This window comes from Myxococcota bacterium (genome assembly GCA_039030075.1).
Classification (GTDB): Bacteria; Myxococcota_A; UBA9160; order UBA9160; family SMWR01; genus JAHEJV01.
On record JBCCEW010000012.1, the window covers coordinates 57,132 to 150,019 of the forward strand.

75 protein-coding genes and 2 pseudogenes (1 of these 77 only partly in view) are annotated in these 92,888 nt (G+C 69.7%); 30 read left to right on the plus strand and 47 right to left on the minus strand.

Annotated elements, in window-relative coordinates; genetic code table 11:
- A protein-coding gene (locus AAF430_14225) for an acyl-CoA dehydrogenase family protein (GenBank protein ID MEM7411391.1) crosses the window boundary here: on the plus strand, positions 1-205 show its 3' end. Its footprint begins 941 nt before the window's first position; 205 of the gene's 1,146 nt are visible here — the last part of the coding sequence; its start codon lies beyond the left edge, outside the window; it ends in the stop codon at positions 203-205.
- Between the two features lie 22 nt (positions 206-227).
- Here AAF430_14225 and AAF430_14230 read toward each other — a convergent pair whose 3' ends face one another.
- From AAF430_14230 to AAF430_14245, 4 genes are all read right to left on the minus strand, one after another.
- Positions 228-686: a phosphopantetheine-binding protein gene (locus AAF430_14230; protein ID MEM7411392.1), complete on the minus strand. Its 459-nt coding sequence runs from the start codon at positions 684-686 to the stop codon at positions 228-230.
- An 81-nt stretch (positions 687-767) separates the two neighbouring features.
- Positions 768-1,364: a molecular chaperone TorD family protein gene (locus AAF430_14235; protein ID MEM7411393.1), complete on the minus strand. Its 597-nt coding sequence runs from the start codon at positions 1,362-1,364 to the stop codon at positions 768-770.
- Positions 1,361-4,084 carry a molybdopterin-dependent oxidoreductase gene (locus tag AAF430_14240; GenBank protein ID MEM7411394.1) on the minus strand — a complete coding sequence of 908 codons (2,724 nt, stop codon included), beginning with the start codon at positions 4,082-4,084 and terminating at the stop codon, positions 1,361-1,363. The genes AAF430_14235 and AAF430_14240 overlap by 4 nt, the downstream gene beginning before the upstream one ends.
- Positions 4,081-4,578 (minus strand): hypothetical protein, encoded by a 498-nt coding sequence (locus tag AAF430_14245; protein ID MEM7411395.1) that lies wholly within the window; start codon positions 4,576-4,578, stop codon positions 4,081-4,083. The genes AAF430_14240 and AAF430_14245 overlap by 4 nt, the downstream gene beginning before the upstream one ends.
- A gap of 219 nt (positions 4,579-4,797) precedes the next feature.
- Between AAF430_14245 and AAF430_14250 the strand changes: the two genes are divergently transcribed.
- The 5 genes from AAF430_14250 to AAF430_14270 all read left to right on the plus strand — a co-directional run bounded on the left by AAF430_14250 (position 4,798) and on the right by AAF430_14270 (position 8,460).
- On the plus strand, positions 4,798-5,316 hold the full coding sequence (locus tag AAF430_14250; protein MEM7411396.1) for a hypothetical protein: 519 nt from the start codon (positions 4,798-4,800) through the stop codon (positions 5,314-5,316).
- Complete coding sequence (locus AAF430_14255; GenBank protein MEM7411397.1) at positions 5,313-6,293, plus strand: FAD-dependent oxidoreductase; 981 nt, start codon at positions 5,313-5,315, stop codon at positions 6,291-6,293. Before AAF430_14250 ends, AAF430_14255 begins: the two co-directional genes overlap by 4 nt.
- Before the next feature lie 33 nt (positions 6,294-6,326).
- A complete protein-coding gene (locus AAF430_14260; GenBank protein ID MEM7411398.1) occupies positions 6,327-7,160 on the plus strand; it encodes an NUDIX hydrolase in 834 nt (277 codons plus the stop codon).
- A gap of 107 nt (positions 7,161-7,267) precedes the next feature.
- A complete protein-coding gene (locus AAF430_14265) occupies positions 7,268-7,819 on the plus strand; it encodes a VOC family protein (GenBank protein MEM7411399.1) in 552 nt (183 codons plus the stop codon).
- A complete protein-coding gene (locus AAF430_14270) occupies positions 7,819-8,460 on the plus strand; it encodes a carboxymuconolactone decarboxylase family protein (GenBank protein MEM7411400.1) in 642 nt (213 codons plus the stop codon). Before AAF430_14265 ends, AAF430_14270 begins: the two co-directional genes overlap by 1 nt.
- Before the next feature lie 19 nt (positions 8,461-8,479).
- Here AAF430_14270 and AAF430_14275 read toward each other — a convergent pair whose 3' ends face one another.
- The 3 genes from AAF430_14275 to AAF430_14285 form a co-directional block, all read right to left on the minus strand.
- Positions 8,480-9,487, minus strand: coding sequence for an LLM class flavin-dependent oxidoreductase (locus tag AAF430_14275; GenBank protein MEM7411401.1), 1,008 nt, complete (start codon positions 9,485-9,487; stop codon positions 8,480-8,482).
- 29 nt (positions 9,488-9,516) lie between these two features.
- Positions 9,517-10,176: a 2-hydroxychromene-2-carboxylate isomerase gene (locus AAF430_14280; GenBank protein ID MEM7411402.1), complete on the minus strand. Its 660-nt coding sequence runs from the start codon at positions 10,174-10,176 to the stop codon at positions 9,517-9,519.
- A gap of 64 nt (positions 10,177-10,240) precedes the next feature.
- On the minus strand, positions 10,241-10,999 hold the full coding sequence (locus tag AAF430_14285) for a glutathione S-transferase family protein (protein ID MEM7411403.1): 759 nt from the start codon (positions 10,997-10,999) through the stop codon (positions 10,241-10,243).
- Between the two features lie 110 nt (positions 11,000-11,109).
- Between AAF430_14285 and AAF430_14290 the strand changes: the two genes are divergently transcribed.
- Positions 11,110-11,688, plus strand: coding sequence for a TetR/AcrR family transcriptional regulator (locus AAF430_14290; GenBank protein ID MEM7411404.1), 579 nt, complete (start codon positions 11,110-11,112; stop codon positions 11,686-11,688).
- A gap of 15 nt (positions 11,689-11,703) precedes the next feature.
- Here AAF430_14290 and AAF430_14295 read toward each other — a convergent pair whose 3' ends face one another.
- The 3 genes from AAF430_14295 to AAF430_14305 are packed head-to-tail and all read right to left on the minus strand — an operon-like array spanning position 11,704 to position 14,111.
- A complete protein-coding gene (locus tag AAF430_14295) occupies positions 11,704-12,777 on the minus strand; it encodes a GNAT family N-acetyltransferase (GenBank protein MEM7411405.1) in 1,074 nt (357 codons plus the stop codon).
- Between the two features lie 53 nt (positions 12,778-12,830).
- Positions 12,831-13,688, minus strand: a complete 858-nt coding sequence (locus tag AAF430_14300) for a sterol desaturase family protein (GenBank protein MEM7411406.1) — start codon at positions 13,686-13,688, stop codon at positions 12,831-12,833.
- 15 nt (positions 13,689-13,703) lie between these two features.
- Positions 13,704-14,111, minus strand: coding sequence for a nitroreductase/quinone reductase family protein (locus AAF430_14305; protein ID MEM7411407.1), 408 nt, complete (start codon positions 14,109-14,111; stop codon positions 13,704-13,706).
- Between the two features lie 105 nt (positions 14,112-14,216).
- Between AAF430_14305 and fghA the strand changes: the two genes are divergently transcribed.
- The 3 genes from fghA (at position 14,217) to AAF430_14320 (ending at position 17,864) form a co-directional block, all read left to right on the plus strand.
- Complete coding sequence (fghA, locus tag AAF430_14310; GenBank protein ID MEM7411408.1) at positions 14,217-15,068, plus strand: S-formylglutathione hydrolase; 852 nt, start codon at positions 14,217-14,219, stop codon at positions 15,066-15,068.
- Positions 15,069-15,245: 177 nt separating this feature from the next.
- On the plus strand, positions 15,246-16,067 hold the full coding sequence (locus AAF430_14315) for a PEP-CTERM sorting domain-containing protein (GenBank protein ID MEM7411409.1): 822 nt from the start codon (positions 15,246-15,248) through the stop codon (positions 16,065-16,067).
- 93 nt (positions 16,068-16,160) lie between these two features.
- Entirely contained in the window at positions 16,161-17,864 is a 1,704-nt protein-coding gene (locus AAF430_14320; protein MEM7411410.1) for a DEAD/DEAH box helicase family protein, read from the plus strand.
- Positions 17,865-17,894: 30 nt separating this feature from the next.
- On the opposite strand, the gene AAF430_14325 is transcribed toward AAF430_14320, so the two are convergent.
- Positions 17,895-18,749, minus strand: a complete 855-nt coding sequence (locus tag AAF430_14325) for an MBL fold metallo-hydrolase (protein MEM7411411.1) — start codon at positions 18,747-18,749, stop codon at positions 17,895-17,897.
- 129 nt (positions 18,750-18,878) lie between these two features.
- On the opposite strand from AAF430_14325, the gene AAF430_14330 reads away from it, so the two are divergent.
- Positions 18,879-19,229: an antibiotic biosynthesis monooxygenase gene (locus AAF430_14330; protein MEM7411412.1), complete on the plus strand. Its 351-nt coding sequence runs from the start codon at positions 18,879-18,881 to the stop codon at positions 19,227-19,229.
- Between the two features lie 10 nt (positions 19,230-19,239).
- Here AAF430_14330 and AAF430_14335 read toward each other — a convergent pair whose 3' ends face one another.
- From AAF430_14335 to AAF430_14345, 3 genes are all read right to left on the minus strand, one after another.
- Positions 19,240-20,001 carry an SDR family NAD(P)-dependent oxidoreductase gene (locus AAF430_14335; GenBank protein MEM7411413.1) on the minus strand — a complete coding sequence of 254 codons (762 nt, stop codon included), beginning with the start codon at positions 19,999-20,001 and terminating at the stop codon, positions 19,240-19,242.
- A 25-nt stretch (positions 20,002-20,026) separates the two neighbouring features.
- Positions 20,027-20,362 carry a hypothetical protein gene (locus tag AAF430_14340; GenBank protein MEM7411414.1) on the minus strand — a complete coding sequence of 112 codons (336 nt, stop codon included), beginning with the start codon at positions 20,360-20,362 and terminating at the stop codon, positions 20,027-20,029.
- A 125-nt stretch (positions 20,363-20,487) separates the two neighbouring features.
- Positions 20,488-21,381: a MerR family transcriptional regulator gene (locus AAF430_14345; protein MEM7411415.1), complete on the minus strand. Its 894-nt coding sequence runs from the start codon at positions 21,379-21,381 to the stop codon at positions 20,488-20,490.
- Between the two features lie 240 nt (positions 21,382-21,621).
- Between AAF430_14345 and AAF430_14350 the strand changes: the two genes are divergently transcribed.
- Together AAF430_14350 and AAF430_14355 are read left to right on the plus strand one after the other, a co-directional pair.
- A complete protein-coding gene (locus AAF430_14350; GenBank protein ID MEM7411416.1) occupies positions 21,622-21,858 on the plus strand; it encodes a hypothetical protein in 237 nt (78 codons plus the stop codon).
- Between the two features lie 221 nt (positions 21,859-22,079).
- Positions 22,080-23,438 (plus strand): wax ester/triacylglycerol synthase domain-containing protein, encoded by a 1,359-nt coding sequence (locus AAF430_14355; protein ID MEM7411417.1) that lies wholly within the window; start codon positions 22,080-22,082, stop codon positions 23,436-23,438.
- 15 nt (positions 23,439-23,453) lie between these two features.
- Here the strand turns inward: AAF430_14355 and AAF430_14360 are convergent, their stop codons facing one another.
- The 12 genes from AAF430_14360 to AAF430_14415 all read right to left on the minus strand — a co-directional run bounded on the left by AAF430_14360 (position 23,454) and on the right by AAF430_14415 (position 35,427).
- On the minus strand, positions 23,454-24,047 hold the full coding sequence (locus tag AAF430_14360; GenBank protein MEM7411418.1) for a hypothetical protein: 594 nt from the start codon (positions 24,045-24,047) through the stop codon (positions 23,454-23,456).
- 5 nt (positions 24,048-24,052) lie between these two features.
- Entirely contained in the window at positions 24,053-25,303 is a 1,251-nt protein-coding gene (locus AAF430_14365; protein MEM7411419.1) for a M48 family metalloprotease, read from the minus strand.
- Positions 25,300-26,094: a hypothetical protein gene (locus AAF430_14370; GenBank protein ID MEM7411420.1), complete on the minus strand. Its 795-nt coding sequence runs from the start codon at positions 26,092-26,094 to the stop codon at positions 25,300-25,302. The genes AAF430_14365 and AAF430_14370 overlap by 4 nt, the downstream gene beginning before the upstream one ends.
- A 141-nt stretch (positions 26,095-26,235) precedes the next feature.
- Positions 26,236-27,627 carry an aldehyde dehydrogenase family protein gene (locus AAF430_14375; GenBank protein MEM7411421.1) on the minus strand — a complete coding sequence of 464 codons (1,392 nt, stop codon included), beginning with the start codon at positions 27,625-27,627 and terminating at the stop codon, positions 26,236-26,238.
- Positions 27,628-27,677: 50 nt separating this feature from the next.
- A complete protein-coding gene (locus tag AAF430_14380) occupies positions 27,678-29,807 on the minus strand; it encodes an NAD(P)/FAD-dependent oxidoreductase (protein ID MEM7411422.1) in 2,130 nt (709 codons plus the stop codon).
- A gap of 189 nt (positions 29,808-29,996) precedes the next feature.
- Positions 29,997-30,731 carry a hypothetical protein gene (locus AAF430_14385; GenBank protein MEM7411423.1) on the minus strand — a complete coding sequence of 245 codons (735 nt, stop codon included), beginning with the start codon at positions 30,729-30,731 and terminating at the stop codon, positions 29,997-29,999.
- Between the two features lie 183 nt (positions 30,732-30,914).
- Positions 30,915-31,232 carry an HNH endonuclease gene (locus AAF430_14390; GenBank protein ID MEM7411424.1) on the minus strand — a complete coding sequence of 106 codons (318 nt, stop codon included), beginning with the start codon at positions 31,230-31,232 and terminating at the stop codon, positions 30,915-30,917.
- A gap of 52 nt (positions 31,233-31,284) precedes the next feature.
- Positions 31,285-31,896 (minus strand): glutathione S-transferase family protein, encoded by a 612-nt coding sequence (locus AAF430_14395; GenBank protein ID MEM7411425.1) that lies wholly within the window; start codon positions 31,894-31,896, stop codon positions 31,285-31,287.
- Between the two features lie 7 nt (positions 31,897-31,903).
- Positions 31,904-33,457 carry an AMP-binding protein gene (locus AAF430_14400; GenBank protein MEM7411426.1) on the minus strand — a complete coding sequence of 518 codons (1,554 nt, stop codon included), beginning with the start codon at positions 33,455-33,457 and terminating at the stop codon, positions 31,904-31,906.
- A gap of 43 nt (positions 33,458-33,500) precedes the next feature.
- On the minus strand, positions 33,501-33,839 hold the full coding sequence (locus AAF430_14405; protein ID MEM7411427.1) for a DUF1330 domain-containing protein: 339 nt from the start codon (positions 33,837-33,839) through the stop codon (positions 33,501-33,503).
- A gap of 13 nt (positions 33,840-33,852) precedes the next feature.
- On the minus strand, positions 33,853-34,833 hold the full coding sequence (locus tag AAF430_14410) for a haloalkane dehalogenase (protein ID MEM7411428.1): 981 nt from the start codon (positions 34,831-34,833) through the stop codon (positions 33,853-33,855).
- A gap of 111 nt (positions 34,834-34,944) precedes the next feature.
- The gene (locus tag AAF430_14415) at positions 34,945-35,427 is read right to left on the minus strand and encodes a hypothetical protein (protein ID MEM7411429.1); all 483 of its coding nucleotides are present in this window, start codon (positions 35,425-35,427) and stop codon (positions 34,945-34,947) included.
- A gap of 86 nt (positions 35,428-35,513) precedes the next feature.
- Here AAF430_14415 and AAF430_14420 point away from each other — a divergent pair, with 86 nt between their 5' ends.
- Positions 35,514-36,176, plus strand: coding sequence for a TetR/AcrR family transcriptional regulator (locus AAF430_14420; protein MEM7411430.1), 663 nt, complete (start codon positions 35,514-35,516; stop codon positions 36,174-36,176).
- On the opposite strand, the gene AAF430_14425 is transcribed toward AAF430_14420, so the two are convergent.
- From AAF430_14425 to AAF430_14440, 4 genes are all read right to left on the minus strand, one after another.
- Complete coding sequence (locus AAF430_14425) at positions 36,173-36,565, minus strand: hypothetical protein (GenBank protein MEM7411431.1); 393 nt, start codon at positions 36,563-36,565, stop codon at positions 36,173-36,175. The two genes, AAF430_14420 and AAF430_14425, sit on opposite strands and share 4 nt — an antisense overlap.
- 108 nt (positions 36,566-36,673) lie before the next feature.
- Positions 36,674-37,996 carry a beta-propeller fold lactonase family protein gene (locus tag AAF430_14430; protein MEM7411432.1) on the minus strand — a complete coding sequence of 441 codons (1,323 nt, stop codon included), beginning with the start codon at positions 37,994-37,996 and terminating at the stop codon, positions 36,674-36,676.
- A gap of 114 nt (positions 37,997-38,110) precedes the next feature.
- The gene (locus AAF430_14435) at positions 38,111-38,758 is read right to left on the minus strand and encodes an NrsF family protein (protein ID MEM7411433.1); all 648 of its coding nucleotides are present in this window, start codon (positions 38,756-38,758) and stop codon (positions 38,111-38,113) included.
- 33 nt (positions 38,759-38,791) lie between these two features.
- The gene (locus AAF430_14440; protein MEM7411434.1) at positions 38,792-39,388 is read right to left on the minus strand and encodes an RNA polymerase sigma factor; all 597 of its coding nucleotides are present in this window, start codon (positions 39,386-39,388) and stop codon (positions 38,792-38,794) included.
- A gap of 195 nt (positions 39,389-39,583) precedes the next feature.
- Between AAF430_14440 and AAF430_14445 the strand changes: the two genes are divergently transcribed.
- Positions 39,584-40,003, plus strand: coding sequence for a hypothetical protein (locus AAF430_14445; protein ID MEM7411435.1), 420 nt, complete (start codon positions 39,584-39,586; stop codon positions 40,001-40,003).
- Here AAF430_14445 and AAF430_14450 read toward each other — a convergent pair.
- Positions 39,979-41,283, minus strand: a complete 1,305-nt coding sequence (locus tag AAF430_14450; GenBank protein MEM7411436.1) for a hypothetical protein — start codon at positions 41,281-41,283, stop codon at positions 39,979-39,981. The two genes, AAF430_14445 and AAF430_14450, sit on opposite strands and share 25 nt — an antisense overlap.
- Positions 41,284-41,366: 83 nt before the next feature.
- On the opposite strand from AAF430_14450, the gene AAF430_14455 reads away from it, so the two are divergent.
- Positions 41,367-42,119 (plus strand): glycosyltransferase family 2 protein, encoded by a 753-nt coding sequence (locus tag AAF430_14455; GenBank protein MEM7411437.1) that lies wholly within the window; start codon positions 41,367-41,369, stop codon positions 42,117-42,119.
- Here AAF430_14455 and AAF430_14460 read toward each other — a convergent pair.
- Positions 42,107-42,989, minus strand: a pseudogene (locus AAF430_14460) (SDR family oxidoreductase). The gene AAF430_14455 and the pseudogene AAF430_14460 sit on opposite strands and share 13 nt — an antisense overlap.
- Here AAF430_14460 and AAF430_14465 point away from each other — a divergent pair.
- Complete coding sequence (locus AAF430_14465) at positions 42,988-44,322, plus strand: ATP-binding protein (GenBank protein ID MEM7411438.1); 1,335 nt, start codon at positions 42,988-42,990, stop codon at positions 44,320-44,322. The pseudogene AAF430_14460 and the gene AAF430_14465 overlap by 2 nt on opposite strands.
- Entirely contained in the window at positions 44,319-45,074 is a 756-nt protein-coding gene (locus AAF430_14470) for an alpha/beta hydrolase (protein MEM7411439.1), read from the plus strand. The genes AAF430_14465 and AAF430_14470 overlap by 4 nt, the downstream gene beginning before the upstream one ends.
- On the opposite strand, the gene AAF430_14475 is transcribed toward AAF430_14470, so the two are convergent.
- Together AAF430_14475 and AAF430_14480 are read right to left on the minus strand one after the other, a co-directional pair.
- Entirely contained in the window at positions 45,065-45,883 is an 819-nt protein-coding gene (locus tag AAF430_14475; GenBank protein MEM7411440.1) for an SDR family oxidoreductase, read from the minus strand. The genes AAF430_14470 and AAF430_14475 overlap by 10 nt on opposite strands.
- Before the next feature lie 105 nt (positions 45,884-45,988).
- Positions 45,989-46,852: a class I SAM-dependent methyltransferase gene (locus tag AAF430_14480; GenBank protein MEM7411441.1), complete on the minus strand. Its 864-nt coding sequence runs from the start codon at positions 46,850-46,852 to the stop codon at positions 45,989-45,991.
- A gap of 535 nt (positions 46,853-47,387) precedes the next feature.
- Here AAF430_14480 and AAF430_14485 point away from each other — a divergent pair.
- Complete coding sequence (locus AAF430_14485; protein ID MEM7411442.1) at positions 47,388-49,121, plus strand: transcriptional regulator; 1,734 nt, start codon at positions 47,388-47,390, stop codon at positions 49,119-49,121.
- A gap of 11 nt (positions 49,122-49,132) precedes the next feature.
- Here AAF430_14485 and AAF430_14490 read toward each other — a convergent pair whose 3' ends face one another.
- Positions 49,133-49,504 (minus strand): nuclear transport factor 2 family protein, encoded by a 372-nt coding sequence (locus tag AAF430_14490; protein ID MEM7411443.1) that lies wholly within the window; start codon positions 49,502-49,504, stop codon positions 49,133-49,135.
- Positions 49,505-49,631: 127 nt separating this feature from the next.
- On the opposite strand from AAF430_14490, the gene AAF430_14495 reads away from it, so the two are divergent.
- The 3 genes from AAF430_14495 to AAF430_14505 all read left to right on the plus strand — a co-directional run bounded on the left by AAF430_14495 (position 49,632) and on the right by AAF430_14505 (position 52,910).
- Positions 49,632-50,207: a helix-turn-helix domain-containing protein gene (locus AAF430_14495; protein ID MEM7411444.1), complete on the plus strand. Its 576-nt coding sequence runs from the start codon at positions 49,632-49,634 to the stop codon at positions 50,205-50,207.
- Between the two features lie 181 nt (positions 50,208-50,388).
- Entirely contained in the window at positions 50,389-50,973 is a 585-nt protein-coding gene (locus AAF430_14500) for a hypothetical protein (GenBank protein ID MEM7411445.1), read from the plus strand.
- Complete coding sequence (locus tag AAF430_14505) at positions 50,970-52,910, plus strand: prolyl oligopeptidase family serine peptidase (GenBank protein ID MEM7411446.1); 1,941 nt, start codon at positions 50,970-50,972, stop codon at positions 52,908-52,910. Before AAF430_14500 ends, AAF430_14505 begins: the two co-directional genes overlap by 4 nt.
- 7 nt (positions 52,911-52,917) lie before the next feature.
- Here AAF430_14505 and AAF430_14510 read toward each other — a convergent pair whose 3' ends face one another.
- From AAF430_14510 to AAF430_14565, 12 genes and pseudogenes are all read right to left on the minus strand, one after another.
- Positions 52,918-54,276 carry a GH1 family beta-glucosidase gene (locus tag AAF430_14510; GenBank protein ID MEM7411447.1) on the minus strand — a complete coding sequence of 453 codons (1,359 nt, stop codon included), beginning with the start codon at positions 54,274-54,276 and terminating at the stop codon, positions 52,918-52,920.
- Positions 54,277-54,867, minus strand: a complete 591-nt coding sequence (locus tag AAF430_14515; GenBank protein MEM7411448.1) for a protein-disulfide reductase DsbD domain-containing protein — start codon at positions 54,865-54,867, stop codon at positions 54,277-54,279. It lies immediately after the preceding gene.
- Between the two features lie 126 nt (positions 54,868-54,993).
- Positions 54,994-55,269 (minus strand): annotated as a pseudogene (locus AAF430_14520) (redoxin domain-containing protein).
- A 12-nt stretch (positions 55,270-55,281) separates the two neighbouring features.
- On the minus strand, positions 55,282-55,500 hold the full coding sequence (locus tag AAF430_14525; GenBank protein MEM7411449.1) for a hypothetical protein: 219 nt from the start codon (positions 55,498-55,500) through the stop codon (positions 55,282-55,284).
- Positions 55,497-56,669, minus strand: coding sequence for a glutathione S-transferase family protein (locus tag AAF430_14530; protein ID MEM7411450.1), 1,173 nt, complete (start codon positions 56,667-56,669; stop codon positions 55,497-55,499). The genes AAF430_14525 and AAF430_14530 overlap by 4 nt, the downstream gene beginning before the upstream one ends.
- A gap of 65 nt (positions 56,670-56,734) precedes the next feature.
- Positions 56,735-57,679 (minus strand): hypothetical protein, encoded by a 945-nt coding sequence (locus AAF430_14535; GenBank protein ID MEM7411451.1) that lies wholly within the window; start codon positions 57,677-57,679, stop codon positions 56,735-56,737.
- Complete coding sequence (locus AAF430_14540; GenBank protein ID MEM7411452.1) at positions 57,660-58,094, minus strand: hypothetical protein; 435 nt, start codon at positions 58,092-58,094, stop codon at positions 57,660-57,662. The genes AAF430_14535 and AAF430_14540 overlap by 20 nt, the downstream gene beginning before the upstream one ends.
- Positions 58,095-58,223: 129 nt before the next feature.
- Positions 58,224-59,228 (minus strand): SGNH/GDSL hydrolase family protein, encoded by a 1,005-nt coding sequence (locus AAF430_14545; GenBank protein ID MEM7411453.1) that lies wholly within the window; start codon positions 59,226-59,228, stop codon positions 58,224-58,226.
- A gap of 156 nt (positions 59,229-59,384) precedes the next feature.
- On the minus strand, positions 59,385-60,629 hold the full coding sequence (locus AAF430_14550) for an ABC transporter permease (GenBank protein MEM7411454.1): 1,245 nt from the start codon (positions 60,627-60,629) through the stop codon (positions 59,385-59,387).
- A 2-nt stretch (positions 60,630-60,631) separates the two neighbouring features.
- The gene (locus tag AAF430_14555; GenBank protein MEM7411455.1) at positions 60,632-61,873 is read right to left on the minus strand and encodes an ABC transporter permease; all 1,242 of its coding nucleotides are present in this window, start codon (positions 61,871-61,873) and stop codon (positions 60,632-60,634) included.
- Positions 61,870-62,577, minus strand: coding sequence for an ABC transporter ATP-binding protein (locus AAF430_14560; protein MEM7411456.1), 708 nt, complete (start codon positions 62,575-62,577; stop codon positions 61,870-61,872). The genes AAF430_14555 and AAF430_14560 overlap by 4 nt, the downstream gene beginning before the upstream one ends.
- Positions 62,574-63,677, minus strand: a complete 1,104-nt coding sequence (locus AAF430_14565) for an efflux RND transporter periplasmic adaptor subunit (protein ID MEM7411457.1) — start codon at positions 63,675-63,677, stop codon at positions 62,574-62,576. Before AAF430_14565 ends, AAF430_14560 begins: the two co-directional genes overlap by 4 nt.
- 224 nt (positions 63,678-63,901) lie before the next feature.
- Between AAF430_14565 and AAF430_14570 the strand changes: the two genes are divergently transcribed.
- The 8 genes from AAF430_14570 to AAF430_14605 all read left to right on the plus strand — a co-directional run.
- On the plus strand, positions 63,902-64,681 hold the full coding sequence (locus AAF430_14570) for a thioesterase domain-containing protein (protein MEM7411458.1): 780 nt from the start codon (positions 63,902-63,904) through the stop codon (positions 64,679-64,681).
- Between the two features lie 186 nt (positions 64,682-64,867).
- Positions 64,868-69,415, plus strand: coding sequence for an SDR family oxidoreductase (locus AAF430_14575; GenBank protein ID MEM7411459.1), 4,548 nt, complete (start codon positions 64,868-64,870; stop codon positions 69,413-69,415).
- A gap of 14 nt (positions 69,416-69,429) precedes the next feature.
- Positions 69,430-70,494, plus strand: a complete 1,065-nt coding sequence (locus tag AAF430_14580; protein ID MEM7411460.1) for a MupA/Atu3671 family FMN-dependent luciferase-like monooxygenase — start codon at positions 69,430-69,432, stop codon at positions 70,492-70,494.
- A gap of 31 nt (positions 70,495-70,525) precedes the next feature.
- Positions 70,526-79,813 (plus strand): amino acid adenylation domain-containing protein, encoded by a 9,288-nt coding sequence (locus AAF430_14585; protein MEM7411461.1) that lies wholly within the window; start codon positions 70,526-70,528, stop codon positions 79,811-79,813.
- On the plus strand, positions 79,810-84,357 hold the full coding sequence (locus AAF430_14590) for an SDR family NAD(P)-dependent oxidoreductase (protein ID MEM7411462.1): 4,548 nt from the start codon (positions 79,810-79,812) through the stop codon (positions 84,355-84,357). Before AAF430_14585 ends, AAF430_14590 begins: the two co-directional genes overlap by 4 nt.
- Positions 84,354-89,132: an amino acid adenylation domain-containing protein gene (locus AAF430_14595; protein ID MEM7411463.1), complete on the plus strand. Its 4,779-nt coding sequence runs from the start codon at positions 84,354-84,356 to the stop codon at positions 89,130-89,132. The genes AAF430_14590 and AAF430_14595 overlap by 4 nt, the downstream gene beginning before the upstream one ends.
- Positions 89,125-90,216, plus strand: a complete 1,092-nt coding sequence (locus AAF430_14600) for a TauD/TfdA family dioxygenase (GenBank protein MEM7411464.1) — start codon at positions 89,125-89,127, stop codon at positions 90,214-90,216. Before AAF430_14595 ends, AAF430_14600 begins: the two co-directional genes overlap by 8 nt.
- Positions 90,213-92,888: amino acid adenylation domain-containing protein (locus tag AAF430_14605; protein ID MEM7411465.1), on the plus strand; the 2,676-nt coding region annotated here is incomplete at its 3' end. The genes AAF430_14600 and AAF430_14605, both read left to right, overlap by 4 nt.

A 92,888-nucleotide genomic window follows, 5' to 3' on the forward strand; every position in this document is an offset into this window, starting at 1 on the left:
CACCGAGTTGATCACGATGGCGAAGCTCCTGTGCGGGCGCGTGTCGCGGCAGGTGGCCGACGAATGCATCCAGCTCCACGGGGGCTACGGCTACATGCGCGAGAGCGCCGCGGGCCGCGCCTTCGTCGATTCGCGGCTGATCTCGATCGGCGGCGGCTCGGACGAGACGATGCTCCACTACCTGGCGAAGCAGCTCGGACTCTGAGCCCGTTGGCGACGACCGGCGGCTAGGGCTCGACGAGCTCGGCCAGGAAGCGCGGCGTGACCTCCGACGCGAGCGCGTTCATCGAGGTCGTTTGCGCCACTTCAGGCAGGGCATCGTCGGGGATCGTGACCTCGAAGTGCTCCTCGACCGCCATCACCAGTTCGACCACGTCCAGGTCGTCGGCTCCGTAGGACCGGAGTGGTGCATCCGGATCGATCGCGGTGGTGGGCGTATCGAGCTGGACGGAGATGATCTCGATCACCTGGGCGAGGGCGCGGTCGCCCGCGGGTTCGACCTCCTCGGCCACGGCGGGTGTCTCGCGCTGCACCGTCTGAGCGGGTTCCGGCTCCTGGGGAGTCTCGACGGGCGCTTCCGTCTCGACGGTTTCCGAGGTCGCCGGCACCTCGGCCGGGGGAGGCGACGCTTCGCTGCACGCGACCGTGAGCGCTCCCATCAGCGCGACGCAAACCCCACGCACCATGACGTTCCCCCCCTGCCGACCCGGGTCGTCGACACACGGGAAGGTCGCTCAGCGACGACGCCGCGTCGAGCGCGCGGTGGGTCAGGCCGACGCCGTCTCCCCGTTGCTTTCGATCGTGGGGTGCAGCGTGGCGAGCAGGCTTCCGAGGGCAATGTAGGGAGGGCAGATCGCCTCTCGTCCGAGGGCCTCCGCGAAGCGTCCGAGCCACGGAGTCAGTGCCTCGTGTTCCAGGTGGCTCGCGACCTCGCGCACGCGGGCGTCGTCGTCGGTGGCGGCGCGGGCCACCAGGTCGAGCAGCAGCGCTGCGTGGTCGAGGGGAAGCGTGCCCCAGGGTTCGGCCTGCTGCGGCGTGCGACCCAGGGCTTCGAGGGCGCGGTTGACCAGCGTGGCGAGCTGGGCGCCGAGCGCTTCCCGTTCCCCCTCGAGCCACGCGGACGCAAAGGGCGGGATGCCCCCCGGCAAGAGGAACAAGCGCGCGAACTCGCTGCGCACCTCACGCTCGCGGTCCGCGGAGAAGGGCGCGTCGAGCCAGGCTGCACAGCCGGGCGCGGCTTCGTCGAGGACGCTCGCGATGGCGGGCGTCGCCAACCAGCGCACCCGTTCGGTGTCGAGTTCGCGCAGCAAGAGGTCTGCTGCAAAAACGTACACCGGCGCGCGCTCGGCCAAGCTGAGCTTCACCCGGCCGCTCCACCGCGCGCAGCCGGGCCTTCGACCCGCCGCACCCGACACACCGTGTCGAACCAGTTCTGACCGCCGACCAGCGGGTTGGCCTGGATCGGCAGGGCGTCGTTGAGCGCGATGCCGTTTCCGGGCCCGCCGTTCGCCTTCGACCACCACAGACGACCCGAGACGTCGGCATCGGCGAGGGCGGCCGGGTCCATGCCGGCTGTCGCGGCGGCGGCCTTTCCGGAGCGGGCCTGGGCGACGGGTCCGTGCTCCCAGTGTCCGCCGTGGTGCGAGCACGCGATCACGCGCGGGTGCATGCCGGGCGTGACGCGAACCTGGTTGCGCAGGGTGCCGACCGGCTCCGACTCACCGGCGCGGTAGACGTGACCCTGCGGGCGCAGAGTCGTGATCTCGATCCAGTCGCCGGTGGCCACGCCGAGCCGCTTGGCCACTTCCGGCGCGAGCAGCGCGTGGTTGGTGTGGACGATCTCGGCGGCGTGCTTCCAGTGCGACGACCGGCCCTGGGTATGCACGTTCCACTTGAAGGTGGTGAACACGAACTCGTCGTCGCCGAGGGTGTCGTGGCCCGGGACCCGCGCGTAGGCCGGGAGCTCCCGGGCATTGATGTCGTCGGCGGGGAGCCCGGTGGCCGCGGCGGCCAGCGGGAAGATCGGATCGCGGATCTCGATGGTGCGCGACGGCGTGTCGAAGCCCCGCACGGCCTTGCCGTCGCGCAGGATGCCGATGCTCTTGCGCTTCGCGCCGTCGACAAGCTCGATGCGGCCCGTCGCTTCGTCGATCTCGGCGCCGGCGAGCTCTTCCTCGGAGAGCGGTCGCTCGTAGAGTTCGTAGTCGAGGGGGCGTTCCGGGTCCGTCCAGATCCCCTCGCGCTTCAGGGTGTCCCACGATACGGGCAGGTTGGCGTGCCAGTCTCGGTAGACGTCCTCGAGGTCTTCGAAGTCGAAGTAGTCCTCCATGCCGCCACCGATGCGACGCGCGAGGTCGCGCCAGATGATCTGGGCCGGACGCGCTTCGCCGAGCGGCGCTACGAGCGGCTGACGAATGCCGGTGTAGGGCCGTAGCGCGTAGCTGTTCGTCGCGTGCGCATCCCAGCGCTCGAGGCCGGTCGCATCGGGCAGGATCAGGTCGGCGAGCGCGGTGTGTTCCCCGTAGCCGATGTCGATGGCGACGTGGAAGGGGATCAGCGATTCGTCGAGCAGCACGTCGCGCGCGAGCTTCGCTTCCGGATACCCGTAGGCTGCACCGAGCACGTACGACATGTAGACGTCGACTTTCTGGCGTCCCTCGCGGATGTAGGGGTAGACGAGCTGTCCGACGCGCATCTTGTACCAGTGCCAGGAGAGCGGGTATTCACTCGGCGTGGCGAGCTCACCCTGGTAACGGTCACGCCAGGTCGCCGGGAAGCCCTCGACCCGTGCGCGCACCTCGGCCGGCAGCGCATCGTAGGCCGGCATCCCGGGCTTCCAGGCCGGCGGGCCGGGCGGCTTGGGGCCGGGGTGGCCGAGGCGCGGCAGGCCGTCCTGGCCGTAGCGCCCGCTCCAGGGGCGCCCCGAGCTCAAACAGAAGCCACCGGGCTGGCCGACGTTCCCGACGAGCACGTCGAGCATGCGGATCGCGCGGTCGGCCTGGACGCCGTTGTAGTGCTTCGCCGAGCCCCGGTTCGAGAGCGTGCAGCAGGCCGGCGCCGCGCGGGCGAACGCGATCGCCAGGCGTCGGATGTCGCCGGCGCGCACGCCGCTCTCGCGTTCCGCGAACTCGGGCGTGTACGGCGCGAGCAGCGCCGGGAGCTCCTCGAAGGGAAGGTTCGCCCAGCGGCGCCAGAACGTTTCGTTCGCGAGTCCTTCCGCCACGATCACCTGGGCCATCGCGAGCGCGATGGCGCCGTCGCTGGCGGGGGCCACCGGGAAGTACTCGTCGGAGACCGACGCCGTCGCCGAGGGGCGCACCTCGAAGGTGACGAGGCGCGCGCTGCGATCGACGCGAGCGTCCATCAGCCGCTTGCGTCCGAACTGACCGCCCTGGTGGGCTTCCATCAGGTTCGACCCGAAGTTCAGCACGAACTGGGTGTGTTCGAAGTCCTGACTCTCCCACTCGAAGTCGCGTCCGTAGAAGCTCATCAGAGGAGCGCGCCGGTTCGAGCTGCAGATTGCCCGCCGGTTGAGCCGGTGCGGCGTGCCGAAGGCGTGGGTGAAGCGCTTGCTGAAGCCCTGGGTCTTGTCGCGCCCGTAGTGGAAGACGAAACGCTCGGGGGTGCCGGCTTCGCGCAGCGGCCGCATGCGTTCGGCGATCTCCGAGAGGGCGTCGTCCCAGGACACCCGCTCCCAACGTCCCGAGCCTCGCGGTCCGACGCGACGCAGCGGGTAGAGCAGACGCTCGGGGTAGTAGGTGGCCGAGATCAGCCCGTTCGCCTTCGAGCAGATGGTGCCCTGGCTGTTCGGATCGTTGGGGTTGCCCTCGATGAGGCGCACGCGACCGTCCTGCACCCAGCCGATCACACCGCAATGGGTGGTGCAGCCGAAGCAGATCGTGGGGACCGCGCGCGCCCGGCGGTAGTCGAGCTTGGCTTCGCGCAGACGGGGCAATGCCTCCGGGTTCGGCGGCTCCGAGCTGGGCGCCGTCGCACAGGCAAGCAGGGAACCCCCGGCCGCGGCGGCGGTGAGCCCGGCGGAGAAGGCGAGGAAGTCACGACGCGAGAGGTTGGAATCGCTCATCGCTGTTCGTAGATCGGGTCTTCGTCGCGCGGGTCGAGGGCGGCGCCGCGGTGGAGCGCGTTCTCCATCCAGGCTTCGAGGCCGCGGTACACCACGTTCTGCTTCAGGTCGTCGGCGTCCGGACCTTGCAGCGTCTCGAGGTCGGCGTTCGCGACGGGAGAGCCCGGATCCGCACGGTCGCCGAAGACGATTGCGTCGGTGGGACAGGCGCGGACACAGGCCGGGTCGAGACCGGCGCTGCGGCTCTCGGCGTCGTCCCCGCAGAGCCGCTCGGAGAACACGGGAAGGAAGGCGTAGGTGGTTCCTTCGGGTCGCGGCAGCCAGCGCACGCGCAGCGGGAACTCGCCGAGCGGGACGTCGTGGGCGGTCTTGCACGCCACGCTGCACGCGTGACAGCCGATGCAGCGACGCAGGTCGACGGCGAAGCCGGGGTCGCGGGGTTCGTTCGGAGTGCGTTGGCGAAGGTCTTCGCCGGGGGCGGCGCGTTGGGACAAGGACTTCTTCCTGGCGCCAGGCGCACCAGGGAAGCCCGTGCGTCAGGCGCTCGTCTGCCCGTCGGCGCCGGAACCTCCGGCGCTCGTGCGGCGTCAGCGATGGACGAACATGCGGGCCATGGAGCGCGAAAGGTACACGAATCAGGGCGTTGCGGAAGCGCGCCGCACGGCCCGAGCGGTTCCGCTTTACAACCGCTCCCGGGCTCCTAGGGTCGGTCGATGTTGCCCGCTCCGCCCCAACCGCTTCCCCCCGGATTCGAGGCCCACGCCTTCGACGCTTCGTTCGAGATCCGCGTGCCGCGCGAGCAGGTGTGGGAATGGCTCGAGACTCCGGCGACCTTCACCGACGGCCAGGTGTGGCCCTTTCGCGTCGAGTTCCTGAGTCGCGAGCCGGGGGAGCCGGTGGGCTTTCACGAGGGAGGCCTCAACGCCCATCATGGGCCGGCGATGAGCTTCGTCGGCATCCTGACCGAGATTCGTGAAGGCGCGTACCGAGACCTCCGGTACTTCTACGGCAGCTACGTGCTGAGCCTGCGCTGGATCCGTCCGACCCGGCTCGAGTTCTGGGTGGAGGACGCATCGGAAGGCGCGACCCAGGTCCGCTTGCGGGTCGAGAGCCAGGTACGGCGCGGCGGCGCGGGCGCATGGAGCTGGCTGCAAAAGCGCTTCTGGGGTCGCTTTCCGCGCTGGATGTCGAAGTCGCTCCGGGGCACCGCGTCGGAGCTGCGCACCGCATGACGAGCCGCATCGGCATCGTCGGCGCGGGCATCGCGGGGCTCGCGGCGGCGCAGGCACTCACCGCGCAGGGCGTTTCCGTGCAGGTGTTCGACAAGGCGCGCGGTGCCGGCGGAAGACTCTCGACGCGCCGATCCGAGCACGGCGCCTTCGATCACGGTGCCCAGTACTTCACCTGTCGCGATCCCCGCTTCGAACGTGTGCTCCGGTCCTGGCTCGAGCAGGGCGCAGTGCGGCGTTGGAACGCCTCGCTCGTCAGCGTGAAGGCAGGGGCGCGACAGCCCGAGCCGGCTCCGTCCGAGCGCTTCGTCGGGGTTCCGGGCATGAGCGCCGTCGGGCGCGCGTTGGCCGACGGGCTCGACGTGTCTTTGCGACGGCGCGCCGTACGCGTGGAACCGGAGGAGAGCACCTGGCGGGTCGCCTTCGAGGAGGGAGAGGACGCGGGACCCTTCGACGCCGTGCTGGTGGCGACGCCTGCGCCCCAGGCGGTTCCGCTCCTCGCCGCGTGTCCGGCCCTCGCCGCGGAAGTCGAGCGGGTCACGATGGAGCCATGTCACGCGGCCATGGTCACGTTCGCCACGCCGCTCGACGTCGCCTTCGATGGAGCGTTCGTCGAGGGGTCGCCCCTCGCCTGGATCGCCCGCAACGGCAGCAAGCCCGAGCGGGCGGTGCCCGACACCTGGGTGTTGCACACGATGCCGGCCTGGAGCGAAGCGCATCTCGAAGCGGAGGCATCGCAGCTGGAGACGGACGTGCTCGAGGCCCTCGCGGAGGCACTGGGCGCGGCGCTCCCGCCAGTCGTGCACGTGCAGGTGCATCGCTGGCTCTATGCGCGCACGCGCCAGGCTTTGGGGAAGCCGTGGCTGTGGGAGCCCGACGCCGGCCTGGGCGCCTGCGGCGACTGGACCTACGGCGGCCGCGTCGAGAACGCCTACCTGAGTGGGCTCGAGCTGGCGACCGAGATTCTCGGGGCTTCCTGAGGGACGCCGCGCAAGTCGCGTTACCCTCGCGCGATGCCCGAACCGCGGCCTGCAGTTCCCGCACCCGCGGCCACCGTCATGATCGTTCGCGACGGCACGGACGGCGTCGAAGTCTTCATGCTCGAACGCAACCCGAGCGCCGACTTCGGCGGACTCTACGTGTTCCCGGGCGGGAAGCTCGATGAGGCCGACGCCGCCTCCGCCCTCGCGGCGCGCTGCCACGGGTTCGGTGCAGCCGAGGCGAACCGCACCCTCGGGTTCGAGCGCGACGCGCTCGCCTTCTGGGTGGCGGCGATCCGGGAGTGCTTCGAGGAGGCGGGCATCCTGTTGGCGCGGGGGCCCGAGGGCGACATCCTGCCGCTCACCCGTCCCGAGCGACGCGAGCGCTTCGCGGGCTATCGCAAGCGCTTGAACGCGCGCGATGCCGGGGTCTTCGAGGCGATGTGCGAGGACGAATCGCTGACGCTGGGGACGGATTCCCTCGCCTATGTGGCCCACTGGGTCACGCCGAAGGTCGTTCCCCGGCGCTACGACACGCGTTTCTTCGTGGCGCGCGCACCGGCCGACCAGCACGCGATCCACGACGGCGGCGAAGCGGTCGAGAGTCTGTGGGTGCGTCCGGAAGACGCGCTGGCGCGTTTCCGCCGTGGCGAACTCGAGATGATCTCTCCCACCTTCACGAACCTCGAAGCGCTGACGGGGTACGCCTCGGCCGACGCCTTGCTCGCGGACAAGCGCACCATCGACGCGGCGACGATCGAGACGATCCGGCCCGCGATCCGCGAAGGGACCGAGTTCGAAGAGGACTTCGAGGTGATCGCGACGGGCGGTGTCTTCGACGCGGCCGCGATCGCCGACGGCTTGTAACCCCGCCACCGCTCGGCGATCGTCTTCGCGATCTGGAAACGAACCTTCGCGATCTGGAAACGAACCTTCGCGATCTGGAAACGAACCCCACAGGGAGAGGCTCGAACATGGGTGTGAGTCACATCGCTCTCGCAGTTCGCGACATCCAGGCCACCCACGCCTTCTACACCGAGGCGATGGGCTTCGAACTCGTCAAGGTCGAGGTGGTTCCGCAGAAGGGCGGGTTCGCGCGCCATGCCTTCTACTCGACGGGCTCGCGGGAGGATCAGCTGATCGCGTTCTGGGATCTCGCGAACGTTCCCGGTTCGGAAGACCTGCGCACGGACATCTGCCGCGATCTCGGTCTCGACCCGTTGACCAACCACATCGCCTTCCAGGCCGAGGACGCGGCCGATCTCGAGCGTCGGAAGCAGCGCTGGCTGGATCACGGCTGCGACGTCCTGGAAATCGACCACGGCTGGGTGCACTCGGTCTACACCGAAGACCCGGACCACATCGCCGTCGAGTTCGCCGTGGTCACGCGGCCGTTGACCGAAGCGGACGCGCGGGAGGCGCTCGAACTGCTCCGGGCGGCGGAGCCCGCGTCGTCGGCGGACATCCCGAAGGTCACGCTCCACAAGGCGGATGCCGCCGAAGCGAAGCGAGAAGGAGACGCTTGATGCCCCGCTTGCGACAGGTTTCGAAGCCGGACGCCCACCCCACCGCGCAGACGCTCTACCGCATGCTCTTCGGCGAGCGCGACCCGGTCGCGTCGCCGGGGACGGCCACCGGGACTCCGGGCAACTGGTGGACGGTGTTCGCCGGCGTGCCCGATTGCTTCGATCACACGGTGGCGGGGTTCGCCTTCTACCGCAGTGAGAAGCGAGAGCTCTCGCCCCAGCTGCGGGAGCTGGGGCAACTCCGGGCCGGCTACGCGCGGGGCAGTCGCTTCGTGTTCTCCCAGCATTGCAAGGCTGCGCGGGACGTCGGGCTCTCGGAGGAGAAGATCGAAGCCGTCCGCGCCTGGTCGGTCGCGGACTGCTTCTCTGCGATCGAGCGCGCCGTGCTGGCCTACACCGATGCCCTGGTGCTCGAGAGCGGTCGGGTTCCGGATGCGGTCTTCGAGGCATTGCGCGCGGAGCTGAACGACACCGAGATCCTCGAACTCACCTACATCACGTGCACCTACGACATGCACGCCACCATGTGTCGTGCGCTGCGTCTGGAATACGACGACGTCGACGACCCGATCACCGAAGTGCCGGCGCCCGAGGGTGCTTCTCTGGACGTGATGTCCGCGGTGGACGCTGCCGACTCGTAGGCCCGGACGAATCCGGCCGCTAGGCCAGGCTCGTCACGATCTTGCCCAGCGCCTGGATCGACTGGGCGGCGATCTCGCGGGGGATGTCGCGGGAACCGGGCACGATCCGCAGGTAGTCGACGCCCGTCTCGCCCAGGGCTTCGAAGCGCTCGGCGGCTTCCGATGCCGGGCCCGCGATCCCGAAGCGGTGGATGAATTCGGCATCCAGCGCCTGGGCGTGACCGCCCGAGGCGACGGCATGGTTCTCCATGTCGTAGCCCGTGCGCAGGTGTTGCGCGGCGGCGCGCACCCCTTCGGGCAGCTTGTCGATGTCCATCCCCTGGAAGCCGGAGAAGTGGGCAAACACGGACAGGCCCCCGCGGATGGCCTCGCGGGCCACCGCCGGGTCGTCGTGCACGACGCAGTTCACGTAGGCGCCGAAACGCAGCTCGGCGGGATCGCGTCCGGCGGCTTCGGCGCAGCGGCGAGCGTGGGCGATGCAGTCGGTCAGGCGCTCGGGGTCGGCGCCCACCGCGAAGCAGATCCGATCGGCTCTGCGTGCCGCGATGTCGATCACCTTGGGGCCGGTGGCGGCGACTTCGATCGGGACGGGCGCGACTTCGCACTCGTCGAGCCACTCGATGCGGCTGGGGCTGCCCTCGCGCAGGATCTCCTCGCCGTGGAGGTAGGCGCGCAGCCGCTCGAGGTAGGTCTCGAATTCGGCGGGCGGGGCCGGGCGCCGTCCGATCTTCGCCATCGACGAGTCACCACGACCGATGCCGAGGACGACGCGACCGCCGCTCGCTACCTGCAAGCCGAGGGCGGCTGACGCGGTGACCGCGGGATCGCGGCTCACCGGGTTCGTCACGCCGGTGCCGATCTCGATGCGTTCGGTGGCCGAGGCCACGAGCATCAGCTGGGACCACACCTCCGGGGTGAGGCACTGGGTGTCGGCGAAGACGAGGCTCGCGAATCCGAGCTGCTCGGCGGTCTGGGCGATTCCGGCCGAGCCGAAGGCGCTCGGGAACATCAGCAATCCGATCTGCATGACGGGTCCTTCTCCCGGTGGGGTTGCGATCAGCCGCGCGGCTTCACGCCTGCGCGCTCGAGGCGCCAGGTCAAGAGGTCGAGGCGGTCCTGGCCGAAGAAGGGTTCGTTCTCGAACACCATCGTCGGCACGCCCCAGTGCCCCGCCGCTTCGAGGGCTTCCTGATTGGCGTCGATCGTCTGCACGTGCGAGGACGGATCGGCCTCGATCGCGGCGTCGAGCTCGGCGAGGTCGAGGCCGGACCGCTGGGTCGCCCGAGCGAGGTGATCGCCCTCGTGCCAGCCGTCGACGTCGCCGTTCCAGATGAGCTGGGACACTTCGTCGAGGAAGGCCAGGCCGCGGTCGCGCTCGGCGGCGGCCACGCCCAGCCGCGTGAGTCGGTGGATGGTGGGCTGCTCGGTGGGGTAGCTGCCGTCTGGATTCATCACGACCGGGTCGGGTCTCGGCCAGCGGATCGGGATCTCCTGGAACTCGCCGAGCCGCAGCACGTCGCGCACCAGGTAGCTCGGGAAGAGCGGGTTCACCTGCCGGAAGAACTCGGGTGTGCGCACCGCGAGTGGCAGCACGGGGCGCACGCGGACGTCGATCGCGTAGCGCGCTTCGAGTTCGACGAGCCGACCCGTGGCCAGGTAGGAGTAGGGACTGCGGAACGACCAGAAGACGTCGACGTGGGGGAGGGGGGGCGTCATGACCAGAAGATGCGCGACCCGCGCCCTCCCGGCGAGGGGCAGCGCAGCCGCCCACGGTTCGCGCCTAGGCGCGTCCGGGCCGGTGGTCTGCGTACATCCGCTGCACCCAGGCGGCTCCCGGTAGCGACGCCCAGCGCGCCAGGAACTCGCGAATCGCCGGCGGTGGCGACGCGGGCTTGTGCATGTCCGGGTGGTCGACGACCACGCCCGGCGCCAGGATCGCGGCCGCCGTCAGGTCGGCGATGCTGAAACGATCCCCTACCAGATAGCCCGACGGTCCGACTTCCTTCTCGACGAACGCGAAGGCCTGGCGCGTCGCCTCGAACGCTTCGCCGATGTGGGGCTCTTCGATCTGCATCTCGTGTTTCATCTTCGCCTTCACGAGGGGGAACACCGCGCCGTAGGCCCAGCGCAGGGGTGCGCTCTTGTGGCCCGCGAAGAGCGACGCGAGATAGGCGGGTTCTTCGACCATCACCGAGAACATCGCGCGTCGGATCTTCGGGCCGACCTCGTCGTCGAAGTGGGTCTGGATCGCGAGGGCGCGCTCGCGCTCGGCGGAGTCGCTCGGGTAGAGCGCCGGTTCCGGGTGGCGCTGCTCCAGGGCTTCGATGATGCGCGCCGAACCCGGAATCGCTTCGCCATCTGCCACGAGCACCGGAACCTGGGTCTGGCCCGTGAGTTTCCGGATCGGGCCGCCGTGGGGGCCGGGGAGGAACGGAGTCCGGCGATGGGGAATGCGTTTCCAGTCGAGCGCCCAGCGCGCCTTCTCGTTGAAGTGGCTGCGCTGGAACATCAGCAGTTCGTAGTCGGGCGCTGTGGTCATGGGGATCTCCAGGACTCCGGATCCGGCGCGTCGCGGCGCGCGGATCGGTTTCCGATGGGATGACAAACGTAATCCTATCGAGGATACTCGTTGCCGAGCCTGGAGGTCAAGTGCGCTACGCCCCCGAACACAAGGACCAGACCCGTGAGCGCATCCTCGCCGAAGCGCGGCGCCTGTTCCGACGCCACGGCTTCGAGGGGGTGAGCCTCGACGCGGTGATGAGCGCGGCCGGACTCACGCGGGGCGGCTTCTACAAGCACTTCCGGTCGAAAGCCGATCTGTTCGCGCGGGCCCTGGATCACGAGGCCGACTTCGTCGCGCGGATGCGGGCCCGCGAGGGGCGCAGCGCCGAGGCGCTCCGCGAAGGCGCCCTCGAGGTGGTGCGCGGCTACCTGCATCCCGATCACCGCGAGCAGGTCGGACGCGGCTGCGACCTCGCGGCCCTGTCCGTCGACGTGGCGCGCGCGGGGAAGCGTGCGCGGAAGCAACATGCCACGAAGCTGCGCGAGCTCGTGGCCGAGTTCGAGCGAGGCCTCGGCTCTCCGGACACGCCCGACCCGCGGGCGCTCACGTCGGTTGCGCTCTGTGTGGGAGGGCTGGTGCTGGCGCGGTCCGTCGACGACGAGGCGCTCGCCGAGGCCCTGCTCGATGCCTGCGAGGAAGCCGTCGCGGCTCGGCTCGACGCCTGAAGCCCGCGTGGTTCGCTACGCGGCCCCGTTGCCGGGCCGCGATGGAAGCGCCGCCAGCACGGCGTCGACCGTATCGACCGCGATCGGATCGCAGAGGCGCTCGAGGGGTTCGATCACGTAGACCGGATCTTCGATCTCTTCGGTCTTGCCGCCCTCGATCCAATCGTCGATGCCCCGCTTCGGAGCCGCCTCGGAGACGCGATACGCCGGACCGTCCTCACGAGAGACCTCGACGATCCAGCCGCCCGTTTCCACCCCGCGCGCTCCGATCTCGATCAGCACGGGCGAGCCGACCGGGTCGAAGTCGAGGAGCGTGGCGACGCCCAGATCTTCCATCCAGAACATCGGATAGATGCGCCGCCGATGGACCACGCCGGCGCGCGACAGCGCCCGTTCGAGTCGGGCCCGGCGCTGTTGGATCCGGTTGCAGAGTCGGTCGCGGATCGGGGCGGTGGCCCGCGTGCGCCAGCGGCCCGAAGGGCTGCGGTACTGCATCGGCTGCAGGCGAAGCTTGTAGTCGAGCCAAGGGTTCCCGACGAGCACGTACCCCGGGTAGTAGTAGCGATATCCGTGCGCGACGGCGTGTTCCACCTCGAGCAGCATCGTGTACACGCCGAGGCCAAAGGGCTTGTACTCGGGATCGTAGAGTCCCAGCAGGCTCGCCACCGAATGCTGGCCCGTATCGAAGTAGCTCGTGGCCACCAGTCGGTCGCCGTCCCACACCGATACCTCGCGCGTGTCGAAGAGCCGGTCGAAGGGTTCGGCGGTGAGCATCTCGCTCAGGCTCTCGTAGCGATAGCCGGCGAAGCGCTTCGACGTCTCGCGATAGAGGGACTCGCGGGCCGCATCGGACGTGGCGGGCCCGACCTCGGTGCGGAAACGGTCGCCATTCTTGCGGAGCATCCGACGCAGGCTGCGGCTCGGTTGGTAGCGGTGCAGCGGAACGCGAATCGGAACCGTGGCCCAGACATCCCGGTGGATCGTGATGAGGGGCGCGTAGGCCATCAGGCCGCCGGTGCGAAACCAACCTTCGGACAGGTACCGATCGAGGCAGTCACTCGCGGGCGTCTTCGGGAGCTCGGCCTGCATCGCGCCGTTCGGGGGCTTTTCCAGCGGGATCCTCGTGGGTGGCTCGTCGTCGATCAGGAGCGGAAGGGGGCGCCGAGTTGGCCCCAGTAGGAGACCGGGATGTCGTCGCTCTCGATGCCGATCTCGTCCGGGCCGCTGCGTTCCGGGTGGCGATAGCGGGTGCCGAAGACGATGTCCCAGAACAGGAAGTTGCTGCCGTAGTTGTGGTTGGCTTCGGCCAGGGTCACCGAGTGGTGCCAGCGATGCATCTCGCCCACGCTGAAGATCCAGCTGAGCGGACCGAGCTTGAAGTCGATGTTGGCGTGTTGAAAGAGCCCGAGCACGGTGTTCGTGAGGGCGACCATCGCGAGCAGCGCTTCGCCTGCGCCGAGCAGGGCCAGCGGGATTACGTTGACGATGCCCCGGAACGCGATCTCCACCGGGTGGGCGCGGGTCGCATTGAGCCAGTAGAGCCGCTTCGGATTGTGGTGGATCGCATGGAAGCGCCACAGCGCTGGCACCTCGTGCAGCAGTCGGTGCGGCCAGTAGTCGAAGGCCTCCACGACCACCGAGGCCAGGACCAGCTGCGCCAGGAGCGACCAGTCGCCCGGCCAGAGCCCGATCCCGATCGACTCCGAGACCGCGACACCCAGGGCGACGGCGGCGACGCGTACGAAGGGCTCGAAGAGCGCGTTGACGCCCAGGTAGGTAGGCAGATAGAGAGCGTCGGCGGTGAGGTCGCCCTGCGAGTGGTTCCAATCGGGCCGGTAGGGCTGGACCCGCTCGAGTACGGCCACGATCGCGAGGCTTCCGAAGGTGCCGAGGCCGACGACCCAGCCGCTGGACACGTCGTTCCCCAACGCCCAGAGGCCGGCGCCGAGCACGACGGTCACGGTGACCGGGAAGATCAGCCAGGCGAGGACGTTGCGCATGCCGTGCGGCGCTTGCTAGCGAGGCTCGAGAACCAGGAACTCGCGCGGAGCGAAGCCCGTGAGTACATAGGCGAACCAGGGGAACCCGGACTCGTCGAGGAGCCGGTCCCGCTCTTCGTCACTGACGGGTACCGCGCGGTAGTCCGTGGTGTCGCTGGTCCCCTTCACCTGAACGTCCGGGTTCTGGAGTGCGCGGTAGTACCAGGCCCGCGGCCAGTGATTCGCGGCCACGACGAGGCGCCCGCCGTCGTCGATTGGCGTGATCACCCGCTCCCAGGGGTCGCCGTTCTTGTCGAACGTGGTGATCACGATGGTCTCCCCGCCGACGTTCTCGGGCTGGAAGATCCCGACCGCCGTGATGCAGCCGGTGGGCCCGGCCAGCGTGAGCCCGAGTGTCAGGACAAGGATGGTCAGCCTTCGCATGGGGGTCTCCTCGCGCGCAGGGTAGCGCGATCCGGCTCGCGAGATGGACTACCGTCGGCCGCCGCACGCGGTGCCGGCCGTGCGAAGCCCGGGGAGGAGGGGACGTTGAGCACACCCGAAACGATCAGCGAGGCGCGCTGCTTCGACGGCCGCCAGCTCGTGCTGCGGCACGCCTCCAGCGAACTCGACTGCGAGATGGAGTGCGCCGTCTACCTCCCGCCCCAGGCCGCGTCCGGTCCCGTCCCGGTGCTCTGGTGGCTCTCGGGTCTCACCTGCACCTGGGAGAACTTCACCGTGAAGGCGGGTGCGCAGCGGTATGCCGCCGAGCACGGCGTCGCGCTGGTCGCGCCCGACACGAGTCCGCGCGGGACGGCGCTTCCCGGCGAAGACGACGACTGGGATTTCGGCAGCGGCGCAGGCTTCTACGTGAACGCGACCGAAGCGCCCTGGAGTGCTCACTACCGGATGTACGCCTACGTCACCGAGGAACTCCCTGCGCTCGTGTCGGCGAACTTCCCGGTCGACCCGGACCGGCAATCGATCTTCGGCCACTCCATGGGCGGACACGGTGCGCTGGTGGTCGCGCTGCGGAACCCCCAGCGATACCGCTCGGTGTCGGCGTTCGCTCCCATCTGCGCGCCGAGCGAGTGTCCGTGGGGCGAGAAGGCCCTCGGGAACTACCTCGGGCCCGAGCGCGCGGCCTGGTTGCGCTACGACGCCTGCGCGCTGCTCGCCGAGAGCGAATGGCGCGCGCCCATCCTCGTGGACCAGGGCGACGCCGACACGTTCCTCGAGGAGCAGCTCCGGCCCGACCGTCTTCGCGAGGCTTGTGAGCGAGCCGGCGTTCCCCTCGAGCTCCACTACCGCGAAGGGTACGACCACAGCTACTACTTCATCGCGTCCTTCGTCGGCACGCACATCGCCCACCACGCGCGCGCGCTCTCTGGCGAGCGCTGATCCCCCGCGCGCCGGTGCTTCGGCGCCCTGGACCCCGCGGGAAGAGGTCGGTGGCAACACCGATTCGTGAACGCACCCTGGTGTCGCTCGTGTACGATGCGCGACAGGGAAGGGGCCGCCTCGCTCGGGCGGATCGCCTTCCGTTGCACGCAAGTACGCACGAGAAGGAGATCGCTGATGTTCGAGCACGAGGCTCTCGCGAAGACCATCCCCACGCGACACCCGCGGAGCCGCGTTCCGCTCGCTGCGGCGATCGCTCTGCTCGTCGGAGTCGGAACACCGGCGATGGCGGCCACGGTCGTCGTCGACGCGGTGACCTCGGGCTTCTTCAAGGAGTCGGGGAACAGCGCTCACATCGTCGGATCGACGATCGAGAACTACCAGGCCGGCTACAACAAGACGACGGATGAAACAGCGAAGAACTGGTTCGTGTTCGACGTGCCCACGCTCGGGCCCGACGATTTCATCGCCGACGCCGCGCTCAGCCTCTACCTGCCCACGTTTCCGGGAGACGCCGGCTTCGGCTACGGCTCGGCGGATCCCGAAGAGACGTACACCCTGTTCACACTCGACGCGCCCCAACTCTCCGTCATCGACGCCGACCTGATCCTCGGCGATCTCGCCACCGGATCCGATTTCGACACCTGGTATCCGTTGCTCGGTGCGACCGGGGATATCGCCGCCGACGGTCCGGTGGTCAAGGCCGACGAGGGGACCGAGGTAATCTTCCCGTTCACGATGGAAGGCCTCATGTACCTCGACGGATCGATCGGGGGAACGATCCTGTTCGGAGGCCTCGTATCGAGTATCGACAACGATCCGTCTCTCGACATCGCGGAAGGGCTCTTCCACCACACGCACCCCGGTGGGATCGGAGGGCCCGCGACACCCTCGGCGAAGCTGATCCTCGACATCGTGACGGTTCCCGAACCCGGTACGGGTCTCTTGATCGTGTTCGGTCTCGCGGGCATGGCGGTCGGGGGAGGCCGACGCCGCTAGCGCGCGCTTCCCGACGAGGGCCCTGACGGCGGTCCGAGAATCGCGTACCGTGCGCTCGCTCCGACGGTGGATGTCCGTCGGACGGGGGTGAAGATGCGCGCGGCACGAAAACGCCGCGGGCTGCCGACGCTGCGTCGTTGGCAGGTCGAGGCGCTCGCGAAATTCGAAGAGCAGGAAGATCCGGACTTCCTGGCGGTGGCCACGCCCGGCGCTGGCAAAACGACGTTCGCGCTGATGGCGGCGCGGCGCACCCTGATCGCGCGCAAGGCTGCGCGCATCGTGGTGGTGGTGCCGACCGCGCACCTCAAGGTGCAGTGGGCCGACGCGGCCGAGGGGTTCGGCCTGCGCCTGGAACCGAACTGGCACTCGCGCGAAGTGGTTCCCCAGGACATGCACGGGGTGGTGGTCACCTATCAGCAGGCCGCGGCAGCGCCCCACGCGATCGCCCGCGTGTCCCAGCGCGCGATCGGCATCCTCGACGAGGTGCACCACGCCGCCGAGAGCATGGCGTGGGGGGACGCCATCCAGCACGGGCTCTCCGGGGCGAGCCGACGCCTCTCCATCTCGGGAACGCCCTTTCGCTCGGACGATTCGGCGATCCCGTTCATCCGCTACGCGGGCGCCGAAGCCCAGCCCGACTACGAGTACGGCTACGGCGAAGCCCTCGACGATCACGAGGTCGTGCGGCCCGTCTTCTTCCCGCGCGTCAACGGCCGGATGGAATGGCGCGGCGCCGACGGCGAGCACTACACGGCCCAGTTCGACGATCCGCTGGGCGAGGGCAGTCTGGCGAGTCAGCGTTTGCGCACCGCGCTCTCCCTCGAAGGCGAGTGGCTGCGCGACGTGCTCGGTCGCGCCCATACCCAGCTCGAGAAGCTCCGCACCGAGGACGCCGATGCGGGCGGGCTCGTGATCGCGATGACCCAGGACCACGCCCACGGCATCGCCCGCCTGATCAAGGAGCAGTTCGGGCTCGATGCCGTGGTGGCCACCTCCGACGATCCCGAATCGAACCGGCGGATCTCCGAGTTCCGCGACTCGGGCGACCCTTGGCTCATCGCCGTGCGCATGGTCTCCGAGGGCGTCGACATTCCCCGCCTGCGGGTGGGCGTGTACGCGACGACCACCATCACCGATCTCTTCTTCCGCCAGGCTGTCGGACGTCTGGTGCGCTGGGTGCAGGGGAAGGGTGGGCGACAGAGCGCCTACATGTTCATCCCGGACGATCCGCGGATCCGGGAGCACGCCCTCGAGATCAAGCGGGCGCGACGTCACAAGCTCGATGAAGCCGAGGAGGTCGAAGAGGCGCCGGAAGAGACCGAGGAGACGGAAGAGCGCGAACAGCTCGATCTCTTCCAGGCGATTTCCGCGCAGGCACTGCCCGGGGACGCCGTGCTCTTCGACGTCGAATCCGTGTGGGATGCCGAGGAAGACGTCGACGCCGAAGAGGGCGCGCACGCCGAGGCGGTCGAAGCCGAACCGGTCGACGAGGTTCCGCTCCCCGAGCTCGAGAGCGAGGAGTCGCTCGCCGAAGGCGCCGTGCCGCCGATGCTCATCGAAGATGAGCCGACCGACGGCAAGACCGCTCGGGAGCGACGCAAGGAGCTGCGCGACCTCAACAAGTTCCGCGCCGAGGCGATCTCGCGCGCGATGGGCCTGGGGCACGCGAAGGTGAACCACCGTCTGAATCAGGAGGTGGGGATTCGCAAGATCTCGGAAGCGACCGAGCGCGAACTCGAAGCGCGCCTGCGTGCCGCCGACCGTTGGCTCGCGCGCCTGCAGCCCGGCGCGCGCTAGCGGCTGCGCGTCAGACCGCGGGCCTCCCGCTCAACATTCCAGCCGGTGGCGCTCGCCGTCGCGCACCAGCCGTCCGGCGGTGGGCGTGGGGAAGTGGGTGCCGATCACCAGGGTCGGGGTGTCCGCGAACTGGCCGAGGAAGGCACGTCGCGTCGCCGTGCTCTGGTTCGAGTCGCTGTCGGCGATGCTCGCCCACTCGGGGTGGGGGAGCTGGCAGGGGTGATGGATCATGTCTCCCGTGATCACGGCGCGTTCGCCGCGTGACTCGATCACCACCGAGACGTGCCCCGGCGTGTGCCCCTCGGTCGGTATCAACCGGACCGCGTCACTGACCTGGTGATCGCTCGCGACGAGGTCGGCGAGCCCCGCATCGAAGACGGGTTGCACCGAGTCGGCGAAGACCGGCCCAGTGTGATCGGGAGCGTCCTTCCAGTGCGCCCACTCCTTCTCGTGAAAGAGGTAGCGGGCGTTCGGGAAGGTCGGAACCCAGCGCCCGTCGACGAGGCGGGTATTCCAGCCGACGTGATCGATGTGCATGTGAGTGCAGAGCACGCGGTCGACGCGCTCGGGTTCGAAGCCGGCCTCGCGGAAGCGCTCGAGGAAGGGCGTATCGAGATGCGACCAGAAGGGCAGGTTGCGGGGTTTGTCGTTGCCGATGCAGGTGTCGACGACGATCACCTGCCCGTCGACCTCGATCACCAGGCAGTGGATGCTGTAAAGGAGGGCCCCGTTGGCATCGAGGAAGGGCGCAAGCCAACCGTAGGCGGCGACCTTCTCGGGCGTGGCGTCCGGCAGCAGGCCGGGCAGCGGGGCGGGCGGGATCTCGACCACGCGCGTGATCCGCGCGTCACCGATCTGCCAGCGGAGAATCTCGGTAGTGGACATGGGGCTCCTCGTTCTGGCGCCTTCGCTCCGAGCCCAGGGAAACCCGCCCTTGGCGGAAACGTCAAGAAGAGATACCTCGTCTCCCACGTGTGCGGCCTGGGTCGCACCCGGCACCGAGGAGGCCGCACCGTGTCCGAAGCCATCACCCTGTTGGTCGAGTCGCGCATTCTGGAGGGGCAGCGCGCCGAACTCGAGGCGCTGCTCGTCGAGGTGGCCACCCACGTTGCGGCGAACGAGCCCGGCAACGAGGCCTACGACTGGTACTGCTCTTCCGACGATCGTTGCGTCGTGATCGAGCGCTATGCCGATAGCGAGGCCGTGCTCGCGCACGTGGCTGGCTACCAGAAATTCGTGCCACGCCTTGACGCATGCCGTGAGCAGCAGCGCATCGCCGTCCTCGGGAAGCCCGAGGGCGCACTCGCCCAGGTGGCCGAGGCGCGGGGCTTCGAGGTCTACGACACGCGGATCGGGAAGGAATGATCGCGGACGCCTACCACGGAATCGGCGTGCCGTCCCACGCGAGGAAGGCGCCGTGATCGTCCGGCGTGCTCGCGTCGATCACGTCCAGCAGCTGCTCGGCGGCACGGCTTGGAGAGAACAGGCGCTCTGCCGGTACTCCCCCACGGTAGGGCTCCGACAGTTCGGTCTCGACGGTGCCCGGATGGAGCGCGAGACACAGGACGTTCGGTGCCCGCCGGCGACATTCGATCGAGAGCGTGCGAAGGAACATGTTCTGGGCGGACTTCGATGCGCGATAGGCGTACCAACCGCCCAGGCGGTTGTCGCCGATGCTCCCCATCCGCGCCGACAGGCTGGCGAACACCGCGCGATCACCGTGGCGCAAGAAGCGCAGGAAGTGCTTCGCCAGTAGCAGGGGCCCGAAGGCGTTCACCTCGAACACCGCGCGGAGCGCTTCCGGCGAAACGTCCTCGAGCTTCTTCTCCGGGCGAAGTTCCGAACCCGCGTGGAGGAGCCCCGCGCAGTTCACCAGCCAGTGGAGCGTCGGTCCGCTCCACGACCCGATGCGCGCGGCCGCCGCTTCGAGGCTCGACTCGTCCGTCACGTCGAGGGGAGCCGTGAGCAGCCGATCGGGCTCCCGCTGGGCGAGTGCGCGCAGTGATGCGCTCGACTCGGGTTCTCGCGCCGTCGCGACGACTCGATCGACGTCGTCGCGGCGCAGTAGCAACTCGGTGAGAGCGAGGCCCACGCCGCGACTGGCTCCTACGACGAGCGCGACGCGGGGCTCTGTCATGTCGCCGTCCAGTGGCGTCCCTCGCTCAGGGGGTCCAGCGGCCCGCGATTCTCGTAGCGGGGAGGGATCGAGGCGGAGCCGGAGGGCCGCGGCGAACGAAGCGAGGCGGCGGCGTGTGAGCGGCGACCCACGCGTCCCAGCGCTTCGTGGCTTCCCAGGGCGGGAGTGCGGCGAAGCGTTCGATGACGGTATCCGGCGCTGGAGTCGTCGCGTCGCCGCCGGTGCTGCCCCGCACGACCAGTCGGGCCACCTGCGGATCGGGGTTCAGTCCATCGGTCGCTTGGCTCTCGGCGGAGGATGCGTGCGGTGCGACGCCGCCGAGCAGCAATGACAGTCCGATCGAGAAGACACGCGCGTTCATCGAAGTTCTCCCAGGCTCTGCTTCGCGGGCGGTTGGAGGCCGCGAACGCTGCTGACCCTAGGCGCCGATTCTCGATCGGCCAGGAAACGACATCGCAGTTCATGTTCGATGGACGCACAAAAGTGTCATCGATGCGCCGAGAGCAGGGCGACGCGCTGCTCGAGCCTCTCGAAAGTGTCGAAGTGTTCGATACCTGGGGACCGTTCGATCTGGGACGCACCGCAGCCCCCGAGCCAGAGATCGACATCGGCCGGTAGCGTCCCCCGAATGCGTCGTGTCGCGCCCCGCGCCGCGTGTGGGGAGAGCGTCACGATGCCGAGGGCGAGTGCTTCGGCGCCGCTCCGATCCACGGCCTCGAGGAGTTCCTCGATCGGTATGTCTGCGCCGAGATAGAGCGGGTGGGCTCCGGCTCCCAACGCGACGACCGCTGCCATCATCAAGCCGAGTTCGTGGGGCTCGTCGGGTGGCGTGGCGAACAGGACGCGCGGCGCACGGAGCGTCGCCGGGCTCGGTTGCAACGCAGTGCCCAGCATTCCGCGCAAGATTCCGGTAGCGAGGTGCTCGGCCGCGATGCCCGAATCGCCCGCGGCCCAGCGCGCTCCGAGCTCACGCATCAGCGGCTGGGCGACGCGGCGAACGAAGTCGGACGGTCCGAGGAGAGAGAGCTGCAGTCCGAGTAGGTGCTGCGCCTCTGCCGAGTCGAGTGCTTCGACGGCGTGACGAATCGTGGTCAGCGCTTCGGGTTCGGTGTCGTCTTCCGAGAGCGCTGCGAGGCTCGTTGCGTCGAGCTCCGCAACGCGGCCGATGCGGTTGCCGGCATCGACCGCCGCCTTGACCTGGCGGAGTCGCTCGAGGTCTTCCGGCGAGTAGCGACGCGTGCCCCCCGCCGTGCGCGTAGGGCGCACGATGCCGTGCCGGTTCTCCCAGGCCCGGATCGTTTCGGCCGAGATCCCCGTCACGCGCGCCGCGACCCGCAAGGGGTAGGTCGAGGCTTCGGGCGCACGTCGGGCGGGGGGCATGTCTCGAAACTACGCGGGGTGGCCCTTTTTGTCCAGAAAAGATCAGTTCAATCAAATGAGCTGAGAGATGAAGGAAATCCATAGACATTTGAATATATTCAACTTATTTCGATCCTGAGGAGTCGGATCATCGCGAATGCTAAGTTTTGTATAGAAAATATTTTGACAGAATCCGGACCGCTTCTAGCGTGGAAGTCATCTCAGGAGGCCGACGCAGCCTCCTCGAAGAAGGACGTTGACATGGCATCCAAGCACGATTCGGTCCGACCCCCGGTCGCGGTCCACGCCGCCGCCGACGCCCAGCCCGCGGTCAGCAAGGCAAAACAGCTCTTCCTGCTCGCGGCGGGGCTCTCCTTCCTCGCCTCGATCTCCTTGTTCTTCACCGGAGATCACGAGCGCGGGATCTTCGTGGGCATCTGGGTCCCTTCGATCCTCTCGATGGGCACCCTTCTCCTGGGGGCCGAGAACCGTGACTGATCTCGACATCCTGACCCTCGGTTGCGTCGTGAGCTTCATTGCAGGCGCCGGCGCGTATGTGTTCTTGCGAGAGCGATTCCAGCATGGACGGCGAGCGGCACGTCGGCTCGTCCCCGCCCCGGTGCGCACGCCCCGACGCCGCAAGGCAGCTTGAGACGTCACGGGGCTCCGGTCGCCCCCATCGACCGGGGCCCCATGAACGCAGCTTGCGGAGAGGACCCATGAGCGTCGACATGTCGAACGCGCGCGCCGTACCGCGCCTCTCGGGGCAGGACCTCGCCTTCCTGGCTTTCGAGACCCGACGGCGTCCCATGCACATCGCCGTACGCGCCTCCTTCGAACTGCCCCTGGGCGTGCCCGCCCCGACGCTCTCCGGGCTGCGCGCGATCTTCGCGCGCGCGGTGGCCCGCGAGCCCGCGCTGCAGCGACGCCTGCTCCGGTCCTGGTTCCGCAAACCGCGCTGGGGTGACATCGGGCCGATCGACGTCGCCCGCCACATTCGAAGTCTTCGCGTCGATCCCAAGCATCGCGCGCGGGATGTCGACGTCTGTCTGCGCGCACCGCTCGACCGGGACCTACCCCTCTGGGAGATCTGGCTCCTCGATACGCCCGAGCGCCCGCGGACCTTCGAACTCCTGCTCAAGGTGCACCAGGTGCTGATCGACAGCGTGGGCGCCGTGGCGCTCTTCGAGCGGCTGCTCGAGTCCGCGCCAGTCCCGACGCTCGTCGGGCGCGGGCCGGGGCCGGAGCTCTACCCCGACGCCGAGTCCCTGGGTTCCGCGGCAAACCTCGCACACGATCCGTTCCGCAGTACCGATCGCACCGCCCTCAACGGGGGCATCGCCGAGCAACGACATCGCAGACTCGACGTCCCCTCCGCATCCTTCGACCGCGCGGCTCGGCGCCTCGGTGGGAGCCGCAACGATCTCTTGCTCTCCGTCGTGACCGGGACACTCCAGCGCTGGTTCGCTCACTCGCGGTGCTCGTTCCCGATGCGTTTGCGCGCGTTCTGTCCCGTGAGCCCGAGGCCGCGGGACAGTCGCGCGGGCTTCGGCAACCGCATCTCGCCCTGGTTCGTGCCGCTCCCGATGGACGAGCCGACCCTGGCGGGTCGCGTGGCCCGCGTGAACGCCGCGACGCGGGCCTTCCGCCGCAAGCAGGCCGAAGGCCGCGGCAATCAGATGGCTCGCTGGGTGCAGCGACTCGGCGGTTGGGTGGCGCGCCTGGGAATGGCGATCGCAAACTACCGACGCGACTACAACCTGATCGTGACGAGCGCGAGGGGCCCTCGCGCGCTCTCGCTTCTTGGCGCGCACCTGCGCGAGCTCACCGCGTTCGCGCCGCTGGTACCGGGCCAGCGCGTCGCCGTCGCCGTCGTCGAGTACGAAGGGCGTCTCTTCTTCGGGGTGACGGAAGGCTGGAAGCGCGCGACTCGCGGACGTCGCCTGATGGAATCCCTGGCCGAGGAGCTGACGCTGCTGGAGCGCTCCGCTCTGCGGGACGACCGAGCCGACTCGCCCCGCGCGCTGCGCACCTCGCGCGCCTTGCGGAGCCGGGTCTCCGCGGCGGTCGGCAGCTAGGCGAGATCCCGGGCGCTAGGCGCCTGCGGCCGTGAAGACGACCGACTCCGCCATCTGCTCGAAGTCGCCGAGGTAGCGCTCGAAGAAGTGCTGCTCGGGTGCGTTGAACTCGATCCGGTAGAGCCACGCCCCGACCGGACAGCCGTACTCGACGGTCCGCTTCTCGAGGCCGATCTCGTTCCGGTAGCGGTAGTCGAGGCGGAAGCAGCGCTGGCCCCCGATGGTCGCGGGCCGGTTCGAGACCAGGGCGAAGGCTCCGACGCCCTCGTCGGTGCGACGGCTGTCGATCGAGACGTTCGCCATGTCCTGCACCGTCAGGTTGCCGGCCAGGTTCCGGCTGGTTCCCTTCACGACCGAGGTCTTCGGAAAGCGGCGAACCCAGATCTCTTCGAGCTCGCCGCCGTGGACGGTGAAGAAGATGTGACCGACGACCGGCCCGTAGTAGGACGTCATCCAGCCCTGGGGCAGGTCGAACTGAATCTCGAAAGTGGGGTAGGTGAATGGCCGCGGCGACGACTCGTCGACCAGCACCCACGCCGGTGCGCAGCCCACGAGGAGGCTGCAGAAAGCGAGTACTGCGCCGCGCGCCCAGCGGGCTCGGTTGGCCAACACGTTCACCTCGCCTCGGCTTCGAGTTCGCGGAGGTAGCCCCGCACGTAATCGCCGTCTCCCGCTGCGGGTGCGAGCTGGAGATAGCGTCGGAAGTAGCGCCTTGCCTCGGCCGAGGCGTCGGGTGTGCGCTGGGTTCCCGTGGTCCGATAGAACGACATGCCGAGCTCGCGCGTGGCGTCGGCATGGCGAACGTCGAGGATCAACACCTGCTCGAAGGCGTTGCGCACCGCCTTGAGGGACGGCAAGCGTTTGCCTTCGATCGGCCTGGAGCGCTGTCCGGCGAGCGCGCGTCCGAGGAGCATCCAGCCGTTCGGATCGGTCGGGCGCGACTCGGTCGCGAGCCGGGCGCAGGTCTCCGCCGAGATGAACAACCCGACCGCCAGTTCGAGATCACACTGACGTAGGGTGGCGGTGTGCACGCGCCGGCGGAACCCGGCGGTGTCCGCCATCGGGCTGCGCGACGGCTTCTTGCGGGCGTAGTCGCGGGCGATCAGCGTCTCGTAGCCGGAGATGCGGGCCGAGATCTGAGGCGGCGGCGTGAACGGAGCCCAGCCCCAGATGCCCTGTGCGTGGACTTCGGCGAGATGGGTGAGGGACGCCTCGTAGAGGCCCAGCGTGCTTTGCACCGGGTAGCCGGCGTCGTGCAGGATGGCGAGCCCTTTCTCATCGGCGACCGTCTCGAGGTGATGATGGAAGCCTGCCGCCGTCGTGATCGAAGCGGCCTGGGCCAGCAGCTTGGCTTCGCCGCCGCCATCGACGAGCGTGGCGCCGACGCCGATCCATGCCAGGGTGTCCGCCCGCAGGCGCTTGTCGCGGTGGCCGCGCAGCGCGTGGCGATGGACGATGTGCGCGAGCTCTCTCGACAAGAGGGCTGCGAGCTGCGCTTCGTTCTGCATCCGCGAGAGCAGGGCCGTGTGGATGTAGATGACGCCGTTCGCGAACGAGTACCCGTGGATGTTCACGTTCGAGACGACGCGCGCCTGCGGCGTGAGGGACGCCTCGGCGAGCTCGGGCGGCGTCACCCGCTGCAGGAGCTTCGAGAGGTAGGCGTCGAGCTTTGGATCTTCGAAGAGCAGCCCGCTGACCTCGATCTGGTACTGGAGCTCTCGCGATTGCTTCCACAGCGCCTCTTCATCGGCGTCGAGGCGTCCCACCCCGACGTTCGTACCGAGCGGCGGCAGGGGCTCATAGGGCGTGACGCAGCCCATGGCGAAGAAGAGGATGGAAACGAACGGGAGGCTACGGAGCATCATGGCTGCATTCCGGTCAGGACCAGGTCGACGAGGGCCTTGCTCGCTTCCGGGTCGCGCAGGTCGGCCAGCGGCATCGATACCTTGTTGAAGAAGAGGACGTCCCCGGTCTGCGACTCGACCAAGGCCACGATCAGCTCGGCGGGGGTGGCGCTCGGGCCGGCGTAGCTACCCGTCGCCAGGGCCGCGACCGCACCCACCCCGATCAGGGCGGCGCGGTCCTCGGTGGGAATGAAATCGGTGGCGATCATCAGCAGGAACGCATCCGCCGGCGTGCCGGCCAGCAGCGCGCGCGCCTCGGGCCCGAGGGTGTAGTCGAAGTTCTCCATCTGGGGCGGGAAGAGCTGTCCCAGATCGTAGGTGTGGCGAAGGATCGCGTCCTTCGCGGATTCGAAGAGCAGCCAGCTCTGCTCGCCCTCACTCACCTGGGGACGGCTGTTCACGCTGCCCGGGTGGATGCGGAAATCGGGCCGCGGCGGGTGGGCGCCCGCGTAGGGCACGAAGATCTTGCCGGTGCTCTCGAGGTAGGTCTGCACCGCGCCGCGGGTGTTCTGGTTCGCGGTGTCGCTCCACTCCTGGACTTCCTGCTCGATGTCGCCGGACGACATCGCGGCGACCGAGACGAGCGGTGGCACCAGGGTGACGGTCTCGATGTCACTCCAACGCAGCGCCTGATTCGCCGGCGCGCGGTAGGGGCGCGGCAGGACGCACGCAGAGCCGAGCAGGGCGAGCACGAGGCAGAGCCAGGCTTCGAGACGACGCGGGCCGGTGCGTCGAGACGAGGGCGAGGACATGTTCGGTGGACACCCCAGCAGGGCCGGGTACAGGTCGCCCGATCCGCAGGCCCCCTCCCCAGCGTTCGCGGCCCACTATAGGGAAAGGCGTGTCGTTGCGAGCCCGCGGGTCGGCACTTTCGCGGCTGCGTTGCGCCGCCGCTAGGGGGCTTGCGCGCGCAGGTGAACGCTCTTCGGACGCGTCACCGAAGCGAAGCCCAGCTCCGAGAGGGAGCAGCCGAACCCCGAGTCCTTGACGCCGGTCCAGACGAGGGCGGGGTCGAGGTAGTCGCAGCGGTTGGCGAACACGGTGCCCGCTTCGATCTCGGGGGCCAGCCGCTCCGCGCGGTCGAGGTCCGCCGTCCAGACGGACGCGGTCAACCCGAAGCGTGAATCGTTCATCAAGGCGAGGCCCTCGGCTTCCGTCGAAACGCGCTGGATCCCGACCGCGGGCCCGAAGGTCTCCTCGCGCATGAGCGACATCCCGTGATCGACGTCGACCAGCAGCTGTGGGGCCAGGTAGCAGCGCGAGGTGTCCGGCACCTCGAAATCCGCATCGCCAACGAGCACCCGCGCGCCTGCGGCCTGGGCCGCGCGCACCTGCTCGCGGACGAAGTCGGCAGCCCCGGCGTTGACCAGCGGGCCGAGCGTCGTACCCGGATCGAGCGGGTTCCCGACCACGTAGGGCTTCGTGAGGGCGATCGCGGCTTCGACGAACGCGTCGTAGACCGGCGCGGCGACGTAGATGCGCTCGATCCCGCAGCAGCTCTGGCCGGCGTTGTAGAAAGCGCCGTCGACCAGGTTCTCGGCGGCGAAGGCGACGTCCGCGTCCTCGAGCACCAGTGCCGGGTCCTTGCCGCCGAGCTCCATGCCAGCCGGAATGAAGTTCTGTTCGGCCACGCTGCGGTAGATCTCGTGTCCTCCACGGACCGACCCGGTGAAGGAGACGTAGCCGAGGTCGCGCGACCCGATCAGCGCGGCGGTGGTGGCATGGTCCATCGGGAGCGCCTGCACGAGGCCTTCGGGCGCCCCCGCTTCGCGGAAGGCCCGCTCGAACTGATCGGCGACGAGGGCGGTCTGGGAAGCGTGCTTCACGAGCACGGCGTTGCCGGCCAGGACCGCGGGCACGATCACGTTGACGGCGATCGCGAGTGGATAGTTCCAGGCGGCGATGTCGAGCACGATCCCGACCGGTTCGCGTCGGATGAAGCGCCGAAAACCGGCCTTCTCCGGGAGTGCCGTGTCGGCGAGGGCGTCCTCGGCGATCGCGCAGAGATGCTCGGTCCGTTCGACCATCGTGCGCTCGAACTCGCCGCGCGCCTGACCCCGCGGCTTCCCCATCATGCGCGTGATCTCTTCGGCGTTCGCGTCGCCACGTGCGGCGTAGGCCGTGAGCATCTGGCGACACACGGCGATGCGCTCGGCCAGCGGTACCCGTCGCCATTCCTGCTGGGTCTCGCGCGCTCCGGCGACCCGGCGCTCGACCTCGTCCATCGCGACGAAGTCGAAGTGGTAGACCGGCTGTTCGTCGATCGGGCTGATGATCTCGGGCATGGGCGCGAGGTTCGCAGGATCCCGGGGATCGCGCTCGCGGCGGGCGGGGGCTAGTCGCGCAGCTCCGCGTGGAGCGTATCCACTACCTCCATCGCGTCGCGGATCGCGCCGCCGATGTAGCCCACGCCCGTGCCGTCCCCGATTTCGTACACACGGAGCCCGGCCTCGCGCAGAGCTTCCGCCTGGCGGGTGTCGCCCGTCGTACCCTTGGCGACGATCACGTGATCGGCCGGCGCCTGGGTGGTCTCGCCCTGGGCATTCGTGAAACGCACACCGTCGGGCTCGATGCAGATGTCCTTCGCCGACGGGAAGAGGGCAACTTCATGCTCGCGGAGCTCGGCGAGCATGCGCAGGCGTCGGACGAGCGTGATCCCCGCACCAAAGCGCGGGACGTCGTCCACGACGGTGACCTGTCTGCCGCGCTCGGTCAGTAACTCGGCGAGCTCGAGGCCGACGAGCTCGCCGCCGACCACCACGATGCGCTTTCCGAAAGGCATCCAGCCGCGCGTCGCCTTGCGGACGAAGGCGAGGTTCCGGGTGAGTCCGGTGGCGGCGCCCACCCGCGTGGCCAGCCGGGTCGAGAGCGAGGTCTTGCGTTGCAGGGCGTCGGAGGAGGCGCCGAGCATCAGGTCGCGCATGTCGTCGCCCGAGAGCACATGAGGCAGGTCGGCGCCGGGAATGTCGGGCAGACTCCGACGCGCCCCCGTGGCGACGACCACCGCGTCCGGTGCCCAGGCGGCCAGTTCATGGGCCGACGCTTCGGTGCCGAGTTTGAGTTCCACCGGGGCCGCTTCGACACGCGTGCGGAGCCAGTCGAGGAGGGGCTCGTTGGCGGCGTAGGCGAGGGAGGCGAAGCGCAGCGTACCGCCGAGCCGCTCGCTCTTCTCGAAGAGGACGGTCTCGTGGCCGTGCTCCGCGAGGCGACGGGCGGTCTCCATCCCCGCCGGACCCCCACCGACCACGGCGACGCGCAGCGTCCGACCCTTCGTCGGTGCAGCGTCGCGCGTGTACTCGATGCCGCACTCGGGATTGACGGCGCATTGGGTGGAGGCGCGGTTGTAGATCGCGCTCACGCACGTGTAGCAGTAGATGCAGGGGCGGATCTCACGCTCCCGGTTCTCTCCGAGCTTGCGCGGCAGGTGCGGGTCGGCGAGCAGCTTGCGCCCCATGCCGAGGAAGTCGAAGTGTCCCTGCGCGATCTCGGCATCGGCATGCGCGACCTCGACCCGACCCGACGCGATGATCGGGATCGAGACACCGCGCTTGATCGCGGCAGCGGCGGGGAGGTTCCAGTTCGGCTCGTGGGGAATGTTCGAGGCCGAGTGGAGCTTTCCCTGGGCGAAGTCGTGGTAGGCGCTCACGGTGATCGCATCCGCCCCGGCGTTCTCCAGCCACTGGGCCGTGACCTTCGCGTCTTCGAGCGAGATGCCGCCCTCCTTGCCGACCTCTCGCGAGTCGATCTTGACGATCAGCGGGAAGTCGGAGCCGACCTCGGCGCGCACGGCGCGCACGATCTCGAGCAGGAGCCGGGCGCGATTCTCGAGCGGTCCGCCGTATTCGTCGGTGCGGCGATTCGTCTTCGGCGAGAGGAAGGAAGAGGGGACGTAGCCGTGGCCTCCATGGACCTCGACGGCATCGCAACCCGCCTGCGCCGCGCGCCGCGCACCGGCGGCGAAGGCCGACACGAGATCCCGGATGTCGTCGTCGTCGAGTTCTTTGAAGGTGGGCATGCCAGTGCTGGCGAGGATCTCGAGCTCGGGCAGCAGGAATCCGTCGACGAAGTCGCCCATCTCGAGCCGCGGGGCCGAAGGGCACCACTGGGGGCGTCCGGCGACCGTGTCGTCGACGGCGTTGAGGCCCCCCTGGTGGAGCTGCACGGCGAAGCGTGCGCCGTGCCGATGCACCGCATCGACGACCTGCGCCAGCCCCGGAATGTGGGTGTCGTCCGAGATCCCGACCTGCCAGGGCTGAACCTGGCCCACCGGATACATCACGCCGCAGGCGCCGGAGATGATCAGGCCGGCCCCGCCGCGAGCCTGCTCCTCGTGGTAGGCCGCGATGCGGTCGCCCCAGTGTCCGTCTTCGTCACTGAGGTTCACCCCCATCGCCGTGACGAGGATGCGATTGCGCAGTTCGAGCGACCCGATGCGCCCAGGGGCGAGCAGATGGTCGTAGGCCACGACGTCTTCTCCGAGGGAGGAGCGCGGGGGGGAGCCTCGCGCGAGTCATGGCCAGGGTACTGCGGAATCGAAGCGGGCGTCCGAGCGTTTCGATGGCTCCGGGGACGCCGAGGGGACGAGGACTGTGCGGGCCTCTCACGGGAGCCGACAGAGCCCCCGCGAGAGGTCCGCTCGCGCCCGAGGAGCGCGTCAGGTCCGCGTGACGCGTCGGGCCACGAACCCGCCCACGAGGGTCAGCCCACACACCAGCGCGGAGACGCCGAAGCCACCGAGCGCCGGCACCGGCACCGTCGCTGCGTTCAGGTTGATGTTGACGACCTCGATGAAGTTCCCGCCCATGGGGTTGGGCCGCTGGAAGCGCAGCTCGGCCGTGTCCTCGCCGGGCAGACCGATCAGCCCCAGCATCGTCGACGGACTCGGCATGCTGCCGTTCGGCAACCCCGACGCGGGCGCCGACAGCGAGAACGCGATGAAGGGATACGCGTCGAAGGGCGCCACGAAGGCGGGGCCTGCCACGCCGAAGTTGTTGGCGCCCACGAGGTTGCCGGCGGGAAGGACGTTGTTGTCGATCACGTTGAGCTGGGTCGTGGTGGGCGGGACCGGATCCATCTCCCAGGACTGGCCCGCCATGTCGATCACCATCTCGACGACCGCGCCGTCGAAGAACAAGCCCATCTGCGGCGCGTTCGGATCGATCACGACTGTGACGGTGACCGGAGTCCCGACGTTGACCCCGTACGCCGTCGGTACCTGCGGCGTCTCGGTCGGGTTGAAGCTGACCTGGATGTTCTCCACCTCGCCCGTGTACTGCACCGTGTAGTTCGCCTGAGCCGCGTTCGCCGCCAGCACGACCACCGCGACGACGAGCCACGCACTTCGGCCGCTCTGCTTCCACCCACTCCACTTCCTGCGCACCATCTTCACCTCGAGTTCTCCTGGTCGGTGGGCACGGCAGCCCCGGCTCGGCGTACCGAGCCATTTCGCGCCCCGGATTCACGCGCGTCGGGAAGCCCCCGAGCGTCGACAGGATTCTCTCGGGAGCCCGTTAACCGGAGCGAAACCCGAGGAATTCCAAGGGGCTGGGGCTTCGCGGCCGCCGCCGTTCGGCTAGCGCCGGCGCGCCCGTCCGGCGCGCCGCGTCGGGACGTGGGTTCCGTCGGGCCGCTTCGCCACCCAGCGTACGAAGCGCGCGACCTCCGGGTGGGCGGCGAGCTTCTCGATCGTGTCGTAGGCGCGCTCGAGCTCCTTCTCGGAAAGGAGCACGTGGATCTGCTTGTGGCAGGGCGCGCACAGCCAGGCGATGCGATCGCGTTCACGCGTGCCCTTCTGGCGCGTGCGGGGTACCAGATGGTGACGCGTGGGGTGGGCGACGGCGCGCAGGCAGAGCTCACAGGCGTCGGCGCGGCGTCGCCCGTTCGTGTTCACCGCGAAACCGTAGCGGCGCTCGGCGTCGCGGCCGCTCTCGGGAGGGACCGCTTCAAACGGCTGCGGCGCGTTCGAAGGCCGGCCGCGCCGTCAGTCGCGCGAGGTAGGCCGACGTGCGCGGCGTGTCGGCATTCACGTATTCGAGGTGTCGGGCGATCATCAACCCGAACCCCAGCATGATGTCGGCCGCACTGAAGCGGTCGCCCAGGATCCACTCGCGCCCGTCGAGCGCGCCTTCGATCACGCCCACGAGGTTCGGTGCGATCTCGCGGCCCCGGTCGACCAGGACGGGCCACCGGCGATCCTCGGGGATCCGACCGCTGTGGGAAGCGATCTCTCCCATGATGACGGTCAGCGGGTTCTCGCCGTAGCCCATCCACTGGAGGGTGAGTGCGCCTTCCTCCGTATCGCTCGGCGGGATCAGCGCGCCCGCGCCGTACTTCGCGTCCAGATACGAGAGGATGGCGGCGGTCTCCCAGAGGAGGAAGCCGTCGTCTTCGATCGCGGGCACCTTGCCCAGCGGGTTGACCTTCAGGTACGCGGGACGCTGCATGGCGTCGCTGAACATCTCGACGGGCTCCAGCCGATAGGCGAGGTCGATCTCCTCGCAATACCAGACGACGCGCATCGAACGCGAGAGCGGGCTGTGGTGCAGGGTCAGCATTGGCCCGTCAGCTCTGCGACTTCGCCTGCTCGAGATACTCGTCGCGGAGCAGGCGCTTGTAGAGCTTTCCCGTCGGCAGGCGCGGCAGCTCGGGACGGAAGTGGATGTGCTTCGGCACTTTGTAGTGCGCGATCGACTCGCGCGCGTACGCGCGCAGCTCGGCCTCGAAGGCCTCGTCGCCCGTCACGCCTTCCGCGGGCTGCACCACCGCCTGCACGAACTCGCCCATCTCGGGGTCGGGTAGTCCGAAGACGGCGACGTCGGTCACCTTGTCGTGGACGATCAGGCAGTCCTCGATCTCCTGGGGATAGATGTTCACGCCCCCCGAAATGATCATGAACGCCTTGCGGTCGGTGAGATAGAGATAGCCGTCCTCGTCGAGGTATCCGACGTCCCCCAGCGCCGACCAGTTGGCGTGGTGGGGGTGCTGCGCCGATTTCGTCTTCGCCGAGTCGCCGTGGTACTCGAAGGGCATTTCGTCGCGCTCGAAGTAGATCAGTCCGGCTTCCCCGACGGGCAGTTCGTTGCCTTCGTCGTCACAGATGTGGGGCGTTCCGAGGATGGGCTTTCCGACCGAGCCCGGGTGCTCGAGCCACTGGGGCGAATCGATGAAGGTCAATCCGTTGCCCTCGGTGCCGGCGTAGTACTCGGTGATGATCGGGCCCCACCACTCGATCATCTGGCGCTTCACCTCGACCGGGCAGGGTGCCGCCGCGTGCACCACGTTCTCGAGGGACGAGGTGTCGAAGCGGCGACGCAGCGTCTCGGGCAGCTTGAGCATCCGCACGAACATGGTCGGCACGACCTGGCTGTGGGTGATCTGGTGCTGCTCGATCGCTTCGAGGAACGCCTCTTCGCGGAACTTCTCCATCACCACCACCGTACCGCCGAGCTCGTGCACCCCGGTCGACCACTGGAGCGGCGCCGAGTGGTAGAGTGGGGCTGGCGAGAGGTAGCGGGTGGACTCGCTCATCCCGAGCAGGTGCTGCTCGAGCGCGGAGATCGCGAGACCGCCCGGCTCGTCGATCTGCTTCCCCGACAGCCCACGCTTGATGCCCTTTGGACGCCCGGTGGTTCCCGAGGAGTAGAGCATCACGTCGCCGCGCGGTTGATCGTCGAGGCGTTTCGCGGGCATCGCCCCGGTTGCGGCCTCGTACGCCTCGAAGCCGTCGACGGTGCCGTCCATCATGAAGCGGTCGGTGCAGTCAGGGATCAGCGGGAGCATCTCGCTGACCGTCTCGGCCATGGCGCGCGTGGTGACGAGCGAGGTCGAGCCCGAGTCGTTGACGAGGTAGGCCGCCTCCTCCGCTGACAGGAAGCGATTGATCGCCGTGACGTAGAGCCCCGAGCGCAGCGCTGCCCAGTAGGCCTCGTAGTAGCGCGGGGTGTTCTCGGCGAGGATCGCCACGTGACCCCCCGGTCGGAGTCCGCGTTCCCACCACAGCTGAGCGAGCTGGTTCGAGCGGTCGTCGAGTTCGCGGTAGGTCACGACGGCGCCGGTCCCGGTCATGATGACGGCCGGCTTGTCGGGGTGGGTGGCGGCGTGGGTACCCGGATACATGGCGATCTCCTCGGGGCGCGAGTATACGAGCGCTCGGGGGAGACTACTCCCCTGCGGTCGGTCCCTCGGCTTCGAGCCAGGAGGCGACGTCCCATTCGCGGAACACGGTCCAGCTGTAGTTTCGCGTGGCGCGCTCTCGCAGGTGACCGACGCCCGCTTCGGCCTGTCGCTCCATCAGGGTCTCGAAATCGTCGAGTGAGCCGAAGCGCATCACCACCAGGTACTGGCGCCCTTCGCCCGAGAGCGTGCGCACGGGCGGATGACCGGCGACGACCGGCTGGGCGTCCAACCCCTCGAGAAGCGGCGCTGTCTCCCGCATGTAACGGCGATAGGCGTCTTCGGCGCCCGGGGCCAGATCGAAGAAGTTCAGTGCGTAGATCATCGAAGGCTCCCGACTAGGATCCGGTGGCGTGCATCCAGGCGACGACGCGCTCGGCGACGTCTTCCCCGCAGTCTTCCTGGAGGAAGTGCCCCGCGCGTTCGAGGGTGGCGTGGGGTTGTCCGGCGGCTCCGGGCACACGCTCCTGGAAGATGGCGTCCCAGCCGCCGGTCCCGGGATCGCTGTCACCGAACAGGGTCAAGAAGGGCTTCTCGAACTTGCCGAGGACGTCCCAGGTCGCTTGGTTCAGCGCGGCACCTACGTCGTTCCGCGTCACGGGTATGAGCGCGGGAAACTGGCGCATGCCCTGCTTGAAACGCTCTTCCGGAAACGGAGCGTCGTAGGCCTGCGCGGCCTCGGGCGCCAAGGGACGCGCCGTAGCGCCGTGCGCTGCCATGCTCGCTGCAAAATCCGGCGTGCGCTGCGAGAACGCGATCCACGACAGAAGCGCTTCGGCGATCTGGGTGTTGTCGCCCGGGAGCGCATGGTTGTCCTGCACCAGACGACCCGCGAGCGCGGGTTCGAGGGTGTGCAGCATCGTGTTGGCGGCGACCACGCGCGCGAAACGCGGACTCTCTCGAGCCACCACCCCCATGCCGATCGGGCCGCCCCAGTCCTGGCCGAAGACGGTGACGTCACGCAGGTCCAGACCGAGCACGAAAGCGCGCAGCCACTCGACGTGCCTTTCGAAGGTGAAAGAGGTGCGCTCGGTGAGCTTGTCCGAGCGGCCGAAGCCGATGTGGTCGGGGGCGATCGCCCGGAACCCCGCCGCGACGAAGACCGGAATCATCTTCCGGTAGAGGTACGACCACATCGGCTCGCCGTGCAGCAGCAGCACCGCGGGACCCTCGCGCGGGCCTTCGTCGACGTAGTGCATGCGCAGCGTCTGGGCGGGCTGCTCGGGGTTCGGCAGCTCGGCGTAGTGGGGTTCGAAGGGAAAGTCGGCGAGGTCCGCGAAGCGCGCTTCCGGCGTGCGGATCACCTCCGAGATCAACATGGCGTCTCCGGTCCGAGGGCAGGGCGTCGGGTCGAAGGGTCTCTCGCCCCACCGAGACGTCAAGAGGCAGGGATCGGAGGCGTCAGCAGGATGGGCTCGGCGGGCGAGCCGTCAGGCGGCGCCGGCTTCCTCCGCGCCCAGCTTGCGTGCGAGCGCGCGCCAGCGTCGCTGGCGGTGACGGTAGAAGAGCGCCGCGAACGCCCAGACCACTGGCGTGAGGAGGCCGGCGTCGACGTCGACGCGATCCACGTAGCGGGTGTGGCCGTCCGGGAGCGCGTCGATCTCGATCCAGTGGTCCCAGCGCTTCGCGAGCTGGCCGCTGCCGTTGTCGCGCACCCGTCGCGGCCAGCCGCTGGGCACCTCGCCATCCGGGAGCTCCAGGCCGACCCACTGCCGACCCAAAGGCAGCACTCCGAAAAGCCACACGCTGACCCGGTAGCGGCCGGGGGACCAGGTCGACGGAAGGCTCGGCGGGTCCACCGGTTCGAAGCGGATCAGAGGGGCCGCCACGTAGCGGAGCAGGTCGGGGGTGAGCAGCTCCTGCCAGGCGCGTTCTGGGGAGCACTCGAGTCGGGTGGTGCATTCGATTCGCATGGGTCGTCGTCCTCCGAGGTTCCCTAGAATGTGAGAAATCCCTCGGTTTTCACCTCGCATTCCGAACCGGACCCGACCGCCCGCCCATGCCCACCCGCAAGACCTCGAAAACCCGCCGGAAACGACCCCAGCAGGCGCGCTCGCGCGCAACCGTCGACGCGCTCCTCGAAGCCGCGGCTCAGCTTTTCGAACGCCACGGCGTCGGCGCGACGACCACCGACCGCATCGCGGAGCGTGCCGGTGTGTCGGTAGGGTCGCTCTACCAGTACTTCGGCGACAAGCAGGCCCTGCTCGTGGCGCTGTCCGAGCGTCACCTCGACGAGGGGGAGGCGGTCGTGCGCGCGGCCTTCGGCGAACTCGCAGCACCGGATCGTCCCCTCGACGAGTGGGTCGCGGCGCTGATCGAGACCTTCGTCGCGCTGCACCGCGAACGTCCGGCGCTGCACCGCGTGCTCACCGAAGAAGGCCCGCTGCCGACCCGCGTGCGCCGCCGGGTCGAGGCGCTCGAGGCTGCGGCTGTCGAGGCACTGGCGGGGCTTCTCCGGCAGCGGACCGACGTGCGGGTACCCGATTCGCGGCTTGCCGCCCACTTCCTCGTGGTCTGGGTCGACGCCGTGGCGCACCGACTCGTGCTGCACCCACCGGATGGCGTGACCACCGAAGCGCTCTGCGCCGAAGCCGAGCGTTTGATCGTGGCCTACCTCGCGTCGGGTGACGCTCCGACAGGCCGCCGCGCCGCGTCGCGCTAGAGACGCTCGAGCCGCGCGACCGGATAGCTCTCGCCCGCGCCGTGGGGATCGTGCGGGGCGCCGAGCCAGACGCGCACCTTCTCCCCCGAGTCGATGTCGACACCGCTGCTCCGAATCACCTCGGCGCCAAGGTCGACCGGAACGCCCCATTCGTCGTCGCCCTCGGTCAGCAGCGAGCCGAAGGCATCCGTGGGGAGTTCGGATTCGTCGCCGAAGACGACCTCGACGATATCGAGGGTGCCGACGGTTTCATAGGGCCAGGCCGTGTTGCTCCGCAGGGCCTGCTCCAGGGGCGAGTCCTGGTCGGGGGCCAGGGCCTCGAAGTCCGCGATGTCCGAACCGCAGGCGAGGGTGAGCGCGAGAATCGATCCGAGCCAGAGAAGTCGCATGCCTCTCGAATCGGCAGGATCCCAGGCGACCTTGATCGGTGTCGTCGAGAGCGAGGCGCCCCCGGCGGGGTTCCGCCGAGGGCGCCCGGATTCGATGGGGTGGGTGCCTCAGAAGGCCACGATCCCCTGGGTGTTGGTTTCCGGAAGGTCGCTGACCAGCTGGATCTCGGTGAGGCCGGCGCCAGCGCCGTCGCTCTCGACCTTGTAGACCCCGATCGTGCCGCTCAGCCCGAAGAGCTGATAGACGTACTCGCCGTCATCGCTGATCCACAGATCGATGAAGCCGTCGGTCGATCCGAAGGCGGCCGCGGGGCTGCTGTTGTCGGGCGGCGTTCCCGCCGCTGCAACGTCGTCGATCAGGGCGATGCGACCCTGGTCGAAGGAGAACGAGGAGATCGTCGCGTCCAAGGCGTTCGACACCCAGAAGGTGTTCTCGTCGTCGCTGAACTCGATCCAGCACGCGGTGCGTCCGCCCTCGGTGGGCGTGGAGCCCGTGAGGACATCGAGGTCGATGGCCTCGAGGGACCCATCGTCGTCCAGGCGCCAGGTCGACACCGAGCCCGTCTGGAGCTCGAAGAACGCCGGCGGCGCTCCGTCCGGGCGGAACTCGCGCGCCTCGGTCACGACGACGTAGTTCTCGCCCTCGTCCTCGACGATCTCGAAACCGATCGCGCTCGGGAGGTTGCGTCCCTCCGCGTTGCCGGGCAGCGTCGACGCCGCGGCGCTCACGGGCTGCCGCGAGAGCCGACCGCTGCGCGCCACCGCGTAGACGACGATCTCATCCGTGCTGCCGCTCGCCAGCGCCGAGGAGCCCGCGTTGATCGACGACACGACCAGGTGGCGTCCGTCGGGTGAGAACTGGATCGCCGACGGCCGGTTCTCGAGCCGCCGCGCGCCGTTGCGGATGCGATGCAGGCGTCCGCGCGGCGTGAGCCGGAACCCGGTCAGCACGCCCTCCTGGTCGGGCTCACCGACGAACTCGCCGTCGGCATCGATGCTCGAGACCCAAAGCGTTCCGTCGAAGTACGCCACGCTGTTCGGACCGACGCCCTCGACGCGGCGATGGTCGGTCAAGCGCAGGGAGAAGTCGTTGCGCACGCGAAACACCGAGACCGAGTTGCTGCCCGCGTTCACCGCGATGAGGTGACGTCGGTTCTTGGTCAACAGGACGGCATAGGCGGAGATCAGCGGGTCGAGCCCTTCGCCCCCGTCGAAGGCAGCGCCACGCCCGCCCGTCGCGAACTTCCCGATCAGCGAGAGCGTGCCGTCGGCGTTGCGCCCGTAGGCGACGATCTTGTTGCGGTCGAACTCATTCGTCATCGCGTACACGCCGCCGACGAAGTCACGTCTCGGGTAGTCGTTTGCCGTGGCCATCATCGCGGCGAACGTCGAGATTGCGAGCGTTCCCACGAGCGTTGCTGTCTTCCACATCGATTCGGTGTCCTCGGGTTGGGGAAGAGCGAGGACCGTCGCACCCGACGCTCCGCGTTCTTCGTGTGGCTCGAGGTACGCACCAGCTGCGGATGTGTTGCGCGAAGCTGCGGATCAGATGCGGAACACGCGCGGCCCGATGAGTGCGCCGACGAACGCGAGCGCGATCACCGGTGCCGCGTGGTGGGTGAGCGCGTGCCAGGGTTCGATCATGCAGCCCACCTGCATCGCCAGGTTCGACACCAGGGCACCCGAACCGAGGAGCACGGCACCGGTCAGGCGCGGCGCGAGCGAGAGCCTGCGCGACAGCGCCGGGAGCAGCAGCAAGGCACCCAGGAACCCGAAGAGCGCGACCTCGAATTGGCAGCCCGGTCGTTTCCCGAGCATCGAGGGTTCGACGTGGGGTTCGTGAACACCCCACGCGAACAGGGCGAGCCACAGGCCGACACTGCACCCGAGCACGAGGCGCCATCGCGCCGCATTGTCGAGGCCCGGGATGCTCAGGCGAGCGGCGGCGGAGACGGCGAGCGAAAACAGCAGCGCGCCTGCGAGCAGCTCACCGCGGAAGCGCGAAGAGGTCGCGAGCTCGGCCTCGACGCCCGGTCGCCAACCGCCGGTGGTCGCGATGTACGCGAAGGCCGTGAGGCCGAGGAGCGCGATCCACACCGCTGCGATCCAGCTCGGCGGCCAGAGCGTCGGGGACGCCTCGAAGTCGCGGTCGATGCGGGAGAGCACGCGGGGCTGGGGGCGGTCGTTCGACATGCGATTCCTCACGAGGCCTGGGGAGATTCCCGGCTAGACCCGATTTCCTTCGTCCAGGCTTCCTTCGCGGCGCGCCAGCGATTCGAGCTGCTTGAGACCCCGATGCACGCGCGTGCGGAGGGAGATCTGGGAGATGCCGATCGCCGACGCGGCTTCGCGCCCGGCGAGACCCTCGATCTTGGTGAGCAGGACGGCTTCCCGGTACTTCGGGGGCAACCGCTCCAACAGGCGCTCCAGGTCCCGCTGGGTGGTCGGGTCCGACTCGACGGGACGCAGCGCCGCCGCCTCTTCGTCGAGCGGGTTCTCGCGGCGGCGTTCTCGATGGCGCGCGACGTCGAACACCTTCCTGCGCACGATCGCGAGCAGCCAGGGGCGAAAGGGACGACGCGGGTCGTAGGTGTGGCGCGCGCGATGGAGTGCCAGGAGCGCATCCTGGGCGCAATCGTCGGCAGCCACCGAGTCACGCAGCATGCGGGTGGCGTAGCGGCCGACCCAGTCGTGCAGCTCGCCCATCAGCCGCCGATACGCCTCACGGTCGCCCTGCTGGGCCTGGCCCATCCAGCGCGACCAGCGTTCCGCGGCGCCTTCGGACGCCGCCTCGGCATTCTCGGCCTGGTCTCCGCGACTCAACCCTGCACCCTGCACGTCTACCGTCCGCGTTCCCCGGGGCCAGTACGGCTGCCCTCCGAGGGCGGTTACGGGGAGAAGAAATCGAGGGAGCGGTGTCACGTTCCGGACGCCCCGCGCGTACTGGGAGAGCGAGGCAGCGCCGGTGACGGCGTCGGCGTCTCGGCATCTCACCTCTCCACGGAAAGGACCGTCCTCATGCAACGACCCGGCCTGCTCTTGCTCGCACTCGCGACGTTCCTGGGAACGACCCCGATGGCCTGGGCCTCGGGCGGCTACGGCGGCGGCGGTGGCGGTGGCGGTTCGTTCGGCGGCTATCGGAGCCAGTCCGACCCCGTCTACGACCGCGGCAAGGCGCTCTTCAACGGACGGACCCGCCCCCATCGTGGCCTCGAAGTGTGTTTGTCTCGCGTCGCGGAAGGAGGAGAGCCCGAGACCGTTCCCGTGACGCGTCGCAGCCTCACGCCCTATCGACGCGGGCCGGTCCGCGACGTGGCGCTGCGACTCGTCGACTGTGAAGCGCCGCAGGAGCGCCTGGGCAACCGCTTGAGTCCCGACGAGTTCCAGTCGCTGCTCTACTACCTGAACAAGCGCTACGCGCTGCGTCTCGACGACTGAAGGTCCCAGGCGAACGCGAGTGCGATCGGCCCGAACTCGAGGAACAGCGCCCAAGCTGGAACCTCGTAGGGGGCGAGGTTGGCATCGCCGAGGCCGAGGCCATGAGCGTACGACACGAGTAGACCGGCCGAAGCGACCCAGGCGGTCGCGCTCGGGCGCAGCGGGGCGAACGCCAGTGCCCACAGCGCGTACCAGGGGTTCAGCACTGGCGCGAACAGGAGCAGGGCCCCGAAGACGAGATCGCCGCGCGGCCAGTCGCTGGCGGAAGCGTCCCGGACATGCCGATGGAGCAACGCGCACCACCCGATCACGAAGGCGGCGCTGAGCACGCCCCGCGCTTCGCCGCCGGGCCAGACCTGGAGAGCCAAGAGATGCAGAGGGGCGTTGAACAGCCAACCACCGGCGAGACTGCGCAGGCCCTCCGAGGCATCCGGGCGCAGCAGCGCTGGATCGAAGAAGGGTGCATGCAACGCCACGACGCCCACGACGAACGCGAGCCATGCGCGCCCCGATCCCAGGAGGACGAAGGGTGCGAGCACGGCGGCGAACGGGCGCGCTCCGAAGGCGATCGCGAGGAGCACTCCGGCCGCGACCGGCCGCTCGGCGCGCACGGCGATGGACAGCAAGAGCGGCAACACACCGAACGCGTCGGTGTGGGCGGTGAAGCCGAACTCCTTCACGACCAGCGGGCTCCAGGCGAGGAGCAGCAGGTCGCGGGGGCGCACGACCCGCGCGACCACGAGACAGCAGCCGAGCACCGCGGCGCCGGCGAAGAACTGGAGCGGCCACAGCAGGCCGGGTGCCATGGTGTGGGCAGCGCGGAACAGCCACTGGCAGACCGGGCCATAGACGGTGGGAAGCGCGGGGTTGTTGATCTGGTCGAGGATCCGATCGAAGGGGGCGGGCACCGCGCGATCGAAGTAGGCCGCCGGCGCGACGCCGTAGGGCGAGCCTCGTTCCTGGAAGACCCACGCGTCCCACAGGTACCGGTAGGGGTCGTCCTCGAGGATGGGCAGGCCCGCGACGCCGATCGCCTGGAACAACGCGGCAAACCCGAGGACCGCGACGAGCGGCGGGTCCGTGTCCTCCTCCCGGTGTCGCCACCACAGCGCGAAGGAAGCGACGAACGCGCAGGCACTGAATACCCACAACTCCGAGAGGGTGGCTCCGCCCGGTGCGTGGGAGCGCGTGGCCAGTGCCGCATAGCAGAACGCGGCGGTCGTCCCGGCGATGGCCCAGGCGGGAACCCGCGCGAAGCGCGACGCGGACGGTCGAGGCACGCGGCGATTCTAGCTCCCGCTGCGAAGCGTCTCGGGCGGCGTCCGCACCACGAAGCGAACCGCCCGATCCGAAGGAGGAACTCGTGTACCACGGTCGCCACGTCAGTCTCGTGATCCCCGCGCGCAACGAGGCCGCGATGCTCGGGGGGGTCCTGCAGCGGGTCCCTGCATGGGTCGATCGGGTGGTCGTCGCCGACAACGGCTCCACCGACGGAACCGCCGAGTGCGCGCTGCGCCAGGGCGCGCAGGTGGTGCACGAGCCGCGACCCGGGTATGGCGCCGCCTGCGCACGCGGGGTCGCCTACACCCTGGCCCTTGGTACGGAGTTCGTGGCCTTCTGTGATGCCGACGGCAGCGACGATCCGCGCGAACTCGATCGACTGCTCCGACCTTTGTTGAACGGCCGGGCGGGGCTCGTCGTGGGGTGTCGGCCTCACGCACGGATGCCCCGCCACCAGTCCCTGGGCACCCGCTTCGTGTGTGCGCTCCTGTCGTTGGGGTTCTCGACCCCGGTGAGCGATCTCGGACCCTTTCGAGCGATCCGGGCCGACACGCTACGCGCGCTGGCCCTGCGCGACCGCGGGTTCGGTTGGACGGCGGAAATGCAGGCGCGCGCGCTGCGGTTCGGCGTGCCGGTTCGGGAGGTGCCCGTCGGTTGGCGCGCGGGCGGCGGCCACTCGGAGATCACGGGAACCTGGCGCGGTGTCTATCGCGCGGGACGCGACCTGCTTCGCCACACGCTTCGCGAGATCCTGGCGGCAAAGCGCGACGCATGGCATCGGGGTCCGGGCGTCTCGGCGCGGGCGGAGTGGCCCGGCGCTTCCTACAAGATGTAGGCGTCCCCGGTCGCGCGGACGGTGATGTCGCCGAGCGAGACGCCCCAGGGTTGGTCGATGGCGGAAAGGATCGCCTCGGCGATGTACTCCGGTGCCAACATCCGGTTCCGAACCGATTCGGGATCGAGATCGGCGGGGTCGACCTTTCCCTCGGCCATCGCTGCGAAGAAGCCGAGGTACTCGGTGTTCTGGCCGACGATGCCATGCGATCGCTCCTGGGTTGACGACGCCCGTTGCGAGACCGGTTCCCGGGACGCCGGTCGGCTTCACGATCGTCACCTTGATCTTCCCCTGGGTCTCGACCCGAAACGACTCGGACAGCACGTTGACCGCGGCTTTGCTCGCCCCGTAGACCGCGGCGCCGACGACCGGGTGGTTGCCGTAGATCGAGGACACGTTGATCACGTGTCCGCGGCCCTGCTCCATCATCGGGGTGTAGGCGGCGATCATGCCGTGCAGGACCCCCTTGATGTTGATGTCGATGCAACGATCCCAGGCTGGGGCGGCCTCGGCGTGATCGGAGAAGAACGCGAGCGGCATCACACCGGCGTTGTTCAGCATCACGTCGACGGCGCCGAAGCGCTCGACGGCGGCCGCCACCAGCGCCTTCATCGCGCCGAGGTCGGTCACGTCGGTCTCGACGGGAGCGAAGCGGTCGGGCGCGTCCAGAGCATCCGCCAGCTCGCTCAGGCCGTCGGAAGAGACGTCGCCGCCGACGACGTTCGCGCCCCGCGCCAGCGCTCGCTCGCAGACCAGCCGGCCGAAACCGCCGGCCGCCCCCGTCACGACGAGGGTCTTCCCAGCGACGTAGTCCTGGCCGGTTCCGCGCGCTCGCGGGTGGTATCGTGGCGCGCGAAGGGAGAGGAGCATGGCTGGGCGCAGTTCGGTGCTGGGGGTCTCGTCGCAGGCGCTCTCCGAGGCCGAGGCCCAGCTCCGTCGGATCCTGCCTCCGGTGACGGCGCTCGCCGGGTTGGCGGGGACCGCGGGCGCGATCGCGCAGGGGTTCGCGAACGACGGCTTACTCCGACCGTGGGCGCTGGTGGCCTACCTCGGGGTGATGGGCCTGGGTCTGTTTTGGTGGTGGCGTCCGCCGCGAGGCCCGCACGTCGCCGCCTTCCTCGTTGCGCTGGTGCTCGCGACGGGCATCGGCACGATCGCGTGGCAGCGGGAGACGTCCGGTCCCCTCTTGCATTTGAGCGTGCTCAGCGTGGCGTGCTTCTACTTCCTGGTCGATCGCCGCGTTCTGATCCCGCTCCAGCTCTGCATCGTCGTGTTGGGTGCGGTCGTCGTGGCGCGGACCGGCGCCGGGGCGGCGATCCACACCCAGGCCATCTTCGCTCTCGTCACCGTGATCGGAGGCGTGGCGCTGCACCTGGGCCGGGTCCGGGCCATCGAAGAGCTCGAACGCACGCGAAGTGCACTGTTCAAGGAGATCGCCGAACGACGGCGCGCCGAAGAGGAAGCGCTCCACGCGCGCAAGCTCGAGAGCCTCGGTGTGATGGCCGGGGGCGTGGCCCACGACTTCAACAACCTGCTGGTCGGGATCGTCGGTGGGACGGATCTCGCCTTCGCAGCTCGTGGCAACCCCGAGGAGCTGCGGGCTGCCCTGGAGATCATTCGCGACTCGTCGGTGTCCGCCCAGGAACTCTGTCGCAAGATGCTCGACTACGCGGGCGGGGGGCCGCTCGAGCGGGAGAGCGTCGATCTGAATGCGGCGGTACGCGATGCGGTGCGTCTCGTCTCGGGACGCTTCCCTCGCTCGGTGTGGGTGACCAGCGACCTCTCGCCGACGACGCCGCACGCGCTGGGCGACCGCGTGCAGCTGCGCCAGGCCGTCGTGAACCTGCTCTCGAATGCCGCCGAGGCGATGGAACCCGAGGGAGGAACCGTCTCGGTGCGCACCTCGCGCGAGCAGCGCGGGGGCGCTGGGGTCGCGGTGATCTGCGTCGAGGACGAAGGCGGGGGGATCCCCGGCGAGATCCGCGATCGGATCTTCGACCCGTTCTTCAGCACGCGATTCACCGGACGCGGCCTCGGGTTGGCACAAGTCGCGGGGGCGATCCGGTCTCACGAGGGGACGATCGACCTCGCGTCGACGCCCGCAGGCACCCGGTTCGTGGTGCGCTTGCCAGCCGCCGAACCCGTTTCGCTCTTCTGGCCCATGCCCCGCGATCGCGTTCCCCCGAAGGAGGTCACCCATTGACCGCCGAACCCGGAAACACCGCACCGCCCCTGGCCCTGTTCTTCCTCGAGGGGCAGCGCGCGTTCTTCGAGGGCATGACGCTGCCGGCCGCCCATGCCCTCCTGCGTCGGGCACCCCGCGGTGGCGGACAGCCGGTCCTGCTGCTGCCCGGCTACTTGACGGGTGACGGGTCGACGCGTGTCTTGAGGCGGTTCCTGGCCGCCCAGGGGTTTCGCGCGCATCCGTGGCTCCAGGGTCGGAACAGCGGTCCGCGGCGCAGCGTCATCGAGCGGGTCTCGCGCCGGCTCGCCGCGCTCCATGAACGCTACGGCGAACCTGTGTCCCTGGTGGGCTGGAGCCTGGGCGGCGTGTACGCCCGCGAGATCGCCAAGGGCTTTCCCGACCTCGTGCGCCAGGTCGTGAGCCTCGGCAGTCCCTTCGCAGACATCACGCGCACCTCGAGTCTCACGCGTTGGGTCCAGCGCGGCGACGCTGAGGAGCAGGTCGAACGCGAGCGCTGGGCCGAACGCCTGAAGCAGCCGCCGCCGGTTCCCTCGACCGCGATCTTCTCGAAGAGCGATGGGATCGTGCACTGGCGCGCATGCCGTGAGCTGGATGCTCCGTCGACCGAGAACATCGAGGTCAGCGGCAGCCACTGCGGCCTGGGCTTCAACCCGCTGGTGCTCTATCTGGTGGCCGAGCGACTGGCGCAGCCCGAGGGCGGATGGAAGCCATTCCGCTACGAGGGCTGGCGGCGCTACGCCTACGGCTGATCCCCGACTTCGATCCCGTCGAGCAGCCCGCCGATGAGCCGATCGATCAGCGCCTGCGGGGCCAACCCTTTCACCCAGCCGAGGGGCTTCGCCCGATCGAGCGGGACGCGCAGCGGCTTCTCGCGTTGGGCGAGCACCTCGAGCACGCGCGCGGCCACCTGCTCGGGGGTGAGCTTGCTCGCGGCCGTGTCGCGGGCCATGCGGATCACCATACGCTGGGTGGGGGAGTCGTCTGCCACGTGCTCCGCCGTGTGCAGGTGTGCACCGGTCGCGGCCCGGTCCATCGCCATCGCGACGGGTTGCATGATCACCACGTCGATGCCCGTGCCGCGCACTTCGTGGTAGAGCGCTTCGGTCATCGCCTCGAGCGCAAACTTCGCCGAGGTGTACGCGCTCATGTAGGGAACGGCGAGCAGCCCGCCGAGTGAGCTCATGGTGACCAGGGTCCCCGAGCCCTGACGACGCAGCACCGGCAGCACGCCCTGGAAGAGGCGGAGGGTGCCGAACACGTTCGTCTCGTAGAGGGCCTGGACCTCTTCGACGGTCTGCTCCTCGATGCCGCCGATCATCATGTCGTTCACACAGTTGACGACGGCGTCGATGCGCCCTTCGCGCTCGACGAGTTCGGCCACCGCCTTCTCGATCGAGGCGGGGTCGGTGATGTCCATGGCCAGCACTGGCCAGGGAGGCGCCTCCGCGCCACCGCTCGGCTGGCGGGAGGTGCCGTACACGCGGTGGCCCGCGGCCTGGGCGGCGCGGGCGAGGACCTGCCCGAAGCCGCCGGAAACGCCGGGAATCAAGACGACCATGAGGAGCTCCTCTCGAGGGGACGGGCGGATTATACAATTGGATAAAGTCCCGTCCAGGGGTCTTGGCGCGTGGCCGAGGCGCCGTGCTCGGGTCGTGCCGGCCGCTCAGCCCAGCGCGAAGCGGAGCGGCGGCAGGACCCAGCGCTCGTCGGATGCCTGGCGCCGCACGACGCAGACGCCGACCCGGTCGAGGTCGAGGGCGATCGCCACGCGCTCGTCGCGACACACATCGGCCCAGGCCTTCTCCATCCCGGTCGACCAGCGGATGTCGTCGAAGACGAAGAGCGCATCGTCGTGTGCGTTGCGCCAGATGCGTTCGAAGTAGTCGAGGGTGGGCTCGTGGGCATGGTGCCCATCGATGAAGGCGAAGTCGAAAGGACCCCGTTCTTCGATGGCGGCGTCGAGCGACTCGACGAAGCGTCCCTGGCGGTAGTCGACGTTCGCGAGCCCGATCCGCGCGTGGACTTCCCGCGCGATCCGCAAGCGGTAGGGCGATGACTCGAGGGTCACGAGTCGTCCCTGGGCGCCGGCTTCTTCGAAGGCCGCGGCCTGATAGGCGGAGGAGAGTCCGAGGTTGGTTCCCAGCTCGATGCCGCGCTGGGGAGCGAACGCGCGGCCGAGCCAGTAGAGCAAGCGCGCGGCGCGAGGGGATTTGCTCACGCGGCATGCCTCGGAAACGCTCGAACCCGCATCGGCGACGCCCGGTGCTCCCAGGCTGCCGTCGATCAGGGGCTCGTGTCGTTGGAGCAGCGCCGCGCGCTCTTTCTCGATGGCGCGCACCCGTTCCGAGTCGGGCTCGGCATTCTGGTAGAGCTGGTCTACGACCTGTGCGAGCCGAGGGGCATGGGGGTGCTCCACCTCAGCCAACACCGCTGCGGCCTTCGGGCGCTCGGCGGCGGCCCTTGCTGCTCGGTAGGCCGTGCGCAGGTGCGGGCCGGCGATCGGAAGGCGTCCTACCCAGCTCTTCATGCGTCTCCTCGGGGCGCCGCGGTGGCACCTCCCTTCTCATCGTCCGCTGTGGGCGTGCGCTTGAAAGCGGACTCCACCTCGGGAGCGGGCCCATCGCGCCGAATCTGTGCGTCCTCCGTGCCACGCCCTGCACGCGAACGCCCACTTCCCCTCTAGCGGGCGAATCGAGGGTTCAGTGCAGAGGCGGCGGAGGTTCGGGAGTGCGGGGGTGTCCCCGGCCCGATCGAGCGGTTCACGAGTCGCGGCGCGATTCCACATGTCGAGCCAACGGCATCGCCCCTGCTGTCCGCGCAGCTCGTCCCACTCTGCGTCTCGGAAGACCGCCTCGAGCGTGTCTCGTCGGCTGGCCCCGCCGACCGTGGGCACGTTCCGCCCCGCCCGAGGACTGCGGCGTCGCCAGGGATTCCCCACCAAATCCCCAGCCCGTCGCACGGCGCAGAGCGTGTAACACCGAATGATGTTTTTGGATCGCGCTCTTAGGAGCGCGAGATCGGATCGGGATGCGGAGCCGGGTGTGTCGGGGTAGACGGGGCCGATGTTTGTGTTCGCGGATTTCGAGTTCGATCCGGAAGTGTTCGAACTGCGCAGCGAAGGAAACCCAGTTCGAATCGAGCCGAGGGTCTTCGACCTCCTCCACTATCTGATTCGGCATCGAGAGCGCGTCGTTCCGAAAGAAGAGCTCCTCGAGCGCGTCTGGAACGGTGCCTCCGTCAGCGAGTCGGCCCTGATCAGCGCGATCCGGGACGCCCGCCGCGCAGTCGGGGACAGCGGCGCGCGACAGCGCGTGATCCGCACCGTGCCGCGGCGGGGCTTCCGCTTCGTCGCCGAGACGACCGAAACGCCCGGCGCGTTCCCACCAGTCCTGTCCGCCGTCGCGGCTGCGGAGGAGCTGGACACAGACGACCCGTCGGCCGACGCTTCGAATCTGCGCCGGACCTACCAGTCGTGTCGGGCGAATGCCGAGCAGGCGCTGGAGGCCGGCGATCGGCGGGCCGCGAAACAGGCCTGGCTCGAGGCGGCCGTACTGGCGCGGTGGCTCGGCTCTCCCGAAGCGTTGGCGAAGAGCGCGATCGGGATGGCGCGGATTCCGCGGCGGGGCTTCCAGGGAGACGAACTCCTGATGCGATTGCTGCGGGAAGCCTCCGAGGCGCTCCCCGAGGCGCGGTTGGGACTCCGGTCGGAGCTGGTATCGCTTCTCGCCGAGGAGCTCTGTCGACACGTCGACTTCGACGAGGGCAGGTCGGCCAGTGGCGAGCTGCTGGGGATCGCCCGGACTCTCGGCACCCCCGACGCCGTGGGATCGGCACTCACGGCAAGGCTGGTCTGGTTGTCCAGCCCCGACGATGCCGAGGAGCGCACGCGCTGTCGGGTCGAGCTGGAGGCGACGGCCGAGGCCAGCGGCTGCCCGCAGTTCGCGCTCTGGGCGTGCTACTGGGAGGTGGGCGAACGTCTCGAAGCGGGCGATCTCCGCGCGGCGCGCCACGCCATCGATCGCCACGGTCTCGTCGCCAGGACTTCATCCGATGCGCGGGACCGGGCGCGCCACGAAGCCCTCGAGACATCCCTCGATCTCGCCGAAGGCCGCCTGGAGCGCGCGCGCGACCGCAACCGCAAGGCCCAGGTATTGGCAGCGGAGTCCACGCCGGATCCGCTCCGCGTGCACGTCGCACTCCAGGAGCAATGGCTGGATGTGCTGGACCGGAGTTCGCGGGTCGAGCGGGTCGACGCCCTGGCGCTTCTGCCGCTGCCCGATGCCTACCGCCCGCCGCTCGAGGCGTTCGTGGCGCGCCTGCACGCCGAGGCCGGTCGTCTCACGCGCGCCCGGGATGAACTCCATCGGCAGTACGCCGAAGGCGGCGTGTCGCGAGCGTTCGCCGGGCGTTGCCCGCTCTTCACGCTGGCGGCGCTCGCCGACGTCGCTGCCTGGACCGACGCGCGCGAGCTGGCCGCGGAGCTGCACGAGGCGTTGCAGCCCTACGCCGGACGTTTCTGCGTGGGAGGCAACGGACACACCCTCGGTTCGGTTGCGCAGCGACTGGCGAGCCTCGAATCGCTGCTCGGCCGCCATGCGTCGGCGGCGCGTCGCTTCGCGGCCGCGCGTGTGACGGAAGCGGACGGGGCGGGCGCGCTCGCCGACGCCGCGTTGCAGCAGGCGTTCGCTTCGGCGGCGGAGCGCGCCCGCGCGGCGCGATCGCACCCGGCGATCGCGGACCGAGGACCGTCGGAGTCCCCGCGTCACTTCGGGGGGTCCCGCGCGAGGAGCCGGTGAGTTCCGCGCGGCTAGGCGGAAGGCGCTTCCGGTACGGGCCCGAAGAACCCCCACACGCGGAGCACGCGGGCGTCCGAGTCCACCTCGGCGACGTCGAATCCGGGGAGCACGAGCTCGCTGCCGCGGTGGATCTCCCAGTGGTAGCGGAAGAGGCCATGGTGCGAGTCGAATCCCGATGCACGCGAGCAGACCGCATCCGGGAGACGCGTGCGGAAGTCACGCACGTTCGCTTCGAAGGCGTCGATCCCGCGGGTTTCGATGGAGGGATCGACGAAGTGGATCTCGGGGGACAGCGCGCGCTCGAGGTGGCTGCGGACCTTCTCCAGGTCGCGCTCGTTCCAGGCGGCGAGCATGTGATCGAAGGCCGGAGGAAGCTCGGGCATGATGGATCTCCAGGTGGGAGTGCCGGCCGCAGGGGCCGAGTCCCGGTTCGATGACTTTGGTCGGATTTACAGACTCTCTGTCGGTTTCTTTCTTAGCAAACCGACACAGAGTCTGTAAAGTGCCGAGATGGCCACCCAAGCCGAACGCCGCGCGGAAACCCGCTCGCGCCTGCTCCAGGCGGCCGAGGAGGCGTTTCTCGCCCGCGGCTACGAAGCCGCGACCACCGGAGCGATCCTCGAGGCCGCGGGCGTCAGCCGCGGCGGGCTCTACCACCATTTCGCGAACAAGCGCGAGATCTTCGAAGCGGTCTTCCTCGCCAAGTCCGACGCCGCGCTCGATGCCTCGCAGCGGGTGAAGCCCTGCGACTCGCCGCTCGAATCCCTCGTGCGCGCGTGTCTCGCATGGCTGCGGGCCGTGCGCGCTCCCGACGTCGCGAAGGTGTTGCTCGAGGACGGGCCCAGCGTGCTCGGCTGGCAGCGCGCGCGAGAACTCGAGGGCGAGCGGAGCCTGCGCATGATGACCCGCGCCCTCGAGGCCGCCGTGATGGCGGGCGAGATCGAGGTGGCGTCGATTCCGGTGACCGCGCGCCTGCTCAACGCTTCGCTCGCCGAGGCGGCCCTCGCCGAACTCCACGACGGCGTGTCGCGCCGTGCGACCGAGACCTCGGTGCGCGCCTGGATCGAGGCGCTGGCCCGGGCTTGAGCCGCGCCGCCCGTGGCGATCGCGCGACACGCAGGAGCAATGTCGCTTGCGGAGTGGGGGGCGACGACCCGAACCGAGGCGGTGACCGAAAGCGTCGGAGACCAGCGTGCTTCGTCGGTGGTGCGCGCAAATCGCGCCCGCGCGCTTGCACCGCGCGACGCGCCCAGAATAGGCTGGCGCGATGGAGCGGACGCTGCGCCACGCCCTGCTGCTCGTCGGGCTGACTTCGCTGCTGGCGTGCGCCGGCGTGAAACCCATCGACCTCGCGACCGAGGACCCGTCGTCCCTGCCCGAAGACGCGGCCATCCTGGTGCTCGAGATCGACACCGAGGTGCGGATCGGCACGCTGGAGATCTCAGGAGTCGCAGCCACGAACCACGTCGTCGCGAAGGATCTCAAGGAGGGGAAGCACCTGCTGTTCGTTTCCCTGCGGCCGGGGCAGTACTCGTGGCGAATGCTCAAGCGCTATCTCGGTGGCACGGAGTACCACTGGCGGTTGCGACGAGAGCACGACCGCATGGGTTTCCGCGTGGAACGGGGGTTGCTCAACTACCCGGGCGTCCTCCGAGTGCGAAGGGCTCGCTATGACCGCTGGCTCGAGATCCGGAACCTGAACCACGCTGCGCAGACGCGCGCACGCCTCGCCCGCGAGTTCCCCGAGCTGCTCGAGAAGTTCCCGATCCGCTACACGGGCGAAGACCGGGATGAGTTCCTGGAGCGCTACGAGGCAGCGCTCGAGATGCAGGTCGAGAGGAACATGCCGTGAGCGCGCTTCGTGCTCTGCTCATCGGGTTTCTGGTCGCAGCCGGCGCGGCCCTTGGGACGGCCGCCGAGCGTCTCGAACCGGGTCGCCTGTACGCGATGCCTGCCATTCGGCAGCTGCAGGTCAGTCCGACCGGCGAGTGGATCGTGGCGGTCGCGTCGAGTGAGCAAGCCTGGGGCGTCCTCGCCCAGCGCCGCGGCGACCTCGTCACGGTTCCGCTCTACCGAACGAAGCAGCAGATTGCCGATCTCCAGTGGATCGGAGACGACACCCTGTTCGTGGAGCATGTTTCCGGGAAGCGTCCGCTGCTGATCCGATTCTCCTGGAACGGACACACCATCGAGCAGGACCTCCTGGAGGTGACGCGTCGTGGTCGGCTGATCGACGGTCTGCCCAACGAGAACGAGGTCGTCCTCTGGCGCGAGCGGAAGTGGCAGCGTTCGGAGGTGTTGCGCGGGCCCGCGACGGCACTCTCCAACCAGAAGTGGCAGTTCAGCCAGAAGAAGGAGGGAGGCGAGCTCGAGCAGGTGGCTGAACTGGATCACCGGGTGCACCAGTGGATCACGGATTCGAAGGGCGTCGTTCGGGCAGCGCTCACCATCGAGGGCCGGGTCAATCCGGGCCTGGTCATTCACTACCGCAGCGGTCCCGATGGCTGGTGGAGTCGGATCGTACGCTCGGACAACCTCGAGTACGCGATCCTTCCGCTCGGCATGACCCCCGACGACGAGCGACTGATCGTGGCGGCGCACGCAGGCCGGGATACGCGGGGAATCTACGAGTTGGATCCGTCCGACGGAGAGCTCGGGCGGCAGGTCTTCCATCACCCGGAAGTCGACGTCGTGTCCGTGCTGCTCGACCACGATCGACGCCAGATCATCGCCGCGATCTACGAGGTCGAGGGACAGCGCCGGTATCACTACCTCGATGCCTTCGGCGAGCAGCACCTGAACGACTTCACCCGGTTCGCCTCGGGAGAATCGGTCTCGGTGACGAGTGCGAGCCGCGACCATCGCTACCTCGCGCTGCTGGTACGCGGGGTTCGCAACCCGGGGACCTTCTACTTCTTCGACAAGGACACGGGCGAGACCGTCCGGGCCGGTCGACTGCTCCCGTGGGTGCATCCCGACGCTCTGGCGACCTCCGAAGCGATGCGGGTCGTGGCCAGCGACGGCACCCAGCTCGAGGCCTTCCTGACGCTTCCGCCCCGGATGGGCAATCGGCCCGCGCCGCTCTTCGTGGTGCCCCGCGGCGGCGTGATTGCCGCGCGGCGTCAGCCACTCTTCGATCCCCTGGCTCAGTACGTGGCGCTATCCGGGGTCGCGGTGTTGGAGGTGAACCACCGTGGCTCCTTGGGCTACGGCGCCGCGTTTCGCAAAGCCGGCGAAGGGGAGTTCGGGAAACGGATCGAGGATGACATCGACGCGGCTGTCGATCTGGCGATCGAAGGAGGCCGGGTCGACCCGGCGCGCATCTGCATCGGCGGGATCAGCTACGGCGGCTACTCGGCCTTGATGAGCGCGATCCGCCGTCCCGACCGGTACCGCTGCGCCATCAGCTTGAACGGGCCCACCGACCTTCCCTTGATGTTCCAGTCGGACATTCGCATGAACAGGGAATCCGTGCGGGAGGCTGCCGCCAAGCTCATGGGTGACCCCGAGAAGGATTTCGACCGGCTCGTCGAGATCTCGCCGGTCTACCAGGTTTCGAAGCTGCGGGCTCCCGTGCTCATCGCGTTCGGCACCAAGGACAATTGGGTCGACCCGGACCACGCATATCGTTTTCGGGCCATGCTCGAAGCCCACGGCAAGCCCTACGAATGGTTGGAACTACCGAACGCAGCGAACTCGCCGTCGCGTGGCCACATGCGTCAGTTCGCGTTCCGGGCGGTCGACTTCCTTCGGGCCCACCTTCGCGCGAAGGAACTCCCGGCGAACTAGGCGGGCTTCAGGTCTCGAAGCCGTTCTCCGCAGCGACCGTCCCGTACCAGCGCCCGGACTCCTTCTGCGTGCGGTCGCCGGTTTCGTAGTCGACCCAGCAGAGCCCGAAGCGCTGGTGGTATCCCTCGGCCCACTCGAAGTTGTCGAGCAGACTCCAGGCGTGATACCCGCGCAGGTCGACACCCGCATCGATCGCGCGCGCGGCGGCCTCAAGATAGCCGCGGTAGAAGTCGATGCGCGCCGAATCGCGCGCCACGCCGTCGGGGTCGGGGGGCGTGGCGTAGGAGCAACCGTTCTCGGTCACCTCGAGGGTGGGCCGGTCGTAGTCGCGGTCGATGCGCAGGAGGGCGTCTTCGAGGGCACGGGGCCAGACCTCCCAGCCGAAATCGGTCCGCGGTCCGTCCTCGCCGCCGAACGCGCCGACCGGGTTCGCGCCGGTGCCGAGCCGACCCCCGTCCGCGGCCGCCTCGACCAGGGTGCGCGTGTAGAGATTCACTCCGAGAAAGTCGTAGGGAGCGCGGATGCGTTCCAGGTCGCCGTCCCGGAACCCCATGGCTTCCCAGGGGTTCCCCGCCAGGAAGGGCTCCGGGTAGCGCCCGTGCAGGGCCGGTTCGAGGAACCAGGTGTTCGCCCACGCGTGCCAGCGTTCGCTCGCCGAGACGTCTTCGTCGTGATCGCCGCGGGGTTCACAGGGCGACCAGTGGAACGCGCTGCCGATGCGGGCGTCGCTGCGATTCGCGCGGAGTGCGCGCAAGCCCTCGCCCTGGGCGAGGTTCACCGTGTGCGTCGCCGCGAAGAACGCGTCGCGATCGCGGCGGCCGGGCGCGTGAATGCCGATCAGGTAGCCCAGGGTGGTGAAGATGCCGGGCTCGTTCAGCAGCACCCAGTCCGAGACGCGATCCCCGAGTCGCCGCGCCACCAGGTCGACGTAGTCGGCGAAGCGCCCCGCCGTGTCCCGGTTCGGCCACCCGCCCAGGTTCTCCAACGTCTGGGGCAGATCCCAGTGGTAGAGGGTCACCAGCGGACGAATGCCCGCATCGAGCAGGGTGTCGACCAGGCGGCCGTAGTAGTCGAGGCCGGCCGCGTTCGCCTCACCCTTGCCCTTCGGCTGTACCCGGGGCCACGAGATCGAGAAGCGATAGCTCGAACAGTGCATCGCGCGAAGCAGGGCGATGTCTTCTTCGAAGCGGTGGTACGAGTCGCAGGCGACATCGCCGCGGTGGTCGCTCTTCACGCGACCGGGCTGGCGGACGAAGCGATCCCAGATCGATTCGCCTTTGCCGTCGGCTCGCCAGGCGCCCTCGATCTGGTACGCGGCGGTGGCGGCTCCCCAGTGGAAGCCGTCGGGGAAGCGGAGACGCGTCATTCAGCCGTTGCGGCGACGCTGACTCGCCTGGCGCTCGAGCTGGAACGACTTCCAGAAGAAGCGGGGGAGCCCCGCCGGGTTCTCCTTGAACTTCCGCCAGATCAAGCGCAGCAGGTGCTTCTCCATCCGCGTCGCGCTCTCGCGCTGCCCGTGCCCGCGGTGCATGCCGAGCGACGGCACGTCGATCACGTCGAGGGGCACGGTCAACGCCATCTTCTCGCTCTTCGGCGGGAAGCACATCTGGTCGTCGCAGGCCTGGTAACGGATGCCCACCTCGATCGTGACGTCGTCTTGATCGAGCGGGCGCGTCTCGCTGGCGAGCTCACCGACTGCGTAGAAGGGCACGACGAAGTCGACCTGCCCGCTCCAGACCGGGAGCTCGACGTCGATGCTCTCCATCCGCAGCGTCTCGGTCGGCGGCGCTTGCAGTTCTTCGAACACCAGGCCGGGCGGGCCCGAAACCTCGAGTGCGGTCGCCACCATGCCCTCGGGCACCCCGTCCCCATAGATGTGGAGCCCCTCGCCGAGGTCGCAGCGCACCACCAGTTCGCGTCGGATGCCCTGGCGGATCGTGCCGCCGCCGCCGTGCACCTGCGCCGTGAAGCGGACATCGGCGTCGCCGCCGCTCGCGGCCGGTGCTTCGTCGGACAGGACGCGGCGGCCCAGCGCGGCGTCGAGGTAGAGCTCGGGGCTGTCGCGCTTCTTGTAGGTGTCGTGGAAGAACTTTGCGACGACGACGCCGTCCTCGTCGGTGACGTACACGCCGGGGTAGGGGATCCCGTGGAGGAAGGCGTCCTCGACTCCGATCTGGTCGTTCAAGATGCCGTAGCGACGGATGACGGCAGAGTCGACGTCGGAGAGCAGCCGAAAGGGAATCCGCTGCTTCTCCTGGAAATCGGAGAGGACCCCGGTGTCGTCGTAGGAGATCGCGTAGACCTCGATCCCTTCCGCTTCGAACTTCCCGAAGGCGTCTCGCAGCTCACCGAGCTGCGTCCAGCACGGAGGTCACCAGACGGCGGAGCGATAGAAGACGACGATCGACTTCTTGTTGCCGCGGCTCGCGTGGTAGTCGACGGACGTTCCGCTCGCATCGGGCAGCGTGAAGTCGGGAAGACGCTCCCCCACTTCGGGGCCCGTCGGGTGCCCGTCGGGCAAGCCCAGGCGCCCCGGGTGGCCCAAGGGTGCCGGAGCGTCGAAGCCGTGGTGATCGCGTTCGATCGTCATCGAGAGTCTCCTCCGGGCGCGACCCGGGTCGCGAGCTTCGCAAAACGAGCGAACGGATGCCGGGGTTGGGATTCGGGCGACGTAATCACTTCGAGGCCCCCACCAAAGGGAGCGCGACGCTCCGTGTCGACCTCGGAGGGCCGCGGCGGCGGCGCGAACACGAGCTCCGAGAGCTCGTGCTTCGGGAGATGTTCGCGGACCCGCTCGCGCTCGTCGGGAGTCAGCGCGGCGGCGTGCCGGTGGAGCTCCTCCCAGCACCAGACCCGGTAGCGCGAGGTCGGCAGGTCGCGGTAGCGAACGCCCTGGACGAGCACGTCGTGTCGCCAGGCGTCCCGGGCGAACGCGGCCGCGTTCTCTCGCAACGTCGCGAAGTGGGTTTCCACGATCTCTTGCAGCAGGGGTTGCATCGCGCTGGGAATTTCGGCGTCGAGCGGCGCTTCGCCCAGTTCGCTGCCGCGCGCGTTCCAGAGGCGCGCGAGCCATTCCCAGACGGCCGGTGCGCGATTCTGCATGATCACGGCGGGCGTCGGGTCGTGGGAGAAGTGGCGCAGCATCGGACCGACCAATCCGATGTCGGCGAGGGTGGGGCGGGATCCGAAACAGTAGGGCCGGTCGGCGAAGAGGGCCGACAGGAGGTCGAGGCTGCGCAGGTAGCTGCCCTCGACGTGGGCACGGTTCTCGTCCGACACGCCGTCTCCGGTCACGAAGATGGACTTCTGACGGCTCCGTACCATGAAGCGTTTGAGTGCACCGGGGAGCGGGAAGCCGGGCATCAGTTCGTGCGCGAGCTTTCGCGACAAGAGCTCGCGGTCCGGGTCGTAGCTCCAGCGGTAGTGCATCGCGGGGCGCCACAGCCACTCGTCGGCCCAGTCCTCGATGAGTCGGGCCAGGAAGGCGTGGGCCGGGTCCTCGGGCAGGATCGGGGGCGCCGGCTGTTGGGTCTCGTACCAATCGATGATCGGCGTCGAGTCGGTCATCCACCGCCCATCGGGCAGGTGCACTGCCGGCACCTGCGACGCGCCGGCGAGCGCGCCGAGCTGGTCCGGTGCGATGGCTACGAACTCGTAGGGAATCTCCTTGTAGCGAAGATACGCCTCGAGCTTTCCCGTGTAGTACGAGACCGATGCGCCGTAGACCCGGGGCGCTTCGCCGGTGGTCGTGTCTGTCACCGTCCAGGGACCTCGTCCCCAGCATCGCACAAAGCCGAGAGGGTCAGTAGCGACGGAGCCCGGCGTCAGGGGACGGCGCGACTCGCTTCCAGGGGGACCGGTTGCTCCTGGCGGCGGGGGCCGCCGAGTCGCGCGACCAGCGCGTCCCAGGGGAGGAAGGGCAGGTAGTTCACGAAGTAGGTGAGATGGACGCCCATCAGCAGGGCGATCCCGGTCTGCATCGCGAAGAGCCCGGGGACCACCAGCCGCCGGGCCCAGCGGGAGAACGGGACCGTGATGGCGAGCAGCTCGGCCAGCAGGGCCCCGGCCGCGAACAGAGGAAGCAGGGGGGAGAGCGTTTTCAGCCAGGCACCGGCTGGGAAGAGCGGATCGTGGTTGGTGTAGCCGCTGTTCCGGATCATCCAGAGCTCGAGGGATCCCGAGCTGGCCCAGCCCGGTCCGGTGACCAGCAGCTTGCTCACGCCGCCCGCGAAGAACACGAGGCCGAAGAGGACCGCGACGGCCTGGACCGGCCAGCGGTACTCCCCACTGGGCGGCACGACTTCGCCCGAGCGCCAGGCGTCGATCGAAAGCGCGTCGCCGCACCGCGAGAAGGGCAACACCATCACCACCCAGAAGAACAGGAACAGGGTGTTGTGCCCGGTGCGTCCACTGAAGTCGAAGACCACCAACGAGAAGAAGAGGGTGCCGATCGCTGCGACCACGGAGCTCGCACGGGTATGCCAACCTGCCGCGGTGGTCAGTAGGGAGGCCCACCAGATCCAGAAGCAGACGCGGGTGGCCTCCGGCGAGAGCGGGTATTGCTCGAACCACGCGTGGTAGCTCTGGGGGTGCCAGGCCCAGTCGGGGAGCGCCGCGAACGCGACGAAGTCCTCGCCCACCCGCGCCGCGGGCCACAGCAGGAACCCAGCGTACGCAAGGCAAACCGCGATGCGGCAGCACGCCAACGCGATGGGGCTCGCGGGGGCGAAGAAGAGGCGTTCCCAGAGCTCAGTAAGCGTGGCGCGCAAGCGTCTGTTTCTCTTGCCACGGGTCGTGGCGGTCACCGCCGAGCGCGAGCGTCCAGGTCACGCGGGCGAGCTCGAAGGACGCCGGGAGCGCACGTCCCTCGCGTCGGCGTTGCTCGGCGTAGTGCCCGGCCGCCCAGGCGATCGCTGCGGGCTCTTCCCGGTTTGCGGCCAGGACGCGATACACGAAGACGTAGGGGTGCGGACCGATGGCCTGGTCCGGTGCCAACAGCTCGTGGCGGCCGTCGGCTTCCACCGCCAACAAGGCGAGCCCCGAGTAGGTGGGCGTCTGGCTGCCGCTGTACATGGTGATCGGCGCAAACGGCCACCACTCCCGCCGCGTCCCGATCGACGCGACCTGCAGGCCGACCCAGAGCAGGATCCAGGCCGAGATCCAGAGCTTTCGCTGCGAGCTCACCAGCGCCCCCTCGCGTGTCCGCTCCCGGACCGCCGTTTCCCGTTTCGGCCAAACGCCACGCGGACTTGCGGGGCGAATCGCGCATCGCTGAGGCGCCCCTTGGGCGCCCGGAACGGGTGTACGCGGGCGCTAGCGCCGTTTCGCAGCGCGCGTTCGGCGGCGCGCGAGCAGGCCGACGACGAGGGCGCCGGACGCGACCGTCGCCCAGCGCACGGGCTCGGGGACCGCGACGGCGGCCCGAATCGCGATCACTTCGTGGGCGACCGTCGTGGGGTGGATCGCATCGAAGAGGAAGAAGCCGTCCGAGACGGGGCCCTGGGGATCGAGGGAGCAGGGCACGTCGATCAGGCAGGGGATCGCGAAGTCCGTGTCGTCGCTCGTGGTGTCGATGCCTTCGGGTGCCAGACCGAAGGCGGACGGGTTGGCGAAGATCTCCTCGACGAGCCCCCCGATGTCGAGGGTGTAGAGCGTCGGGATCGGTTCGGCCGCGAGCGCGGTTGCGAGGCGCGCGTTGAAGTCGAGGCTCAGCGCGGAGACCGCGTCGCGTTCGGTGGGGGTGAAGACGCTTCCGCTGCCCGCGGGCAGCTCGAAGTCGCCGTAGGCGCGCCCGATGTCGGGCAGGTTCACGATCAGGAAGTGCTGGGCGCCCATCCCGATCAGGTCCTGGATGCCGTCGATGATGTTGTCGACTGCGTCCTGGGTCGCCGTCGGCGAGCTGGGGATCCCGAGGATGTCGTTGCCGCCGAGCCAGATCACGTAGAGGGCGTTGGGATCGGCCTGCCCGAAGAGCTGGGTCAGCGCGAAGGCGAAGATCTGAATCGACAGGTCCTCGGTCTCGTCGCCGCCGAACGCGAAGTTGGTGCCACCCAGGATCGAGGCCTCGGCATCGTTCCCGATCATCTCGGCGAACTGCTCGGACCAGACGTCGCCGTTCGAGCAGCGCCCGGGGGCATAGCCGGCGATCGCCAACACGGTGCAACCGTTGCCAGTGTCCGAGAGGCTGTCGCCGAAGACGTAGACGTCGCTGAACTGAGCGTGGGCAGAACTCGCGCCGAGGAGCGAGAGCAGACCCATGAGACAGGTCGCGACGAAGAGGTGGGGTCGGATCACGCGCGCGATCGAGGTAGGGCCCATGCAGCGAGTATGACCCAGACCCGGGGGCTGCCACCGGTGAGCCCGGTCACGCCGCGATCGGTTCGTGCGCCTCGGCGGCGGCGCCTCCGGAGCGTCCTCGCGGCCCAGCGGAGCCCCCTCATTCCTCTTCTCTGGCTGGGACTTACGGGTCTGCCGCTAGACGGAGCGCAGCGACTCGGAGGGGGAGGTGCGCGCCGCCCGCAGGGCGGGGATGGTCCCGGCGATCACGGCCACCGCGCCCAGCACCGACAGCCCGACCCCGACGAGCGTCCAATCGACGACCGGACGGACGAGCCCGAACTCTCCGTGGTCGGCGGCGAGTTGGGTGAGTCGCACCAATCCGATCCCGGTCGCGCCGCCCAATAGCCCGGCCATCAGCGAGATGGCGACGGACTCCGCGAGAAAGAGTGCAAAGATCGCCTTGTCCTTTGCACCCAGGGCCTTGCGCAACCCGATCTCCTGCACGCGTTCGCCCACGACCACGAGCATGATGTTCATCACGCCCACGGATCCGACCAAGAGCGTGACCACGCTCGCGCTGATGAGGAACGCCTTCAGCCCGGTAAAGAGGGCATCGAGGATGTTCCAGACTTCCTTGATGTCGACGAAGTCCAGGGCGATTTCCGAGTCCGGTTGGAATCCGTGGTGCAGCGCCGTGACGGATCGCATTGCCCGGATGCTCTCGCTCGACTCGTCGCGATGTCGCGGGGTCGCCACGAAGCGCCGAACGGTCGCACCACGATCGAGCCAGCGAAAAGCCGCCTGGGTCGGCACGACGACGAGGTTGTCGTCGCGGGGGCCCATGTTGACGAGCTGGTCCCCCTTCCGTCGGGCAACACCGATCACGCGAAACGGAACTCCGTTGAGGCGGATCCACGCGCCCACGGGCGGCCTTCGGTCGAAGAGCCGCGCCGCGCTCTCGGCACCCAGCACCGCCACGCGCGCCCCACTCTCGGCCTCGAGGCGCCGAAACACGCGCCCGTGTTCCATTTCGAAGCGCCGGATCTCCAAGCCGTCCTCGTCCATCCCCATCACCGAGAGGAGGCGAGAGCCGAACTCGGACCGCACGAGCACGTTGCGGAGCTGGGTTTCGGAGGTGGCCGCTTCGACCAGATCGAGCGCTTCGAGGCGTTCGACGTCCTCGAGCTCGAGGGTGAGCGGCCGGGCTCCCCGTTCGCCAGCGTGCTCCTTGATCACGGCGCCCGTGAAGCCCCAGACGTTCTTCGGGCCGGTGCGCTCGAGGCTGTCCGAGAAGTTCGTCTCCATGCCGAGGGCGGCCGCCGACAGATAGACGAGCATCGTGGCACCCCAGAAGATTCCGAGGGTGGTGAGCGCAAACCGCAGCGCATGCGCACGCATGCTGCTCGCCGTCTGTCGGAGGAGATCGAGGAGTCCGCGCACGCCTACTCCATCCGAAGCGTCACCGAAGGTGCGACGCCCACGGCCCGCCAAGCGGGCAGCAGTGCCGCCGCAAAGCCGGTCGCCGTCATGACGCCGAGCGCGATGGCGATCACGCTGACGGAGAGCTCCGGAACCGGAACGACGTCGGGGAGGTCCAGCGCTGCGAGCGCCGCGCAGCTGAGGATCCCCAACGCGACACCGAGGACGCCTCCGATGACGCTCACGACCATGCTCTCGATGAAGAACTGCACGAGCACGTCACGTCTTCGCGCGCCGACGGCCAGCCGAACGCCGATCTCGGTGCGCCGCTCCTGGACCGAGTCCAGCATCATGGTCAGGATGCCGACGCCCCCGATCATCAGCGTGGTCGCCGCGATCACGAACATCAAGCCGCGCATCTGGTCCACCGGAAGCGCGTTCAGTCGCTCCATCGGGCTCCAGCTGTCGATGGCGCTGTGGTCGGTGCGCGGCACGCCCAAGCGGTCGGCGAGGATCGCGCGAATCTCGTCGCGCGTCGTCTCGTAGAATCGTCGGTCGCGCGCCTGGTAGAGGATGCGGCCTACGACGGCTTCTTCGGTCCAGGTTCGCGGCCAGTAGCTGTGATAGGTCGCGAGCGGAACCCACGCCTGATCATCGATCAGCCGGCCGTCTCGGTTCAGCTGCACCCCGACGGGCGCGAGGATCCCCACGACTTCGAAGGGCGTACCGTCGATCCGCACCCAGCTCCCCAGGCCGCCGTGCGCGCCCAGGAGCTCCCGCCGCAGCTCGGCGCCGAGGACCACGACGCGGCGGTTTCGCCGGAGGTCGGTCCGGGTGATGCCACGTCCCGCTTCGATCGGAACGCCTCGGATCTCTATGGTCTCGGGTTCGACGCCCCGGAGGTCCACGGAGAAGGCGGTCTGGCCGAAGCTCGCCATGGCGAAGCGCTTTTCCTCGCCTCCGACGAGGGCGGGCCACTTCGCCCGCGCTCGTACGGCCTCGAGGTCGTCGACGTCGAACCAGACGTAGCGCCTGTCGGTGATGGGGACGTAGTCGACGCCGAGAGTCCCCGGGTCGATCACGCCGAGGTTGCGTCCGGTCTTGGCGAATCCGACGTCCAACATGGTCCGGACCCCGTCGCCCCACGCGACGAGGAAGATCACCGCGGCGGTTCCCCACACGAACCCGAAGAGCGTGAGCGCAGCGCGGAGCTTCTGCGCCGCGAGTGTTCGGAGGGCCTCACGGATCGCCTCGCGGACGATCAATGCGACGGATCCCGCAGGTCCGACGCGATCCGGCCGTCGCGAATCGCGACGCAACGCGGCGCCCACTCCGCGATGTGGTTGTCGTGGGTCACCATGACGATCGTGTTGCCGGCTTCGTGCAAGGCGGAGAAGATCGCCAGGATCTCCTGCCCCGTCTTCGAGTCGAGGTTCCCGGTCGGTTCGTCCGCGAGCAGGAGCGATGGCTCGTTGATGAGTGAGCGCGCGATCGCGACCCGTTGACGTTCGCCGCCGGAGAGCTGGGTGGGGCGGTGGTCCGCGCGGTCGGTGAGACCGACCCGTGCCAGCGCCTCGAGGGCGCGCTCCCGGCGTTCGCGCACGCGAACACCCCGGTAGACGAGCGGAAGCTCGACGTTCTCGAGCGCCGAAAGGCGCGGCAACAGGTTGAAGCTCTGGAACACGAAGCCGATCTTGTCCCCGCGCAGATCGGCGAGGCCATCCGAGTCGATCTCTTCGACGGCGCGCCCATCGAGCCGGTAGTGACCCGAGGAGGGTTTCGCGAGGCAGCCCAGCATCTCGAGCAGCGTCGTCTTGCCCGAACCGGAAGGTCCGATGATCGCCACCAGCTCGCTCTGCTCGATCGAGAGGTGCACGTCGCGGAGTGCATGAACCGCGTTTCGTCCGGTGTCGTAGGTCTTGCAGATGGCTTCGAGCTCGATGAGCGCCGAGCTAGCCGCCGGTCTCACTGGAGACTCACGCGCTCGCCGATCGCGAGGCCGTCGACGATCTGGACGAGATCGCCGTCGACGACGCCGACGGACACGAACCTGCGCTCGTCCTCGTTCACACTGGCGTCGTCACCGACGATCTCGACGTAGATGTCCTCGCCGACGTAGCGCAGCGCGGTCTCCGGAACGACGATCGCCGCGTCGATGCTCTCGGCGACGATCTCGGCGTCGGCCGACATGCGCGCCTTGAGGAGATCCGCATCCGCGTCAGTGATCTCGACCTCGATCTCGAAGTAGGTGACGTTCTCCACCCGTTCGCCCATCGGCGCGATGTCACGCACGGTCCCTTCGAAGCTGCGCCCTCGGTATGCCTCGGTGCGGACGCGTGCCGACTGACCCACCGCGATTCGCGAGATCTCGTTCTCGTCGACGGAGCCCGTCATGTGCAGGCGTTCGGTTTCGGCGAGGACCAGCAGGACGGTTCCGCCGTTGACGGACGTCACGGGAGAGACGGCGGCCCCGACCTTGACGTGCACGTCGAGTACGCGACCCGAGATCGGAGACCGCACCGTGGCGTAGCGGAGCTGAACGGAGAGCTCTTGCAGGCTGGCGCGCGCACTGGCGAGGCGCGCCGAGGCTCCCTCGAGGTCTGCCCGCGCTTCGTCCTGCTGGCTGTCCGAAGCCGCGCCGCGGGCGCGCAATCGCTCTGCGCGTTGCTTCGCGATCTCGGCGTAGTGGAGCTCGACCTCGGCACTCTTGACCTGTGCCCGCGCTCGCGCGACCTGACTCTCGAGGAGCTCACGTTCGATCTCGACGAGTGCGTCGCCGGCTTCGATGGTATCGCCGCGCTCGACGTTGATGGCCTCGATGATGCCGGCGACGCGGGGTCGTACCTCGACTTCGCCGGCGGGTTCGATCGTACCCGTCGCCATCACGATGCGTTCGATGTCGCGCTGCTCGGCCGCGGCCGTCGTGACCGGCGTGGACTCCGTCGGACTGCTGCACGCGGCCGCGACGAGCGCGAGGCAGACGACGAGACCGACGATCCGGGGGCGGGCCGCGCAGGCCGTGGCGTGCCCGGGATCGATCGGCCGTGACGAAGGGAGGAGGGGGGGCACGTGCATCGGGATCGTTCCGAGAGGTCGTCTCCCCCGACCGCGCGCGCAACGATCGCAGCGAACGATGGGGGAGGTGTTCGCGGCACCATATCGCTCCTCCGCGAAAACGCGACCGTCGGCTTGCGAGCGAACGGTCGACGCGGTTCCACTGCGATGGTGCGCCGCGGCGTCTCCGGATCTCGGAGAGGGCTGTGATAGGCTCCGCCGCTCTTCAGGACGACTCCATGCCGCACGATCTCGACGACCGCTGGTTCTGGCGCCCTCGCCCGCGCCCCGACGCCCGGTTTCGGCTCTTCTGTTTCCCTTTCGCCGGCGGAGGGCCACGTGCCTTTCAGGGCTGGGACGGCTGGCTCGATCCGGACTGCGAGCTCGTCGGCGTGCGGCTCCCGGGGCGCGAGAGCCGCATCGGAGAACCCGCCTACTCCGACTGGAAGACGCTGCTCGAAGACACCGAAGCCGTGCTCGACCCCTGGCTCGACCGGCCTTTCGCGTTGTTCGGCCACAGCTTTGGTGCCCAGGTCGCGTTTCGTCTCGCGGCGCGTTGGGCGAATCAGCCCGGTCGTCTGCTGCGTGGCCTGGGGGTGTCAGGTTGCGCGCCACCCCACCGCGTTCGCGAGGAGCGTCGCATTTCGGATCTCGATCGCGACGCGTTCTTCGCCACGCTGGTGCGCATGGGCGGCATGCCGCCGGAGGCGATCGCGAACGAAGCGTTCAAGACCCTCTTCGAACCCACCCTGCGCGCCGACATGCGACTCGCCGAAGGGTGGCCGGCACTCGAGGCGACACAGGTGTCGGTTCCGATCGCCGCTTCCGCCGGCATTCGCGATCGCATGGCCCTGCCCGACGCCGTCGAAGAGTGGTCGCAGTACACCGAGAGCGGTTTCTCGTTCACGGTGGTCGACGGCGCGCATTTCTTCCTCCGCGAGCAGGCCAGTCGGCTGGTCCCGAGCGTGAGCGCGCTACTCCGGGAGCCGGGCGCGTGGGGCGCCGTCGGCGGCGGATGAGGCGACCGGCGGCGCACGTCGCCCCGGGCCCGTGATCCCGTAGGTCCCTGAAAGAACAACGGAAAACCTTGTTTTCCCGTGGGGGGTCCCGGCTCGCAGCAGCCTTAGTGATATTGAAATTCGTTTTCAATGGGCTACTCATTGGCGCGCAATCCGCCCCTCCCGACGTCCCGCCAGTTCCCCCCAATGACCACCCTCCGTCGAGCCGACCTCTCCACGCCGAAGCTCGCCCTCGCGTCCCGCGAGCGCGTCGGCGCTGCCCTGCCCTGGGTGCGCTCCGAACCGATCGCGGTCGTCGGCATCGGCTGCCGGTTTCCCGGTGCGGAGGGGCCGGAGGGCTTCCTCCACCTGCTGCGCGAGGGCATCGACGCGGTGGGCGAACTTCCGAACGAGCGCTGGGACCGCGAGCGCTATTACGACCCGGATCCGGACGCCCCGGGCAAGACCTATGTCACGCGCGGCGGGTACCTCGAGGACATCGCGGGTTTCGACGCTGCGCGCTTCGGGATCGCGCCGATCGAAGCGCTGCGGATGGACCCGCAGCAGCGCCTCTTGCTCGAAGTCGGCTGGCACGCGCTGGAGCACGCGTCCATCGCGCCCGAATCGCTCTACGGCGCCAAGGCGGGTGTCTTCTTCGGGATCAGCAGCTTCGACTACGCGAGTGTGCTCCGGCAACGAACGCCGATCGAGGAACTCGACGGCTACGTCGCCACCGGGAACGCCTTCAGCGTCGCCGCAGGACGCGTGTCCTACGCCCTGGGTCTCACGGGGCCGAGCCTGGCCGTCGATACCGCTTGCTCCTCGTCGCTCGTGTCGGTCCATCTCGCGATGCAGAGTCTGCGTCTCCGCGAATGCGAGGTCGCGCTGGCCGGCGGGGTCAACCTGCTGCTGCAGCCCGAATCGACCATCAACTTCGCGAAGGCGCGGATGCTGGCGCCCGACGGCCACATCAAGGCCTTCGATGCGCGCGCCGACGGGTTCGTGCGCGGCGAAGGCTGCGGCGTCGTCGTGCTGAAGCGGCTCTCCGACGCACTGGCCGCTGGCGACGACGTCTGGGCGGTCTTGCGTGGCTCCGCGGTCAATCAAGACGGTGCGTCCAGCGGCTTGACCGCGCCGAATGGAACCGCCCAGCGCGAGGTGATCCGCGCTGCGCTCGAAGGCGCGGGTGTCGAGGCCGCGCAGGTGGGGTTCGTCGAGGGGCACGGCACCGGCACGGCGCTGGGAGACCCGATCGAACTGGGCGCGCTTGCCGAGGTCTACGGGAGCAGCCGTTCGGAGCATCCGCTCCAGATCGGATCGGTCAAAGCGAGCATCGGCCACCTCGAGAGCGCCGCTGGCATCGCGGGCCTGATCAAGGCGGTGCTGACCCTGCGCTTCCGCGAGATCCCCGGGCAGCTGCACTTCGACACGCCCAGTCCCCACATCGACTGGGAGCATTCCGGCCTCGAGGTGGTTCGCGAACGCCGTCCCTTCACCCCGATCGACGGGCGTCGCCTGGCGGGTGTGAGCTCGTTCGGTTTCAGCGGCACGAACGCCCACGTGCTCCTCGAGGCGGCACCAGAAATTCGTCCGGAAGAAACCCGTACGAGCGGACCGCACACCCTCGTGCTCGGCGCGCGCGATGCGGCCCGGGTCGATGCGCTCGCCGAGGTGTGGGCCGAGGGGCTCGAGGGCGCGTCCGAGGACACGGTGCCGGCGCTCGTGCGCACCGCATGGGCGGGGCGCGATCGCGGGCCCGAGCGTCTCGCCGTCAGTGGCGCCGACGGCACCGAACTCGCGACCCAGCTGCGGGCCGCGCTCGCCGGAACCGCGCGAACCGGCGTCGCACGCGGGCGCGTGCGCAACGGTTCGGCGGCCGGGAAGTTGGGGTTCCTCTTCTCGGGCCAGGGCTCCGCGTGGGTCGGCCTGGGTCTCGAGCTGCGCGAGCGCGAGCCTGTGTTCGCCGAGGTGATCGAGCGCTGCGCTGCCGTCCTCGGAGAGCGCGCTTGGCTCGACCCGGGTCGTGTCGCTGCTGACGCCGTCATCGACACGGGCGACGCGCAGCCCGCGCTCTTCGCGTTCGAGGTCGCGATGGCGGAGCTCCTTCGCTCGAGAGGCCTCGAGCCCGACTACCTGCTCGGACACAGCGTCGGCGAGCTGGCCGCGGCGTGCGTCGCCGGGGTGATCGAGCTGAAGGACGCGGCGCGGCTCGTGCGGATTCGTGCCGACGGGATGTCCGCCCTTCCGTCGGGCGGCAAGATGGTCGCGCTCACCGCCGACCCGGCGCGTGTAGAGCACGCGGTGCGCGGCGCCGGAACCCAGGTTTCGATCGCCGCCTACAACGGGCCACGACAGGTGGTGGTGTCGGGCGCGGGCGACGCCGTCGATGCCTTCGTCGCCTCCCTGGAAGTCGACGACGCCCGGGCACTCGCCGTATCCCACGCATTCCACTCGGTCCTCATGGAGCCAGCGCTCGACGCCCTGAGCGCGGCAGTTGCCGAGATCGAATTCCAGCCGCCGCGCATTCCGCTGGTCTCCAGTCGCTCGGGCGCGCTCGCCGGGTCCGAGATCGGACGACCGGACCATTGGGTGCGGCAGCTGCGCGAGCCCGTTCGTTTCGCCGACGCCGTCGATGCACTCTGGACGGCCGGCGTTCAGGAGTTCGTCGAGGTCGGCCCCGGCGCGGCTCTGGTGGGACTCACGCGGGAGATCCTGGCGGACGACCCGAGCGTGATGGCGATTCCGACCGCCACCCGGCGCCGCGGCGAGCTGCGCTCGCTGTCCGACGCGGTGGGTGCGCTGGCCGTGCGCCGCGCCGATCGCGACCTCACACCGTGGCTCGGCGAGGGGCCGCGGACCGCCGAAGCACCGCGCACCCCCTTCGAACACACTCGAGTCTGGCCGCTCGAAATCGAGGGCGAATCGCTCGGGCCGGCGGCGCCGCCCTCGCGGGGCGAGCGGCGTCCCGTCGACGCGTGGGGCTGGACGCCCAGCGTCCGTCGCCTCGGTGCTCCGACTCCCGTCGCGGAACCCGACGGGCCGATCGTGGTCCTGGGCGATGGCGGTGCCGACGCCGTCGCCGAGGTCTTCGAAACCCGAGGCGTCGCCTCCCTGCGGGCCGCTCTGGGCGAACCGCTCGCCGAGCGATTGGCGGAGCACTGCGGACCGGACGTCGCCGAGGACGGTCCGCCGCTGCAGCTCGTGATCGTTTCTCCGAATACCGCTTCGACCGCATGGGCGGCGCCGTTGGCACGCGAGTTCGCAGGAGCGCAACGGGAGATCCGTGTTTCGATCCTCACGTCGGGCGCGGTCGAGGTGACGGGCAGCGAGACCCTCGATGCGCCGGGCACCGCCGCCGCGGCGGTCGCGTTCGTGCTCGGGCAAGAGATCGCGACCGCACGCACGCGTCACTTCGATCTCGACCCCGCCGCTTCGGATCTGCCGGCGTCGCTGTTCGACGATCTGCTCGCGACGGACGCCGGAGACACACCCCGGGTCGTGGCCTATCGGGGTTCGCATCGTTGGGCCGTGGACTACGCCCCGGCCGCGTTGGGGAACCCGGTGGACGTCGAGGCCGACTCGAACCACGCCTCGGGCGATTCGATCGTCCTGGTCGGGCGGCTGGCCGGCGGCCTCGGGGAGCGCATCGCCGGCCATCTCCTGCGGCGCGGCGCCACGCGCGTCGTGGTGGTCGGCCCAGGCATGGAGGCCGATCCCGAGCAGAGCGCTGCGTTGGAGCGTCTGCGCGCAAGCGCGGGTGACGATGCACGGGTGGCGGCGCACTCGGCCGACATCGGCGATCCCGAGTTGCTGTCGGTCGCGCTCCAGAAGGTCCACGCGCAGTACGGGCCGGTGGACGGTGTGGTGCACGTCGGCGCGAGCGGTCGACCCGAGATCGCGCGGCTGCTGCTGCAGGACGAGCGCGAAACGACCCGGGCGATCGCCCGCGAGCGGGTGAAGGGTCTGCCCGCCCTCGCGAAGGCGCTCGAAGGCTGGACGCCGCGCTACGTCCTCGTCGTGTCGTCCTTCGCGGCCCACGTCGGTGGCATCGGCTTCGGCGACTACGCGGCGGCGACGGCCTTCACCGAGACCTTCGTGCGACAGCACGCGCGCTCGACGGACGTGCCCTGGTCGACGGTTTCTTTCGAGGCGCTCGCGGAGGAGCTCGGGCACGGTGTCGATCGGCTCGACGAAGGCAGCGGCCTGCGCGGTCTCGCTCTGTCCGAGGAAGATCTCGTGCTCGCGCTCGATCGCCTGGGCATCGATCCACGCCGAGGCGAGTCCGGCCCCGCCGCGCGCCATCTCCTCGTGGTTCCGTCCGAGGTCGGTGTTCGCGTCGCTCGTGCGCACGCCCCCGCGAGCGAAGCCGAGGTGCAACCCCGCTCGTCCGGCAGTGCGGGCGGTGGCGCCGCGCCTCGCGACGAGATCGAGGAAGCCCTCGTCGAGATCTGGGAGGACTTCCTGCCGACGCGTCCGATCGGGATCCACGACGACTACTTCGCGCTCGGTGGGACCTCCCTGGCCGCGGTGCAGATCCTCGCGCGGATGAAGGCGCGCTTCCGGGCCGAGGTGCCGCTCGAGGCGCTGCTCGGGAACGATCCCACCATCGCCGCCGTCGCCGAGACGGTGCGACAGGCGCTCGAGGAAGGCGGTTCCGCGGAGGCCACGGACGGCGATGCGGAGGTCGAGGAGCTGCTGTCGATGGTCGAGCAGCTCTCGGCGGAAGAGGTCGAGCGGGCCCTCGGCGATTCCTGAGACGGAGAGCAATCTTGGATTTCGGACTCTTCTATTTCGACGGCGAGGGCGCCACGCGGCGCCCGAATCACTATCGATTGCTGCTCGACTCGGCGCGCTTTGCCGACGAGAACGGATTCACCGCCATCTGGACGCCCGAGCGCCACTTTCACGCGTTCGGCGGGCTGTATCCGAACCCGGCGGTCACGAGCGCGGCCATCGCCACCCTCACTCGCAACATCCAGATTCGCGCTGGCAGCGTCGTCGCGCCGCTGCACCACCCCGTTCGCATCGCGGAAGACTGGGCGATCGTCGACAACCTCTCGGGTGGGCGCGTCGCGATGGCCTTCGCGCCGGGCTGGACGGTGCCCGAGTTCCTGTTGTCTCCCGAGGGACACGAGGCCCGCTACGAATCGCTGTGGAATCGCATCGACATCGTCCGTCGCTTGTGGGAGGGCGAAGAAGTCGAGTTCCCGGTCGAGGGCGGTGATGCGGTCAAAGTGCGCGCGCTCCCCCAGCCGCTGCAGAAGAAGCTGCCGCTCTGGATCACGGCTTCGTCCGAAGACGGATTCCTGCGCGCGGGTTCGCTCGGTGCGCCCGTGCTCACGTCGCTGCTGAACACGACCCTCGAGGACGTCGCGGCGAAGGTGGCGAGCTACCGGAAAGCGCTCTCCGAGCACGGCCATGATCCGGCGAGCGGGCGCGTTGCCCTGATGGTGCACACCTTCGTCGGTCCGGACCTCGAGACCGTGCGCGCCCAGATCGAAGCGCCGTTCCGTGAATACCTGATGTCGCACTACAGCCTGCTCGACGGTCTCGCCGAGAGCCTGGGCCTGGGCGTCGGCATGGAGGACCTCACTCCTGGCGATCTCGAGACCCTGCTTCGCTTCGGCTTCGAGGGCTTCCTGAACGGTCGATCGCTGATCGGCGGCGTTCAGGAGCTCCGCCCCCTCGTCGAGTCGTTCGCGAGGGCGGGTGTCGACGAGATCGCGTGTCTGGTCGACTTCCACCCCGGCTACGAGGAAGTCATGGGCAGCCTCGAGCACCTGGCGGCGCTCAAGGATGCCTGCTTCGGGCTGCGCTCCACTCCGCCGGCATGACGCCAGGCAATCGAAACCCGGCTCCCCCGCCATGTCATCTTCCCTCTCCGAACGCCTCGCGGCGCTTTCTCCGGAGCAGCGTGAGCTGCTACGGCGGCGTCTGGCCGAACGCGACGGAGGCCGCGCAGCCGACGCATCGACGTCCGCCCCGCCGGTTTCCGACGCTCCCATCCCGCGGCGGGACCTGGACGCGCCGCTCCCACTCTCGCATGCCCAGGAACGCCTCTGGTTCCTGAACCGGCTCGAGCGCGACAGCGCCTTCTACAACATCCCGATGGGTCTGCGTATGCGCGGGGCGCTCGACGCGGACGCGCTCGAGCGCGCCTTGTGCGAAGTCGTGCGACGCCACGAGGTGCTGCGCACGACCTTCGCCGCGAAGGCGGGGGTGCCGCATCAGGTCGTGCACGAGGCGCTGCCGCCCGGCTTCGCGCGCGTCGATCGCATCGATGTCCCCGAGGCGGAACGCGCCGCAGCTCTCGCCGAAGCGGCGCGCGACGAGGCGCGTCGGCCCTTCGACATGGAACGGGGGCCGCTGATCCGCGGGGCGCTCGTGCGGTTTGCGAGCGACGACCACGGCTTCCTGCTCTCGGTGCACCACACGGTCGCCGACGGTTGGTCCCGCGGCGTGATCGTTCGGGAACTCGAGACCCTCTACGCCGCGTTTTTCGAGGGACATCCGTCGCCGTTGCCGATGCTCGAGATCCAGTACGGCGATTTCGCGGTGTGGCAGCGCGAATGGCTCTCGGGAGATCGCCTCGAAGCGGAGATGCGGTACTGGGAGGAGCGCCTCGCCGACCTGCGCGAACTGAGGCTCCCGACCGATCGCCCTCGCTCCGCGGACACCGTCCACGAGGGCGCGAAGCTGCTCGAGGTGTTGCCACAAGCCCTGCTCGACGACATCAAGCGCTTCGCGAAGGAAGCGCGGGTGACTCCGTTCATGGTGCTGCTCGCGGCGTTCGATGTGTTGCTCCAACGCCAGTCGGGGCAAGAAGACATCGTCGTGGGCGTTCCGACCGCGAATCGCAACTGGCCGGCGACGGAACCGCTCGTCGGGTTCTTCGTGAACTCCCTGGTGATGCGGACGGATCTGGGCGGCGATCCGACCTTCCGCGAGCTGCTCGAGCGTGTGCGCAAGACTGCGGTGGGCGCCTTCGATCACCGCAACGTGCCCTTCGAACGCATCGTAGAGCGATTGCGGCCCGAGCGAACCCTCGGTCGCAATCCACTCTTCCAGGTCACGCTCCAGTTCCAGGACGCGAGCTACGGACGCCAGAACTCGCTGAACCCTCAGCACGACTTCCCCGGGCTCTCGATCGAGCGCCTTCCGATCGATACGGGCACGGCCCTCTTCGATCTGAGCGTGAATCTCGGCGAGATCGAGGAAGGGCTCGGTGTCCTCGTCGAGTACTCGACCGCCTTGTGGGACGGGGAGCGGATCGCATCGCTGGTGCGACAGCTGGTGAGACTGGTCGAGGACGGAATGGCTCGGCCCGACACGCCGATCTCCGCGCTCGCGTGGCTCGATGCGGCGGATCGTTCGCAGGCCCTGGTGCACGCCAGACAGTCGGTCGAACGCGACGATGCGGTGCCGTCGCTGGGCGCGCCGGTCCATCGGCGAGTGGCCGCACACGCCGCCGCCCGACCCGATGCCGTGGCGCTCGTCGACGGCAACCGGGAGCTCTCCTACAGGGAGCTGGTCGCGCGGGCGCGCCGGCTCGCGGTCGTGCTGGCCGAGTCCGGTGCCGGTGCGGACCGGGTCGTGGCACTGTGTCTGCCGCGGGGCATCGGCACCGCGCTCGCTCCACTGGCGGCCCTCGAAGCGGGCGCGGCCTACCTCCCGCTCGATCCAGCCGACCCCGTCCAGCGCCGCGTCGCGACCGCGCAGGATGCCGGAGCGCGGGTGGTCGTGACCGACGCGGAGCGCGCGCCCGATTTCGAAGGGCTCGCAGATGTCGCGGTGGTCGACATCGCCCCCTTCCTAGACGCCGCCGTGCCGGAGAACGTGCCCGCGCTGCCCGCGAGTGACGTCGATCCGCAACAGCTTGCCTACGTGATCTACACCTCGGGTTCGACGGGTACGCCGAAGGGCGTCGGTGTCCCGCACGCGGGACTGGCCCACCTCGTGGCGTGGCAAGAGAGCGTCTGGCCCGTCGGCCCCGGTGACCGCGGCACCCACCTCGCTGGGCTCGCATTCGACGCGACGGTCTGGGAGCTGTGGATGAATCTCGCCACCGGCGGGACCCTGGTGGTTCCCCAGGACGAGCTGCGCCTCGACCCTCCAAAGCTCGCCGATTGGATCGTTCGAGAGCGGTTGAACGTCGTCTTCGCACCGACGCCGATCGCCGAGCGCTTGCTCGCCGAACCGCGTATGCGGGAAGCGCACGAGCTGCGCGCGTTGCTCTCCGGGGGCGACAAACTCACGCGCCGCCCCGAGCCGGGCCTCCCGTTCACCCACGTCAATGCCTATGGCCCCGCCGAGAACGCGGTGGTCTCGAGCGCCGGTGACGTCGAGACGCTGGGCTCTGCCCAGGGCCTGCCGACGATCGGGCGCCCCCTGCCCGGCGTCAGCGCGTATGTGCTCGATGCCCGGATGCAGCCGGTGCCCGTGGGTGCCCCGGGCGAGCTCTACGTCGGGGGGCGGGGGCTGGCCCGCGGCTACCGCGACCGTCCCGGGTTGACGGCTTCGCGCTTCGTTCCGGATCCCTTCGCCGAGGAACCCGGCGCGCGGCTCTATCGCACCGGCGATCGGGTTCGGGTGCTCGCCGACGGTCGAATGGCTTTCCTGGGCCGCACGGACCACCAGGTGAAGGTGCGCGGTGCGCGTCTCGAACTCGGGGAGATCGAGGCGGTGCTGTCCCAGCACGAGGGGCTCCGCGAGGTGGCGGTCGGCACGACGGGGGAGGGCAGCGGCCGAGCGCTGGTCGCCTTCTTCGTCGCCGAGGACGAGGGCGATGGCGCCGACCGGGCCGAACGCGAAGAGATGCACGTCGACGACTGGCGCCGCCTCTACGATTCGACCTACGGCAGCGAGCGCTCGGACGACGACGCCGCCGACGCGCGCTTCGACCTCGTCGGTTGGATGAGCAGCTACGACGGCCAGCCGATCCCGCGGGCCGAGATGGGTACGTGGGTCGACGAAGCCGTCACGCGTATCCGCGCCCTGGGGCCGAAGCGCGTCCTCGAGATCGGAAGCGGGACGGGGTTGTTGCTCTACCGCCTCGCGCCCGAGACCGAGCGCTACGTCGGGGTCGACTTCTCGGCGGAGGCAATCGAACGCGTGCGCCAGGAGATCAAGCGGCCGGGCGCAGAGATCGAGGGGGTCGAGCTCTTCGAGGCGCGGGCCGACGAGGCCGCCGCTCTTGTCGACGGCGAGGTCGACACGCTCATCCTCAATTCGGTCGTCCAGTACTTCCCGAGCATGAACTATCTCGAGGAAGTGCTGGTGTCGGCCCTGGAGCGTGTCGCCACGGGTGGGCGTGTCTTCATCGGCGACGTGCGGCACGCCGATCTCGACCGCGCGTTCCATGGAGCGATCGCTCTCGCTCAGGCGGCCGAGGACGAGCCGGTCACCGCGGTCGCCGTGCGCGCCGAGGAGATTGCCAGCCGAGAGGGCGAGCTGCTGGTTTCGCCGGCCTTCTTTCACGCCCTCGCCGAGCGCTGCCCCCGGATCCGCGGGGTGCGCGTGGTTCCGAAACGTTTCTCGGCGTCGAACGAGCTTTCTCAGTTCCGTTACGACGTCGTCCTCGAGCTCGATACGGTTGCGATGGAACCTGCCGGAGCGGTCGCCCATCGCGCGTTCACCGAGTTCGGTGATCGGGAATCGCTACGCGCCTTCCTCGCTGCGGAGCGCCCCAGCGGGCTGGTGGTGGAGGGGATTCCGAACGCGCGCGTGGCCGGTCCGGTCGCCGTGGCGCGGGAACTCCTCGACGCGGCTCCGGAAGCGGGTGATCCCGAACCGGCGGCGCGCGTTGCGCTGCGCGCCGAGCGTGCGGCCCGGGGGGCGCTCGATCCGGCCGACCTGTGGCGTGTGGGCGCGGAACTCGGCCTCGACGCCGAGGTCCGCTGCACGTCGTCGCCCGACGGCACGCTGGAGCTGCACGTCGGTGCGACGGGCGCGGCACCCCAGCCGCCTGCCGGAGGGGATCGCGCTTCCCTCGGTCGCGCGCCCGCAGGCCCGGCCCCCACGGTCGCGCTCGAGACGGGATTGCGCGACTGGCTCGAGGCGCGCCTCCCGTCGTACATGATCCCCGAGCGCTTCGTCTCGATCGGCGCGATGCCCCTCACCAATCGAGGCAAGGTCGACCGTCGCCGACTCGTCTCGCTCGACCCTGGGCGTCACGGCAACGCGGCCCAGTACGTCGCCCCTCGCGGAGCGCTCGAGGCCACCGTCGCCGAGGTCTTCGGTCGGGTGCTGTCGATCGAGCGGGTGGGGGCGCGAGACGACTTCTTCGACCTCGGCGGACACTCGCTGCTCGCGACGCGCGTCGTGGCCGAACTCGAGGACGCCCTCGGGATCGAGATCGAACTGCGTACCTTGTTCGGAGCGACCACCGTGGAATCCCTGGCCGCTGCGATCGCACCGCTCGCGGAAGGGTCTGGCTCCACGGCCGCACGCGGGAGCGGTGCCGACACCGAGATCGCGTCGCCCGCGCCGATCGGACGCCGTACGTTCGGCGATGCGCCGGCGCCTGCGTCCTTTGGGCAGCGCCGTCTCTGGCTCCTCGAGAAGCTGTTGCCGGGGACGCCCGCCTATCACATGCCGGCGCGCGCCCGGATCGAGGGGCCGCTGGACACCGAGCGTCTGGCCGCAGCCCTCGACGGGCTCGTCGAGCGCCACGAAGCGCTGCGGACCGCGCTGGTCGAGCAGCCGGGCGAGAGCGGCGACCTCGACGTCGTACAAATCGTGGCGCCGCCTGCGCCGCTGCCGCTCGACCACCTGGACCTCTCGCGCGTTTCTGCCCAGGAGCGAGCCCAGCGAGCCGAAGCCGCCGTCGTCGAACACGTGGCGCGTCCCTTCGCACTCGACGCGCCGCCGCTGGTCCGCGCACTCCTCCTCCGTTGGGGCCCCGACCACCACGAACTCGTCGTCACGCTGCACCACGCGATCGCCGACGGTTGGTCGGTAGGCGTGATTCTGCGCGAGCTGGGTCTGCTGTATCGCGCCCTCGAAGCCCGGTCCGACCCGGCGCTTCCCGAACTTCCGATCACCTATCGCGACTACGCGGCCTGGCAGCGGGAAGACGAGCGCTCCGGGCGCGACGCGGCGTTCTGGGCCGAGACGCTGGCGGGAGCGCCCTCCCAGCTCGACCTCCCGATCGATCGCCCCCGACCGCCGGTGCCGAGTTTCCGCGGAGATCGGGTTCCCGTCGCGATCGACGCCCGCGCCACCGAGGCGCTCGATGCGCTCGGGCGCGAGCGGGGTGCGACGCGCTTCATGGTGGCGCTCGCCGCCTGGCAGGTGGTCGTGCGCACGCTCGCGGGAGAAGACGACCTCACGCTCGTCACCCCGGTTGCGGGACGCCGGCGTCCCGAGACCCACGGGCTCGTCGGCTTCTTCGTCAACACGGTTCCGATTCGAACCCGAATCCGCGGCGAGGCGAGTTTCGCCGAGCTCGTCGACGCCACCCGCGCGTCCTGCCTCGGCAGCTTCGACCACGTCGATCTCTCCTTCGAGGCGATTCTCGAAGCGGTGCGCCCGAACCGCAGCCTGGTCGGGGCGCCCTTCGCCCAGGTCGCCTTCGCGCTGCAGAACGCGCCGGGGGGCGCTGCCGAACTGGACGGCGTGCGTCTCTCGATCGAACCCGTGGAGACGGGTACCGCGAAGACGGACCTCTCGCTGATGCTCGACGAGCCCGATTCGGCCTTCCGCGGTCGGACCGACGGACTCTCCGGGGTGCTCGAGTTCGCGAGTGATCTGTTCGACCGCGACACCGCCGAGGCGGTCGCCCGTGCCTTCGAGCACGTGCTCGGCAACGCCTGCGCCGACCCCACCCGGACCGTCGACGCGCTGGGTGGTCTGGTGGCGCTTCCGCCATCGGAACGCGGGGATCGCGTTGCGCCGCCGGCGGTGCCCGCCCTGGTCGCCGACCGGGAGCGTTCGAACCTCGACGACAACCAGCTGCTCGTCTGGATCGGTCACCAGCTCGATCCGGACGCGCCACTGCACATCCTCGGTGCCGAGTTCGCCATCGAGGCCGCGATCGATCCGGACGCGTTCCAGGCGGCGTTCGACGTGCTCGTGCGCTCCTCGGACGTGATGCGCAGCGTGGTCGTCGAGCACGAGGGCATCCCGCGGATCGAGGTGCGGGAGCAGGTCGATGCAGCGCTCGCGCGGTTCGACGTGGCCGACCTCGACGCCGACGCGCGCGAAGCGCGGATCCGTGCGTTCGCGTTCGCGCCACTCGACCTCTCGCAGCAGACCTTCCGGAGCGCGCTCTTCCACACCGGGAACGGTCGCTACGCGTGGGTGATCGCCCAGCATCAGATCGTGAGCGACGCGGAGTCGCTCCAGCTTCTGGAGGCGACGGCGGACCAGCTCTACCAGCAGGCCGTCGCCGGGGATCTCCCGAACACGGTGCCGATGCCCGCGTTCCTCGACCACCTCGCCTGGGAGCGAGCCGAACGCGAGGCGGGCGGTTTCGACGCCGCCCAGGCGCACTGGCAGTCTCTCCTCGACGAGCGGTCCGAACGGCCGCGATTCTACGGTTCGACCGGCTCGAAGACGGGTCTGCACACCGAGCGCGTCCGCACCCTGGTTCCGCCGGACACCATCGACCGGCTCGAAGTCGTGTTGGGCGAACTTGCGGGCGACGGAGCCGTTCGTCCGAGCACGCGCTTGCGGCTCTTCCTGGCGGTGCTCGCCGCGTATCTGCATCGCATCAGCGGTCAAGAGCGAGTCGTCGTGGGCATGCCCTGGCGCAACCGCCGGCGCGAGACCGCGCAGGGAACCCTCGGGCTCTTCATGCGCCCGGTGCCGATCGCGGTCGAGATACGGCCCGAAGACACGCTGCGGACCCTCTTCGAGCGCACGGGGCCCGCCCTCAAGGAGGCGCTCCGACACGGTGAGCAGGTCGTCCGCAACCCGATCGACGCGCCGCTCTACGACGTCTCGCTGAACTGGCACACGGTGCACATGCCGTCGTTTGCGGGGGAGCCCCTGCACCCGCGTTGGCTCCACACCGGGCTCGGCTTCGACAGTCTCGCGCTGCAGGTCGAGGACTTCGGCGGAACTGGGGAGCTGGCCCTCGAGTTCGACCTTCACACCGATGTGTTCGACGATGAGCTCGCTGCGCTCGCCGTTCGCCACGTGTCGACCCTGCTCGAGAGTGCGCTCGCCACACCCGATACGCGCATCGATGCGCTGGCGCTCGAGCCGCAGGAAGAGGGCACGGAGCTGCTGCCGGGCCTGGCCGAAGCGCCCGCGAGCGCCAGCGTGCTGGACGCGTTCGATGCCCAGGTGTCCGCCGCCCCCGATGCGCTCGCCGTCATCGACGGTGATCGCGAGGTCGACTACGGCGAGCTGGACCGGGCGGCGCGCGGCCTGGCCCGGCGTCTGTGCGCCCGCGGCGTCGGCGTCGGCGATGTGGTCGCGATCGCGATCGACCGGAGTGTCGAGGCGATCGCCGGGATGCTCGGCGTCCTCCGGTCGGGAGCCGGCTTCCTGGTGCTCGAGCCCGGGACGCCCACCGAACGCATGGACCGCATGCTCCGCACGGCCGACGTGCGATGGGTGCTCGCCGCCGCAGAGCGACGCGAGGCGCTCCCGGACGGGCCGTGGCAGTGCCTGGGGCCCGCGGGCGAAGGGGAGGCGGCCGACGCTCCCAGCGAGGTCAGCGGCTCTTCCCTTCCCGAGCCCTCGGCGCTCGACATCGCCTACGTCGCGTTCACCTCCGGATCGACCGGGGAGCCGAGAGGCGTGGCCGTGCACCACGGCGCCCTGGCGTCCTTTGCGCGCGCTGCGGTCACCACCTACGACCTCGGTCCGAACGACCGGATGCTGCAGTTCTCGTCGCTCGGGTTCGACGCGTCGATCGAGGAGATCTTCGGAGCGCTGCGCTGCGGCGCCGCGCTCGTGCTGCGCGATGGCCCCATGCTGGTCGACGCACGGCGTTTCATCGACCGGTGTCGAGCGACCGGCGTCACGGTCGTCGATCTACCGACGGCGTTCTGGCATCAGCTGTCGAAGACCCTCGTCGCGCAGGACCTGAGGCTGCCGGCATCGCTCCGGCTCGTGATCCTCGGCGGCGAGCGACTCGATGCAGCCGCCCTGGATCCCTGGCGCGCGCAAGTCGCGCAGGGTCCGGTCCCGGCGATCGTCAACACCTACGGACCCACCGAGACGACCGTCGTGGTGAGTCACCACGCGGTTTCGGTCCAGCGCGAGGACCCGCGCCGTCGCGAGATCCCGATCGGCATTCCGTTCGGAGACGCAGAGCTGCACGTCGTCGATCGAAGCGGAGCACCGGCACCCGCAGGCGTCGTGGGCGAGTTGTTCGTCGGCGGGCCCACGGTGGCGCTCGGGTACGTCGGTCGCTCCGCGGAAACGGCCCAGCGTTTCGTGCCCGACCCGTTCTCCGGCCGTCCGGGCGCGCGCCTCTACCGAACGGGTGATCTCGTGCGTCGTCGCCCCGACGGCGCGCTCGAGTTCGTCGGCCGCGCAGACCGGCAGGTCAAGGTGCGGGGACACCGGGTCGAACTCGCCGAGGTCGAGCGAACCGCGCTGGCACTCGACGGCGTGAGCGAGGTCGCCGTCGTCGATGTGCCGGCAGCGGGTGGGGCAGGGCGCGCGTTGGTGGGCTTCGCGGTCGCTCCGTCGTTCGCGGCTGCGGATCTGCGCGGAGCCCTGGGCGAGCGACTTCCGACGTTCATGGTGCCCAGTCGCTGGGTCCTGCTCGACGCCCTGCCGCGCGATACGCGCGGAAAGACCGATCGAAGCGCCCTGTTGGCGCGCGTTCCCGACCACTCGACCCCGAGCGAACACTACGTCGCGCCGCGGGGAGAGGTCGAAGGGATCGTGGCCGAGGTCTGGGCCGAGGTGCTCGGGCTCGAGAAGGTCGGTGCGAACGACAACTTCTTCGACCTCGGCGGAACCTCGCTGAGCCTGGTGCAGATGCACCCGGCGCTGGTCGAGCGCCTGGGCGTGTCGCTGGAACTCGTGGACCTGTTCCGCCACCCGACCGTTCGACTCCTGGCGCGCTACCTGTCGGATGGTGCCGAGGACGAGGCACGCAACGCCGTCCGGCGGGACGAGCGCGCCCACGCGCGTCGCGAAGCACTCGCGCGGCGGCGCGGGCGGCGCGGTGGGGAGGACCGCCCGTGAGCCGGGTGGGCTCCGAGACGCTGCCGACCGACGCGATCGCCATCGTCGGGATGGCAGGCCGTTTTCCCGGCGCGGCGAACGTCGCTGAGCTGTGGAGTCTCGTTCGCGAAGGGCGCCGCGGGATCCGTTCGCTCGAAGAGGCCGAACTGCGCGCAGCCGGTGTCACACCCGCCCAGCTCGAAGACCCGCGCTATGTGCGCGCGCGCGGCGTGCTCGAAGACGTCGCGGGGTTCGACGCGGACCTCTTCGGCATGAGTCCGCGCGAGGCCGCGTTCACGGATCCCCAGCACCGGATCTTTCTGGAGTGCGCGCTCGACGCGCTCGAGGATGCCGCGATCGACCCGAGCCGTGGCGACCGCCGCATCGGCGTCTTCGGTGGCGTGAGCTCGAGCAGCTACTTCCTGAATCAGGTGCTCGCGGGCACGGATGCGCGCAACGCGAGCAGTGAACTGATGGACCATCTCCGGCTCGGTTCCCTGGGAAGCGAGAAGGATTTCTTCGCGACGCGCGTCTCCTATCGGCTCGATCTGCGCGGACCCAGTGTCGACGTCCAGAGCGCTTGCTCGACCTCGGCGGTGGCAGTGCACCTCGCGGTGCAGTCGTTGCTGATGCACGGCTGCGACGCGGCGCTCGCCGGCGGCGCCTCCGTTTTCGTACCCCACACCGCGGGCTACCTCGCCCAGGCCGGCGGGGTGCTCTCGGACGACGGCACCTGCCGACCCTTCGAGGCCGCGGCGTCGGGAACGGTGCCCGGGAGCGGGGCCGGCGTGCTCGTGCTCCGACGTCTCGAGGACGCGCTCGCCGACGGCGATCCGGTGCGGGCGGTGATCCTCGGCACGGGTCTCAACAACGACGGCGCGTTGAAGGTGGGCTTCGGGGCGCCCGGTGTGGACGGCCAGGCCGACGCGATCGCCGAAGCGCTGAGCGTCGCGGGGGTGTCGGCCGATTCGATCGGCTACGTCGAGACCCACGGTACCGGCACGCGCCTCGGCGATCCCATCGAGATTGCCGCCCTGAAGAGCGCGTTCGGCGCGGCGGCAGGCGAGGGCGATGCGTCGGCGCCGTGTGCGTTGGGTGGGGTGAAGGCGAACCTCGGCCACCTCGATGCGGCGGCCGGCATCGCGGGGATCGCCAAGGCGGTGCTCGCCCTCGAACACCGCACGATTCCGCCTCAGCCTTCCTTCGACGCGATCAACCCGGAGATCGATTTCGCGGGGCGCTTCTTCGTACCGAGCGAAGCGACGCCGTGGACGTCCGGTCCGACGCCGCGACGGGCCGGCGTCAGTTCGTTCGGGATCGGCGGCACGAACGTGCATCTGGTGCTCCAGGAAGCGCCGGCGCCTGAGGCGCCCCGGGATGCGAGCGCCCCCGTTTCGCCCGAACTGCTGATCCTCTCCGCGCACAGCGCCGAGGCGCTGTCGGCGCGCGGAGGCGCGGTGGCGGACCTGCTCGACGCGCCGGTGGAGGCCGCGCAAGAGGCATCCGGCGCCCGGCTCGAGGATGTCGCGCACACGCTCCTCCATGGGCGGCGCGCGATGGAGAAGCGGCAGGCGATCGTCGCGTCGAGTGCGAAGGACGCGGCCGACCGCTTGCGGACGCCGGGCGCCCTCGCACCGGTTTCGCCGATTCGGCGGGTCGTGTTCCTGCTTCCGGGGCAGGGCGCCCAGCGGGTCGGCATGGCGCGCGGCCTGCTCCGCGCCGACTCGAAGCTGCGAGACCACCTGCAAGCCCTGTGCGCACGCCTGGCACCGGGTCTCGGCTTCGATCCCTGGCCGCTCTACACCGGAGAGGGTCGAGTCGAGATCGATGGAACGGACGCGCGTGAGCGCATCGACGAGACCTGGGTCGCCCAGCCCCTGCTCGTCGCCCTGGAAGTGGCGCTCGGTCGCCGCTGGCTCGAACTCGGCGTCGAGCCCGCAGCCCTGCTCGGACACAGCCTCGGGGAGCTCGCCGCCGCGTGCCTCGCCGGCGTCTTCTCCGAGGAAGACGGGCTCGACCTCGTCCTCGCGCGTGGCGCGATTCTGCGCGCCCAGCCCCGCGGCTCGATGCTCGCGGTGCGCGCTGCTGCCGGCGCGCTGGAAGCCCGCCTCAGCGACGGCCCCACCGGGGTCGTCGTGGCCGCCCGCAATGCACCGGGCGCCACCACCCTCGCCGGACCGAGCGACGCCATCGAGGCGCTGGCGCGAGACCTCGCCACGGAGGGCATCTCGACGAAGCCGCTCGCGACGTCCCATGCCTTCCATTCCCCACTGGTGGACGGTGCGGTCGAGCCCTTCGTCGAGCGGGTGGCCAGCATCGCATTGCATCCGCCGCGATGGCCGGTGATCTCGAATCGCTCGGGCGCTCGGCTCACCGACGCCGAGGCGACGGACCCCGCCTATTGGGGGCAGCAGCTGCGCAGCCCGGTCGCATTCGCCGAAGGCGTGGCGAGCGTGGGTCCCGACGACAGCACGGCCTTTCTCGAGGTGGGTCCGCCGGGAACGCTCGCGCCGCTGGTGCGCGAAGTGGCACCGGGCGCGCCGCGCATCGCCTGTCTTGCCCCGCCCGAGCGCCGCGATGGCGAGGACAATGCCGATGCGCGCGCGTTCCTCGGCGCGGCCGGCCGGCTTTGGGCCGGCGGGGCGGACCTCGATCTCGCGCGGCTCTCCACCGGTTCCCCCAGTCGTCGGCTCGGTGGCCTTCCCGGCTATCCGTTCCAGCGAAGCCCGCACTGGGTCGAACGCCCGGCCGAGGGAGCGCCCGCCGCTGCGCCCGCACCGGACACGGCGACGCCGGCGGGTCGGATCTGGGTGCCGTCCTGGCGCAGGCGTCCGGCGGCGATCACCCGCAGCGCCGCCGGCGATTGGCTGCTGGTTGCACGCGACGAGGACGCCCCCATCGTCCGCTCCCTGGCAAAGGCCCTCGCGCAAAAGGGCGGTCGCGTGGCGATCGTGCAGCCGGGGGCCACGCCCGCGGACTGGCTCGCCGGTCTGGATCGTCGCGACGGTCCGGTGCGCGTCGTGCATCTGGTCGGAGCGGCAACGGCGCCGGGCGACGGCGCGGATGCGGTCTCCGCAGCGCGCGATGGCTTCGCCTGCGTCGCGACCCTGGCAGCCGGTCTCACCACGGTTTCCGATCGCGAAGCTCCCGAGGCGAGCGCTCCGAGCGAGCTGTTCGTCGTGTCGACCGGGCTGGCCGATGTCCGCGACGACGACGCGATCGACCCGGGTCGAGCGACGCTGCTCGGGCCGGTTCGCGTCGCCGCGCAAGAGCTTCCCGGGCTGCGGGTGCGCCTCGTCGACATCGCATCGACGGACGCCGAGCGCGATGCGGAGCGCCTCCTGGCCGAGCTGCTGCGCGAGAGTGAAGACGACGTCGTGGCGCTGCGCGGAGCGCATCGCTGGGTGGAGCACGTCGAAGCGCTCGACCTGGCCGACGCGCCGCGTATCGGGGCCGGCTCCCTCATCGTGCTGCTCGGTGGGCTCGGGCGCATGGGACGCGCGATGGCGAAATGGCTGGTCCGCGAGCGCAACGCGCGCGTCGTGTTGGCGAGCCGCAGCGCCCCGGACGCACACGACGCCGACGCGCTCGAGCCGGAGCTCTCGGAGTGGTGCGCGGTCGGTAGCGCGGAGGTGCATCGCGTCGACGTCACCGACCCGAAAGATCTCGGTCGCTTCCTCGACGACGTCGCGACCCGGCTCGGTGCGATCGATCTGATCTTCCATCTCGCGAACGAGCCTGCGCGCACGCCCCTCGATCGCTCGGATGCCGAGTCCCTGTTGTTTCCCCTGACCACCAAGGTCGGCGGTGCCCTCGCCCTGGAGCGGGCGTTGGAAGGCCACGCCCCGGTGGTCGTGGTGCTGTCGTCGTCTCTCGCTTCGCTGCTCGGCGGTCCCGGAACCGCGAGCTACACGGCGGCGAACGCATTCCTCGATGCGTTCGCCGGTGCGCGTCGGGGCGTCTGGCGCAGCGTCTCGTGGGATGTCTGGAACGACCCCGGTGCGCCCCTTGCGAACCTCCAGGCGGGTCTCGACGTGGCCGACGCCATGGAACAGCTGGAGCGCATCCTCGCGGCTGCCGAGCTTCCGCACGCCTTCGTGTCCGCGCGCGACCTCGCGCAGCGACGCCAAGAGGTCGCCGAACGCTTGCGCGCGGATCACTTCGCAGCGCGCGAGGGTTCCACCGACCACCTCGAGAGAGCGCCCCGGCCTCCGATCGGAACGCCCTACGTCGCGGCGCGCAACGAACTCGAGCAGGCCCTGGCAGAGATCTGGGCCGAGGTGCTCGGCCTGGAGACCGTGGGCGTCGACGACCCGTTCTTCGATCTCGGCGGTGACTCGCTGCTCGCGACGATGCTGCTCTCGAAGGTGACCGAGCGGTTTGCGATCGAGATCCCGGTCGATCGGTTCTTCGAGGCGCCGACCGTCGCCGAGGCCGCGGTGGTCCTAGCCGAGCAGCTCGAGGGGGAAGCCTCTGAAGACGAACTCGACGCCTTGCTGGCCGAGATGGAAGACCTCTCGGACGCGGATGCGGCGCGCCTGCTCGAGCAGGAGGACGCGTCGTGACGTCGATCGACGAACGACTCGCGGGCCTCTCCCCCGAGAAGCGTCGCCTGCTCCAGAAGCGGCTCGCCGAGCGCCGGCGCGCGGAGGCCCCGCGTGCGATCGAGTGCACCGGGGAGGCGACGGCGCCGCTGAGTTTCGCCCAGCGACGCCTGTGGTTCCTCGAACAGCTCGAACCCGGGAGCCCCGTCTACAACAACGCGAGCGCCATCGACGGATCGGGCGCGATCGTTCCCGAGCGGCTCGAGCGCGCCTTCGATGCGGTGGTGCGTCGACACGAATCCCTGCGCACCCGTTTCGTGCCGGCACCCGACGGCGAAGAGGCCATCGCGCAGGTCGCGCCCTTCGGTTCCTCGCCGGGTGGGCGGGTGGCCCTCGAGGTCATGGATCTGCGCTCGCTCGCAGCACCCGAGCGCGACGCGCGCTTGCAGATGCTGCTCGCGCGGGTTGCCGAAGAACCCTTCGACCTGGCCCAGGGACCGCCGATGCGGGCCCTGCTCGCGCTCCAGCCGGACGACCGCTGGACCCTGGCCGTGACCTTCCATCACCTCGTCTCGGATGCGTGGTCGACCCAACGATTCCTCGGTGAGCTGGTCGCCGAGTATCGCGCGGCGGCTTCGGGCGGCGAAGCGAACCTGCCCGAGCTCCCGATCCAATACGGCGACTTCGCGCGTTGGCAGCGAAGCGATGCGTGTGGCGCCGAGCTCGAACGACAGCAGAGCTGGTGGATCGAACGTCTCCACGGCGTGCCGGCAGCGCTGTCGCTGCCCCTGGACCGGCCCCGCCGCGCCACGCCGACCCATGCGGGCGACTCCCTTCGTTTCGCACTCGATCAGGAGACGACGGAGGGGCTGCGCCGCCTGGCCGCGGAGCACGAAGGAACGACGCTGTTCATGGTGTTGCTCGCGGGTTTCTCGGCCCTGCTCGCGCGCCTCACCGGCGACACCGATCTCGCGTTGGGCACGGCCGTAGGGGGCCGCAGCCGGGCCGAGACCGAGCGCCTGATCGGGCTCTTCGTGAACACCCTCGTGTTGCGCGTCGACGTGTCGGATCGGCCCTCGTTCCGCGAGCTGCTCGCCCGGGCGCGCGAAACCGCCGTGGGCGCCTTCGCCCATCCCGACGTGCCCTTCGAACAGCTGGTCGAGGCACTGCCGGTGCCGCGCGAAGCGTCGGTTCACCCGCTGTTCCAGGTGCTGTTCATGCTGCAGAACGTGCCGAAGACGGGTTCCCTCGGAGCGGCGGACGTCGAGATCGCGCCGCGAGCAACGACGAACCGACGCGCGCGCTTCGATCTGACGATGGCCTGGGTCGAGACCGCAGACGGTCTGATCGGCAACCTCGAGTACGCGACGGACCTCTTCGATCGCGCGACGATCGAGCGCTGGAGCGATGCGTACGCCACGCTGCTCGCGGGCGCGGTGGCGACGCCCGATGCCCCGATCGACGCGCTGCCTCTGGGCCTGGCGCCCTCGGTGCGCAGCGTGTCCGCGCAGGAACCGCCCAGTGAACCTTCGTCGGAAACCGTGGCGCAGCGGTTCTCGCGCAGGGCCGCGCATCGCGGGGCGCACCCGGCCGTCGGAGGCGCAGGGGGTTGGTGGAGCTATGCCGAGCTCGAGCGACGCTCGGATGCCCTCGCGCGTCACCTCGCCGCGCGTGGCGTGAGGCCCGAGACCCGGGTCGGCGTGGCCGCGGAGCGGGACGTCCCCGAATGGCTCGCGGTGCTCGCGATCTGGAAGGCCGGCGGGGCCTACGTCCCGCTCGACCCGTCCTTTCCCGAAGAGCGCCTCGCCTGGATCGTCGCGTCGAGTGATGTCGAGGTCGTGCTCACTTCCGGCGATGCCGTCTCGCTCCGGCTGCCGGATCACGTCGAAACGATCGCGATCGGGGAGTTCGACGCGGGTTCGGTGACGGCTCCGAAACTGGACGTCGCCCTTCCGGACGCCGACGCCGATCGGCTGGCCTACGTGCTGTACACCTCGGGCTCCACGGGCCGTCCGAAAGGCGTCGGCGTCTCCCATCGGTCGGCGCTCTTCTTCCTCGAGGCGATGGCCGAGCGCCTCGGTTGGACCGAGGACGTCCGCATGCTCTCGGTCACGACGCTCGGCTTCGACATCTCGTTGCTCGAGCGCTGGGGACCCCTGCTCGTGGGCGGCTCCTCGCAGCTGGTTGCCGCCGCCGACGCCGAGGACGGGACCGCGCTCGCGCGCGTGCTGGCCGAGAGCGACGCCAACGTCTTGCAGGGAACCCCGGCGACCTGGCGACTGTTGCGCGAGGCCGGCTGGCAGCCGGAGCGTCGATCGCCCCAGCTGACGGCTCTCGTCGGCGGAGACGCACTGCCCGTCGAACTCGCGCGTTGGATGGCGTCGCGCGCAGCAGCCGTGTGGAACCTCTACGGACCCACGGAGACGACGGTCTGGTCGACCGCTCACGCGTTCGATCCGGCCGCCGAGGCGGACGGCTCGCGCACGGTGTTCCTCGGAGAGGCGCTGGGCGCGACGCGTCTCGCCGTCATCGACGCGCAGCTGCGGCCCGTTCCGGTGGGCGTCTGGGGAGAGCTCGCGATCGGCGGTCCCGGGGTGGCGCGCGGCTACGAGGGGCGCGGGGCCGAGACGGCGTCGCGCTTCGTGCCGGATCCCTTCGACGCCGCGCCGGGCGCTCGCCTGTATCGCACCGGGGACGTGTGTCGCTTCCGCGCGGACGGGGGGCTGGAGTTCGCCGGTCGCAAGGACGGTCAGGTAAAGCTGCGCGGGTATCGCATCGAGACGGGCGAGATCGAGGCGCGGCTGTGCGAGACCCCGGCCGTCGAAGCGAGCGCCGTGGTGGTGGCGGGCGAGACGCTGGTGGCCTTCGTCGTGTCTTCGGGGGGCGCGTTGGACGTCCAGGCGCTCGCTACCGAGCTCGCCCGTTCGCTCCCTACCTATATGGTTCCCCGCCGCATCGAGCGGCGGGAGGCGCTCCCGCTGACGCCCAACCGGAAGGTCGACCGGCGACGGCTCGCGGAAGAAGCCCTGGCGGATCGGGCACTTCGGGTCGAGTACGTAGCGCCGCGCACCCCGACCGAGGCGGCGATCGCCGAGATCTTCGCCGATGTGCTCGGACTCGAGAAGGTGGGCGCCCGGGCCGACTTCTTCGATCTCGGGGGCCATTCGCTCCTCGCGACACGCGTCGTGTCGCGCGTTCGCGAGCGGCTCCAGCGCGAGCTTCCGCTTCGCGATCTCTTCGAGGCCCCGAGCGTCGAGGCCCTCGCCGCCCGCGTCGATCAGCTCGGAGCCGAGGGCGCCGGCGCGGCGCTGGTGGCGGTCCCGGACGGCGCGCGGCCCGAGCGCATTCCGACGAGCCACGCCCAGGAGCGCCTCTGGTTTCTCGACCAGCTGCGTCCGGGCGACGCCGCGTATGCCATCCCGCTCGTGCTCCGGCTTCGCGGCGCCCTCGATACGGATGCGCTCGCGGCGGCGCTCTCCGAGGTGGTTCGCCGCCACGAGGTCCTTCGCACGACCTTTCCGTCCCGCGACGGTCTCCCCGAGCAGCAGATCCACGGGCCCGATTCCGAACTCGCGATCCAGGCAGCACGGGTCGAGCACCTCGACCTCTCGCAGGGCGACGGCGAGACGCGTGATCCCGAAACGCGCGATGCGGCGATGCGCGACCACGCGTTCTCGCTCGCCCGGCAGCCCTTCGATCTCGGGGGCGGTCCGCTGCTGCGCGCGTCCCTGATTCGACTCGACGACTGCGAGCATCTCGCGGTGCTCGTGATGCACCACATCGTCAGCGACGGGTGGTCCGTGGGCGTCCTCGCCCGCGAGCTGACGGCGCTCTACCAGGCGCAGCTCTCGGGCACGCCGAGCCCGCTGCCGCCGCTCGAGGTGCAGTACGCCGATTGGGCGCTCTACGAGCGCGCCCTGCTCGCTGGCGGTGCACTGCAGCGTGGCGCCCAGCACTGGGCGCAGGCGCTGCGCGACGTGCCCGCGCACCTCGAACTTCCGACCCGGAGCGTCGGTTCGGAGCCCACCGGACCTTTCGCAGCGCGACAGCATCTGCAGCTCGACGCGAAACGGGTGGCTGCGGTCCAAACACTGGCGCGCGACCACGACGCGACCCTGTTCATGGTGCTGCTCGCGGCCTATGGAGCCGCGCTCTACGCCGAGGGCGCTGGCGCCGACCTCGTCATCGGTTGCCCGTCCGCCGGACGCGAAGATCCTCGGGTCGAGGCCTCGATTGGTTTCTTCGTGAACACGTTGCCCTTGCGCCTCGGTCTGCACGACCAGCAGACCCTCCGAGAGCTGATCGGGGTGGCGCGAGACGTCACGCAGGATGCGCTCGCCCACCGGCGGGTTCCCTTCGCCAAGATCGCCGAGTCCGCCGCCGTGGAGGGTCGCGTTCCCGAGTCGCTGGGCCAGCTGTGGTTCGTGCTCCAGAACGTTCCGCCGCCGGCGCTCCAGCTCGGCGATCTCGAGGTCGAGCCCCTGGCGGGCGAGGAGATCGCCGCCTTCGCGAACGGGCGCCTCCCTTCGCGCTACGACCTGAAGCTGGAGCTCCTCGAAGAGCCGGGCGGCGCGATCCGCGGCGGCTTCGAGTACCGCGTCGACCGCTTCGAAGCGACCGTCGTCGAGCGACTCACCGAGCGTTTCGTCGCGTTGGTTGCGGCGCTCGCGGACGCCCCCGACCAGACCCTGGGCGAGTGGCGCGCGAGCGCGCAGGATCGCTCGGCCGGTCAGCTCGCGAACCAGCGCCGCAGCGGCCTCGCCGCTCTGCGGCCAAGGCGTTCCGCCCGTGCCTGAACCGCGTGAACCGATGCGCACCCGTCGTTCCCTTCCGACCCGCCTCGGCGAGGGCGCCGCGCGCCGGCGCAGCTTCAAGGTCGACGCCGAGAGTCTCGTGTGTCGGGGGGATCCGGTGACGGCGACCTCGCTGCCGGCCGTGTTCGTGGCGACCCGACCCGACGTGCGTCTCGCCGAGTGGTTGGGGGCGCGACGTGATGCGGTGCACGATCTCCTGCACGCGCAGGGCGCCGTGCTCTTCCGCGGCTTTCCGCTCCGCCGTGCGTCCGCGCTCGAGCAGGTGATGCAGGCGTCGTCGGGAGCCGAGGCGGAGAGCTACGACTATCGGTCGACGCCGCGCTCTCGGGTCGAGGGGCGTGTATACACGTCGACGGACTACCCCGCAGACCAGACGATCCCGCAGCACAGCGAGCAAGCGTACAGCCGCGCCTTTCCGCGCGCGCTCGGCTTCCTCTGCCTCGCACCTTCCCGTGTCGGCGGCGCGACGCCGATCGCCGACAACCGCCGCGTGCTCGGCCGGATTCCGAAACCGGTCCGCGATCGTTTCGAGCGCCATGGCGTGCTCTACGTGCGCAACTACGGGGGCCCGCTCGACCTGGGCTGGCGCGAAGTGTTCCAGGTCGACGAGCGCGCCGCGGTCGAGGCCTATTGCGCGGCCGAGGGGATCGACGTGGCGTGGGGCGCCGACGATCGCCTGCGCACCCGACAGGTGTGCCAGGCGGTGTTCGCCCACCCGGTCACCGGGGAGGCGGTCTGGTTCAATCAGGCCCACCTCTTCCACGTATCGGCGCTCGGCGCAGCGGATCGCGAGACGCTGCTCGCCACGTGCGGTGGTGAACAGCAGCTTCCGCGGCAGGCGTACTACGGGAACGGAGACCCGATTCCCGATGCAGAGCTCGAGGTGGTGCGCGCCGCGATCGCTGCCGAGACCGTTCGCTTCGACTGGCAGGCCGGAGATCTGCTGCTCGTCGACAACTTGCTCGCCAGCCACGGTCGCGAGCCCTTCGATGGAGAGCGACGGGTCGTCGTGTGTATGACCGGTGCAGCGAGCTGGCGTCCGCACGCTGCAGGAGACGAAGCGTGAGCGCGCCGCTGAACGTCGAAGCGTCCCCGCTTTCGCCCGTGCAGCGCGCGCGGCTGCGCTGGTGCGCACCGAGTGGTGCGGACGTTCTGGTGCGCCTACGTCTCTACGCCTTCGGTGCCCTCGACCGCCCGCGGCTGGAACGCGCGTTCGAAGCCTTGCGTGCGCGTCACGAGCTGCTCGCCATGCGGGTCGCGCGACTGCCCGAAGTGGAGCAGCCGGTGCAGTTCGTCGCTGCCGAGAGCGAAGCGGTCGACGCTGGCCTCGGCGCCACCATGTCCGTTTCCACCTTCGCGACAGGACCCGGCGAGACGGCTCATCGGATCGAGATCGCACTGCCCTGGCTGCTTTCCGATGGTCCGACGCTCGAGATCCTGGCCAGCGAACTGGTGGAGCACTACGCGGACGCGCCGGAGGCACCGGGCGCGCTGCAGTTCCTCGACGTCGCGGCGTGGCAAGAAGACCTCTTCGAGAGTGACGAGGCGGCCGAGGCGCGCCGGTTCTGGTCGGAGGTCACGCCCGCCCAGCGCCGCGCGCCCTTCCCCGAAGGCGCTCTCGAAGAGACGGGCGCGCCGGCCGCGTGCGGCCCAGCGATCACCCTCTCGCGCACGCTGGAACCGGGCCGAGTGGCCGCCTTGACGGCGTGGGCCGATGCGCATGGCCTCACGCCGGATGCCTGTCTGCATGCGGCATTCTCGGCGCTCCTGTTCCGCCGCGCCGGCACACCGGTGCCGGTCGCACTCCGCATCGAGGGCCGGGATGCTCCGGAGCTCGCGGGCGCGGCTGGAGCGCTCGACCGCTGGGTGCCGGTTCCGACCGCACCGCCCGAGGCCCCGGGCGGGGAGCGTCTGTCGGAGCACGCATTGCGACTGGCGCAGGCGGAACACGAAGTGCGTCGCTGGACGGACGCATTCGACGGCACGGGTCGCGATGGTGAACGACTCGGTCCCTACGCGGCGGCCTTCGGCGCGGGACCCGAGCCTCGAGGGGTCATCGCCTCTCCCGTGACAGCCGGCGGCGTGCGCTTCGCGTTCGCGGGCGTCGACGACGGGCCGCTTCCCGCACCGCTCGTGCTCGAAGCCTCGCTGGAGCCGGCGTCGCATCCGCACTCGATCGTGCTCACCTGGCGCGCCCTGCACGGGTCTCGCGAGGCCGCCGAGCTCGACGCGCTGGCCGATCAGTACGCGCAGCTCCTCGCGAGCGCGCTCAGCGACGACCCGCCGCTCGAGTCGCTCGTGTTGTCCGATACCGCGACCGCGCTCGCGACGATCCAGGTGTCGGCGCTGTCGCCCTCCCGGCCCGTGGCGGATCGCTTCGCGGAGCAGGTGGCTCTGGACCCGACGGCGATCGCGCTGTTGGACGAAGCAGGTGCGGTCTCGCGCGAGGAGCTCGATCGGGCGGCGAACCGGATCGCCGCGGCGCTCCAGGGGGCGGGCGTCTCGCCTGGCGATCGCGTCGGCGTGGCGCTGCCTCGATCGGGTGCCGTGATCGCGGGCTTCCTCGGCATCTGGCGCGTCGGGGCCGCCTTCGTGCCCCTCGATCCCGAGCTGCCGAGTCGCGCGCTCCGTGCTCGGGCCGACGCGGGCGACCTCCGCGTCGTACTCGTCGCTTCGGATGCCGCCGACGCGTCGAGGCGATCCCTGCCCGAAGAAGTGACGCTCGTCGCGGTCGACCCCGCGGCGGAGCTCCCGCGCGACCTCTCGGCGCCGAAGGCTCCGACCCCCGCGAAAGAGCTCGCCTACGGAATCTTCACGTCGGGTTCGACGGGGACGCCAAAGCTCGTCGGCATCGAGCACGGCGCGCTCGCGAGCTACGTCGGCGCCGTCGAGTCGCGGCTCGGCGGCGAGCCGGGCTGGAGCTACGCGACGGTCTCGAGCTTCGCCTCGGATCTCGGTCACACGACGATCTTCACAGCCCTCGCCAGTGGGGGCACGCTCCACGTGGTCGGATCGGAACGCGCGATGGACCCGGATCGGATCGCGGAGCGGTTTCGCGCGGCGCCCGTCGACGTGCTGAAGATCGTGCCGTCCCACCTCGCGGCGCTCCTGTCGGGCCGGGACCCGGCCGGCGTCTTGCCGCGCCGCGTCCTCGTGCTCGGGGGGGAGCGCCTGGAGCCCGGGCTCGTCGATCGGGTCCGCGCGCTTGCGCCCGAGCTGCGGATCCTGAATCACTACGGACCCACCGAGACCACGGTCGGCGTGCTCACCCACGAGGTCGCGCCGACGCGAACGGATGCGTCTGCCCCGCCCCTGGGCGCGCCGCTTCCCGGTGTGACCGTCGAAGTCGTCGATGGCGCCGGTCGGGTGGTTCCGCGCGGTGTGCCGGGCGAACTCTGGATCGGAGGCGGCCAGCTCGCGCGCGGCTATCTGGGCGACGAGGATCAGACGGCCGCACGTTTCGTCGAGGCGGACCGCACGATTCAGGGGGACGGGGCGACGCGTCGCTACCGGACCGGCGACCGGGCGTGGATGGACGCGCTGGGACGTGTCCACTTCGGCGGCCGCATCGACGCGCAGTTGAAGATTCGCGGGATCCGGATCGAGCCCGGAGAGATCGAGCGCACGCTCATGGCGCACCCCACCGTCTCCGACGCCGCGGTGCGCGCCTTCGACGGACGACTCGTCGGCTATCTGACCGGCGCTGGTGTGGAACCCGACGAGGTGTCGCGCTGGCTC

Excerpts from the sequence above, each read along its gene's own strand:
- AAF430_14495 (MEM7411444.1), top strand. The coding sequence starts at position 49,632 with ATGGCCACCCAAGCCGAACGCCGCGCGGAAACCCGCTCGCGCCTGCTC.
- AAF430_14340 (MEM7411414.1), bottom strand. The coding sequence starts at position 20,362 with ATGAACGCGCGTGTCTTCTCGATCGGACTGTCATTGCTGCTCGGCGGC.
- AAF430_14410 (MEM7411428.1), bottom strand. The coding sequence starts at position 34,833 with ATGTTGATCTCGGAGGTGATCCGCACGCCGGAAGCGCGCTTCGCGGAC.
- AAF430_14485 (MEM7411442.1), top strand. The coding sequence starts at position 47,388 with ATGTTTGTGTTCGCGGATTTCGAGTTCGATCCGGAAGTGTTCGAACTG.
- AAF430_14430 (MEM7411432.1), bottom strand. The coding sequence starts at position 37,996 with ATGTGGAAGACAGCAACGCTCGTGGGAACGCTCGCAATCTCGACGTTC.
- AAF430_14305 (MEM7411407.1), bottom strand. The coding sequence starts at position 14,111 with ATGCGAAGGCTGACCATCCTTGTCCTGACACTCGGGCTCACGCTGGCC.
- AAF430_14420 (MEM7411430.1), top strand. The coding sequence starts at position 35,514 with ATGCCCACCCGCAAGACCTCGAAAACCCGCCGGAAACGACCCCAGCAG.
- AAF430_14280 (MEM7411402.1), bottom strand. The coding sequence starts at position 10,176 with ATGACGCCCCCCCTCCCCCACGTCGACGTCTTCTGGTCGTTCCGCAGT.
- AAF430_14260 (MEM7411398.1), top strand. The coding sequence starts at position 6,327 with ATGCCCGAACCGCGGCCTGCAGTTCCCGCACCCGCGGCCACCGTCATG.
- AAF430_14255 (MEM7411397.1), top strand. The coding sequence starts at position 5,313 with ATGACGAGCCGCATCGGCATCGTCGGCGCGGGCATCGCGGGGCTCGCG.
- AAF430_14475 (MEM7411440.1), bottom strand. The coding sequence starts at position 45,883 with ATGGTCGTCTTGATTCCCGGCGTTTCCGGCGGCTTCGGGCAGGTCCTC.
- AAF430_14300 (MEM7411406.1), bottom strand. The coding sequence starts at position 13,688 with ATGCGCAACGTCCTCGCCTGGCTGATCTTCCCGGTCACCGTGACCGTC.
- AAF430_14425 (MEM7411431.1), bottom strand. The coding sequence starts at position 36,565 with ATGCGACTTCTCTGGCTCGGATCGATTCTCGCGCTCACCCTCGCCTGC.
- AAF430_14585 (MEM7411461.1), top strand. The coding sequence starts at position 70,526 with ATGTCATCTTCCCTCTCCGAACGCCTCGCGGCGCTTTCTCCGGAGCAG.
- AAF430_14320 (MEM7411410.1), top strand. The coding sequence starts at position 16,161 with ATGCGCGCGGCACGAAAACGCCGCGGGCTGCCGACGCTGCGTCGTTGG.
- AAF430_14240 (MEM7411394.1), bottom strand. The coding sequence starts at position 4,084 with ATGAGCGATTCCAACCTCTCGCGTCGTGACTTCCTCGCCTTCTCCGCC.
- AAF430_14415 (MEM7411429.1), bottom strand. The coding sequence starts at position 35,427 with ATGCGAATCGAATGCACCACCCGACTCGAGTGCTCCCCAGAACGCGCC.
- AAF430_14335 (MEM7411413.1), bottom strand. The coding sequence starts at position 20,001 with ATGACAGAGCCCCGCGTCGCGCTCGTCGTAGGAGCCAGTCGCGGCGTG.
- AAF430_14510 (MEM7411447.1), bottom strand. The coding sequence starts at position 54,276 with ATGACGCGTCTCCGCTTCCCCGACGGCTTCCACTGGGGAGCCGCCACC.
- AAF430_14500 (MEM7411445.1), top strand. The coding sequence starts at position 50,389 with ATGGAGCGGACGCTGCGCCACGCCCTGCTGCTCGTCGGGCTGACTTCG.
- AAF430_14375 (MEM7411421.1), bottom strand. The coding sequence starts at position 27,627 with ATGCCCGAGATCATCAGCCCGATCGACGAACAGCCGGTCTACCACTTC.
- AAF430_14370 (MEM7411420.1), bottom strand. The coding sequence starts at position 26,094 with ATGTCCTCGCCCTCGTCTCGACGCACCGGCCCGCGTCGTCTCGAAGCC.
- AAF430_14395 (MEM7411425.1), bottom strand. The coding sequence starts at position 31,896 with ATGCTGACCCTGCACCACAGCCCGCTCTCGCGTTCGATGCGCGTCGTC.
- AAF430_14575 (MEM7411459.1), top strand. The coding sequence starts at position 64,868 with ATGACCACCCTCCGTCGAGCCGACCTCTCCACGCCGAAGCTCGCCCTC.
- AAF430_14265 (MEM7411399.1), top strand. The coding sequence starts at position 7,268 with ATGGGTGTGAGTCACATCGCTCTCGCAGTTCGCGACATCCAGGCCACC.
- AAF430_14275 (MEM7411401.1), bottom strand. The coding sequence starts at position 9,487 with ATGCAGATCGGATTGCTGATGTTCCCGAGCGCCTTCGGCTCGGCCGGA.
- AAF430_14405 (MEM7411427.1), bottom strand. The coding sequence starts at position 33,839 with ATGATCTACGCACTGAACTTCTTCGATCTGGCCCCGGGCGCCGAAGAC.
- AAF430_14445 (MEM7411435.1), top strand. The coding sequence starts at position 39,584 with ATGCAACGACCCGGCCTGCTCTTGCTCGCACTCGCGACGTTCCTGGGA.
- AAF430_14400 (MEM7411426.1), bottom strand. The coding sequence starts at position 33,457 with ATGTATCCGGGTACCCACGCCGCCACCCACCCCGACAAGCCGGCCGTC.
- AAF430_14480 (MEM7411441.1), bottom strand. The coding sequence starts at position 46,852 with ATGAAGAGCTGGGTAGGACGCCTTCCGATCGCCGGCCCGCACCTGCGC.
- AAF430_14435 (MEM7411433.1), bottom strand. The coding sequence starts at position 38,758 with ATGTCGAACGACCGCCCCCAGCCCCGCGTGCTCTCCCGCATCGACCGC.
- AAF430_14545 (MEM7411453.1), bottom strand. The coding sequence starts at position 59,228 with ATGGGCCCTACCTCGATCGCGCGCGTGATCCGACCCCACCTCTTCGTC.
- AAF430_14285 (MEM7411403.1), bottom strand. The coding sequence starts at position 10,999 with ATGACCACAGCGCCCGACTACGAACTGCTGATGTTCCAGCGCAGCCAC.
- AAF430_14350 (MEM7411416.1), top strand. The coding sequence starts at position 21,622 with ATGGCATCCAAGCACGATTCGGTCCGACCCCCGGTCGCGGTCCACGCC.
- AAF430_14490 (MEM7411443.1), bottom strand. The coding sequence starts at position 49,504 with ATGCCCGAGCTTCCTCCGGCCTTCGATCACATGCTCGCCGCCTGGAAC.
- AAF430_14295 (MEM7411405.1), bottom strand. The coding sequence starts at position 12,777 with ATGCAGGCCGAGCTCCCGAAGACGCCCGCGAGTGACTGCCTCGATCGG.
- AAF430_14270 (MEM7411400.1), top strand. The coding sequence starts at position 7,819 with ATGCCCCGCTTGCGACAGGTTTCGAAGCCGGACGCCCACCCCACCGCG.
- AAF430_14355 (MEM7411417.1), top strand. The coding sequence starts at position 22,080 with ATGAGCGTCGACATGTCGAACGCGCGCGCCGTACCGCGCCTCTCGGGG.
- AAF430_14365 (MEM7411419.1), bottom strand. The coding sequence starts at position 25,303 with ATGATGCTCCGTAGCCTCCCGTTCGTTTCCATCCTCTTCTTCGCCATG.
- AAF430_14230 (MEM7411392.1), bottom strand. The coding sequence starts at position 686 with ATGGTGCGTGGGGTTTGCGTCGCGCTGATGGGAGCGCTCACGGTCGCG.
- AAF430_14525 (MEM7411449.1), bottom strand. The coding sequence starts at position 55,500 with ATGACGATCGAACGCGATCACCACGGCTTCGACGCTCCGGCACCCTTG.
- AAF430_14465 (MEM7411438.1), top strand. The coding sequence starts at position 42,988 with ATGGCTGGGCGCAGTTCGGTGCTGGGGGTCTCGTCGCAGGCGCTCTCC.
- AAF430_14325 (MEM7411411.1), bottom strand. The coding sequence starts at position 18,749 with ATGTCCACTACCGAGATTCTCCGCTGGCAGATCGGTGACGCGCGGATC.
- AAF430_14315 (MEM7411409.1), top strand. The coding sequence starts at position 15,246 with ATGTTCGAGCACGAGGCTCTCGCGAAGACCATCCCCACGCGACACCCG.
- AAF430_14345 (MEM7411415.1), bottom strand. The coding sequence starts at position 21,381 with ATGCCCCCCGCCCGACGTGCGCCCGAAGCCTCGACCTACCCCTTGCGG.
- AAF430_14250 (MEM7411396.1), top strand. The coding sequence starts at position 4,798 with ATGTTGCCCGCTCCGCCCCAACCGCTTCCCCCCGGATTCGAGGCCCAC.
- AAF430_14570 (MEM7411458.1), top strand. The coding sequence starts at position 63,902 with ATGCCGCACGATCTCGACGACCGCTGGTTCTGGCGCCCTCGCCCGCGC.